117 protein-coding genes (2 of these 117 running past the window's edge) are annotated in these 109178 nt (G+C 57.8%); 53 read left to right on the forward strand and 64 right to left on the reverse strand.

Annotated elements, in window-relative coordinates; translation table 11 throughout:
- A protein-coding gene (locus tag ACR0A1_RS17120) for a heparinase II/III domain-containing protein (RefSeq protein ID WP_170566965.1) crosses the window boundary here: on the reverse strand, window positions 1-122 show its 5' portion. Its footprint begins 1618 nt before the window's first position; the window shows 122 of its 1740 coding nt (coding positions 1-122); its start codon is at window positions 120-122; its stop codon lies off the left edge, out of view.
- 88 nt (window positions 123-210) lie between these two features.
- Window positions 211-1470 carry an RsmB/NOP family class I SAM-dependent RNA methyltransferase gene (locus tag ACR0A1_RS17125; protein ID WP_480868508.1) on the reverse strand — a complete coding sequence of 420 codons (1260 nt, stop codon included), beginning with the start codon at window positions 1468-1470 and terminating at the stop codon, window positions 211-213.
- A 90-nt stretch (window positions 1471-1560) separates the two neighbouring features.
- Here ACR0A1_RS17125 and ACR0A1_RS17130 point away from each other — a divergent pair, with 90 nt between their 5' ends.
- The gene (locus tag ACR0A1_RS17130; protein WP_170394659.1) at window positions 1561-1743 is read left to right on the forward strand and encodes a DUF1674 domain-containing protein; all 183 of its coding nucleotides are present in this window, start codon (window positions 1561-1563) and stop codon (window positions 1741-1743) included.
- Here the strand turns inward: ACR0A1_RS17130 and ACR0A1_RS17135 are convergent, their stop codons facing one another.
- The gene (locus tag ACR0A1_RS17135; RefSeq protein WP_480868510.1) at window positions 1744-2604 is read right to left on the reverse strand and encodes a LysR family transcriptional regulator; all 861 of its coding nucleotides are present in this window, start codon (window positions 2602-2604) and stop codon (window positions 1744-1746) included.
- A 99-nt stretch (window positions 2605-2703) separates the two neighbouring features.
- On the opposite strand from ACR0A1_RS17135, the gene tmpA reads away from it, so the two are divergent.
- Window positions 2704-3840 carry a 2-trimethylaminoethylphosphonate dioxygenase gene (gene tmpA / locus ACR0A1_RS17140; RefSeq protein ID WP_480868512.1) on the forward strand — a complete coding sequence of 379 codons (1137 nt, stop codon included), beginning with the start codon at window positions 2704-2706 and terminating at the stop codon, window positions 3838-3840.
- A complete protein-coding gene (gene tmpB / locus ACR0A1_RS17145) occupies window positions 3837-4427 on the forward strand; it encodes a (R)-1-hydroxy-2-trimethylaminoethylphosphonate oxygenase (protein ID WP_480868514.1) in 591 nt (196 codons plus the stop codon). The genes tmpA and tmpB overlap by 4 nt, the downstream gene beginning before the upstream one ends.
- 72 nt (window positions 4428-4499) lie before the next feature.
- On the opposite strand, the gene dapB is transcribed toward tmpB, so the two are convergent.
- Window positions 4500-5309, reverse strand: a complete 810-nt coding sequence (gene dapB / locus ACR0A1_RS17150) for a 4-hydroxy-tetrahydrodipicolinate reductase (RefSeq protein ID WP_480868516.1) — start codon at window positions 5307-5309, stop codon at window positions 4500-4502.
- A 90-nt stretch (window positions 5310-5399) separates the two neighbouring features.
- Here dapB and rbfA point away from each other — a divergent pair, with 90 nt between their 5' ends.
- The 3 genes from rbfA to truB are packed head-to-tail and all read left to right on the forward strand — an operon-like array spanning window position 5400 to window position 7495.
- Complete coding sequence (rbfA, locus tag ACR0A1_RS17155) at window positions 5400-5795, forward strand: 30S ribosome-binding factor RbfA (protein ID WP_170408494.1); 396 nt, start codon at window positions 5400-5402, stop codon at window positions 5793-5795.
- Window positions 5792-6532 (forward strand): phosphodiester glycosidase family protein, encoded by a 741-nt coding sequence (locus ACR0A1_RS17160; RefSeq protein ID WP_480868517.1) that lies wholly within the window; start codon window positions 5792-5794, stop codon window positions 6530-6532. The genes rbfA and ACR0A1_RS17160 overlap by 4 nt, the downstream gene beginning before the upstream one ends.
- Window positions 6533-6586: 54 nt before the next feature.
- Window positions 6587-7495 (forward strand): tRNA pseudouridine(55) synthase TruB, encoded by a 909-nt coding sequence (gene truB, locus ACR0A1_RS17165; protein ID WP_170426161.1) that lies wholly within the window; start codon window positions 6587-6589, stop codon window positions 7493-7495.
- Window positions 7496-7502: 7 nt separating this feature from the next.
- On the opposite strand, the gene ACR0A1_RS17170 is transcribed toward truB, so the two are convergent.
- The gene (locus tag ACR0A1_RS17170; protein ID WP_480868519.1) at window positions 7503-8951 is read right to left on the reverse strand and encodes a pyridoxal phosphate-dependent decarboxylase family protein; all 1449 of its coding nucleotides are present in this window, start codon (window positions 8949-8951) and stop codon (window positions 7503-7505) included.
- 106 nt (window positions 8952-9057) lie between these two features.
- On the opposite strand from ACR0A1_RS17170, the gene ACR0A1_RS17175 reads away from it, so the two are divergent.
- The 3 genes from ACR0A1_RS17175 (at window position 9058) to rpsO (ending at window position 11105) form a co-directional block, all read left to right on the forward strand.
- Complete coding sequence (locus ACR0A1_RS17175; RefSeq protein WP_170819207.1) at window positions 9058-9561, forward strand: DUF1643 domain-containing protein; 504 nt, start codon at window positions 9058-9060, stop codon at window positions 9559-9561.
- 96 nt (window positions 9562-9657) lie between these two features.
- A complete protein-coding gene (locus tag ACR0A1_RS17180) occupies window positions 9658-10692 on the forward strand; it encodes a calcium-binding protein (protein WP_480868521.1) in 1035 nt (344 codons plus the stop codon).
- 143 nt (window positions 10693-10835) lie between these two features.
- Window positions 10836-11105, forward strand: a complete 270-nt coding sequence (gene rpsO, locus ACR0A1_RS17185; RefSeq protein WP_050605082.1) for a 30S ribosomal protein S15 — start codon at window positions 10836-10838, stop codon at window positions 11103-11105.
- 386 nt (window positions 11106-11491) lie between these two features.
- Here rpsO and ACR0A1_RS17190 read toward each other — a convergent pair whose 3' ends face one another.
- The gene (locus ACR0A1_RS17190) at window positions 11492-12739 is read right to left on the reverse strand and encodes an MFS transporter (protein WP_170408500.1); all 1248 of its coding nucleotides are present in this window, start codon (window positions 12737-12739) and stop codon (window positions 11492-11494) included.
- Window positions 12740-13189: 450 nt separating this feature from the next.
- Here ACR0A1_RS17190 and ACR0A1_RS17195 point away from each other — a divergent pair, with 450 nt between their 5' ends.
- The gene (locus tag ACR0A1_RS17195; protein ID WP_480868523.1) at window positions 13190-13399 is read left to right on the forward strand and encodes a hypothetical protein; all 210 of its coding nucleotides are present in this window, start codon (window positions 13190-13192) and stop codon (window positions 13397-13399) included.
- Between the two features lie 116 nt (window positions 13400-13515).
- On the opposite strand, the gene ACR0A1_RS17200 is transcribed toward ACR0A1_RS17195, so the two are convergent.
- Complete coding sequence (locus ACR0A1_RS17200; protein WP_170394697.1) at window positions 13516-15117, reverse strand: BCCT family transporter; 1602 nt, start codon at window positions 15115-15117, stop codon at window positions 13516-13518.
- Window positions 15118-15385: 268 nt separating this feature from the next.
- Here ACR0A1_RS17200 and ACR0A1_RS17205 point away from each other — a divergent pair, with 268 nt between their 5' ends.
- The 4 genes from ACR0A1_RS17205 to pnp all read left to right on the forward strand — a co-directional run bounded on the left by ACR0A1_RS17205 (window position 15386) and on the right by pnp (window position 18882).
- Window positions 15386-15739: a metalloregulator ArsR/SmtB family transcription factor gene (locus ACR0A1_RS17205; protein ID WP_170408502.1), complete on the forward strand. Its 354-nt coding sequence runs from the start codon at window positions 15386-15388 to the stop codon at window positions 15737-15739.
- Entirely contained in the window at window positions 15720-16142 is a 423-nt protein-coding gene (locus tag ACR0A1_RS17210) for an SRPBCC family protein (protein ID WP_170394703.1), read from the forward strand. Before ACR0A1_RS17205 ends, ACR0A1_RS17210 begins: the two co-directional genes overlap by 20 nt.
- Window positions 16139-16507 (forward strand): DUF1761 family protein, encoded by a 369-nt coding sequence (locus ACR0A1_RS17215; protein ID WP_480868525.1) that lies wholly within the window; start codon window positions 16139-16141, stop codon window positions 16505-16507. Before ACR0A1_RS17210 ends, ACR0A1_RS17215 begins: the two co-directional genes overlap by 4 nt.
- Window positions 16508-16731: 224 nt before the next feature.
- Complete coding sequence (pnp, locus tag ACR0A1_RS17220) at window positions 16732-18882, forward strand: polyribonucleotide nucleotidyltransferase (RefSeq protein ID WP_170394709.1); 2151 nt, start codon at window positions 16732-16734, stop codon at window positions 18880-18882.
- A 294-nt stretch (window positions 18883-19176) separates the two neighbouring features.
- Here pnp and ACR0A1_RS17225 read toward each other — a convergent pair whose 3' ends face one another.
- Complete coding sequence (locus ACR0A1_RS17225; RefSeq protein WP_170394711.1) at window positions 19177-19677, reverse strand: helix-turn-helix transcriptional regulator; 501 nt, start codon at window positions 19675-19677, stop codon at window positions 19177-19179.
- Between the two features lie 36 nt (window positions 19678-19713).
- Entirely contained in the window at window positions 19714-20268 is a 555-nt protein-coding gene (locus ACR0A1_RS17230) for a hypothetical protein (protein WP_480868526.1), read from the reverse strand.
- 250 nt (window positions 20269-20518) lie between these two features.
- On the opposite strand from ACR0A1_RS17230, the gene ACR0A1_RS17235 reads away from it, so the two are divergent.
- Together ACR0A1_RS17235 and ACR0A1_RS17240 are read left to right on the forward strand one after the other, a co-directional pair.
- Window positions 20519-21148: a TIGR02466 family protein gene (locus ACR0A1_RS17235; RefSeq protein ID WP_170737211.1), complete on the forward strand. Its 630-nt coding sequence runs from the start codon at window positions 20519-20521 to the stop codon at window positions 21146-21148.
- A 315-nt stretch (window positions 21149-21463) separates the two neighbouring features.
- Window positions 21464-22459, forward strand: coding sequence for a Hint domain-containing protein (locus ACR0A1_RS17240; protein WP_480868528.1), 996 nt, complete (start codon window positions 21464-21466; stop codon window positions 22457-22459).
- A gap of 39 nt (window positions 22460-22498) precedes the next feature.
- Here ACR0A1_RS17240 and ACR0A1_RS17245 read toward each other — a convergent pair whose 3' ends face one another.
- Complete coding sequence (locus ACR0A1_RS17245; protein ID WP_170408508.1) at window positions 22499-23149, reverse strand: peroxiredoxin; 651 nt, start codon at window positions 23147-23149, stop codon at window positions 22499-22501.
- A 218-nt stretch (window positions 23150-23367) separates the two neighbouring features.
- Between ACR0A1_RS17245 and ACR0A1_RS17250 the strand changes: the two genes are divergently transcribed.
- Complete coding sequence (locus tag ACR0A1_RS17250) at window positions 23368-24807, forward strand: aldehyde dehydrogenase family protein (protein WP_170394725.1); 1440 nt, start codon at window positions 23368-23370, stop codon at window positions 24805-24807.
- A gap of 55 nt (window positions 24808-24862) precedes the next feature.
- Here the strand turns inward: ACR0A1_RS17250 and ACR0A1_RS17255 are convergent, their stop codons facing one another.
- Window positions 24863-25297: a glyoxalase superfamily protein gene (locus tag ACR0A1_RS17255; protein ID WP_170426134.1), complete on the reverse strand. Its 435-nt coding sequence runs from the start codon at window positions 25295-25297 to the stop codon at window positions 24863-24865.
- A 175-nt stretch (window positions 25298-25472) separates the two neighbouring features.
- Entirely contained in the window at window positions 25473-26324 is an 852-nt protein-coding gene (locus ACR0A1_RS17260; RefSeq protein ID WP_170394731.1) for a bifunctional helix-turn-helix domain-containing protein/methylated-DNA--[protein]-cysteine S-methyltransferase, read from the reverse strand.
- Window positions 26325-26444: 120 nt separating this feature from the next.
- Between ACR0A1_RS17260 and ACR0A1_RS17265 the strand changes: the two genes are divergently transcribed.
- From ACR0A1_RS17265 to ACR0A1_RS17285, 5 genes are all read left to right on the forward strand, one after another.
- Window positions 26445-26894 carry a MarR family winged helix-turn-helix transcriptional regulator gene (locus ACR0A1_RS17265; protein ID WP_170394734.1) on the forward strand — a complete coding sequence of 150 codons (450 nt, stop codon included), beginning with the start codon at window positions 26445-26447 and terminating at the stop codon, window positions 26892-26894.
- A gap of 1 nt (window position 26895) precedes the next feature.
- A complete protein-coding gene (locus tag ACR0A1_RS17270) occupies window positions 26896-27537 on the forward strand; it encodes a cysteine hydrolase family protein (RefSeq protein WP_170426129.1) in 642 nt (213 codons plus the stop codon).
- A 96-nt stretch (window positions 27538-27633) separates the two neighbouring features.
- Window positions 27634-28278, forward strand: coding sequence for an endonuclease III (gene nth, locus ACR0A1_RS17275; protein ID WP_170598366.1), 645 nt, complete (start codon window positions 27634-27636; stop codon window positions 28276-28278).
- Window positions 28275-29264: an adenosine kinase gene (locus ACR0A1_RS17280; protein WP_170466608.1), complete on the forward strand. Its 990-nt coding sequence runs from the start codon at window positions 28275-28277 to the stop codon at window positions 29262-29264. Before nth ends, ACR0A1_RS17280 begins: the two co-directional genes overlap by 4 nt.
- 82 nt (window positions 29265-29346) lie before the next feature.
- Window positions 29347-30684 (forward strand): serine hydrolase domain-containing protein, encoded by a 1338-nt coding sequence (locus ACR0A1_RS17285; RefSeq protein WP_480868532.1) that lies wholly within the window; start codon window positions 29347-29349, stop codon window positions 30682-30684.
- A 6-nt stretch (window positions 30685-30690) separates the two neighbouring features.
- On the opposite strand, the gene ACR0A1_RS17290 is transcribed toward ACR0A1_RS17285, so the two are convergent.
- Window positions 30691-31176 (reverse strand): RNA pyrophosphohydrolase, encoded by a 486-nt coding sequence (locus tag ACR0A1_RS17290; protein WP_170426121.1) that lies wholly within the window; start codon window positions 31174-31176, stop codon window positions 30691-30693.
- A gap of 137 nt (window positions 31177-31313) precedes the next feature.
- Here ACR0A1_RS17290 and ACR0A1_RS17295 point away from each other — a divergent pair, with 137 nt between their 5' ends.
- The 3 genes from ACR0A1_RS17295 (at window position 31314) to ACR0A1_RS17305 (ending at window position 34075) form a co-directional block, all read left to right on the forward strand.
- The gene (locus tag ACR0A1_RS17295; protein ID WP_480868534.1) at window positions 31314-33341 is read left to right on the forward strand and encodes an FAD-dependent oxidoreductase; all 2028 of its coding nucleotides are present in this window, start codon (window positions 31314-31316) and stop codon (window positions 33339-33341) included.
- Window positions 33342-33437: 96 nt separating this feature from the next.
- Window positions 33438-33689: a hypothetical protein gene (locus tag ACR0A1_RS17300; RefSeq protein ID WP_170394756.1), complete on the forward strand. Its 252-nt coding sequence runs from the start codon at window positions 33438-33440 to the stop codon at window positions 33687-33689.
- Entirely contained in the window at window positions 33686-34075 is a 390-nt protein-coding gene (locus tag ACR0A1_RS17305) for a hypothetical protein (RefSeq protein ID WP_170466614.1), read from the forward strand. The genes ACR0A1_RS17300 and ACR0A1_RS17305 overlap by 4 nt, the downstream gene beginning before the upstream one ends.
- A 26-nt stretch (window positions 34076-34101) precedes the next feature.
- On the opposite strand, the gene ACR0A1_RS17310 is transcribed toward ACR0A1_RS17305, so the two are convergent.
- The gene (locus ACR0A1_RS17310; RefSeq protein WP_170466618.1) at window positions 34102-34542 is read right to left on the reverse strand and encodes a DUF4399 domain-containing protein; all 441 of its coding nucleotides are present in this window, start codon (window positions 34540-34542) and stop codon (window positions 34102-34104) included.
- Window positions 34543-34770: 228 nt separating this feature from the next.
- Between ACR0A1_RS17310 and ACR0A1_RS17315 the strand changes: the two genes are divergently transcribed.
- The gene (locus ACR0A1_RS17315) at window positions 34771-35676 is read left to right on the forward strand and encodes a LysR family transcriptional regulator (protein ID WP_170394766.1); all 906 of its coding nucleotides are present in this window, start codon (window positions 34771-34773) and stop codon (window positions 35674-35676) included.
- A gap of 67 nt (window positions 35677-35743) precedes the next feature.
- Here ACR0A1_RS17315 and ACR0A1_RS17320 read toward each other — a convergent pair whose 3' ends face one another.
- From ACR0A1_RS17320 to ACR0A1_RS17340, 5 genes are all read right to left on the reverse strand, one after another.
- Complete coding sequence (locus ACR0A1_RS17320; RefSeq protein ID WP_480868537.1) at window positions 35744-36559, reverse strand: DUF2189 domain-containing protein; 816 nt, start codon at window positions 36557-36559, stop codon at window positions 35744-35746.
- Window positions 36560-36707: 148 nt separating this feature from the next.
- Window positions 36708-37607, reverse strand: a complete 900-nt coding sequence (locus ACR0A1_RS17325; RefSeq protein WP_480751061.1) for an OmpA family protein — start codon at window positions 37605-37607, stop codon at window positions 36708-36710.
- The gene (locus tag ACR0A1_RS17330; RefSeq protein WP_480561944.1) at window positions 37604-38176 is read right to left on the reverse strand and encodes a peroxidase-related enzyme; all 573 of its coding nucleotides are present in this window, start codon (window positions 38174-38176) and stop codon (window positions 37604-37606) included. Before ACR0A1_RS17330 ends, ACR0A1_RS17325 begins: the two co-directional genes overlap by 4 nt.
- A gap of 10 nt (window positions 38177-38186) precedes the next feature.
- A complete protein-coding gene (locus tag ACR0A1_RS17335) occupies window positions 38187-38897 on the reverse strand; it encodes a GNAT family N-acetyltransferase (protein WP_480868538.1) in 711 nt (236 codons plus the stop codon).
- A complete protein-coding gene (locus tag ACR0A1_RS17340; RefSeq protein ID WP_480868539.1) occupies window positions 38894-39616 on the reverse strand; it encodes a competence/damage-inducible protein A in 723 nt (240 codons plus the stop codon). The genes ACR0A1_RS17335 and ACR0A1_RS17340 overlap by 4 nt, the downstream gene beginning before the upstream one ends.
- A 51-nt stretch (window positions 39617-39667) precedes the next feature.
- Here ACR0A1_RS17340 and sfsA point away from each other — a divergent pair, with 51 nt between their 5' ends.
- Window positions 39668-40369 carry a DNA/RNA nuclease SfsA gene (gene sfsA / locus ACR0A1_RS17345; protein WP_480868540.1) on the forward strand — a complete coding sequence of 234 codons (702 nt, stop codon included), beginning with the start codon at window positions 39668-39670 and terminating at the stop codon, window positions 40367-40369.
- A 109-nt stretch (window positions 40370-40478) separates the two neighbouring features.
- Window positions 40479-41291 carry a type I methionyl aminopeptidase gene (map, locus tag ACR0A1_RS17350; protein WP_170648828.1) on the forward strand — a complete coding sequence of 271 codons (813 nt, stop codon included), beginning with the start codon at window positions 40479-40481 and terminating at the stop codon, window positions 41289-41291.
- On the opposite strand, the gene ACR0A1_RS17355 is transcribed toward map, so the two are convergent.
- The 4 genes from ACR0A1_RS17355 to ACR0A1_RS17370 are packed head-to-tail and all read right to left on the reverse strand — an operon-like array spanning window position 41279 to window position 43886.
- Window positions 41279-41458 carry a hypothetical protein gene (locus tag ACR0A1_RS17355; protein ID WP_170648830.1) on the reverse strand — a complete coding sequence of 60 codons (180 nt, stop codon included), beginning with the start codon at window positions 41456-41458 and terminating at the stop codon, window positions 41279-41281. The genes map and ACR0A1_RS17355 overlap by 13 nt on opposite strands.
- A 25-nt stretch (window positions 41459-41483) precedes the next feature.
- Window positions 41484-42119, reverse strand: a complete 636-nt coding sequence (locus tag ACR0A1_RS17360; protein ID WP_170408526.1) for an HAD family hydrolase — start codon at window positions 42117-42119, stop codon at window positions 41484-41486.
- A gap of 1 nt (window position 42120) precedes the next feature.
- Window positions 42121-42678, reverse strand: a complete 558-nt coding sequence (gene rsmD / locus ACR0A1_RS17365) for a 16S rRNA (guanine(966)-N(2))-methyltransferase RsmD (RefSeq protein ID WP_170598338.1) — start codon at window positions 42676-42678, stop codon at window positions 42121-42123.
- A complete protein-coding gene (locus ACR0A1_RS17370; RefSeq protein WP_480868543.1) occupies window positions 42675-43886 on the reverse strand; it encodes an NAD(P)/FAD-dependent oxidoreductase in 1212 nt (403 codons plus the stop codon). Before ACR0A1_RS17370 ends, rsmD begins: the two co-directional genes overlap by 4 nt.
- 99 nt (window positions 43887-43985) lie before the next feature.
- Between ACR0A1_RS17370 and ACR0A1_RS17375 the strand changes: the two genes are divergently transcribed.
- The 4 genes from ACR0A1_RS17375 (at window position 43986) to ACR0A1_RS17390 (ending at window position 45516) form a co-directional block, all read left to right on the forward strand.
- Complete coding sequence (locus ACR0A1_RS17375; RefSeq protein ID WP_170408529.1) at window positions 43986-44471, forward strand: peroxiredoxin family protein; 486 nt, start codon at window positions 43986-43988, stop codon at window positions 44469-44471.
- 103 nt (window positions 44472-44574) lie between these two features.
- Window positions 44575-44820: a glycine zipper 2TM domain-containing protein gene (locus ACR0A1_RS17380; protein WP_170466621.1), complete on the forward strand. Its 246-nt coding sequence runs from the start codon at window positions 44575-44577 to the stop codon at window positions 44818-44820.
- Between the two features lie 11 nt (window positions 44821-44831).
- Window positions 44832-45179 carry an EF-hand domain-containing protein gene (locus ACR0A1_RS17385; protein WP_170394805.1) on the forward strand — a complete coding sequence of 116 codons (348 nt, stop codon included), beginning with the start codon at window positions 44832-44834 and terminating at the stop codon, window positions 45177-45179.
- 28 nt (window positions 45180-45207) lie between these two features.
- Window positions 45208-45516 carry a hypothetical protein gene (locus tag ACR0A1_RS17390; protein ID WP_170408530.1) on the forward strand — a complete coding sequence of 103 codons (309 nt, stop codon included), beginning with the start codon at window positions 45208-45210 and terminating at the stop codon, window positions 45514-45516.
- Here the strand turns inward: ACR0A1_RS17390 and ACR0A1_RS17395 are convergent.
- From ACR0A1_RS17395 to ACR0A1_RS17410, 4 genes are read right to left on the reverse strand one after another with little or no spacing between them, the layout of a single operon-like run.
- Entirely contained in the window at window positions 45499-45804 is a 306-nt protein-coding gene (locus tag ACR0A1_RS17395) for a 4a-hydroxytetrahydrobiopterin dehydratase (RefSeq protein ID WP_170394812.1), read from the reverse strand. The two genes, ACR0A1_RS17390 and ACR0A1_RS17395, sit on opposite strands and share 18 nt — an antisense overlap.
- Window positions 45801-46988, reverse strand: coding sequence for a GNAT family N-acetyltransferase (locus ACR0A1_RS17400; RefSeq protein WP_480760978.1), 1188 nt, complete (start codon window positions 46986-46988; stop codon window positions 45801-45803). Before ACR0A1_RS17400 ends, ACR0A1_RS17395 begins: the two co-directional genes overlap by 4 nt.
- A gap of 45 nt (window positions 46989-47033) precedes the next feature.
- Window positions 47034-47804: a glycerophosphodiester phosphodiesterase family protein gene (locus ACR0A1_RS17405; protein WP_170819191.1), complete on the reverse strand. Its 771-nt coding sequence runs from the start codon at window positions 47802-47804 to the stop codon at window positions 47034-47036.
- A complete protein-coding gene (locus ACR0A1_RS17410) occupies window positions 47801-48256 on the reverse strand; it encodes a RidA family protein (protein ID WP_170636567.1) in 456 nt (151 codons plus the stop codon). Before ACR0A1_RS17410 ends, ACR0A1_RS17405 begins: the two co-directional genes overlap by 4 nt.
- A gap of 297 nt (window positions 48257-48553) precedes the next feature.
- Here ACR0A1_RS17410 and ACR0A1_RS17415 point away from each other — a divergent pair, with 297 nt between their 5' ends.
- Complete coding sequence (locus ACR0A1_RS17415; protein WP_170408533.1) at window positions 48554-49369, forward strand: MlaA family lipoprotein; 816 nt, start codon at window positions 48554-48556, stop codon at window positions 49367-49369.
- A complete protein-coding gene (locus ACR0A1_RS17420; protein WP_170408534.1) occupies window positions 49359-49967 on the forward strand; it encodes an MlaC/ttg2D family ABC transporter substrate-binding protein in 609 nt (202 codons plus the stop codon). The genes ACR0A1_RS17415 and ACR0A1_RS17420 overlap by 11 nt, the downstream gene beginning before the upstream one ends.
- 59 nt (window positions 49968-50026) lie before the next feature.
- On the opposite strand, the gene ACR0A1_RS17425 is transcribed toward ACR0A1_RS17420, so the two are convergent.
- The 5 genes from ACR0A1_RS17425 to ACR0A1_RS17445 form a co-directional block, all read right to left on the reverse strand.
- Window positions 50027-50836 carry a methyltransferase domain-containing protein gene (locus ACR0A1_RS17425; RefSeq protein WP_480568843.1) on the reverse strand — a complete coding sequence of 270 codons (810 nt, stop codon included), beginning with the start codon at window positions 50834-50836 and terminating at the stop codon, window positions 50027-50029.
- 106 nt (window positions 50837-50942) lie between these two features.
- On the reverse strand, window positions 50943-52040 hold the full coding sequence (locus ACR0A1_RS17430; RefSeq protein ID WP_480868548.1) for an ABC transporter ATP-binding protein: 1098 nt from the start codon (window positions 52038-52040) through the stop codon (window positions 50943-50945).
- A 5-nt stretch (window positions 52041-52045) separates the two neighbouring features.
- Entirely contained in the window at window positions 52046-52945 is a 900-nt protein-coding gene (locus ACR0A1_RS17435; RefSeq protein WP_170408537.1) for a carbohydrate ABC transporter permease, read from the reverse strand.
- Window positions 52938-53810 carry a carbohydrate ABC transporter permease gene (locus ACR0A1_RS17440; RefSeq protein WP_039543053.1) on the reverse strand — a complete coding sequence of 291 codons (873 nt, stop codon included), beginning with the start codon at window positions 53808-53810 and terminating at the stop codon, window positions 52938-52940. The genes ACR0A1_RS17435 and ACR0A1_RS17440 overlap by 8 nt, the downstream gene beginning before the upstream one ends.
- A gap of 57 nt (window positions 53811-53867) precedes the next feature.
- On the reverse strand, window positions 53868-55112 hold the full coding sequence (locus ACR0A1_RS17445) for an ABC transporter substrate-binding protein (protein WP_170514081.1): 1245 nt from the start codon (window positions 55110-55112) through the stop codon (window positions 53868-53870).
- Between the two features lie 217 nt (window positions 55113-55329).
- Between ACR0A1_RS17445 and ACR0A1_RS17450 the strand changes: the two genes are divergently transcribed.
- Together ACR0A1_RS17450 and ACR0A1_RS17455 are read left to right on the forward strand one after the other, a co-directional pair.
- On the forward strand, window positions 55330-56067 hold the full coding sequence (locus tag ACR0A1_RS17450) for a response regulator transcription factor (protein WP_170408540.1): 738 nt from the start codon (window positions 55330-55332) through the stop codon (window positions 56065-56067).
- Window positions 56064-57506 (forward strand): sensor histidine kinase, encoded by a 1443-nt coding sequence (locus ACR0A1_RS17455; RefSeq protein WP_170598324.1) that lies wholly within the window; start codon window positions 56064-56066, stop codon window positions 57504-57506. The genes ACR0A1_RS17450 and ACR0A1_RS17455 overlap by 4 nt, the downstream gene beginning before the upstream one ends.
- On the opposite strand, the gene fliP is transcribed toward ACR0A1_RS17455, so the two are convergent.
- From fliP to fliF, 4 genes are read right to left on the reverse strand one after another with little or no spacing between them, the layout of a single operon-like run.
- Window positions 57507-58235: a flagellar type III secretion system pore protein FliP gene (gene fliP / locus ACR0A1_RS17460; protein WP_480868552.1), complete on the reverse strand. Its 729-nt coding sequence runs from the start codon at window positions 58233-58235 to the stop codon at window positions 57507-57509.
- A complete protein-coding gene (locus ACR0A1_RS17465; RefSeq protein ID WP_480868554.1) occupies window positions 58232-58519 on the reverse strand; it encodes a FliM/FliN family flagellar motor switch protein in 288 nt (95 codons plus the stop codon). Before ACR0A1_RS17465 ends, fliP begins: the two co-directional genes overlap by 4 nt.
- Complete coding sequence (locus ACR0A1_RS17470) at window positions 58512-59108, reverse strand: ABC transporter ATP-binding protein (protein WP_170802617.1); 597 nt, start codon at window positions 59106-59108, stop codon at window positions 58512-58514. Before ACR0A1_RS17470 ends, ACR0A1_RS17465 begins: the two co-directional genes overlap by 8 nt.
- Complete coding sequence (gene fliF, locus ACR0A1_RS17475; RefSeq protein WP_480868556.1) at window positions 59108-60697, reverse strand: flagellar basal-body MS-ring/collar protein FliF; 1590 nt, start codon at window positions 60695-60697, stop codon at window positions 59108-59110. Before fliF ends, ACR0A1_RS17470 begins: the two co-directional genes overlap by 1 nt.
- Window positions 60698-60816: 119 nt before the next feature.
- Here fliF and ACR0A1_RS17480 point away from each other — a divergent pair, with 119 nt between their 5' ends.
- The 5 genes from ACR0A1_RS17480 to ACR0A1_RS17500 are packed head-to-tail and all read left to right on the forward strand — an operon-like array spanning window position 60817 to window position 65486.
- The gene (locus ACR0A1_RS17480) at window positions 60817-61314 is read left to right on the forward strand and encodes a flagellar basal body-associated FliL family protein (protein ID WP_480868558.1); all 498 of its coding nucleotides are present in this window, start codon (window positions 60817-60819) and stop codon (window positions 61312-61314) included.
- Between the two features lie 9 nt (window positions 61315-61323).
- On the forward strand, window positions 61324-61836 hold the full coding sequence (locus ACR0A1_RS17485) for a hypothetical protein (RefSeq protein WP_480868560.1): 513 nt from the start codon (window positions 61324-61326) through the stop codon (window positions 61834-61836).
- Window positions 61833-62426: a MotE family protein gene (locus ACR0A1_RS17490; protein WP_480868562.1), complete on the forward strand. Its 594-nt coding sequence runs from the start codon at window positions 61833-61835 to the stop codon at window positions 62424-62426. Before ACR0A1_RS17485 ends, ACR0A1_RS17490 begins: the two co-directional genes overlap by 4 nt.
- A gap of 46 nt (window positions 62427-62472) precedes the next feature.
- Window positions 62473-63342: a flagellar motor stator protein MotA gene (gene motA / locus ACR0A1_RS17495; RefSeq protein ID WP_480868564.1), complete on the forward strand. Its 870-nt coding sequence runs from the start codon at window positions 62473-62475 to the stop codon at window positions 63340-63342.
- Window positions 63339-65486: a hypothetical protein gene (locus tag ACR0A1_RS17500; protein WP_480868566.1), complete on the forward strand. Its 2148-nt coding sequence runs from the start codon at window positions 63339-63341 to the stop codon at window positions 65484-65486. Before motA ends, ACR0A1_RS17500 begins: the two co-directional genes overlap by 4 nt.
- 680 nt (window positions 65487-66166) lie before the next feature.
- Here ACR0A1_RS17500 and betB read toward each other — a convergent pair.
- On the reverse strand, window positions 66167-67621 hold the full coding sequence (gene betB, locus ACR0A1_RS17505) for a betaine-aldehyde dehydrogenase (protein ID WP_170466663.1): 1455 nt from the start codon (window positions 67619-67621) through the stop codon (window positions 66167-66169).
- Between the two features lie 191 nt (window positions 67622-67812).
- Here betB and ACR0A1_RS17510 point away from each other — a divergent pair, with 191 nt between their 5' ends.
- Window positions 67813-68142: a hypothetical protein gene (locus ACR0A1_RS17510; protein WP_170394874.1), complete on the forward strand. Its 330-nt coding sequence runs from the start codon at window positions 67813-67815 to the stop codon at window positions 68140-68142.
- Between the two features lie 6 nt (window positions 68143-68148).
- On the opposite strand, the gene ACR0A1_RS17515 is transcribed toward ACR0A1_RS17510, so the two are convergent.
- Complete coding sequence (locus ACR0A1_RS17515; protein ID WP_170636577.1) at window positions 68149-68649, reverse strand: potassium channel family protein; 501 nt, start codon at window positions 68647-68649, stop codon at window positions 68149-68151.
- A gap of 64 nt (window positions 68650-68713) precedes the next feature.
- The gene (gene trhO, locus ACR0A1_RS17520) at window positions 68714-69619 is read right to left on the reverse strand and encodes an oxygen-dependent tRNA uridine(34) hydroxylase TrhO (RefSeq protein WP_480868568.1); all 906 of its coding nucleotides are present in this window, start codon (window positions 69617-69619) and stop codon (window positions 68714-68716) included.
- A gap of 96 nt (window positions 69620-69715) precedes the next feature.
- On the opposite strand from trhO, the gene pncA reads away from it, so the two are divergent.
- A complete protein-coding gene (gene pncA, locus ACR0A1_RS17525; RefSeq protein WP_170408552.1) occupies window positions 69716-70309 on the forward strand; it encodes a bifunctional nicotinamidase/pyrazinamidase in 594 nt (197 codons plus the stop codon).
- Between the two features lie 3 nt (window positions 70310-70312).
- Here pncA and ACR0A1_RS17530 read toward each other — a convergent pair whose 3' ends face one another.
- Complete coding sequence (locus tag ACR0A1_RS17530; protein ID WP_480868570.1) at window positions 70313-70843, reverse strand: hypothetical protein; 531 nt, start codon at window positions 70841-70843, stop codon at window positions 70313-70315.
- 164 nt (window positions 70844-71007) lie between these two features.
- Here ACR0A1_RS17530 and pncB point away from each other — a divergent pair, with 164 nt between their 5' ends.
- Window positions 71008-72300, forward strand: coding sequence for a nicotinate phosphoribosyltransferase (pncB, locus tag ACR0A1_RS17535; protein WP_480868572.1), 1293 nt, complete (start codon window positions 71008-71010; stop codon window positions 72298-72300).
- Here the strand turns inward: pncB and ACR0A1_RS17540 are convergent.
- The 5 genes from ACR0A1_RS17540 to ACR0A1_RS17560 form a co-directional block, all read right to left on the reverse strand.
- Window positions 72297-73748 carry an aldehyde dehydrogenase family protein gene (locus ACR0A1_RS17540; protein WP_480868573.1) on the reverse strand — a complete coding sequence of 484 codons (1452 nt, stop codon included), beginning with the start codon at window positions 73746-73748 and terminating at the stop codon, window positions 72297-72299. The genes pncB and ACR0A1_RS17540 overlap by 4 nt on opposite strands.
- A gap of 35 nt (window positions 73749-73783) precedes the next feature.
- On the reverse strand, window positions 73784-75382 hold the full coding sequence (locus ACR0A1_RS17545) for an ABC transporter ATP-binding protein (protein WP_480868575.1): 1599 nt from the start codon (window positions 75380-75382) through the stop codon (window positions 73784-73786).
- Window positions 75379-76194 (reverse strand): ABC transporter permease, encoded by an 816-nt coding sequence (locus ACR0A1_RS17550; protein WP_170664302.1) that lies wholly within the window; start codon window positions 76192-76194, stop codon window positions 75379-75381. Before ACR0A1_RS17550 ends, ACR0A1_RS17545 begins: the two co-directional genes overlap by 4 nt.
- Window positions 76191-77138, reverse strand: coding sequence for an ABC transporter permease (locus tag ACR0A1_RS17555; RefSeq protein ID WP_170426057.1), 948 nt, complete (start codon window positions 77136-77138; stop codon window positions 76191-76193). Before ACR0A1_RS17555 ends, ACR0A1_RS17550 begins: the two co-directional genes overlap by 4 nt.
- 155 nt (window positions 77139-77293) lie before the next feature.
- Entirely contained in the window at window positions 77294-78781 is a 1488-nt protein-coding gene (locus ACR0A1_RS17560; protein ID WP_480868578.1) for an ABC transporter substrate-binding protein, read from the reverse strand.
- Between the two features lie 171 nt (window positions 78782-78952).
- On the opposite strand from ACR0A1_RS17560, the gene panB reads away from it, so the two are divergent.
- The 3 genes from panB (at window position 78953) to glpK (ending at window position 82189) form a co-directional block, all read left to right on the forward strand.
- Window positions 78953-79792: a 3-methyl-2-oxobutanoate hydroxymethyltransferase gene (panB, locus tag ACR0A1_RS17565; protein WP_170426055.1), complete on the forward strand. Its 840-nt coding sequence runs from the start codon at window positions 78953-78955 to the stop codon at window positions 79790-79792.
- Window positions 79789-80640, forward strand: coding sequence for a pantoate--beta-alanine ligase (gene panC, locus ACR0A1_RS17570; RefSeq protein WP_480868580.1), 852 nt, complete (start codon window positions 79789-79791; stop codon window positions 80638-80640). Before panB ends, panC begins: the two co-directional genes overlap by 4 nt.
- A 70-nt stretch (window positions 80641-80710) precedes the next feature.
- Entirely contained in the window at window positions 80711-82189 is a 1479-nt protein-coding gene (glpK, locus tag ACR0A1_RS17575) for a glycerol kinase GlpK (protein ID WP_170626739.1), read from the forward strand.
- Here the strand turns inward: glpK and smpB are convergent.
- The 10 genes from smpB to ACR0A1_RS17625 form a co-directional block, all read right to left on the reverse strand.
- Window positions 82186-82668 carry an SsrA-binding protein SmpB gene (gene smpB, locus ACR0A1_RS17580; RefSeq protein WP_170426049.1) on the reverse strand — a complete coding sequence of 161 codons (483 nt, stop codon included), beginning with the start codon at window positions 82666-82668 and terminating at the stop codon, window positions 82186-82188. The genes glpK and smpB overlap by 4 nt on opposite strands.
- A 44-nt stretch (window positions 82669-82712) precedes the next feature.
- On the reverse strand, window positions 82713-83255 hold the full coding sequence (idi, locus tag ACR0A1_RS17585) for an isopentenyl-diphosphate Delta-isomerase (protein WP_170394917.1): 543 nt from the start codon (window positions 83253-83255) through the stop codon (window positions 82713-82715).
- 144 nt (window positions 83256-83399) lie between these two features.
- Window positions 83400-83813, reverse strand: coding sequence for a c-type cytochrome (locus ACR0A1_RS17590; RefSeq protein ID WP_170394920.1), 414 nt, complete (start codon window positions 83811-83813; stop codon window positions 83400-83402).
- 112 nt (window positions 83814-83925) lie between these two features.
- Complete coding sequence (locus tag ACR0A1_RS17595) at window positions 83926-84939, reverse strand: P1 family peptidase (protein WP_480868583.1); 1014 nt, start codon at window positions 84937-84939, stop codon at window positions 83926-83928.
- 82 nt (window positions 84940-85021) lie between these two features.
- Window positions 85022-85768: an SDR family oxidoreductase gene (locus ACR0A1_RS17600; protein WP_480760999.1), complete on the reverse strand. Its 747-nt coding sequence runs from the start codon at window positions 85766-85768 to the stop codon at window positions 85022-85024.
- A gap of 60 nt (window positions 85769-85828) precedes the next feature.
- Window positions 85829-86248, reverse strand: a complete 420-nt coding sequence (gene arfB / locus ACR0A1_RS17605; RefSeq protein ID WP_170394928.1) for an alternative ribosome rescue aminoacyl-tRNA hydrolase ArfB — start codon at window positions 86246-86248, stop codon at window positions 85829-85831.
- Window positions 86249-86511: 263 nt separating this feature from the next.
- Complete coding sequence (locus ACR0A1_RS17610) at window positions 86512-87159, reverse strand: queuosine precursor transporter (RefSeq protein ID WP_170394930.1); 648 nt, start codon at window positions 87157-87159, stop codon at window positions 86512-86514.
- A gap of 91 nt (window positions 87160-87250) precedes the next feature.
- Window positions 87251-88135, reverse strand: a complete 885-nt coding sequence (locus ACR0A1_RS17615; protein WP_170394933.1) for an esterase-like activity of phytase family protein — start codon at window positions 88133-88135, stop codon at window positions 87251-87253.
- On the reverse strand, window positions 88108-88971 hold the full coding sequence (gene mepA, locus ACR0A1_RS17620) for a penicillin-insensitive murein endopeptidase (RefSeq protein ID WP_480868586.1): 864 nt from the start codon (window positions 88969-88971) through the stop codon (window positions 88108-88110). Before mepA ends, ACR0A1_RS17615 begins: the two co-directional genes overlap by 28 nt.
- Complete coding sequence (locus tag ACR0A1_RS17625) at window positions 88968-90335, reverse strand: MFS transporter (protein ID WP_480868587.1); 1368 nt, start codon at window positions 90333-90335, stop codon at window positions 88968-88970. The genes mepA and ACR0A1_RS17625 overlap by 4 nt, the downstream gene beginning before the upstream one ends.
- Window positions 90336-90468: 133 nt before the next feature.
- Here ACR0A1_RS17625 and ACR0A1_RS17630 point away from each other — a divergent pair, with 133 nt between their 5' ends.
- From ACR0A1_RS17630 to yaaA, 3 genes are all read left to right on the forward strand, one after another.
- Complete coding sequence (locus ACR0A1_RS17630; RefSeq protein ID WP_170394943.1) at window positions 90469-90756, forward strand: YggT family protein; 288 nt, start codon at window positions 90469-90471, stop codon at window positions 90754-90756.
- Between the two features lie 78 nt (window positions 90757-90834).
- A complete protein-coding gene (recQ, locus tag ACR0A1_RS17635; RefSeq protein ID WP_480868590.1) occupies window positions 90835-92874 on the forward strand; it encodes a DNA helicase RecQ in 2040 nt (679 codons plus the stop codon).
- A 33-nt stretch (window positions 92875-92907) separates the two neighbouring features.
- Window positions 92908-93678, forward strand: a complete 771-nt coding sequence (gene yaaA / locus ACR0A1_RS17640) for a peroxide stress protein YaaA (protein WP_480868591.1) — start codon at window positions 92908-92910, stop codon at window positions 93676-93678.
- Here the strand turns inward: yaaA and ACR0A1_RS17645 are convergent.
- The 6 genes from ACR0A1_RS17645 to ACR0A1_RS17670 all read right to left on the reverse strand — a co-directional run bounded on the left by ACR0A1_RS17645 (window position 93669) and on the right by ACR0A1_RS17670 (window position 103098).
- Window positions 93669-94130, reverse strand: coding sequence for a VOC family protein (locus tag ACR0A1_RS17645; RefSeq protein WP_480868593.1), 462 nt, complete (start codon window positions 94128-94130; stop codon window positions 93669-93671). The genes yaaA and ACR0A1_RS17645 overlap by 10 nt on opposite strands.
- Window positions 94131-94139: 9 nt before the next feature.
- Window positions 94140-96353, reverse strand: coding sequence for a response regulator (locus ACR0A1_RS17650; protein ID WP_480868595.1), 2214 nt, complete (start codon window positions 96351-96353; stop codon window positions 94140-94142).
- 67 nt (window positions 96354-96420) lie between these two features.
- The gene (locus ACR0A1_RS17655; RefSeq protein ID WP_480868597.1) at window positions 96421-98463 is read right to left on the reverse strand and encodes a hypothetical protein; all 2043 of its coding nucleotides are present in this window, start codon (window positions 98461-98463) and stop codon (window positions 96421-96423) included.
- Entirely contained in the window at window positions 98460-101222 is a 2763-nt protein-coding gene (locus ACR0A1_RS17660; RefSeq protein ID WP_480868599.1) for a DUF4159 domain-containing protein, read from the reverse strand. Before ACR0A1_RS17660 ends, ACR0A1_RS17655 begins: the two co-directional genes overlap by 4 nt.
- Window positions 101219-102094, reverse strand: a complete 876-nt coding sequence (locus tag ACR0A1_RS17665; protein ID WP_480868601.1) for a DUF58 domain-containing protein — start codon at window positions 102092-102094, stop codon at window positions 101219-101221. The genes ACR0A1_RS17660 and ACR0A1_RS17665 overlap by 4 nt, the downstream gene beginning before the upstream one ends.
- Window positions 102091-103098 carry an AAA family ATPase gene (locus ACR0A1_RS17670; RefSeq protein WP_170394959.1) on the reverse strand — a complete coding sequence of 336 codons (1008 nt, stop codon included), beginning with the start codon at window positions 103096-103098 and terminating at the stop codon, window positions 102091-102093. Before ACR0A1_RS17670 ends, ACR0A1_RS17665 begins: the two co-directional genes overlap by 4 nt.
- A gap of 64 nt (window positions 103099-103162) precedes the next feature.
- Here ACR0A1_RS17670 and ACR0A1_RS17675 point away from each other — a divergent pair, with 64 nt between their 5' ends.
- Window positions 103163-103741 (forward strand): DUF1285 domain-containing protein, encoded by a 579-nt coding sequence (locus tag ACR0A1_RS17675; RefSeq protein ID WP_480503076.1) that lies wholly within the window; start codon window positions 103163-103165, stop codon window positions 103739-103741.
- Here ACR0A1_RS17675 and ACR0A1_RS17680 read toward each other — a convergent pair.
- Window positions 103666-104673: a DMT family transporter gene (locus ACR0A1_RS17680; RefSeq protein ID WP_480868603.1), complete on the reverse strand. Its 1008-nt coding sequence runs from the start codon at window positions 104671-104673 to the stop codon at window positions 103666-103668. The genes ACR0A1_RS17675 and ACR0A1_RS17680 overlap by 76 nt on opposite strands.
- A gap of 179 nt (window positions 104674-104852) precedes the next feature.
- Between ACR0A1_RS17680 and ACR0A1_RS17685 the strand changes: the two genes are divergently transcribed.
- Both ACR0A1_RS17685 and ACR0A1_RS17690 read left to right on the forward strand, forming a co-directional pair.
- Complete coding sequence (locus ACR0A1_RS17685; RefSeq protein ID WP_480868605.1) at window positions 104853-105608, forward strand: hydroxypyruvate isomerase family protein; 756 nt, start codon at window positions 104853-104855, stop codon at window positions 105606-105608.
- Between the two features lie 73 nt (window positions 105609-105681).
- The gene (locus tag ACR0A1_RS17690; RefSeq protein WP_170408576.1) at window positions 105682-105912 is read left to right on the forward strand and encodes a DUF2798 domain-containing protein; all 231 of its coding nucleotides are present in this window, start codon (window positions 105682-105684) and stop codon (window positions 105910-105912) included.
- Window positions 105913-105957: 45 nt separating this feature from the next.
- Here the strand turns inward: ACR0A1_RS17690 and polA are convergent, their stop codons facing one another.
- Window positions 105958-108759: a DNA polymerase I gene (polA, locus tag ACR0A1_RS17695; protein ID WP_480868607.1), complete on the reverse strand. Its 2802-nt coding sequence runs from the start codon at window positions 108757-108759 to the stop codon at window positions 105958-105960.
- 104 nt (window positions 108760-108863) lie between these two features.
- Window positions 108864-109178: the 3' end of a YrbL family protein gene (locus ACR0A1_RS17700; protein WP_170394971.1), read on the reverse strand. 348 nt of this gene lie beyond the right edge of the window; only the last 315 of its 663 coding nucleotides appear in the window; the start codon falls outside the window, past its right edge — the gene reads right to left on this strand; it ends in the stop codon at window positions 108864-108866.

The following is a 109178-nucleotide window of genomic DNA, read 5'->3' on the forward strand; positions in this document are numbered from 1 at the left end:
ACGGTGCGCGGCTCAGGCTGGCTGACGAATCCCGAAACCGCCTTCCGCCTTTGGCTCAGGCGCGCGTAAAGGCGGTTCTGAAACCGCATCCAGCGATTGGCCATTGTGTCCGATTCTGACATGACGCTTGCGACTCTGCCCCTTGCGCTCTGCGGGCGCTTGAACACACGATAGACCGGTCCGCGCGTCAAGTCATCGAAAAGCGTCGCCTCAAGCGGATTTGTTCAGACAGGCGATATAGAACCCGTCCATGCCACCCTTGTCCGGCCAGAAATCCGGGCGCAAACGCAAGCCACCTTCTTCTGTAATCCAGTCTGGTTCAACGCCCGCAATCTCAAGCGCCGCACGGTCAATCTGCATATCCGGGTATTGATCCAGCGCCTCTTCGATCTGCACCTCTCCTTCGTCCGGCAACAAGGAACAGGTGCAATATACCAATCGGCCTCCGGGTTTGAGTAGGGTCCAGGCATGGGCCAGCATCCGGGCCTGTAGTTCGATCAATCCCCCGAATTCCGAGCCATCCTTGGCGAAGGGTAAATCAGGATGGCGGCGAATCGTGCCCGTGGCCGAACACGGCGCGTCGAGCAGGATGGCATCATACTGGCCCTGATGGTCCAGCGCATCACCAGCGATCACCTTGGCCTTCAAACCTGTCCGTTTCAGGTTCTCGCGCACCCGCTCCAACCGTGTTTCGGAGATATCCAGCGCCGTGACCTCTGCCGCTACCACAGCCAATTGCAACGTCTTGCCACCGGGCGCGGCGCAAAGGTCCAATACCTTTTCCCCGGCTTTCGGGGCCAGCACGCGCACAGGCAGCGCCGCTGCCGCATCCTGAACCCACCAGTTTCCACGCTTGTAGCCCGGCAAAGCCGACACCTGCCCCGCATCCTGCAAACGGACTGAGCCGGTGGGCAGGGCTTCTCCGCCCGGCGCCTCAGCGCCCGGTTTCAGCGTCACGTCCAGCGGTGCACCATTGAAATGGGCCTGTTCCATACCCTTTACTGCGTCATCGCCCCACGCCATGATCAGAGGATCGCGCAGCCAGTCGGGCAGACGGGGTACGCGCATCTTGGGCCAAGCATCCGGTCCATCGGCGGCAATCTTGCGCAAGACTGCATTCACCAACCCCTTGAGCCGCCCATGCTTGCGCGAGCGTCCCACGATCTCGACCATCGAATTGACCACGCCATGCGCGGCCTCGCCCTGACACAACTCGACCGTTCCAAGCCGCAGCGCGTTATGCACCGTTAGCGCCGGTGTCTGCCGCAAGTGATCGGCCAACAGCCGGTCGGCACGCTCAAGTCCGCGTAGGGTTTCAATCGTTAGCCGTTGCGCGCGCGCGCGATCCTCGGGTACCAAACGATCCAATGCGCCCGCCGCCAGACATTCAGGTAACAGCCGCCCCTCGCCCAATATCTGATCCAGCAGATAGATTGCACTGCGCCGCGCGGCGGTTGCAGAGTTTGACATGATGCTGAGTGCCTCTCGTGACCTTTGCCGCATTGCCTTGGGCGGACGAGGGCGTATATCAAGGCCCTGAACAGAAAGGAACCCGATGTCATGAGTGACGAGCGCAAAGACCTGCCCCCCGCCGCTCAGCGTGCATTGGCCGAGGCTGAGGAACGTCGCAAAAAGGCCGAAGCGGAAGCCAAGGCGCAGCCCAAGGAACTGGGTGGGCGCGACGGTCCTGATCCGGCCCGCTATGGCGATTGGGAAAAAAAGGGCATCGCTATCGATTTCTGATCAGGCCCCGCCCCGCAGCGCTTGCAGAATGTCGTCTATCAACGCCCTTTGCCGTTTCGACCTTGCCCGATCCTCGGGCCATGTCAGCCAATAGCCATCCTTTGTCCTAAGCTCGGGCATATCCAATCTGTGTAATTGACCAGTCTTTAAGCTGCCCGAAGCCAACGGTAGTGAACCCAACGCGATCCCCATGCCCTGACGCGCGGCCGTGATCGCGTGACCTACCGAGTCAAAACTGATCCGGCCAGCCGGTAATTCATCAACCCCCGCTACCTGCGCCCAGTCCTTCCAACCGGGGCGTTCTCCGCGCAAATCAATCAGCGGCGCACCCCACTTGATGCCAGATGCGGCCATCGGTGCCAGAACTTCAGGCGCAATTAGCTTTGCCTTTCGTCCAGGCCAGACACCTCTGCCATAGCGGATCTGCAGCCAGGTACGCTCTTCCTCCAATGAGGCCCGGCGCGCCATGGAATCTGTCATCACACGCACATTGGGCTGCGCCTCAAGGAACTTGGGCAAGGCTGGCAGAACCAGCGCGTGGATATGCGACGAAAGTCCCGCGACCCGAAGCTCGCGCGGGGATTTGCCGAACAGATCCTCGGTATTGCGTTCCAGTGCTTGCAGGCTGTCCTGCACCAATGGGAGATAGCTTTCGCCTTCGATGGTCAGCGACACGCCCCGCGCCTCGCGCAAAAATAATGACCTGCCCAGCCATGCCTCAAGATTTCCGATCCGTTGACTGACTGCCGCCTGCGTCAGACCAAATTCGCGCGCGGCAGCAGAAAAACCGCCCAATCGCCCGGCGGCTTCGAACACGCGCAGCCAGTCCAAAGGAGGTAAACCGATCTGCTTCTTAGCCATAAGTATTTCCAGCCCTCAGTGGCAATAAGGTTTAATTGTAGTAATGCCACGGAGCGCGTATCTCCTCAAGCAAAGTCCGCGCCGAATAGGAGAGACCCCATGCTGCGCTCAGCTACTTTCGACCCTTCCATGGTCACCGTCGCATTTTCCGATGGTACTCAGGCCAGATTTCACGCCATTTGGCTGCGCGACAATGCGCTGGACCCCGAGACCCGCGCCCCCGGCAACGGGCAGCGCCTGATCACAATCGGCGATATCCCCTCCGATATCTCGATCAGCGCTGCCGAGATCCGAAATGGCGATCTGAGCGTTACGTTCCAGCCCGAAAACAAATCCGTGATGTTCCCTGCCGATTGGCTAGCCGATCACGTTTATGACCGCGAACAGGCGCAAGAAGTTGGCCGCACCGCATCCGGCGTCACCACATGGGAGCGTGGTATCAGCGCCCCCAGCGGTGACTGGGAAAGGGTGCACACCGACCCTGAGGCCAAGCGCAGCTGGCTGGCCGCCGTCGCGGAGTACGGCTTTGCCAAGCTGACAGGTGGCCCGACCGAGCCGGAATCGCTGCTGAAAGTGGCCGATCTATTCGGCTACGTGCGCCAGACAAATTATGGCCCCTATTTCGAGGTTCGGACCGAGGTGAACCCGACCAACCTCGCCTATACTGGGTTGGGGTTGCAGGCCCATACCGACAACCCTTATCGCGACCCGGTGCCGACACTGCAAATCCTCTACTGCCTTGAGAATTCGGCCGAAGGCGGCGATTCCATCGTTGTCGATGGTTTCCGCGCGGCTGAGCGTCTGCGCGATCTGAACCCCGAGGGCTTCGCCTTGCTTGCAGGCTATCCGGCACGGTTCGAGTATAAAGGTTCGGACGGGGTCTGTTTGCGGTCACGTCGCCCGATGATCGAGCTTTCCCCCGATGGCGAGTTGATCGGCATTCGCTTCAACAACCGCTCGTCTGCGCCGTTCGTGGATGTACCCTTTGACAAGATGGAAGCCTACTATGCAGCCTATCGCCAGCTGGGTGAGATCATTGACGATCCCGCTATGGGCGTGTCTTTCAAGCTGGAACCGGGCGAAAGCTTCATCGTCGACAACACTCGCGTAATGCATGCACGGCTGGGCTATTCCGGGGCCGGGTCTCGCTGGTTGCAGGGATGCTATGCTGACAAGGATGGGCTGCTTTCGACACTGGCCGCCATGCAGATGACACAACCAGAGGCGGCGGAATGAAACCCGATTTCTCGACCTTAAACCGGGACAATATCGTGGCCTTTATCGGTGACATCTTCGATCGTCGGGGGGGTGAGGAATATCTGGGGGAACCCGTCACCATGGCCCAGCACATGCTGCAAGGTGCCACGATTGCGGAACAGAACGGACAGTCTGAAGAAATCATCGTCGGTGCGCTGTTGCACGACATTGGCCATTTTACTTCAGAATTCGGCACTTACCATCCGGACGATACCGAGGACCGGCATCATGAAGATGCAGGTGCAGAGGTGTTGGAGCAGTTCTTTCCGTCGGTCATCACCGATTGCTGCCGGTATCACGTTGCAGCCAAGCGGTATCTCTGCGCCACCAAGCCGGAGTATTTCAATCGCCTGTCCGAAGCCTCGGTCCATACGCTGGAACTGCAGGGTGGTCCGATGAGTGCCAAGGAGATAGCCGAGTTCGAGGCAAATCCGAACCTGAAAGAGATCATTCAGGTCCGTTATCTGGACGAAGCGGGAAAACGCGCTGATATGGAGACCCCGGATTTCGCCCATTTCGCACCAATGGTACAACGGATGGTCGACCGGCACATTCAGGCAAGCTGAGACAGCTTTCATCCGCCCGATCGATAGAGCCAAGAAAATTCGTCGAATTTTCTTGGCTCTTGATCCTGAAGCCTACAGCCCCAGAACATCCACCATGTCATACTGGCCCGGCGCCTTGCCTTGACCCCACAACGCGGCTTTGAGCGCCCCACGAGCAAAGATCGCACGGTCAGTAGCCAGATGGCGCAACACGATACGCTCACCGGGTGCCGCGAACAGGACATCGTGTTCGCCGACAATGTCTCCGCCACGAATGGCGTGGAAGCCGATGTCGCCGCGTTTGCGCGCACCGGTAATACCGTCGCGGCCCCGATCGGCCACATCCGACAACTTGACACCGCGCCCCTCGGCGGCGGCTTCGCCCAGCATCAAAGCTGTGCCTGAAGGCGCATCGACCTTGTGATGGTGATGCCCCTCAATGACCTCGATATCGAAATCCTCATCCAGCGCGGCGGCAACCTTTTTGGTGAGCTGCACCAACAGATTGACCCCAAGGCTCATATTCCCGGCCCGCACAATCACAGCATGGCGCGCGGCAGGTTCCAGCGCGGCGATCTGTTCGTTATTCATGCCGGTAGTGCCAATTACGTGAACGCACCGCGCCTGCGCGGCCAGTGCGGCAAATTCCAGTGTCGCTTCGGGCGCAGTAAAGTCGATGACGGCCTGCGCCTGTGCAAATGCCTCCAGCGGATCGTCAGTAACGGTAACACCGAGCGCCTGCCCGCCCATCACCTGACCTACATCCTGACCGATCCAGTCATGGCCCTTACGCTCGACCACACCAACCAGACGCACCTGATCGCTCTCAGACACGGTCTTGATCAGCATCTGCCCCATACGGCCCGAAGCCCCTGTGATGACGATCCCCGGAATATGGGTCATTGCGCTGGTCCTTTCTAAAGTCGGCTCAAAGCCTCCTACCCGGTTCGCGCCCGCTTGGCAAAGCCCGGCTTTGCGCTTAGATCGGGGGGCATGGCAAAGAACAAATTCCACGATGGCCCCGGCCCTTCCCAACGACAGCTGCGCGTCGGCGAACTGATCCGCCGCACCCTGTCCGAGGTTCTGGCGCGCGGAGATGTCCACGACCCCGACCTGAACCGCATGTCGATCACCGTGGGTGAGGTGCGCACCTCGCCCGATCTGAAGATCGCCACCGCCTATGTGCTGCCCTTGGGCGGCAAGGGGCAGGAGGACGTGATCGAACTGCTCGCTCGAAACAAGGGTGAGCTTCGGCGCGCAGTGGGCAAGAAGGTGGGCCTGAAATTCTCGCCCGACCTGCGGTTCCGTTTGGACGACACGTTTGATCGACTGGACGACACCCGCCGTATGTTTAATCAGGACGCGGTACGCCGCGATCTGGACGAGTGATTCGTACCCTTGTCATGCTGTGTGCTGTCCTCTGGGCCGCGCAAGTCTCTGCAGTCACTTGCGAGAAGCTGACTCATGAGGATAAGCGATATACGGTTTGCGAGGTAGATTCCTCGGAAGATTTGCGCCTGTTTCTGAACGATGAAAATGGCGATCTGCTGGGTCATTTCTCTTCGGTGAATGAGGCGTTGGAGCCTCAGGGGAAAAGGCTCGTCTTTGCGATGAATGCGGGCATGTACCATGACGACCGCTCGCCCGTCGGCCACTATGTCGAAGAGGGGCAAGAGCAGATGCGCGTGATACCGAATGCCGGACCCGGCAATTTCGGCCTGCTGCCCAACGGTGTGTTCTGCATCCGTGAAAACCGTGCCGATGTGTTCGAGACTTTGGATTTCGTCGATCAGGCGCCGCAGTGCCGCTTTGCGACACAATCGGGCCCCATGCTAGTGATCAACGGAGAGTTACACCCTCGCTTTCTGCCGGATTCAACCTCGCGCTACACCCGAAACGGGGTGGGCACCAGCGCCGATGGCACGCGTACGGTGTTTGCGATCTCGGACGATTACGTCACTTTCCACGAATTCGGCAGCCTATTCCGCGATGTATTGAAAACACCGAATGCGCTGTTTCTAGATGGCAACATTTCCCGCATGTATGATCGCGCCAGCAATCGGTCGGATATCGGGTTTTCGCTGGGACCCATCGTGGGTGTCGTCGAGGACGTTCCGGCAAATTGACAGCATCGAAACGATCCGCTAACTCGCGCGCCTCAGCAAGACTCAAGGTGTAGAATGGGACGCAAGCGCAAGGGCCGCGACATTTCCGGTTGGCTGGTGGTGGATAAGCCCGCTGGCATGACTTCGACCGCGGTGGTCAACAAGGTGCGTTGGGCGATGGACGCCAAGAAAGCGGGCCATGCGGGCACGCTGGACCCAGAGGCAACCGGCGTTTTGGCCGTTGCGCTGGGTGAGGCAACCAAGACCGTCCCCTACATCACCGATGCGCTGAAGGCCTACACCTTCACCGTGCGGCTGGGGCAGGCCACCAACACCGATGATGCTGAGGGTGAAGTCATCGCTGAGAGCATTGCGCGCCCCTCGGATGAGGATATCAAACAAGCGCTCGGCCCGTTTCTGGGCGATATCAAACAGGTGCCGCCCAAGTTCTCGGCCGTGAAAATCGACGGTCAACGCGCCTATAAGCTGGCCCGAGATGGCGAGGATGTAGAGCTGACCGCCCGCCCTCTTTGGGTAGAGGAACTGGTGCTGATCGACCGCCCCGACGAAGACCACGTCGTGCTAGAGATGACCTGTGGCAAAGGTGGCTATGTCCGTTCCATTGCGCGTGATCTGGGTGAGGCGCTCGGCTGCCACGGGCACGTGAAAAAACTGCGCCGCATCTGGTCCGGCCCGTTTGAGGCCGAGGATGGCCTGACCATCGAACAGATCGACGAAATGGCCAAAACCACCGCATTGGATGATTATCTGCATCCGCTGGAAACCGGCCTGTCGGACCTGCCCGAGCTGAAATGCACCTCTGAAGGAGCCACCCGTCTGCGGAATGGCAATCCGGGCATGGTGCTGGCCTCTGACGTGGAATACGGCGACGAGGCCTGGGCCTCGCTGGATGGCAAGGCCGTGGCCGTAGGAATTTACAAGTCGGGCGAATTGCACCCAAGCCGCGTCTTTGCCGCCAACTGATGACTGTTCAGGCGGCGATACGCAATTTGTGACCCAGTCGAAGTATCTCGGACACCAGTAGATCCAGATCCTGCTTTTGCGTGCGGTGATTGTTGACCGCCACCCGTAGGCAATGCGCTCCCTGAACCGTTGTATCCGATAAAACCGCTGTGCCTTCCTCTTGCAGGCACAACATGATTTCGCTGTTAATCGCACGCAGAGTTTCGGGGCTGAGACCGCCCGGGTCATAGCGGAAACAAACGATGTTTATGTTGGTGGGGAACATCAAGGTGAGGTCATCCTCTGCCTCGATCAGCGAAGTCAGATAACGCGCCTTTTCGATATCCTGATCAATGAGCCTGCCGAATTTCTGAACGCCGTGCTCCTTCAAGGACATCCAGACCTTGAGCGCTCGAAACCCACGCGAAGTCTGAATGCCGTAATCGTGCAAAAACGCCGCCCCGGCGACGCCTCGGGATTGCGGTTCCAGGTATTCCGGGGTCAGAGTAAATGTCGCGTGGTGGGCATCATGGCTTCGCACCAACGCGCAACCCACTTCGAAAGGCGCATGTAACCATTTGTGTGGGTCGAGCGCGACGGAATCCGCGCTTTCGATGCCGGACACGCGCCAACTGTTATCATGGGCGATTGCAATTAACGCACCGATACAGCCGTCAACATGAAACCACAGGCCTTCCTCGCGGCAGAAATCGGCAATCGCCGACAAGTCGTCTATGGCGCCTGTGTTCACGGTTCCGGCGGTGGCAATCACACAAGCGGGGTTAAGGCCGTCTGCGCGATCCTGCGCGACCATGCCGGCAAGCGCTTCAAGATCCATCGTCAAATCGTCTTGCGTAGGAACACGCCGCAGCGCCTTGTTGCCCAGACCCAGTGTTTCGAGCGACTTTTGGTGACAACTGTGCATCTGATCCGATCCGTAATACCGCATCGGCTTATCCATGGCGGCGATGCCCTCTTCGCGCATGTCGATCCCGGATTTGACGTTGCGGGCCACCGTCAGCCCGATCAAGTTTGCCACGCTGCCGCCGCTGACCAATGTCCCACTGGCCCCCTCCGGCAGACCGATCATCTCGCGTAGCCAGTCGACGACTTGTCGGTCGATCAGGGCTGCCGCATGATTCCCACCCCCAAGGTTCGAACCCTGAACCGCAGCCAGAAAATCTGCCATCGCGCCTGTGAAATTGCTCGCGCCCATATACCAGCCCCAAAACCGGGGATGAATATTGCCCATTGGATACTGCATGACCTGAGACTGGACATCATCCATCAAATCACCCAACGGCATACCCTGCTGAGGTGCAGGCGTTTCGAACCCGTTGCGTATCGCAGTCGGCATATCTTTCCAAATCGACCTATCACGCACATCACGCGTATGATCCAACGCCATATCCAACATCTCATGTGCTAATTTGCGGGTCTGCTCCCAATCCGCCGGATCCAATGTCTCGAATGTCATGTCTTCCCCCAGAATAAGCCGTTCAAATGAAGGCAGGTATAGCACAAGTTAAGGATCAGGACATCGCCCCTTGTAAACGGGCCTAATTCCAGCCAAACCCGACTGCATGATCACCCGTTCTCATACCAAGGGCGACGCGCCCTCGACTGCTATCTACTCCGATTGCGAAAAATACCGCTATAGCCTGACCCGTATCTGGAACCCGGGGGGCCGCAAGGCGTTGTTTGTGATGCTGAATCCGTCGACGGCGACCGAGGTGCAGAACGACCCCACGGTGGAACGTTGCGAGCGTCGCGCACGCACACTGGGTTTCGGAGCTTTTCAGGTCACCAATATCTTTGCCTGGCGCGACACTGATCCGCGCAAGATGCGTGCATCTGCAGATCCGGTGGGGCCTGAGAATGACGCAGCCATCCTGGACGGCGTGGAATGGGCGGATCAGGTCATCGCCGCCTGGGGCACCCATGGCGCACATCTGGAACGCGGCCCCGCAGTTGAGGACTTGCTGCGCGGCACGGGCCAGCCCTTGTTCCACCTTGGGCTGACCAAGGACGGGCATCCGAAGCATCCTCTCTACATTGCGTACACTCAGCAGCCCGAACCCTGGTGATAAAGGATTAACCACGCTCTCAGCTTCGCTTTGACCAAGCCATTGTTTGCATGAGATGTTTTACACTCGGAGCCATTGTGCTTGCGGAGGGTAGATATGTTTCTGATCGGATTATTCGGAATGGCCGCCATGGGTGGTGCGGCCTACGCAATCAGCGACGTACTTGTGCCAGAAGACAAAGGCGACAACGAGGATGAAGACGATCGCATCGAGGAAACGGTCGACGACGACCTGTCGGAAGGCAATTTGCTTGACGCGGACGAGAATGTCGACGAGCCCAGCTCTGCCGAGGAAACCGACTCTGACACTGGCGAGATTGTGTCTGAGTATGAGGGCGATCTGGTCATTGCGGGCGATGAGGATGCGGATGTTGTGACCGGGCAGGAAGGCAACGATCAGATCAACGGATATGGCGAGGACGACTGGATCGACGGCGGCGCCGGCAACGACGTGTTGTATGGCGGTGGTGGCGGGGACGTCCTGTTTGGCAACCTCGGGAATGATGTGCTCCATGGTGAATATGGTGACGACGCGCTGGACGGAATGTCAGGAAATGACGACCTGTATGGTCATTTCGGAACAGATGATCTGAGCGGCGGTGATGGGAATGACCGGCTTTTTGGTGGTCAGGGCAATGACACGTTAAGCGGCGATAACGGCGACGACGCGCTACAAGGCGGAGATGGCGACGACTACCTTGTTGGGGGTGCCGGTGAAGACGCCCTGTTTGGCGGAGATGGTGATGACATCTTGTCCGGAGAAGATGACCCGGACGAGCCTGCGCGCGACTTCCTGAACGGGGGCTCTGGGGACGACGTCATTCTTGCCGAAGACGGCGATGTGGTCACAGGTGGAGAGGGCGAGGACGAGATCGTTGTGCAGTCCGACCCCGAGCAGGAAGCCACGACAATCATGGATTTCCAGATCGGTCACGACAAGCTTCTGATCACCTGGGACAACCCGGAAGAACCGGAATTGACGATCGAACAGGACAGTGAAAACAACAGCTTGACCCATGTTCGGGTCAATGGCGAAGACGTCGCTCAGCTTTTTGGCGCAGAGGGTCTGACTGTTGAAGATATTCAGTTTGTGACCGAAGCCCAGTTGGAGCAGTACGCCTTCACCAGTTGAGCCTGCAGAATCCCTTTGCCATTTGCGGTGAATGCGCCTATACGCGCCCATCCGCATCGGAATCGGTGCGGTTTTCTCCATGGGCCTGTGCTGGACGACATCCCGGCCTGCGCCATCAACTCTAACCTTTAAAGGAGACCCCGATGTCGATTACTGCCGCTGATAAAGCACGCGTCATGAAAGAATTCGCAACCAAGGACGGCGACACTGGTTCGCCTGAAGTCCAGGTTGCTATCCTGACCTCGCGCATCAACACCCTGACCGAGCACTTCAAAACCCACAAGAAAGACAACCACGGTCGTCGTGGTCTTCTGAAGATGGTTGCTCAGCGCCGTAAGCTGCTGGACTATCTGAAGGGCAAAGAAGAAGCACGCTATCAGGACCTGATCAAAAAGCTGGGCATCCGCCGCTAAACGCGTTTTGTTCATGTTGTACAGGCGCTGAGGCCCTGTTCGTACAAATTGTACATCTTGTACGCCCGCCATTTGGTGGGCGTATTTGTTTTGGTCACTGTCTAATCTAGTGAACTGTGCGGCGCGCGAATTTCCCGCCATGTTCATGAGAGACGGCACACACATACCCGCGGCCCAAACCTTACCGCTAAGCAAAGAAGCGCAAACTTTTTTAACTTCCTGTGAACCACTTCACTGAACGCGGTCAAAGATTGCGCCATTCTGAGGGTGTTAGTGAGTAGGCGCTTCTTTTGTTTCGAGCGTCAGGTTTTTCATAGTCCTCCCTTTTTTACTGGGCGTGCCTGTAGCGGGCGCGCCCATTTTCGTTCGGGACACACTGATGAAACCTACTTGCCTTTGGTATCAAGCGCCTGAACGCCGGGATGGCGAAACAGTTTCGCCATCGCAATCAATGCCAGTACACCGCAGATGACCGCGAGCACGAAAGGCATCCGCAAATTGATAGCCATGAGGGATCCGCTGAGGGCCGTAATGGTCCCGGAGCCCAACGCGTAGATGGCGACTGTCACACCCATGACCCAACCTTGCTCGGTTGGGCCGACGCTCGCGGAAAACAACGAAAGCATGGTCGGGTACATGATCGCGAACGCGATGGTTATCGGAACAATCAGGACATAGGTCAGATCGGCCATGGGGTTCAGCATGAAGGCCAATATCCCAAGCGCCATTGCGGCAATGGAAACATATAGAATCGGGAACTTTTTATAGCGCTCATGCAGCGGCGCGGTGAGGTAGGCACTGCCAAAGGCCATGGAGCCTCCGAACACGGCGAGGGCCATGCTGTTTTGAAGCGTACTGAACTTGAACCGGGTCAGCAGATACGTGTCGATGAAGAAGAAAAACGCATTCAGGCACATCAGCGAGAACAACATGACGACCGAAAGCCGCAAAACGACCGGGTGCGAGAAGACTTTCCACAAGTTCAAAACAACATCTAAAAGCCCGAAGTCAATTTTTTGTCTTTTGAAACCGGGTTCGGAGAAGAAGAACAGAATCAGTGCCATGTTGATCAGGATCAGGGCAATGGCGACGTAGAAAGGCAGTTCCAGTGACGCAAATGATCCCATCAGGTTTTGGTCGCTGAGCAATCCTGAAATCAGTGGCCCCCCGAGCAGGCCCAGCGCGGATGCCGCAACAATCATCCCGAGGTTTTTTGATTTCTCCTGATCGTCATGGCTGATGTCGATCAATGCGGCCTGCGCAATGGGTTGGTTGGCCGTCGTAAACCCGGAAATGGCGCGCCCCAAAAGCAACAGCCAATAGCTGGACGTCATGATCGCGGCCACAGTCAGAACATAGCCGATCAGGGCACCGGTAAGGCAGATCATGATGCCTGTTTTACGCCCGATATAGTCCGACAACTTGGCGATGAAGGCCGCCCCGAAAAAGTAGAACAGAAAGAAGACGACAATCAGAATCGTATAGTCGAGCTGGCGGATATTCGTCGCTGTTCCATGTGCGAGGAAAGCCTGGTGTGGATCCAGCAGGATCGTGTTGAAAATCGGCACGATCAATCCAAAACCCATCACGTCAATGAATACGACCAGCAACAGAGACAATCGTGAAAGGTTCATAACAGCATCCTCGTTACGGTCCCGGAAAAATCCAACTTCAAAAACATCGAGGGGGCAGGTCACATCACAAGAAACACGTGCTGCGCCAAGAGTTGCCCGGAGTCAGGGTATGGGCTCTTTCGTTTTCTGTCCAATTTGGCGCGGCGACGGGCGGTATCCGGGTGGCTGACCTTGGGTTTCGAATTGTGACGCCGCGTCGCGAAAGCCGGGCCCTAGGTTAGAAGGTTGACGTAAGCGTAAGAAGTGCCGTGATTTTTTTCCAAGCGGTCAAAAAAATGATGCAAACAGCAGATTTCTTCCCCCTTTCTCGGCACCCCATTTTTCTTACATGGACGGTGTCGCTGCGGGTTCACACTCACGGAAGTTGGTCTTTGAGCCCTTCCCTCAAGTGGCTTGGACCTGACCCGCAGCGGCAAGGATTTGATGACCATATGTTGCGGGAGTTGAATGATGCCATTGAAGACAATTCTGAGCCGGGTGTTTGCAACCAAGATGTCTGAGACGTCCAACGCCACAAATGCGCGGTCGATTTTGAATAATCCCTACGACCATAAGAAGGCAATTTCGAAGGTCGAGACAGCGGCGGTTCTTCGCGGGATCCTAGAAGATGAAAAGATGGATTATCCAACCCAAGGCAAACGCAAGGATTCGCTGCACTGACCGCCGTTTGGTACGCTCCTGATGACTTCTGCATGGGTACGCACTACAGGGGCCGCTCCGGACCAAAAACGCCCGCCGAATTGGCGGGCGTTTCGGTTTTCTCAGGATAATCCCAGTTACATCTTGGCCTTTTCTGATTTAAGCGCCAGCCACAGGCAGTAGCACATGATCAGAACCACCAAGGTAAACGGAATTCCAGTCGACACCGCTGCCCCTTGCAAGGCAGAGAGACCTCCGCCCAGCAGCAGTGCGATTGCGACGAGGCCTTCAAGCGTGCACCAGAACACGCGTTGCACAACCGGTGCGTCCATCTTTCCGCCTGCCGTGATCGTGTCGATCACCAGCGAGCCTGAGTCCGACGATGTGACAAAGAATACAACGATCAGGATCAGAGCGATCGGGGCAATGATGCCGTAAAGCGGCAGCTCTTTCAGGAAGCCGAACAGCGCGCCCTCGGGGGCATAGCTTTCGATCACTGTGGCGCGGACGCCCTCTGCTCCGCCTGCGTTCAGCATGTCGATGGCTGCGCCGCCAAAGGTCGACATCCACAAGGCACATACCGCAGTGGGTGCCAGCAAGGCGCAGATCACGAACTCACGCACCGTACGACCTTTGGAAATGCGGGCGATGAACATGCCCACGAAAGGTGACCACGCAATCCACCAGGCCCAGTAGAAGGTTGTCCAGCCGTGGAAGTAGCTGGTGTCTTCCCGACCGAACGGATTGGACAGGGCCGGTAGATGGGTCACGTAATCCACCATCACGTTGAAGTACCGTGCAATGGCGGTTCCGACACCGGTAACTACGATGACGAAGATGAACAGTCCTACGGCCATGATCATGTTGATCTCACTCAACCGTTTGACACCTGCATCCATGCCCATCAGGACCGAGCCCAGTGCGATCATCGTAATGCCTATGATCAGCAGGACGGTGACGGTGGGGCTAGGTTCGATGCCAAAGACCTCATACAGCCCGGCGGCCACCTGTTGTGCGCCCAAACCCAATGATGTGGTCAGGCCGAAGAGGGTCGCGAATACTGCCAGAGTATCGATGATGTGGCCCCACCAGCCCCAGACGCGCTCGCCCAGGATCGGATAAAAAGCCGAACGCAGGGTCAATGGTAGCCCGAGATTATAGCTGAAGATTGCAAGCGCCAGACCAACGGCCGCATATACAGCCCAGCCTTCGAGACCCCAATGATGGATCGTGCCGACAATGCCGATGTATTCGTTACCCGGCACAGCGATATCGATGCCCAGCGGGCGGGCGTTGCCGTCTTCTGCAAAGTTGTAATAGACCGGCTCCATCACGCCGAAGAACAACAGCCCGATGCCGATCCCGGCCGCGAACATCATCGCGATCCATCCGGCGTAGGAATAGTCGGGTTTGGCGTCCTTGCCGCCGATCCGCACCTTGCCCACAGGCAAGATGATCAGCACCAGACAGAACAGGGTGATTGCGTCAACCGACAGCACCAGAAACCAGTCAAACGTGCTGGTCAGCCATGGCCGGAGCCAGCCAAAGAACGTGGCTGCGGATTCCTGATTTGCCAGCGCGATCAGGACGAACGCAAAGATCAGGATACTAGAGATCAAAAAGACCGGGTTATGGATGTCCAGACCGAAAGGCCGGACATTGTCCTGCCCCAGCTCATATTCGGTCTCAAAGTCATAAATCCGGGGATCCGGATCCAGCATTTTCTTGGTTTGTGCCATGCGTCTGCCCTTCTGTTCGCTACGTGCAAACGCCAAGGTATTTGACCGGCGGACGGAGGTGATATTCGTATTCCCTTGGCGCGTTTCCGTCGTTTCGACCGCAGGTATGGTGGTTTCAGCCTATACGGATACTAAATTTTCACCAAATATATTCGATTTCGCGAATAGTTAGGCGGTGGGAGCGACCGAATTAGCTTTCAGAGCTGCAAATATCCTGTTATTCAACCAAATGGTTGACTGAAGCAGAAAAGGCATGTAATTCATCCAAATGGTTGAACGAGAGAATCGCTATGACCTAAGCGCTATATTGAAGGCCGCGTCCGACCCAACCCGCCGCGTGATCCTAACGATGCTCGCGCAGCAGGGCCCCTTGCGGGTGACGGATATTGCGCAGCAATTCGATATGAGCCTCAACTCGGTGTCCAAGCACATCAAGGTGCTCGAGAATGCTGGGCTGGTGCGGCGTCGGACGGAATGGCGCGAGCATCTGATCGAGGTGCAGATGGCCCCCTTGTCAGCCGTGGATGACTGGTTCGCCGGGCTGCGTTCGATCTGGGCGCTTCGGCTGGACGCCTTGGAAACTGCTTTGGAGGACCCAGAAGATGACGGAACTGTCCCTTGAAATAACCCGCGCCATTCCGCACCCGCCGGAAAAGGTGTTTGATGCTTGGCTAGACCCGGAAATGTTGGCCAAGTTCATGCTGCCCGGTCCCAACATGTCAGTGCCCGAAGCTTATTCTGACGCCAAAGTAGGGGGCCGGTTCAAGATCATCATGCGCGCGCCCGAGGCCGGGGACCTGCCGCATGAGGGCGAATACAAAGTGATCGACCGGCCCAATCGGCTGCAATTCACTTGGAACTCTCCTTACAGTCAGGACGATTCCACCGTGACGCTAGATTTCACGCCCACCGATAAGGGTACGGAATTGCGCCTGCACCACATCCGCTTCCCTTCGGAAGAAAGCCGCAACAATCACGAAGGTGGCTGGACCCGAATCCTTGAGACGCTGGAGGGTGCGCTGTGATCAACTGGCTCGCCCTTGGCGTGGGTGTGATCGCGGCCTTTCTGCTGGGCTGGCTGGTCTACGGACCCGTCGGCTTTCAGAAACGCTGGGCCGAGGGAACACGGATCGACCCCACCCCGCCCGAATCTCCACCCCTGCCGCAGATGGCGGCCCAGATCGTTTTCCTGATCCTGCTAGCCGCTGTGATCGCGGTGACCGAGACCAACAACAGCCTTGGCGTTGCGGTGCTGGCGACCCTCGCAGTGGCTGCTCAGGCCGCATCGGTCGGGGCATGGGCACAGAAAAGCGGCTTCGCCATCGCAGTCGACACCGGATATGCGCTGGGCTGCGGCGTGGTGATGATATTGGCGCACGCTATCCTTTGATACATCGGCCCCTGCCCAGCTTGGGCGGGGGTTAGGCAATCCCCTGCCCCCCAAAAACTCCCGACTTTCCAAAGCTTGCAAACTGATGTATGGGCCTGTCATCTGAGACGTTGTGCCCTGACCCCGGCACTCGAATGGAAGATAAAGTGGGGTCGGCGGCAATGGGGCCGCCATGCAAACCGGAGACCCGCAGGGGCGGGAGTGCTCCGTTCTAGGATACGCATATGTTTGATGTAACAAAGAAATCGATTCAGTGGGGCGAAGAGACGCTGACACTGGAAACCGGCAAGGTTGCCCGTCAGGCCGACGGCAGCGTGATTGCCACGCTGGGCGAAACCAGCGTCATGGCAAACGTGACCTTTGCCCGTGCTCAAAAGCCCGGTCAGGATTTTTTTCCGCTGACCGTGCACTATCAAGAAAAATACTATGCCGCCGGTAAGGTTCCGGGTGGCTTCTTCAAGCGCGAAGCGCGCCCGACCGAGAAAGAGACGCTGACCGCGCGTCTGATTGACCGTCCGATCCGCCCGCTGTTTGTTGACGGCTTTAAAAACGAAGTTCTGGTGATGTGCACCGTGCTGTCCCACGATCTGGTCAACGACCCCGACATCGTTGCGATGATCGCAGCCTCTGCCGCACTGACCATTTCCGGCGCGCCGTTCATGGGTCCGATCGCCGGTGCCCGCGTTGGTTTCGAGGATGGCGAATACGTTCTGAACCCGACCGTCGACGACATGCAGGACCTGCGCCTGAACCCTGAACAGCGTCTGGACCTGGTTGTCGCCGGTACCAAAGACGCCGTGATGATGGTGGAATCGGAAGCGTACGAACTGTCCGAGGCGGAAATGCTGGGCGCGGTAAACTTCGCGCATGAGCAAATTCAGCCCGTGATCGACCTGATCATCTCGCTGGCCGAAGAAGCCGCGAAAGAGCCGTTCGAATTTGTCGCCCCCGATTACTCGGAGCTGTCCGCCGCTGTTTCGGCTGCCGGTGAAGAGAAGATGCGCGCCGCGTTCGCGATCACCGACAAGCAAGAGCGCACCGCCGCTGTTGCCGCGGCCCGTGAAGCGATCAAGGAAGCGCTGACCGAAGAGCAACTAGAAGACGGCAACCTCGGTTCCGCTATGAAGAAGCTGGAAGCTGGCATTCTGCGCGGTGACGTCGTCAAAGGCGGCAAGCGTATCGACGGTCGTTCGACCACCGATATCCGTTCGATCGTCGCAGAAACCTCGATGCTGCCGCGGACCCACGGTTCTGCCCTGTTCACCCGTGGTGAGACTCAGGCATTGGCCGTGACCACGCTGGGCACCGGTGACGACGAACAGTTCATCGACGCGCTACACGGCAACTTCAAATCGAACTTCCTGCTGCACTACAACTTCCCTCCCTACTCGGTTGGCGAAGTTGGCCGCGTGGGTGGTCCGGGCCGTCGTGAGATCGGCCACGGCAAGCTGGCATGGCGTGCCCTGCAGGCGGTTCTGCCTGCGGCGACCGACTTCCCCTACACGATCCGCATCGTGTCGGAGATCACGGAATCCAACGGCTCCAGCTCAATGGCGTCGGTCTGCGGCGGTTCGCTGTCGATGATGGATGCGGGCGTTCCGCTCAAAGCACCGGTTGCCGGTGTGGCCATGGGTCTGATCCTGGAAGATGACGGCGAATACGCCATCCTGTCGGACATTCTGGGTGACGAAGATCACCTGGGCGACATGGACTTCAAGGTTGCGGGTACCGAAAACGGCATCACCTCGCTGCAGATGGACATCAAGGTTGCGGGCATCACGCCTGAGATCATGGAGAAAGCCCTGGCGCAAGCCAAGGACGGCCGGATGCACATTCTGGGTGAGATGGGCAAAGCCCTGTCCGAAACCAACGAATTCTCGGTCCACGCGCCGCGCATCGAGACCATGAACATCCCCACCGACAAGATCCGTGAAGTGATCGGCTCGGGCGGTAAGGTCATCCGCGAGATCGTCGAGGTTTCGGGTGCCAAGGTCGACATCAATGACGACGGCGTCATCAAGATCGCGTCGCCCGACGGTGAATCGATCAAGAAGGCCTATGAGATGATCCACTCGATCGTTGCTGAGCCGGAAGAAGGCCAGATCTACACCGGTAAAGTGGTCAAGATCGTCGACTTTGGTGCCTTCGTGAACTTCTTTGGCAAGCGCGACGGTCTGGTGCACGTGTCCCAGATCGAAAACCGACGCCTGAACCATCCGTCGGATGTTCTGAAAGAAGGTCAGGAAGTAAAGGTCAAGCTGCTGGGCTTTGACGATCGCGGCAAGGTGCGCCTGTCGATGAAAGTTGTCGATCAGGAAACCGGCGAAGAGATCGTTCCCGAGAAGAAAGAAAAGAAAGAGGAAAGCGCAGAGTAATCTGCCTCTTTTGCAAGAACGAAGGCCCCGGTAATCCGCCGGGGCCTTTTTCTTTGGGCGAATGTCGAGTGCCGTAGCGATGCTGTGGAATGTGCCGACCATCAGCTGGTGGTGGGGCAGGCTTCAATTTAGATGAGGATACAGTTTTAATCGCTGAGTGCATTGCCCTGAAACAGAGCCTCGCAACCACTTAAAACGTTGGCTTTACAGGCCCGAGGCATCTACTTGGGCGTTCTTTTCTACTCATTGCCGATAAATGAATGAATTTACGACGATATCCGATCGTTTCTTGGTTTATTTCTTTTCTTCGATCAAAAGCTCTTCTATGAGCGCGCCTAACAGTTGCGTCCTCGATTTGACCTTAGCTTTTTTGTAGATTGAATTGTTCTGGGACTTGATTGTTCCCTCGCTGGTCTCGCGCAGTTTAGCTATTTCTGCGAGGGACAGGCCCTTTACGGTGAGCAGTGCAACATCTCGTTCCGCAGCACTAAGGCCCCAACGGTCGAACTGTAGTTCCAGCATCCGAAAAAACTCGCCTTGTGCCTTTCGCAGGTTCTGTTTGACTTCTTGGTGACGTCGCAAAAACAGCCTGTGGCTTTGCCAAATCAAAAGCCCCCCAAGAATAAACCCAAATAGGGTGATGAGAGCCGTGATTTCATGGACCACCCAACTCGCGGAAAAAATGTAGTATCCTGTTATTTCGCCAATCAATTCGATCACGAACGTCAAAGCAGAGATCGCATATACAGCGATCCCCGCTTTGAACATGGCTTCTTTTTTAAACCATTTGTTCAAACCCCAATCTCGCTTGGGCTCAAGTTGGAAGCTGAATTAATCATCGTCGCCTTCGTCATCCCCTTCGCCATCGTCGCTTTCGCTATCGCGCTCGCCATCGTCGCCTTCGCTATCGCGTTCGCCGTCATCGCCTTCGCTATCGCGTTCGCCGTCATCGCCTTCGCTGTCGCGCTCGCCATCGTCGCCCTCGCTGTCGCGCTCGCCATCGTCGCCTTCGCTGTCGCGCTCACCATCGTCGCCTTCGCTATCGTTTTCCCCATCGCCTTCGTCATCGTCACCTTCGTCATCAAATCCTTCGTCGTCATCTTCGTCATCAAAATCTTCGTCGTCATCTTCCTCATCGTCGAACTCATCGTCTCGCTCTGAACGATCCCGAACGATGGTTCCGTCTTTCCCCAGCACCACTTCTCTCTCGATTCCAGGTCCAGTCGCTTCAAAGCGAAGATTCCCAAACAGCGTGTTGGTTATTTCGATTCGTTGGAAACCTTGTTCTGTGAGTTCGTCGATGATGTCTTGCTTGGTGGTTTGCGAAAGCGCCGTGGTGGCCATCAGAACGAAAGTTGATGTCAGACCGATAGTTTTCTTGTTCATGTTCCCATCCTCAAAGGAATTGCCAATTGAACTAAAACATCGGCGCTTTGCGATGGGAATATAACTTAGGTTGGTTAGGCCAGACTTGAACCAAAGAACTATATCCTCAACGGTACTGGGTAATGCGCGCAATGTGCGGGAACGTGGATTTGGAGAGCGCCGAAAAATTTTTCAGGAGCAAATTCCTGAATTTGATCTCGGACCGATCTGAATTTACAGCAATGTAGTTTTTGAAGGTGACACCGAGGATATGCCCGAAGCCAAGAAATTCGAAAAGCTCTTCTCTACTCCAATGATGCGATTTGTGGTGCCTAACAGTGCAGCGCTTAATGCGGCGATTCTGTTTGAGGCCGAAAAGATGCGTGAGGAAGACGAGGGTGCCTCAAAATCCAATCGCGGCGGATGGCACTCAAACGGAAACCTCTTTGATCGCGATACGCCCGCTATTCAGAATTTGCGAGACGCGGCCGAAGATGCGGTGTTTCAAATAACACGAAAGGTCTCAGACAAGGTTGAACCGGATAAACTTCGCCTGAAACTGTTCGGGTGGATAAACGACAATCCTTCCGGCGGGTACAATGCGCCGCATACTCATCCCGGCGCGCATTGGTCTGGAGTGTACTATGTTTCTCAACCCGAGATCGAAGAAGGTTCGTCTGGAATGATTGAGTTTCTCGACCCCCGAAACGAGTTGCCTCACTGGCGCATACTTCAGGCGAGTGCGTTTCGGAACAAAAAGAAGCTGCGCCCGGCAGCCGGCGAAATGATCCTTTTTCCATCCTATCTGACCCATTGGGTCCACCCAAACCAAAGTAAAGAAAGCCGCGTCACGGTTGCCTTCAACGCAACCTTTCGACGTCCAAAATCGGATCCCAGTTAATCGCCTCGAAATACGCAGCTCTGTGGTATCGAACATCAAGGCAATGTTTCGCCTGGTCAGCGCAGTCAGTGCGGTTTTCAGTTTCCATCAGAAGATACGATCCTTTGGCAGCGAGACCGCGTTCAACCGACGTATCCGATCCCAACCACCGCCTCGGCAGGCGTGCCCACAGTCGATCCAACCATAGCCAATCTGCCTTTTTCGATCAGTGCCGCTTTCGAGCCCTGCGCGTCACGGTAAACGATATGTTAACACTTCTAAGTTGAGTTAGCTCAAAGTTAAGGAAATCCAAATCATCTGGGACGTCGCCGCGCTTTGGCCTCTATCACCATCTTTGAGATCGACGGAGATCCGTTTGGCAACCCCAGTGTGACGGTGACCCAGGGGTTTCAGGTCACCATTACTGATGATGATAATTTTCTCGAAAATCCGGACAACAACGGTAGCCAACAGTTCGATACCCTCCCAATCCCCGGGCTGAACAACTCCGGCAGCTTTCAGATATTTGAAGGCTACAGCGCGACGGTCGAAGGTGCACCGGTCACATACACACTGCTGCAATTCTCGGGTACGCAATATATCGTTGTGACCTCGGGAAACGTTGCCGTTAACGATGTACTGACAGGCAACTCACTGGCCCAGAGTACTGCACCTGCGGTCGAATATGATAACCTTCCCAGCTTTGTCTGTTTTACTTCGGGGTCACATATTCTGACACCGTCGGGCCAGCGTCCGATCGAAGAAGTCAAAGCAGGCGATCATGTGATCACCGCAGATGGCACCGGTCGGGCCGTGCGCTGGGTGGGTCAGCGACGGCTGAGTGAGGCGGATCTGAGACAGACCCCTAAGCATTGCCCGATCCGGATCAGTGCGGGCAGTCTTGGGCCGCAGACACCATCGCGAGATCTGCTGCTATCACCTCAGCATCGGGTTGTCGTGTCCTCACCTGCATTGGAATTGCATCATAGTCACCCGATGATGTTGGCGACGGCCAAGTCTCTGCTCAACGGCAAGTCTATCACGCAAGTACCGCCAAGCGGGGGCGTCGAGTACATTCACATTCTATTCGACCAGCATGAGCTGGTGAATGTCGAAGGATTGTGGTCGGAATCGTTTTATCCCGGCGGATATACGCTGGACGCGATGAGCAGTGCGGTGAAGGAGGAACTATTCGAGCTGTTCCCTGAGCTTCATTCCGACACAGGCGGCTATGGTGATACGGTGCTGCCGGTTCTGAAACCGTACGAAGTGCAGATGCTGCGCCCGGAGCTATCTGCCCCTTGCGGCGTAACCTCGGCGTTTGCGCATTAGAAGAAGGCGGGGGCTTTCGCCCCCTGCCCGTTGATCCGATTACGACGGCGCTTTGGTTTTGCGCAGATACGGGAAGATCGTCTCGAACTCGCCGAACTTCTCTTTTGCCTCATCGTTGGAGACCGCAGGTGGAATGATCACATCCTCACCCGGCACCCAATTTGCGGGGGTTGCCACGCCCTTGGCGCTCATCTGCAGGCCATCCAGCGCACGCAGAATCTCGGCAAAGTTGCGGCCCACGGTCATCGGGTAGGTCATGGACAGTTTCAACTGCTTATCGGGTCCGATGATAAAGACAGAGCGTACAGTTGCGCTGTCGGCAGGCGTGCGGCCGTCGGGCAGATAGGCCTCGGCCGGCAGCATGTCGAAGGCTTTGGAAACAGCCAGACCGTCATCGGCGATGATCGGGAAGCCGGGGTTGGCGTTGCCGTAGGCCTCGATATCTTTTTTCCACTTCTTATGATCTTCGACACCATCGACCGACACGCCGATCACTTTGGTGTTCCGCGCCGCCCATTCATCGTTCAGCTGCGCAACTGCCGAAAACTCGGTCGTGCAAACAGGAGTGAAGTCCTTGGGGTGTGAGAACAGGATGGCCCAGCTATCGCCAATCCAGTCATGAAACTGGACGGTGCCCTGATCTGTCTCTGCGGTGAAATTCGGGACCGTATCATTGATGCGCAAACCCATTGGGAAACTCCTTTCCTGTGAAAAATCGCGAGTCGATTGCTGCCAACCTAATCACTTTGCGCAGAGGTTAAACCATTCATGTTGCGCTGTCAGAAGATTCAGTAGGTAGATAATTTGATCAAATTATGTTTTACCCTTGCCCGACACCCGGGTGGGTGACAGAGTGCGAATGAAAACCGACCGTTCGGTCGATTGATTCCTGATCCGGAGGATGAGCCATGATCGAAAAACGCGATTTCTATATCAACGGCAAATGGGTCGCCCCATCAGAGCCGAATGATTTCGAAGTGATCGACCCGTCGACCGAAGAACCATGCGCGGTGATCTCATTGGGGTCAGAGGCTGACACTAACGCAGCGGTCGCCGCAGCCAAAGCTGCTCTGCCTGGTTGGATGGCAACCCCGGTGGACGAGCGCATCGCTTTGGTAGAGAAACTGGTCGATATTTACGCCACCCGCTCAGAGGATCTGGCCCAGGCGATGTCGATGGAGATGGGTGCACCGATCGAAATGGCGCGCAGCCAGCAATCGGGCGCGGGGATCTATCACCTGAAAAACTTCATCCGTGCCGCCAAGGCGTTCCAATTCGAACGTCCGTTGGGCGATCATGCGCCGAATGACCGGATCATCTATGAAGCGGTGGGTGTGGCAGCCCTGATCACCCCATGGAATTGGCCGATGAATCAGGTCACGCTCAAGGTCGGCGCGGCGGCGATTGCGGGCTGCACGATGGTGCTGAAACCGTCCGAGCAAAGCCCGCTGAACGCGATGATCTTTGCTGAGATGATGGATGAGGCTGGTTTCCCGGCTGGTGTTTTCAACCTGGTAAATGGCGATGGCGTGGGCGTGGGCTCTCAGCTCTCGGGGCACGCAGATGTTGATATGGTCAGCTTCACCGGTTCGACCCGCGCGGGCACGGCGATTTCCAAGAATGCGGCGGATACACTGAAGAAAGTGCATCTGGAACTGGGCGGCAAAGGGGCCAATGTGGTCTTCGCCGATGCCGACGAAAAGGCGGTAAAACGCGGCGTCCTGCACATGATGAACAACACCGGTCAAAGCTGCAACGCGCCCAGCCGGATGCTGGTGCAGCGTCCGATCTATGATCAGGCGGTTGAGACAGCCGCCGAAGTGGCGAACAAGGTCACCGTCGGCAGTGCCGCCGAGGAAGGCCGACATATCGGACCGGTGGTGAACGAAGTGCAGTGGACCAAAATTCAGGACCTGATCCAGAAAGGAATTGATGAGGGCGCGCGTCTGGTTGCAGGCGGCACGGGTCGGCCAGAGGGGCTGAACAAGGGCTATTATGTGCGCCCAACGGTTTTTGCCGATGCCAATAACCAGATGACGATCGCGCGCGAGGAGATCTTTGGCCCGGTTCTGACCATGATCCCCTTCGATACCGAAGAAGAAGCCATCGAGATTGCCAATGACACACCTTACGGGCTGACCAATTATGTTCAGACCCAAGACGGTGCACGCGCCAACCGAATGGCTCGCGTCTTGCGGTCGGGCATGGTTGAGATGAACGGCCAGTCGCGCAGCGCTGGGTCCCCGTTTGGTGGGATGAAACAGTCCGGCAATGGCCGCGAAGGCGGGGTTTGGGGCTTGGAGGACTTCCTTGAGGTCAAGGCCGTTGGCGGTTGGGCCGCCGAATAGTCAATCTTGGTGCTATCAAAATGTGAGGCACCCTAAGGGTGCCTCGCTTTGTTTCTTACGCAGGTCGGACGATAAGCTGCGGCTCTCCGTCCGACGTGTGACGGGTGGATCGACCATCCCAACCAATCTCACCTGTCACCCGCTGGCGAAGGGACGAAAAACTGTCGAACCGGACCACATCTACGGGCACGTCGAACTGCAGGGTCACCCGGCGATGTCCGCCATCCCCAATCATGGTCAGACCGCGGATTTCGGCGGTGAAGGGCTGACCCAGATATCGGCCCTCAACCCGGTCACCAACGCGCAACTGCACTCGATTTCCTGCCATCGCGTGCAACGTGTTCCAATCCCGCGCACCGAGTTGATGCGCCAACAGTTCCAGCGCCTCGCTATGCGATAGCTTCACTCCGGCGTCCTGCAGGCGTTTGCGCAGGCGTTTTGCCTGCTCTTTCAGCTCCGCAACCGGAGCGATGTTCTGAATATGTGTCATGGTGTGCCTCGTTTCCTGAAACGGGCGCGAAATCTGGACGGGGTTCGCATTGCCATCCGCGCGCCTGGAAAGGGCAACAGATGTGATTCAATCGGGTTTCACCAAAGCCTAAGGCCGCGAACGGCAGGGGACCCGAACCTGCCGTGCATATGGCAACGACGCGCCAGAATGTCAATCAGGCGTCGGCCTGCGCCGCCTCATAGGCCAGCATGGCGCGTTTGACGGGCAGTCCCCAGTGGTAGCCGCCCAAGCCGCCCGATTTGCGCAAGGCACGGTGGCAGGGGATCAGCCAACTGACCGGGTTCCGCCCAACTGCGGTGCCCACGGCGCGCACCGCTTGGGGTGAGCCGACCCGCTGCGCGATCTCGGAATAGGTGGTGACCTGCCCCGAGGGGATGTGCATCAGCGCTTCCCATACCTTGATCTGCAGTGGTGAGCCGATCAGGTAGAGCGGGGTCGGCTCCAACCGGTCGCTGGCCGCACCGAAGGCGCTGAGCACCCAAGGCCGCAGGCGCATCGGGTCCTCGACAAAATCAGCATTGGGCCAACGAGAGATCATGTCTTCCATCGCCGCCTCCTCGCCTGTCTCGGCCCCAAAGGCGATTCCACAGATTCCCTTGTCAGTTCCCATAACCAGCGCAGGGCCAAAGGGGCATTCGAACCAGCCCCAGTAGATCGTGAGACCTGCGCCTTTGCGGGCATATTCACCGGGGCTCATGGATTCCCATTTCAGGAACAGGTCATGCAGCCGCCCACTGCCGGACAGCCCCACATTATGAGCGGTTTCCAGCGTGGTGAAACGCTCGTGCAACAGAGCTTTGGCATGGCCGAGAGTCAGGTATTGCTGGTATCGCTTCGGAGAGACCCCGGTCCAGCGTGAGAACAGACGCTGAAAGTGGGCAGGGCTCATATCCATCTGGCGAGCCAACTCATCAAGACTGAGACTCTCTCCGCCTTGATCGATTAATTCGATCGCGCGCCGCATGACGTTATAATGATATCCGCTTTCTGCTGTCTGGACGTTCATCGGTCACCTCATCAGTTACAGGAACAGTAACTTGCCCCTGTCGATCTTGCGACCCGGAACCTGCGCTTTATCTTGTCAACTGAGTTGACGAATCAAATCGATTTCTCCTACCATTCAGGTATGGGACACAGGTTGGATCAGCTTTATCAGGCAGTTCAGGCCACCCGGCCTTTGCTGCGGAACATCACGGCAGCAGTTGAGCAGGGCAGCCAGCGCAAAGGCGTGACCGTCGGGCAACGTGCCCTTTTGGAAGGTCTGTCGCTATCTCCCGGCGCGACCGCCCCGGTGCTGTGCGCCGAGTTGCAGCTGAAACGACAATATGTCTCGCGCATCTTAAAAGAGCTGATGGGCGCACAGCTGATCGAAAGCCAGCCCAATCCCAAACGTGCAGGCACCTACTGCTACCGGCTGAGCCCTGCGGGCGAAGAGACGATCACGGCTATCAGAGCGGATGAGATGGCCAAGCTGACACGCTTTGCACAGGATTTTTCTGCGTCAGAGCTTGTCGCCTATCACAAGGTTCAGCTGGCCCTGACCCGCTATTTCGCAGAACTCGCCAAGGAGGCCTGACATGACCGTTCTTTGGATAATGGCGGCAAGCATCATGATCGCCGTGTTGTACATCCTCTTGCAAATCCGAAAGATTGGCACTCCGACAACCGGAGCCAAAATAGACCTGGCATCGCGGCCTGAAACGGCGCTGCTGGTGATCGATATGCAAACAGATTTTACCTCGATACCCACCTGGGATGACGCGCAAATTGAGGGTGCCTTGTCGACGATCCGGTCAACGACGGACAGCGCCCGCCAGTCTGACTGGTCCGTGATTGCCATCCGTCATGAATTCAAGGGACGACTGGCGAACTTGCTGAACGGGTGGTTCAATCAGGGGCGCGGCAACGCAGGTTCCGACGGAGTTGGGTTGGATCCGCGTCTTGCGCTGAATCCCGATGCCGAGTTTGTAAAATCCGTAGGTGACGCCTTTTCTTCGCCGGGCTTTGAACGGTTCCTGCAAGACAAACGGATCGGAACGCTGGTTCTGACAGGGTTGGACGGGTGTCATTGCGTGAATAAGACCGCGCAGGGCGCGCTCAATCGAGGATACCGGGTTCAGATCAATTCGGCAGCCGTTCTGGCGGCTGATCCGAACCGGTGGCAGGGGATCAGGGATCAACTTGCAACGGCGGGGGTGGATTTCCGACTGCAGAAGTGAGGCATAGGAATAAATCGACCAAGACCCGCGCCTAGGCAAAACCAAAACGCACCTTTTCAATTGCGACCGCTTGTCTGGCAGGGCATTAAGGCTCGGATGGCCAAACAACTCGGATACCACAAGATCCGCGAGATCTTTACGCGTTTTCACGACGCCGACCCTGAACCCAAGGGCGAGTTGGAGCATGTAAACGTCTATACTCTGGTCGTTGCCGTCGCGCTGTCAGCGCAGGCGACCGATGCCGGCGTCAACAAGGCTACGCGCGCGCTATTCAAGATCGCCGACACGCCACAGAAGATGCTGGATCTGGGCGAAGAAGGTCTGATCGAACATATCAAGACCATCGGCCTGTTCCGCCAGAAGGCCAAGAACGTAATCAAGCTGAGTCGCATTCTGGTCGAAGACTATGGCGGTGAGGTGCCCAACTCCCGCGCGGCGCTTCAATCGCTACCGGGTGTGGGGCGCAAGACAGCCAATGTTGTCCTGAACATGTGGTGGCGATATCCGGCGCAGGCCGTGGACACGCATATCTTCCGCGTCGGCAACCGCACCGGCATTTGTCCGGGCAAGAATGTGGACGCCGTCGAACGCGCAATCGAAGACAACATACCAACCGACTTTCAGCTGCATGCGCATCACTGGCTGATCCTGCATGGCCGCTATCACTGCAAGGCACGCAAACCGCAGTGCCCGACCTGTATCATCCGCGATCTCTGCGAATTTGAGGACAAGACTCTATGAAAACCTACCAACTGACCGGCATCGGAAACGCCGTTGTGGACGTGATTTCCCAAGCCGATGACAGTTTCCTTGAGCTGATGGGCATCGAAAAGGGCATCATGCAGCTGATCGAACAGGAACGCGGCGAGGTACTGTACGCCTCGATGGAAGGCCGGGTGCAGACGCCGGGCGGCTCGGTTGCCAACACCATCGCGGGCGCCGGTGCACTGGGTCTGGATTCGGCGTTTATCGGGCGGGTGCATGATGATGCGCTGGGCCGTTTCTATGCCGATGCGATGAACGAAGACGGGGTGGATTTTGTGAACCCGCCGGTGCCGGGGGGCGAGCTGCCAACCTCGCGTTCGATGATCTTTGTCTCACCAGATGGCGAGCGGTCGATGAACACCTATCTGGGTATTTCGTCCGAGCTGTCTTCTCGGGATGTCTCGGAAGACGTCGCGGGCAACAGCCAGATCATGTTCCTCGAGGGCTATCTGTTCGACAAGGAAAAGGGCAAAGCCGCGTTCCTTGAAGCCGCGCGCAACTGCCATAAGGGTGGCGGCAAGGCGGGCATCGCCATTTCTGACCCGTTCTGTGTAGAACGGCACCGGGTCGATTTCCTGCTGTTGATCGAGAATGAGCTGGATTTTGTAATCGGCAACGAGGCCGAGATCAAATCGCTGTTCGAAACCGACGATCTTGAGGAGGCGCTGGCGAAAACGGCCGAGATTTGCCCTCTGGTCGTTTGCACCCGGTCGGGCGACGGGGTGACTGTTCTGAACGGCAACGCGCGCATCGATGTACCGGTTGAAAAGGTCGTACCGGTGGACGCGACCGGCGCGGGCGATCAATTCGCCGCCGGATTCCTGTTCGGCATGGCGACGGGCCGCGATTACGAGACCTGCGCAAAAATTGGCAACGTCTGCGCACGCGAAGTCATCAGCCATATCGGCCCCCGGCCCGAGGCGAATATGCAGGAATTGCTGCGGGCTGAGGGATTGCTCTGATCCCGCGAAACGCAACGTAACGCTGGTGCGTCACATTTCGGGATGGCTACCCTTTTTTTGGATGTAAGGGGGGAGCCAATTCATGTTGGGCAGAGCACTCAGGATCACCGCAGGAACATTGGCGTTGGGGCTTGTGGCCGGCGTTGGGTACCTGCTGATCTCTCCGCCCGACCTGTTGCGAGTCGGGACCAACTATTCGGCCAAGATCGTCTGTTCTAACGTGTTCGTCGCCGGGCGGGATGCGCAGGAGGTACTGGCGGTTGATGTGCAGGCGCCCGGGCATCCGTTGCTGAAACACGTCTCGGTCTCGGTTGACCCCGAGGCGCAATCAGTATCTGCAAAGCTACTCGGGATCTTCGCCCCTGCGACCAGCCAATATCGCGAGGGGCTTGGATGTGCGAATACGCATGAGGCCCAACCGGTCAACGCCCAGCTAAACACTCTGCCCGCGCTGTCTGATGCACTTTGGCCGGAAGGCACCACCGTGGCCCCAGCGCAGAACTCCAAATTGGCAATGGTTCTGTCGGACCCGACCATTCTGGGAAAGGGCTTCCGCGCCGTAGTTGTGGTGCATGATGGCCGGATCATTGGTGAGGCTTATGCGGATGGATTCGACGAAAATACCCCTCTTCTGGGCTGGTCAATGACCAAAACCATAACCTCTGGATTGATTGGAACGCTGATAAAATCCGGTCAGATGAAGTTGACGGATACACTGGTCGATTCATTTCCCGATTGGGCAGAGGACAACCGGCAGCACATTACCGTCGAGGATATGTTGACCATGTCCAGCGGCCTGCGATGGAACGAAGGCTATGGTGACGTCTCGGACGTGACTCGGATGTTATATCTGAGCGACGACATGGCGGGGTTTGTCACTTCACTTGAGGCCGAGGCTGAGCCAAATACTGAATTCAACTATTCGTCGGGCACATCCACCGTCTTGGCGCGGGTCTGGCAGGATCAGGTCAAAGATGACAGCTTGTCCTATCCGCAGCGCGCACTCCTGCTGCCACTGGGCATGACCTCGGCCATACTTGAAACTGATATTTCTGACACCTTTGTCGGCTCAAGCTATATGTACGCCACAGCGCGGGATTGGGCACGATATGGGCAATTCCTGCTGCAGGGCGGCACATGGGACGGGCAGCAAATTCTGCCCGAAGGGTTCACTGACTGGATGTTCGAACCGGTTGCTGTCTCGGGCGGGGCATATGCCAAAGGTCACTTGTGGCGCGACGTGCCGGGTGGAGAACCCCCGTTCGAAGATGCGGTCTGGATGGCCGGACACGATGGGCAATCGGTCGGGATATTCCCTTCGCGTGATCTGGTGATCGTGCGATTGGGGCTTACACCGTCCGATACCGGTTATTCCCCGCTGCCGCTGGCCAAAGCGGTGATTACGGCGCTTGGTTCCTAACCCGAACTACCCGAGATGCGGCTGAAACGCAGAAAGCACCTGCTGGTAGACGTCCTTTTTGAACGGCACGATCTCATCGACCAGCCGCGTCGTGGTCTGCCATTTCCAATGGGTGAACTCGGGGTGCTCGGTGGCGATGTCGATCTGATCATCCCGGCCCAGAAACCGCATCAGGTACCATTTCTGCTCCTGCCCGCGATACCGGCCCTTCCAGATTTTCGGCACAATGTCATGCGGTAGGTCATAGGGCAGCCAGCCGTCGGTCTCGGCAATGATGTCGACCAGATCGCTGGTTACACCAGTTTCTTCCCAAAGCTCGCGCAGGGCCGCATCGCGCGGGTCTTCGCCCTTGTCCACGCCGCCCTGAGGCATCTGCCAGGCGTCCTTGTGACGATCATTGCGTTGGCCGACAAAGATCAGACCCTCGGCATTCATCAACATCAGTCCCACGCAGGGGCGATAGGGCAGTTTGGCGATTTCATCAGGGGTCATGCGCGGCCTCGTGATTAAGCTTTGCTGCGTCTCTAGCAAGCGCCGCGGTAAAGGCAAAGGGAATGACGTTAGGTTTCGCGTGACAAAGGTGACGCGAAGGTCAATCTGACGGTCGAAGTCGGGAGGGAGAGTTTGCCATGACTGCGTACCCAAACATGTTGGCCCCGCTGGATCTGGGTTTTACCACGTTGAAGAACCGCGTGCTGATGGGCTCGATGCATACCGGTCTGGAAGAGACCGGCGACTGGATCCGTGTCGCCGAGTTCTACGCGGATCGCGCGCGCGGTGGTGTTGCTTTGATGGTGACGGGTGGGATTGGCCCGAACCTTGAGGGCTCGGTGCTGCCGGGGGCTTCGATGATGACCAACGATACAGAGGTGGCGAACCATTCCATCGTCACCCGACGCGTACATGAGGCTGGCGGCAAGATCGCCATGCAAATCCTGCATGCGGGGCGGTACGCCTATGGGCCGAAATGCGTCGCCCCCAGCCCGGTGAAATCTCCAATTTCTCCGTTTCCGCCGCATGAGCTGGACGAAGAGGGCATCGAGAAGCAGATCGGCGATATCGTCAACGCGGCTGTTCTGGCCCAGAAGGCGGGCTATGACGGGGTCGAGATCATGGGCTCCGAGGGGTATTTCCTGAACCAGTTCCTCGTGACCCACACCAACAAGCGCGAGGATCGCTGGGGTGGGTCATACGAGAACAGGATGCGTCTGCCCATTGAGGTGGTGCGCCGCACGCGGGAAGCCGTGGGGAGCGATTTCATCATCATCTATCGCCTTTCGATGATTGATCTTGTGCCCAATGGGTCGACCCATGACGAAGTCGTTGAACTTGCGCAGCGGATTGAGCAGGCCGGGGCAACGATCATCAACACCGGTATCGGCTGGCACGAGGCGCGGATTCCAACGATTGCCACCAGCGTTCCCCGTGCTGCATTTGCGTGGGTTACCAAGAAGCTGATGGGTAAAGTCGGGATTCCGGTGATCACCTCGAACCGGATCAACACGCCTGAGGTTGCCGAAGAAGTTCTATCGACCGGTTGCGCCGATATGGTGTCTCTGGCGCGGCCGATGCTGGCCGATGCGGATTTCGTGAACAAGGCGATTGCAGATGAAGCCGCGAAGATCGCCCCGTGCATCGCATGCAATCAGGCCTGTCTGGACCACACTTTCAGCGGTAAGCTGACCTCATGCCTGGTCAATCCGCGCGCCTGTCATGAGACCGAATTGGTGATCGGCAAGGCCGAGACACGTAAGACCGTGGCCATTGTCGGCGCTGGCCCTGCAGGTTTGTCCACCGCGATGACAGCTGCCCAGCGCGGCCATGATGTAACCCTGTTTGATCGCGCCGCCGAGATAGGCGGGCAATTGAACATGGCCAAACAGGTGCCAGGGAAAGAAGAGTTCTGGGGACTGGTTGACTGGTATCGCACCATGATGGACGACCTAGGCGTGACGGTCGAACTGAACCGCGAGGTCAGCGCAGATGATCTGACCGGTTATGATGAGGTGGTCATCGCCACCGGTGTCACTCCTCGTGATCCACAGATTCCCGGACAGGATCGGGACAATGTGCTCAGCTACATCGACGTGCTGCGCGACAAGGCCGAGGTCGGCAGCACTGTCGCCGTGATCGGGGCCGGAGGCATCGGGTTCGATGTCTCCGAATTCCTGCTGGAAGACGGTCACAGCCCAACCACGGACCTTCCATTGTGGATGAAGGAATGGGGCGTGACCGACCCCGCAGAACACCGCTCGGGCCTGGCCCCCGAGGGCCCGCAGCCCGAAGCACCAGCACGGCAGGTCACGCTGCTGCAGCGCAAGGCACAGCGTCACGGCAAGGGGCTGGGAAAGACAACGGGCTGGATCCACCGCGCGACATTAAAGATGAAGGACGTCAGTTTCGTTGGTGGTGTGAATTATGAGCGCATCGACGAGGACGGCCTGCATGTCAGCTTTGGCGAAACCCGCGATGATCCAACCGTGATCGCAGCCGAATCGATCGTCCTATGTGCCGGGCAGGTCTCGGACCGGTCGCTGGCGGATGAGCTGATCGAACGTGGAATGACCCCGCATGTGATTGGTGGCGCAGATGTGGCAGCCGAGCTGGACGCCAAACGTGCGATCAATCAGGGCACACGTCTGGCGGCAGCGTTCTGACGTTGTAATGCCAGTGCGCTGGAGAAAGCCGCCCCGGAAGAGGCGGCTTTTTTCGTTTTCCTTGACTCAACTGTTATCAATATACATATGTACCACATGAGTCAGAAAATAGAACGCACCCAAACAGGAATTCGAATCGAGAAGCGACTTCTGAAAGTTCTCAAAGGGCTGGCAGAATCGCTGGACATGACCCTTGGCGACCTGATTGAGGGCATCGCGCTGCACAGCTTTGAGAACAAGCCAGCCTTCTCTGAAGAGACGCTGAAGAAGATCAAACAACTCAAAAGTGTCTACGACTTCGATTGGACAGCTGAAGACAGCCACCGTTTCAAGGAGGATGAAGAATGAGCGCATCGCGATACGCCGACGTCACCATCGCATTTGAAGCACACGCAATCGACAACGCAACGTTCGGACACGCCGAACATGTGCAAGTCGCTTATGACCTGCTACGCAAGTATGATTTCATCGATGCCGCAGCGATCTACGCCAAGGGAATTCGCACGTTAGCAGCGAACGCAGGCGCACCGGACAAGTTCAATCTGACAATCACCTACGCATTCATGAGCCTGATCGCAGAGCGGCTGGCCAACACGCAAGCTACTGACTTTAAGAGTTTCGCACAGGAAAATTCCGACCTGATGGCCAAGTCAGTACTCAACCAATGGTATTCTGCGGAACGTCTCAACATGCAGCTTGCCCGCGATATATTCCTGCTGCCTGCCGACGCATAATCGTGTTTTGCGGCGAAGGTGAATTGTTACTCTACAGTGATCGTAATCACCTCGGACACAATGGGCGTCGCATGAGGGACGTGGCCTGCATCCCCAAGCACCAGCTGCAAAGTATGCTCACCCGGAGCAAATTCCAAAGTCACCTCGGTCTGACCGCCACCGAAATGAATGTGATTGTCGTCTGCGGGCAGACCGTATGACAGTTCGTCCGCACCGTCTTCTCCCTGCCCAAGTGGTGGGCGATCAATCAGGAGGTGATGGTGCCCTGTATTTTCCTTCTCGGTTCCAGCGGGGGCAACGCCCATGCCGCTGAGGCCAAAGACTACGGTCACAGGTGATTGCACGGTGTCACCGTCAGACAGGTTGACGAAATAGACCTTCGCATCTGGATTCGATGGTGTTTCCCCTCCGGCCCACGCAAGGCTGGCGGTCAGACACAGGGTAATGACAGCAAATAGGGCTTTCATAGTCTCCTCCGTGGTCACAAAAATGCCATTCTCATCATAGCACGATTGGAAAAAAGTCCAGAAAACGGGGTTTTGTATCGAAAGGCATGGTCCGCAGCATATAGGCCCGGGCGTTTCCTAGTTGCAAACGATCCGATTCAAAACCCTGATATTATCCCATGTCTGCCCAGTTCTTGCCCAGATTGATCGCGATAAAGAGACAACGAACGGAAGACCTGGGGAACGAGAATGGATCGACTAACTGAAATGGAGGCCTTTTCCAACGTGGTGGACCAGGGTGGTTTCACCGACGCGGCCAAGAAAATGGGCATCTCCAAATCAGCCGTGTCTAAACACGTCTCGAGCCTCGAGGCGCGGTTGGGGGCAAGGCTTTTGAACCGGACAACGCGCCGGGTTTCGCCAACCGAGATCGGGTTGGCCTATTATGATCGCGCCCGTCGCGTGCTGAACGACGCAGGCGAAGCGGATGCGCTGGTGACTTCGATGCAATCTGCGCCTTCTGGTCTGCTGCGGATCTCTGTGGCAACAGATTTTGGCGTCAATCACCTGTCGCCGGTCCTGTCGGACTTCCTGTCGGCCTATCCGGACATCACCGTGAACATGGTTCTGAACAACCGCTATGTTGAGCTGATTTCCGAAGGCTTTGACGTGGCCGTGCGCATTGGCGAGCTGGAAGACAGCACGCTGCGCGCCCGTAAGCTGACCGAAACAGTGAAACGCATGGTCGCGTCGCCGAGATATATCGAGCAGTTCGGACGCCCGCAGAAGATCGACGATTTGAACGAGCACAAACTGCTGCATTACTCCAGCCAATCCTCGGGCAGCGTGTGGAAGCTGACGGCGCCTTCGGGCGAGAAGCGTCAGGTCCGCACTGCTGGCTGGCTGAGCGTAAATGATGGGCAGTCGCTGCTGAACGCCGCGATCTCGGGGCTTGGGATCGCGCATCTGCCCAGCTATCTATATGCCGAAGCACTGAAATCGGGCGAGGTGGTAGACGCCATGCCATCGCTACCGGATGAGGTTCAGGGCGTCTATGCGGTCTACCCGCCGGGCCGGTTCACCCAGCCCAAGGTGCGGGCGTTCATTGATTTTCTTGTCGAGTCCTTTGCCGAAAAGGGTCCGATGGATTGGTAGAATTCTCCCTGTGGCACCTAAACGGCCCGTGCTGAATAGCACGGGTCTTTTTTTGTCTAGCGATGCATCAGTTAGTCTCTGGTGATACGGCCCGCTGATACAGGTGCCACGTGGTGTGGCCCAGGATTGGCAGCGTGAAGATCAACCCCAGAAACGCCGGAACCAGCGACAACAGCATGGTGACCGAGATGATCGCCGCCCAACTTAGCATTACCACCGGGCTTTCAGCGACCACGCGAATGGACGTGAGCATGGCGGAAACAAAGTTGGTTTCCCGATCCAGAAGCATGGGCATGGCCACCACAGTCACCGAGAACAGGACCGCCGACAAAAAAGCGCCGATACAGGTGCCGACCGCCAGAAAGATCCAGCCTTGCGGTGTGAAGAAGATGGTGTTCATGAACCCTTCGAAATCCGAGAAGGACGCCTTTTGCAGGATGATCGCCAGCCAAAGGCGGATTTGGTAGGTCCATACCCAGAAAATGAACAGGGTGACAAAGGCCATCCAACCCATCTCGCGCTTGCGTTGATGGGCCATGACGCTGAGGATTTCGGACCAACCGAAGCTTTCCCCTTTCTGCATCCTACGGGACATTTCATAAAGCCCGGCGGCCGCAAATGGGGCAACCAGCGGAAAGCCTACGGCGGCAGGAATGATCATCCAGATCTTGCCAAGCCCGACCAGGCACCAAACGAACAGGATGCCGAAAACCGCGTAGAACAGGCCGAAAAAGCCGCTCATGACCGGGTGTGCGAGGAAGTCGGAAAACCCGGCCTTCAGCGATGCGGTAATATCCTCGGCCGTCAGCCTGTTAACCTCGGGCATGGATTGCTGTGGGACCGTGTTATCCGGCGGAGTGGTATCTTCGGTTTTGGATGCCATGACGCATTCCTCCCAAAGCATGGTGACTGGTGGGACTGCCTGCCAACAGGCCTGATGGCAAGACAGACGCACCGATTAGCTGCAAGTGTGCATCAGGCCGCGCCATCAGGGCAAGGGGGACACAGGGTGTCCGCGGTGCTCGCGCCTGTTAGTTGACCAGCAACACCGCCTCGACCCGGCGATTGAGATCGCGGCCCTCGGGCGTAGCGTTAGAGGTGATGGGCGCAAGATAGCCTACGCCCTGCGCCTCGATCCGGTCGGCGGCAACACCGTGCGCTTCGATCAGGCGCGCACGCACGGCTTCCGCCCGTTTGGTGCTGACCGCAATATTGGCCTGCAATGCGCCCGTATCATCCGTGTGCCCTACCAGCGCCAAACGGGTCGAAGGATTGTCGGCCAGATAGCCCGCAAGCAGCGCAAGCGAGGCAAACGACCCTTCGCCCAGCGCGACTTCGCCGGTGCGAAAGTGCAGGTCATCAAGGATGACATGTCCGGTACTGCTGAGATCGTTTAGCAACCCGGCAGGGCCCTCAACGGTTTCCTCGATCACAAGTGGCTGCGCAGGCAGCGTACCTTGCGGGGTCACCCGGATCATCTGCACATAGCCATCCGGCGGGTTGCGGCTGACCAGCAGGCTCAGCACTTCGTCACCGCGGGAGGCGGATAGAAAACGGTAATCGTGGATCGCCACATACATGTCAGGCGTCGGCACCACTTCGGTGCCAAAGCGGAAATCGAAACCGCCACAATTGCGTGCCTCGCATTCAAACGCGATCTCGAAACCTTGCGCCTGAAGCTGATCCCGAAGCGGTGCAAGAATTTGCAGCGTCGTGCTGGACCCGGCCTGCAGACGCCATGTTAGCCGCTCGACACGCCCTTCGACAGTGCGGGATGGAACCGCGCCGTCGGCAAACACGCCGGTTGGCAGGTCGTAGCTGTCCAATGCACTGGTGCGATCCGAAATCTGCCGGGCGCTGGCGGGCAACGTCAGTTCCTGCGCCTGCACAGGCACGGCCAAAAGGAGGCTAAGGAACAGGAAACGGATCATCGGAACTGCGCGTGATACTCTGGGTTCGGGACCATGGCAGTGGCACTGGCCACGCGGTTGGTCATATTGAAGAAACCGGTGACATTGGCAATGTCCCAGATATCGCGATCCGAAAACCCGACATCGCGTAAAAGCTGGCGATCGGGCTCTTCGATTGTGGTGCTGGCGGTGGTCATCTTGGCTGCGAAATCCAGCATTGCACGTTGGCGCGCGTCCAATTTGGCGACGCGGTAGTTCATGACCAGCATCTCACCCAGCTGCGGATCGTCCGAAAGCTGCCGCACCGCTGCGCCATGAGCCACGAGGCAGTAGAAACATTTGTTGATCGAGGACACCACGACCGCAATCATCTCGCGTTCCAGCTTGGTCAGCCCGCTATCGGCCAGCATCAGATCATTATACATCGAAGTGAAGGCATTAAGCTTGTCGATATCGAAGGCATAGGCGCGCAGGACATTCGGCACCATTCCCAGTTTCTCAACACAGATATCAAAGTATTTCTGCGTCTCTGACGGTAGTGGGTCCACCATTGGCAGATCCAGGGCAGTGGGCATGTCCTGTTTGGTCAATTCGTCCTCCTCAGGCGCGCTGGCGATAGTGGTATTCTCCGACGATCTTCATCCCAAGCGAGTGGTAGAGGCCATTGGCCCCCGCGTTCGCCTTGGTACAGATCACGCTAAGCGTCTGCGCGCCATTGTCCAGCGCCCAAAAGGCCGCGGCGCGCATGGCCCACTGGCCCAACCCCTTGCGGCGGTGATCCGGCAGGATTTCCAGCGCGTGAACCATCGCGATACCTTCATGGATCGCCACGAAGCCGGTTCCTGCGGGCTGATCGCTGTGGCGCAACAAAAGGCCGGTCTTTGGGCCCGGTGCCCGGTACATGATCGCAATCCGTTCGGGGCCGATACCGCCCTGCGTCCAGATCTCACGCATGATGGCCAGCGGTTCCCAGATGTTGAAAACAGTCACGCGCGGGATCGGGATATCGGTCAACTGCTGCGCCGGGCAGGAATAGATATTAACGGGATCAAGGATGTCGTAGCCGCGTTGCGCAAGCATTGCATCCAGCGCCTCATCTCCGGGCCGTAGGCAGAAGAGGCGTTTTTGACCCATCGCCTGCATGGCGCTTTCGGCCGCATCGATATCGGCACTGGTGACGTCCCCGGTGCGATTGGCGGCAGAGACGCGTGAACCTCCGCCCTGTCCTTGCCGCAGTCGAAATGGGCCTTGCGTTTGATAGCCGGCGGCAGGCCATGTGCCATCGACAACAGCGGCCCAATCGGGATTCAAAGCTCGATCTCTTTCGCAAGGCGGGTCATGGCGGCATCGATCCGTCCACCCTCGGTGCCGCGCACGACGACGTTGGCTCCGAAGACGCCATTCGTCTGAAACGGATAACAGCCGATCGAAAGATCGCCGAAGTCTTTGGCCAGTGCGGCCAAAGTTGCTGCAATATCGCCTTCACCCCGATCCACACGCAGCGTCTGCGACAAAAGCGGGCTACCTCCGATGAGCGAAGGCAGAACACTCGCAACCATGGCCTGAAAAACCAAAGGCACCCCGGCCATGACATGGACGTTGTTGATGGTAAAGCCGGGCGCGGTCGAGACCGGGTTGTCGATCAATTCGGCCCCTTCCGGAATACGCGCCATGCGCAGGCGAGCGTCGTTCAGCTCCAGCCCGGATTTCTCGTAATGCGACTCAAGCAATGCACGCGCGTCGTCGCGAACATCGATATGCACGCCAAAGGCACGGGCGATGCAGTCAGCGGTGATGTCGTCATGGGTCGGACCAATACCACCACTGGTAAACACATGGTCATGGGCCTCTGATAGCGCCCTTACGGCTGCCTCAATCGCGGGTGCATCATCGCTGACAATGCGCACCTCTTTCAGGTCAATGCCGTGTTTGGTCAGCTCTCCAGCCAGATAATGCATATTGGCATCGCGGGTGCGGCCCGAAAGGATCTCATCCCCGATCACCAACATTGCAGCGGTTGGATTGGCCATGACGCGCCCTCCCTCTTGATCGACCGTTAGGGCAGGTATAGGCCCTTGGCCATGCGATTTGAAACCCCCCTTGTCCCCGCTCGACTGATCCGCCGCTACAAACGCTTTCTGGCAGACTGCAGGCTGGAAGACGGGCGCGAGGTGACAGCCCATTGCGCCAATCCGGGCTCAATGATGGGGCTGGCAGAACCGGGTGAGAAAATCTGGCTGGAGCCCAACGACGATCCGAAGAAAAAGCTGAAATACGGCTGGCGGCTGGTCGATCATGAGAACGGGCATTTCACAGGGGTCGACACATCAGTCCCCAACAAGGCGCTTCGGTTGGCGCTCGAGGCGCGTGAAATCCCCGAGCTGGCCGCCTATGAAACCGTGCGCCCCGAGGTCAAATACGGTGAAAACAGCCGTATCGATTTCCTACTGACCGGGCCGGGCCTACCCGATGCTTATGTCGAGGTCAAAAGCGTCACCCTCTCACGCCAAGCGGGCCTCGCCGAGTTTCCCGACAGCGTCACCGCACGCGGCACCAAACATTTGGGCGAACTGGCAAAGATGGCCGTACAGGGCCATCGGGCGATCATGCTTTATCTGGTGCAAAGGACCGATTGCGATCGGTTTGCACTGGCCGATGATATTGACCCAGCCTATGCGGCGGCGTTTGAGGCAGCGATTGGGGTTGAACGCTTTGTCGTTGGAACTCGGATCACGCCCGAAGGCGTCTGGGTTGAGCCCGCTCAGCAATGGAGCACGGGCTAGAAACTTCTTTGATAGACCCTATTTACTAGTTGAAAACCGAGCCCTCTGGTACTTTCTGCACAAGCAGCGTAAAAGAAGTGCTGCGTGAAATATTTGGAGTCCCGCACCGATGAAAGAACATCGTGGCCGTCTGACCAAAGACGGTATCCGCATCTATGAACAGAATGACTTTGCCGGCATGCATGCGGCAGGGGCGCTGGCTGCGCGGATATTGGATGACATTGCTGAACATGTTTTTGTCGGCCAGACCACCGGTGCGATTGACGGGCTGATCACTCAGATGGTCGAGGATGCAGGTGCGGAATCGGCAACCATTGGCTACAAGGGTTATCAGCACGCCAGCTGCATCAGCGTGAACCACGTGGTGTGTCACGGCATTCCGGGTGACAAAAAGCTGAAGGATGGCGACATTCTGAATATCGACGTGACCGTCATCGTTGATGGCTGGTTCGGTGATACGTCGCGCATGTATGTGGCGGGTAAATTGCCGCGCAAGGCCGAACGGCTGATTCAGGTGACCCACGACGCACTGTTCAAAGGTATCGAGATGGTCAAGCCGGGCAATACCTTCGGCGATATCGGCCACGCCATTCAGGCCTATGTCGAGGCGCATCGGATGAGCGTTGTACGCGATTTCTGCGGCCACGGTCTGGGCCGGGTGTTCCACGCGCCACCAAATGTCCTGCACTATGGTCGTCCGGGTACCGGAGCTGTGTTGGAAGAGGGCATGTTCTTTACCATCGAGCCGATGGTCAATCTGGGGCGTCCTGAAACCAAGACACTGTCCGATGACTGGACTGCCGTGACCCGCGACAAATCGCTGTCGGCGCAGTTCGAGCACTCGGTCGGTGTGACCGCAGATGGGGTTGAGATTTTCACCTTGTCACCGGGCGGCAAATATCACCCGACCTATTCGTCCTGATCGGTCGCCTGATCGCGTAATAGCTTCAGCAGCAAGGTTTCATCCCGCCACGGGATGACCGCGTCGTGAATGAACACCGGCGCGCGCATCGGTTTGGGCGGAGGCCCTGTTGTGGTGTCGGCGTCTTTCGAAAAAGCCCAGATCGGAGGTGTGATAGCGCGGTCCATGGACCAAGCATAACACGTTTATGGCTCAAAGTCCCAAAAGCTTGGGCGCATGTAACATGTCGGAGAACACTTCGGCCCCTAGTTCTTCCAATCGCGCACCATCATCATGGGCCGCATAGCCCAGGCAGCGCATATTGGCGCGCATTGCTGCGGTGACACCGTTTTCGCTGTCTTCGATCACAACCGGCACCGTTGCGCCGAAATGCTGTGCAGCGGTCAGGAACAGGGTCGGGTCGGGCTTACCCGTTCCAAGCACCTGCGCCGAAAACATCACATCTTGAAAACGCTCCCAAAGACCATTCTGGCCCAAAGTGATCTTCATTTTCTCAGGCCGCCCATTTGAGGCGACACAGTAGGGAATGTCGCTTGCATCCAGTTGCGCCAGCAATTCACGGATACCCGCGACCAGAGGCGTGCCTGCTTTCAGCGTCTCGTAGATTTCCGCATAGATTTGATCAGTCCAGTCATCCGGCAGATCAGCCCCCAGCTCGCGCGCCTTGTCGCGCACACCGGTCATGGTGCCGCCGACAAACAGGGACATGCATTCGGCTAAGGACAAGTGCAGACCATGGCCAGCGAGATTGTCGACCATGACCTGATTGGACAAAACCTCGCTATCGACCAGAACGCCGTCGCAATCAAAGATAACCAGATCGTGCATCTCAGCCCCCTGTGCGCCACATCAGCGAGATATGCGTGTCGCCATATTTCCGCGCGTCGTGCAGCGTGAAGCCCTCGGGCGCGAGCATGGGGGTGCTTTCTTCCCAGACGATCAGAGCGTCATCAGACAGCCAACCACCTTGGGTAGCCGCGGCCAGTGCCCTTTGACCCAGAGCTTTTCCGTAAGGCGGATCCAGAAAAACCAGATCACAGACAGCGCCCGGGTTTTCGCCCAAACGGGTCGCATCCCGCCGGATCAAAGTGGTCTGGCTGGCGCTTCCGGTCAGGGCGATATTCTTGCGGATCAGACCCTGCGCGACCCTCCCATCATCGACAAACGTGACGTGGGACGCGCCTCGAGACAGCGCTTCAAGTCCCAATGCACCGGTGCCCGCAAACAGGTCGAGAACCTGCAAGCCGTCGAAGTCGATCTGATGATTCAAAACGTTGAACAGGCTTTCCCTTACCCGGTCAGTGGTCGGGCGAAGATGCGCACCGGCATCGCCTTTGCCAACCGAAGTCAGAGCTCGGCCTCGGAAGTCTCCGGCGATGATCCTCACGCTTTGAGCAGCGGTTTCAGGTCCGCTTCTGGGTCGGCAACAACAGCCGGATCAGCGGTCTTGCCCGCATCAATCAGGCGTTTGCCGACCATATAAGCGCGCGGGTCATTCATCGCGTCGACCGCAATCAGCTGATCGCGCTTGTAGTACCAGAAGGACACCGTCGCGCCCTCACCCTTGCGAGTCACCACACGGTCATAGCCGGTATTCAGCCCGGCGATCTGCAGCTTGACGTCATACTGATCGGACCAGAACCATGGCGTTGCAGTGTAATCCTTAGCTGCGCCCAGCATGTTCTGGGCCACGATTTCGGCCTGATCAATGGCGTTCGGCACGCTTTCCAGGCGGATACGGCCTTCGCCATGCGGGAACGACGCGCAATCGCCCGCCGCCCAGATCGACGGATCTGAGGTGCGGCCATGGGCGTCGGTCTTGATGCCGTTATCCAACTCTAACCCGGCCATTTCGGCCAGTTGAGTCGACGGCGCGATGCCGACGCCGACGACAACAAAATCCACCTCAAGTTGGGTGCCATCGGTCAGGACGGCGCCCGTCACCTTGCCACTTTCACCAACCAGACGATCCAACCCGACGCCCTCACGAATGTCGGCCCCGTATTCGGTGTGCAGCGTGCGAAAGTAGTCGCTTGTCTCTTTGGCCGCGACACGCTGAAGGATGCGGTCGGCCATCTCGACCAAGGTCACCCTGACCCCGCGCTTGGCACAAACGGCGGCGGCTTCAAGCCCAATATAGCCGCCACCAACGATCAGCGCGCGGGCGCCATCCGATACCCGAGGTTCCATCTCGTCGATATGGGCGAGATCTCGCACCACATGGACACCCTCAAGATCGCCCCCGATCGCTGAGGGCAGGCGGCGTGGGTCGGACCCAGTGGTCAGCGCCAGTTCATCATAGGTGATCACCTCATCGCCGAGGATCACCGTCTTGGCCTTTGGATCAATCGCCGTCACACGTTGACCCAACCGTAGGGTGATGTTGTTTTCGGCATAGAAGCTCTCGGGCCGCAGGAACAGGCGCTCCAGCTCCATCTCGCCCAGCAGATAGGCCTTGGACAAGGGCGGGCGTTGGTAGGGCAAATGCGGCTCGGCTCCGATCAGGGTGATGTCACCTTCGAACCCGTCCTTGCGCAGCCGTGCTACCAAAGAAGCACCGGCCTGCCCTGCCCCGATCACGACAATATGGCTCATGTTTCGCTCACCCTGCAGAATTCACGTGGTTACTTTGTTTCGACCACCTATATTGCGGCAAAGCCCGACTCTGCAAATCCAAATGACAGGAGCGTAAAAATGATTGCAACAGGTGACATGCTGCCCGAGGCCACGCTGATCCAGATGGGTGCCGAAGGCCCCGAGGAGGTTCGGATTTCAGACAAGACCAAAGGGCGCAAGGTTGTGATCTTCGCTGTACCCGGTGCGTTCACCGGAACCTGCACAACCGCTCATGTACCAAGCTTCATGCGGACCAAGGACCAGTTCGATGCCAAGGGTGTAGAAGAAATCATCTGTATCTCGGTCAACGACCCTTTCGTGATGGGCGCCTGGGGAGAAAGCACCGGTGCAACAGCGGCCGGGCTGACCATGCTGGCCGATGCAGCGTCCGAGTTTACCAAGGCCATCGGCATGGATTTCGACGCCCCGCCCGTAGGCCTGATTGCACGCTCCAAACGCTATGCAATGCTGGTTGAAGACGGCAAGGTTGTGGCGATGAATCTGGAAGAAAACCCCGGTGTCTGTGAGGTCTCGGCTGGTGAAGGCCTGCTTGATAGTATCTGATCCCTGTCGGCCCCGGTTTGACCGGGGCCACGTGAAACGCATTTAACTTGATGCAACGCCCCGATGCGCCAATACTTGGCCCATACAACTGGGGAGTTCATTGATGCGACTGAAATTTCTTACATTGTTTCTTGGCACCGCCGGGGCCCTGGCGGCGTGCGGACCTGCACCCACACCCCAACAACAGGCTGCGCGACAGCACGAGATCGCCTGCCTGAGTGGTACCATAGGCGGCGCCCTGATCGGTGGAGTGATCGGCAATCAATTTGGCGGTGGTTCAGGCAAGACCATCCTGACGGCGGCGGGCGCCGCTGCGGGTGGCGTGTCTGGCGAACGTTACGCGTGCTGAGGAGATTTGAGATGAAACGAGTATTGATTATCACCACCGCATTCCTGATGGCTGCTGCTGCAAACGCCGAGACTGTCGCAGAACTGCACGAGGCCGAGTTGAATAACATCGACACCAACAATGACGGCTTCCTGTCCAAGGACGAATTCAACGCCTTCTCGGACTATGCATTTCAGGCAATGGACGAAGACAAGAACGGCACTCTGGGCCTGAGCGAAGCAAAACCGTTCTTGGATATCAAACAGTTCGAAGCCGTTGACCGGGATGGCGACAGTCTTATCTCAAAGGCAGAGTATGTCAGCCAGATGCAGAACGATTTTGACGCTGCGGATAAGGATGGCAACGGTCTCTTAGATTAAACGCCAACTTGGTTGGCAGGAGCGTGTCATGAATAAATGGATCTGCCTCGGTAGCCTGGTGGCTTTGGCCGCATGTGACGTACAGCAATCCCCGGTGATCAGCGGCCCTGATGGTCAGGTGCAGATTCAGATCAATACCAGCGGTCTGACCTGTTATGAAAATCGGTGTCTCGACATCAATCCGGCGGCCCGCAGCGTGCGGTCCGTCGGCACCCGTACGATCAGAATTCCGGGCAATATCAATGTCAGCGACGGCACGATCACTCCGGCAGAATTCAAGCAGCTGGGAACGGCAACATTGCTGGCCGGTGGGACGGGTTCACGCGGAGACCGTTAGCAGGCTGTCCATCTTACGCGCCAGCTTGGCGTCTTGTGCAGACAGACCGCCAACATCATGGGTCGACAGGACCACCTCTACCGTGCGGTATACATTCGACCATTCGGGGTGGTGGTTCCATTTCTCGGCCCAGATCGCCACCTGCGTCATCCAGCCAAAGGCGGCGACAAAATTATCGAAGATGAAGGTCTTGGTGATCGCATCGCGGTCTTCGACCATGGTCCAGCCATTTCTGAACAGCGGGTCCAGCAGCGGGCCGCGGGTCTCGGTTGACAGAAGTTCGGTCATTGCTGTTCCTCCGGGTTCGATTTCCTGAACGGGCCATAATCCGTCAGAATCTCGATCTCTTCTCCCACTGCGTGGGACTCGGCGTCCAGATATTTCTGAACCGCATCAGCAAAACCCGGATCGCCAACCCAGTGCAAGCTATGCGTGCGGGTTGGCAGATAGCCGCGCGCCAGCTTGTGCTCGCCCTGCGCACCGGCCTCAACCCGCGCCAGACCTTCCGCAATGGCAAAGTCGATCGCCCTATAATAGCACAGTTCGAAATGTAGACATGGGTGATGTTCGACACAGCCCCAATACCGGCCATACAGCGTTTCCCGCCCGACAAAATTTAACGCACCGGCGACGGGGTATCCATTGCGTTCGGCCAGCACCAAGGCGATGTCATCCGTCATGGTTTCCTGAGCGATATCAAAGAATTGTCGCGTCAGGTAGGGCGAGCCCCATTTTCGCGCGCCGGTATCCTGATAGAACCGCCAGAATGCGTCCCAATGCTCGGGTCGCAGATCATCGCCGGTGATTGTTCGAATCTGCCCACCGAAATCACAGGCCTGCGTGCGTTCCTTCTTGATATTCTTGCGTTTGCGCGAGGACAGCGCAGCCAGAAACTCGTCAAAATCGGCGTAATCATCATTGAGCCAGTGAAACTGCTGCGAGTGGCGGACCATCAGGCCCATCTGCTCACCTGCCAGCGCTTCGGCCTCGGTGCAGAAAGTAGCGTGCAGCGAGGAAATTCGATTCTCGGCGGCCAGTTGCACCGCTCCTTGCACCAGCGCCGAGATCCCGACAGCATCGTAGCCGGGTCGCACCAAAAAACGCCTGCCAGTCGCGGGTGTGAAGGGCACCGCGATCTGCAGCTTGGGATAATATCGCCCGCCCGCGCTTTCATAGGCATGAGCCCAGCTATGGTCGAAGATGTATTCACCCTGGGAGTGCGACTTGGCAAACATCGGGGCTGCCGCAATCAGCATCCCGTCCAGATAGGCTGTCAGGTATTGCGGCTGCCAGCCAGTACCACGCCCGACCGAGCCGCTTTCTTCCAGGGCATGCAAAAACCGATGTGTCGTGAACGGATCAAGCGGTCGCCCGCCATCGGCAACCTCAGGGCAGGCGCAACTGTCCCAGTCGCTCGCGGAAATCTGCGAGACCGATGTCAGAACCCGAACCTCAATCTGTGCCTGATCCATATCCCCTCCGCGCTGCACCTTTATCTGTGATCGCGCGCGCCGGGATCAAGCGGGATGTTCGGCCAGATAGCCTTCGAACGTAACATTATCGGCAACCTTGCGTGCCTCTGCTTCTTGTTCAAGCGAACGCACGGTCCAGCACAGGATCGGCACACCCTGTGCCTTCAACTCAGCGACCCGGGGGCGGTCAAGATCGATGACTTCATGGCTGATAAAGCTGGCTCCAACGCGGTCGAAATCCGGGATGTTGCGCAGATGATCGCAGACGGCTTGCGGCAGAAGCTCGACCTTGGGCTCGTAAGAGCTGGTAACGAGACCGCGCGGCAAATGTGGCGCAAGGCGTGCAATCTCTGCGACTGAATGCGGGTTGAACGACATCAGCGCGACCGGGCCTTCATAGTCTTTCAGTGCGCTTACAACATCTGCTTCCAAAGCACCGACATCGGGGCCCATTGCACCATCTTGATCCTTCAACTCGATGAGCAAGGGCACCCGTCCCGCAACAAGGCCCAGTACCTCTTCCAGCGAGGGGATACCTTCACCGTCAGAATGCAGAAGCGTCTGGGCCCGCGCTTGTGTTTCGGTGATCTGTTGGATCGGTCCGGGCTGCCCAGTCAGACGGGTCATGTCATAGTCGTGAAACACCATGGCCCGATTGTCACGGGTGCGTTGCAGATCAATCTCGACCCCATAACCGGCGTCTATTGCGGCACGAATGGCGGCCCGGCTATTCTCGGGCCGCTGATCAGAAATGTCATGCAGCGCGCGATGTGCTATCGGGCGCTGCAGGAACTCAGACGGAAGGGACGGTTTCATTGAACCTCGAAAATACCCTCGATTTCGACGGCAACACCCAAAGGCAATGAGGCTGCGCTGACGGCCGAGCGCGAATGACGACCGGCATCGCCCAGCGCTTCGACCAGGAAGTCGGAGGCCCCGTTGATCACCTTCGGCTGTTCTGTGAAATCAGCGGTCGAGTTTACAAAACCGGTCAGCTTGATCACGCGCACCAGCTTGTCGATATCGCCACCACAAGCCGCTTTGACCTGAGCCAACAGGTTGATGGCGCAGACTTTGGCTGCAGCGGCGCCTGCCTCAACATCCATATCATCACCGAGCTTACCAGTGATCAGATCATCCGCCTTGGAGATCTGGCCCGACACGTAGACAATTTTGCCGATGCGCACGAAAGGAACGTAGTTCGCTGCCGGAGCAGGTGCGTCCGACAGGCTGATACCCAGGCTGTCCAGTTTTGCTGCGATGCTCATGTGGATTATCCTCATCTCATAGTGATTCCGCGCGGACGCTAACCGGGAAAACCTGTTTCCGAAAGCGTGAAAGCGGGATTTTTCCCATTGCCTGCAAACTGGGCAGGTCTTCTCTTATTCAGGAAGTGTTGAATTCGTGTCACTTTACGTCGCCCCATCGGCTGAGGTAAACGCGAGTTGTTGTTTCAAATCCTGCGCGAAACCTCTATGTGAGACCAATTGCGCCACCAAGGGTGCAAAGGCTGTATTGATTGAAGGCCCGGATACCGCTGGGCAATTTTCGGAGTAACGAAGACAGTGCCAAGTTACATTCGTCTGAAGCACCTGATCATATTCGGCATCCTGACGGTCCTATCGGCATGCGCGACGCAGCCTCAGGACGCAGCGGCGCGGGGTGAGATTTTTGACCCCTATGAAGGGACCAACCGGGGCATTCACAAGTTCAATCTGGGTGTGGACCGATTCCTGTTCCGACCGGCCTCGAAAGGCTATGTGAAGATCGTACCAGATCCGATGGTTACCAGTTTCAATCACTTTGCCGAAAACCTGACGATGCCCGGGCAGGCGCTCGACTATCTGCTGCAAGGCAATCTGAAACAGTCCGGCAATGCGCTGCTGCGCTTTCTGATCAACTCGACCGTGGGCGGCTTTGGCCTGTCAGCCCCGGCCGATGAGCTGAACCTGCCGCCTGTTGATACTGATTTCGGCGAAACCCTGCATGTCTGGGGCGTGGGCGAAGGTGCTTATGTGGAACTGCCCTTCTACGGCCCGTCCACCGCGCGCGATGCGGTCGGCGTTGTGGTCAACCTGTTCTCGAATCCGATCAACTTTAGCCCGACCCGCCCGGTCGACAATATTGGTGTCTATGCCGAGGTCGTGCGGCGGATGGGAGATCGCGGTCGATTCTCGGATACAGTTGATTCGATTCTGTACGAAAGTGCAGACAGTTACGCGCAAGCGCGCACGATCTACCTGCAAAATCGCCGCTTTGAACTGGCAAGGGATGATGAAGACGCCTATCTGGGTCTGTATGACGATCCCTACGCCACCACCGGGACCGACCCTGTCAGAGACCCCTATCTTGACCCGTACGAGGACCCCTATGCCGAATAACCTGTTGAACCGACGCCGTTTTGTGGCCACCGCCCTGACCGGGATGACAGTTGCCGCATTGCCTCTGCCCGCGTTCGCACTGACCGAAGCGCAGGCCAAACAGCTGGTCAACAGCGTTGTGGCCGATATCACGCGTATCATTGACTCGGGTAAATCCGAAAACGCCATGCTGCGTGATTTTCAGAAGATTTTTGTGCAATACGGTGATGTGCCGATCATGGCCCGCTATGCGCTGGGGGCGGATGCACGTACAGCCTCATCCGCACAGCTGCGTCAGTTCACCAAAGCGTTCGAAGGCTATATTTCGCGCAAATATGGTCGCCGGTTCCGCGAGTTCATCGGCGGTGAGGTCACCGTGCGTAACGCGCGCAAGATCAAGACCGGATACGAGGTCAGAACCTCGGTCAAATTGCGCGGCTCATCCCCGTTCGAAGTGACATTCCTGGTGTCCGACAAATCGGGCCGTGGCAAGTTCTACAACATGTTCATCGAAGGTGTGAATTTGTTGCTGACCGAGCGCACAGAGATTGGCGCAATGCTGGATGCGCGCGGCGGCGACCTGAACCGCCTGATCAAGGATCTGAAAAAGACTGGCTGATCAGAGGTATTACCCTACGCCGGCCACCGCTCGACCCGTTCGCGCGGTGGCTTTTTTGTTCAGGTTGCAGGCTTGCGCGCGATCTGGCTGACATAAGACATGTAGCCAAAAAACGTGTTTGCAGACACACGCGCCCGGGCCTCGGATTTCAGCGCCTGTGCCGTTTCAGGCGCCAACAACCCGGTCTCGGCCATTCGATCCGCACCACGGTCGATAACGGTCAGAAAGTAAGTCGCCTCTCCTTCGGCTACATAACCGTGTCCCCTGCGACGGCCCAGCTCAAAACCTGCCTGAGAGAGTACACCGCCAATCTGGCGCATGATCCAGAGGTTTGTGACGTTCTGATTGATCATGAACCGTATGAGTTGATCCAGAGGATCAAAATCGGCAATCTGCGCTGTGGCGGTATCGTAGTCCCCATCGCAAATCGCGAATATCCCGCCCGGTTTCAGTATCCGAAAGGCCTCGGAAACCACATCGTCGGGGCCGGGTACATGGCACAACAGTGTATGCGCCAGAACAAGGTCTGCTGAGCTATCTTCAAGCCTGGTTGCCTTTGCATCGCCGGTTTCAAAAACAAGATTGCTCTCGCTGGCGAAGCTGTTTCTCGCACGTTTGACCATAACCGGTGAGGGCTCAATGCCGAGCGCGCGCTCCACCCCGCCGACAGAAAGCAGCTCTTGCGTGATGTGCCCGGTGCCTGAACCCAGCTCAACCGCGAACCCGCCCTCAGGGACAATCAAATCACTTAGATAGCTATCCCTGATCTCTTTCTGCGCTGGCTCCAGACACCGCGCTTCCATAGCTTCGGCGATACGCTCCTGAACCGAGATTTCCTGCCCGGCCAGATCAGAATACGGATCGGACATAGCGCGCCTCCCTTCGCTATGTCCCAGGATAGCACACTCAAATTAACCGGCCAAAACCGACAGGCGTTGCCGTGGCCCACACCAAGGCGGCGCGGGCCATCCGGCGCTAGTTCAGCCGTTCACCGGTTTCCTTGGCGAAATACGACACCTTGCTCATATCAAAGGCCAGGTTCAGCATCTGACCGGCCTGCGCGCTGGTTTCCGCGTGCAGCCGTGCCGTGACCTGCTTGCCACCCAGTTCCGAGACCACATAGGTATCGGCCCCGGCAGGTTCGACCATATCGACCATGCAGGCGGCCTCTTGCACACCTGCGCCAGCGCGGAAACCGGCCTCGGCGATATCTTCCGGGCGTAGGCCAAGGATCACATCCTGCGGCAACGACAGGTCGCGTGCATCGCTCAGAACCAGCGTTTCACCGGATTCGCGAGCGATCGAGATCTGCGTTCCCGAGCCATTGTTCGACGCCTGTGCCGGGATCAGATTCATCGCCGGAGAGCCCATGAAATCCGCCACAAACAGGTTGGCCGGGTTGTTGTAGATCTCAGCCGGAGTACCGATCTGCTGTACGACTCCGCCTTTCAGGACCACGATCTTGGTGGCCAGCGTCATCGCTTCGATTTGGTCGTGAGTGACATAAACAATGGAGGCGTCCAGTGTCTGGTGCAGCTTCTTGATCTCGGTCCGCATCTCGACCCGCAGCTTGGCGTCAAGGTTCGACAGCGGTTCATCGAACAGGAACAGCTTGGGATCGCGCACCAGCGCCCGGCCCATCGCCACCCGCTGACGCTGACCACCCGACAGTTGGCTGGGGCGGCGGTTCAGCAATGGCTCGATCTGCAGCAAGGAGGCGACGTCTTTCAGCTTGGCTTCCTGCGTGGCCTGATCGACCCCGCGCACTTTCATGCCGAAGGTGATGTTCTTGGCCACCGACATGGTCGGGTACAAAGCGTAAGACTGGAACACCATCGCGATGTCGCGATCCTTGGGGCTGACATGGGTCATGTCGTTGCCGCCGATGGACAATGTGCCACCGGTGATCTCTTCCAGTCCCGCAATGCAGTTCAGCAGCGTAGACTTACCGCAGCCCGAGGGGCCGACAAGCACCAGGAAATCGCCCGGTTCAATCGAGATGTTGATGTCTTTCAGAATCTCGGTCGCGCCGTAATTCTTGTAGAGTTTGTTGATATCAAGGATGGGAGCCATGGGTCTTATCCCTTCACTGAGCCAGCGGTCAGGCCGCGGATGAAATACTTACCGGCAACGACATAGACGAGCAGCGTCGGCAGCCCCGCGATGATCGCGGCGGCCATGTCGACGTTGTATTCTTTGACGCCGGTGGTGGAATTTACGATGTTGTTGAGCGCAACAGTCACAGGCTGTGTCCCTGCCTGGCTGAACGACACGCCAAACAGGAAGTCGTTCCAGATCTGCGTGAACTGCCAGATCACAGTCACCACGATGATGGGCAGCGACAGCGGCAAGAAGATCGACCAGAAAATCCGCATGAACCCAGCCCCATCAACCCGCGCCGCTTTGGTCAGCTCGGCCGGAATGGTGACATAGTAGTTGCGGAAGAACAGCGTGGTGAAGCCCAGCCCGTAGATCACATGGACAAAGATCAGGCCCGGAATGGTACCCGCAATCCCCATCATACCCAGCAGACGTGCCATTGGCAGCAGAACAACTTGGAACGGGATGAAGCAACCGAACAGCATCAGCGAGAAGATGATATTGGCCCCTTTGAACCGCCATTGCGCCACGACATAGCCGTTCAGCGCACCCAACAGGGTCGACAAAAATACCGCAGGCACCGCGATCAGAACCGAGTTCCAGAAATAGGGTCGCAAACCTTCACACTGGATACCGGTACAAGCGCCGGACCATGCGGTTTTCCAGGCGTCAAAGCTGACCTCTCGCGGCAGCGAAATCAGGCTGCCGGTGCGGATTTCCTCAAGGCTTTTCAATGATGTCGTCAACATCACGAAGAGCGGCATTAGATAATACAGTGCAAACAGGCCAAGCAGGACATAAAGCAACCAACGCAGGGCAATCTTGCCCGTAGCGCTTTGGGTGCGGGTTTGTGTTTGGGGCATCGACAGATCAGTCATTTTTCGCCCTCAGCTCTGAGTAAAGATAGGGAACCACGATGGCAAAGACGACCAGCATCATGATCATCGCGGACGAGGCTGCTTGACCAATATCGCCGCGCGAAAACGCCATGGCGTACATGTAAGTAGCGGGCAGATCGGTTGCGTAGCCCGGACCGCCACCAGTCAGGGCGATGACAAGGTCGAAGCTTTTGATTGCGAGGTGCGCCAGCACGATGAAAGCAGACAGGAAAATCGGGGCCATCGAAGGGATGATGATCGCCGTATAGATGCGCCAAGTGGGGATACCATCGACCTGTGCGGCCTTGATGATCTCGCCATCGACCGAACGTAAACCGGCCAAAAACAACGCCATGACGAAGCCGGAACTCTGCCAGATCGCGGCGATCACGATAGTGTAGATCGCATAGTCAGGGTTCACCAGCCAGTCGAATTCGAAATTCGGAAAGCCCCACCCCTGCACCATGGATTCGATGCCCAGGCCTGGGTTCAAAATCCACTTCCACGCCGTACCGGTCACGATCATCGACAACGCCATCGGGTACAAGTAGATCGTCCGGATCGCGCCTTCGACGCGGATCTTCTGATCCAGCAGGATGGCCAGCAACAGGCCCAGTACCATCGCGATCACGATGAACAGCGCGCCAAAGATATACAGGTTGTTGATCGCCGTATCCCAGCGGGGTGAGTCGAACAGGCGTTCATACTGAATGAAGCCTTTGATCTCGTATTTCGGCAGTAGTTTCGATCGGGTTAGCGACACCCATGCGGTCCATCCGATAAATCCGTAGACAAAGATCAATACGGCGATGAACGACGGTGCCAGCACCACCTTGGGCAGGTGGTTTTCCAGCCATTCGGACATTTTAGCCTCCGGGGAAAGATGCTCTGCCCCTCACTATAGGGGGCAGAGCGTATTGGATCAGTAGCTGTTTGCTACCGCGTCCGCCAGTTGCTGAACCGCGTCAGCCGAGGACATATCCGAGTTGAAATGTGCAGTTACAACATCCGTAATCGCACCGGCCTGCGACCCGCGCAGCGCCATGCCATGGGCATAAGACGGCAGCAGCGAACCACCTGCCGAGGTCGAACCCATATCTTCGGCCGAGATTTGCGCGCAGATGTCGAACGCATCCAGCGCCACATCAGTCCGCGCAGGGATCGAGCCCTTGTTCAGGTTGAACACTTCCTGGAACTTCGGCGCGACGATCAGCTTGGCCAGCAATTCCTGACCAGCGCGGTTGTCGTCACCTTCCACTTCGAACATGGCGAAGCTGTCGACGTTGTACAGATATCCGTCGCCGGGGGTCGAGGCACACAGGAAGTCTTCGCCGGGCTTCTTGCCAGCCGCCAGGAATTCGCCCTTGGCCCAGTCACCCATGATTTGGAAGGCTGCTTCGCCATTCATAACCATAGCGGTGGCAAGGTTCCAGTCGCGGCCTGAGAAGTTTTCGTCCACATAACCGCGCAGGGTGCGCATCTGATCAAAGACCTGAACCATGGTGTCCGAGGTCAGCGCCTCGGGGTCGAGATCGACAAAGGCTTTTTGATAGAATTCGGGGCCACCCAGACCCAGCGCAACCGCTTCGAACACTGTGGCGTCTTGCCATGCCTGGCCACCATGGGCCAACGGGATCACTCCGGCAGCCTGCAGTTTTTCGGCAGCGGCGTTGAACTCTTCCCATGTTGTGGGCATTTCAATGTCGTTGGCGGCCAGAACGTCAGCATTGGCCCAAATCCAGTCGATGCGGTGCACGTTCACAGGTGCTGCACACCACGTACCTTCGCACATCATGTGGCCTGCAATCGATGCTGGCAGCACATCGGCCCAGCCTTCGGCTTCTGCCACGGATGAAATGTCTGCCAAAACGCCCTCTTCATACCATTCCTGAATGGCAGGTCCTTTCAGCTGAACAGCAGTCGGCGCGTTACCCGCAAGAACCCGGGCCCGCAGCGCAGTCATGGCCGCATCGCCGCCGCCACCTGCGACCGGCATATCGGTCCATGTGCCGCCGTTCGAGGCGAACTCTTCCTGCAGAACCGCGACCGATTTCGCCTCACCACCGGATGTCCACCAGTGCAGAACTTCGGCCTTTGGTTCAGCCACAACAGCCGACCCGGCCACTACGGCCAAGGTCGACACGGTGGCAAATGCAAAACGCTTCATTTTTTGTTCTCCTCCCTGAGAATTCGGTGCCACCCCAAGGGCGGCCATAGGTGATATAGCGCTAACGGAATGCCGCATGGCAACGCAGAATGCGATGCAATATCCTGACAAGGTGGAAATTTTCACCGCTTTTGTTACCCCGTGTTACGTTGGCCTTGAATCCGTTTCCATTCGTTACAATTGGCGGCGACGGAGAACCCTGAGGAGGAGAAACAGAGTGGGCATTCCCCGGCTCCTGGTGGTGGATGACGATTCGGAAATGCGGTCGATGATGACCCAGTTCTTTCAGCAGAACGGGTATATTGCTCTGCCTGCCAGTTCCGAAAGTGAAATACGCACGCATCTAACCTCGGGGCGGATCGACCTGATCCTGTTGGACGTGATGCTGGGCGATGAAAACGGCGTCGAGATCTGTGCCCGGTTGCGGGCCGAACAGGATGTACCGATCATTCTGGTCTCGGCCCTGTCGGCGGATCATCAGCGCATGGCAGGATATGAGGTTGGAGCAGACGATTACATCGCCAAACCATTCAACCCGCAACTGTTGCTGGCCCGCGTCCGTGCGGTGATGCAACGCGCCCGACGTACGCCTTCGCTGGCATACCGCCGCCGCACGCGCACCTTTCACTTTGACGGCTGGGTCTTTGACGGCAAACGGGACGAGGTGCATTCGCCCGAAGGCTATCTGGTTTCCCTGTCCCAACGGGAGACCGCCCTGTTGAAGGTTTTGCTGGCGAACCCGCATATTCCGCTGACCCGTGATGAGATCGCCGCCGCACTGGATGTAACCGGTGAGGCCGACAAGCCTGAGGCGCAAGGCCGTGCCATAGATATGCTGGTGGGGCGGTTGCGGTCGAAAATCGAGGCCAACCCGAAAGACCCCCAGATGCTGCGCACCGAGCGCGGTGTTGGCTATCTGTTTACCGCTGACGTTATGGTGGATGAGGACGCATGACCCTGCGCCTGCGCAGTATTGGGTGGCTCTGGACCCTGTCCGCCTTTGTCGCGGGGCTGGTGGCTGCCGGGATGTGGTTCACCTCGGCACAGGCTTGGAACCGGTATCAGACCGCAGCATTTGTTGCCGGTTTCACCATATACGAAGACTTGCGAACGGGGATGGCGCCGCCACCCGGCCTATTGATCAACCCATTGCCAACCGAGGCAGCCGCGCTTGCTGATAGGGGAGCGTTCCAGCAAATGCCCGGCTTTGCGGATCGCCGCTTTGTCACCAATCTGTCGATTCTGACCGACAGTTCAGCCCCCCTGAGTGGCCGCGAATTGACGCTTGCGGTGTTATCGGATCGACTGGTCTATCCGGTTTCAGACATCGTATCTGGCAGCGATCAGACCGGCCCCGAGAAGATGGGGAACCTGACCCGTCTGTTGGCCACATATTGCAGCGAACCTATCCTGATCGCGCAATTCGGGCGCGGAGTCTGGCAGCAAGTCGACGGCACCGAAATCTGGGGCTGTAAGGCTGCGCCGGTTGATCTGCGTTTGCCCGCGATATTGCTGGGAATTGTGTCCTTGGCGGTGCTTCTGACCTCGGTCGGGAATGTTTCTGACAGTTTCGCACGTTTCGCTCAGGCACTAGGCGACCGCCGACGTCGCGGCGGGCCGCAAAGCTATGACGCGGACGGGCCCGAAGAGCTGCGCGATATCGTGACTGCGGTGAATGATCACCTGGATGCCGAACGTGCGCAGCTTGAGAAACGCGCCATTGTACTGTCGGGCGTCAGCCACGATCTGGGGACACCTGCAACCCGCGTCCGGCTGCGTGCGGCGCTGATTCCCGATGGCGAGTTGCGCGAAAAGCTCGAGGCCGACGTGGACCAGATGACCGGCATGATAGAAAGCGTGCTTACTTACACGCGATCGGAACTCAGCGTCGAGGAACCGCGCCAGATATCGTTGACCTCGCTGGTTGAATCGCTTGTGGCCGATTATCAGGATATGGACCGGCCAGTGTCGTTGAAAGCCGTTGATCCCGTTGTCGTCGAAAGCGCGTCGTCTGTTTTCATGTCACGCCGTGGGCATGCGTCGCTGCCGGAAACGCGGCGCATCCTGGTGACGGGTCAGCCCATCGCATTGAAACGAGCGTTGTCCAATCTGATCGACAATGCCCTGAAATACGGTCGTCACGCCGAGGTTGAACTGGAAACTGATGCTCAGACCGCCACGATCATCGTCGAAGACAAGGGCACCGACCTATCGGTCGCGGATATCGAGGCGCTACTGGCACCGTTCCAGCGCGGATCAAACATCGGATCTTCGGATGGGTTCGGATTGGGCCTGACAATTGTCAGCACCGTTGCCGAACAACACGGCGGAACGCTGAGTTTCGAGGCCGGAGATCAGGGCCTGCGCGCGCGCCTGCAGATCACCCGGCAATAGTCATGGCACGTAGCTGCGCACCAAGGCGCTGGCGATCAAGGCCCAGCCATCAGCGATGACGAAAAACGCCAATTTGAACGGCAGCGAGACCGTAGCCGGGGGCACCATCATCATTCCCATCGACATCAAAACCGCTGCGACAACGAGATCGATTATCAGGAAAGGCAGGAAAATCAGGAACCCGATCTGAAAGGCCCGCGCGATTTCCGACAACATGAAGGACGGCATCAGCACGGATAACGGGGCCTCGGGCGATAGTTGGATCGCAGCATCATCTGGGCGCAGGTCTGCCATGGCCTGAAACGTGTCGGCATCAATACGCGCTGCCATAAAACTGCGAAACGGCACCAGCGCGCGTTCCAGCGCAGGCTCTACGTCAAGCGTTTCCTCGACCATCGGTTGAATCCCGGTCTCCCACGCCTCGGTAAAAACCGGCTCCATGACGAAATAGGTCAGAAACAGCGCCAGACTGACGATCAACATGTTTGGCGGTGACTGCTGCAAGCCGATTCCTTGCCGCAGGATCGCCAAAACCGTGATCAAAAACGGGAAACAGGTGATCATGATCGCCAGTCCCGGTGCCAGGCTGAGCACCGTGATCAGCAAAATCAACTGAATGGTCCGGGCCGAGATCGACCCACCCTCGCCCAGGGACAGCGACAGTTCTTGCGCCGCGCCACCGGAGGGTATGACCAGCAAAGGCGCCAGCCAAAACAGGTGGCGCATCATCCGATCCCGTTATGCAGATCCGAGATTTCGGTCAGCCGTACAGCCAGTTGCCCGGACTGGTCGCCCTCCATCTCTTCCAACAGACCGCGCGCTACCAATTGGTCCCCAACATAGAGGTCAACCGGATCCTCGATCCGCTTGTCCAGTGTCAGTACGGCATTTTCACCCATGCTCAACAGGTCACGGATCAAAGGCCGCGCACGCCCGACCGAGACGGTGACTTCGATCGGAACAGTCTCGAACGGGTTGGGTTTTTCGGGTTTCGGTAGTTGAGGATCACTCATTTGACAAAGCCTCTTTTGCTTCAAACAGATATGCGTCGAACGCTGCAGCAATGGATGAGAGCAAGGCAGCGCAGTCCACCTCGCGTTGGGCGATCCCCACCTGCAATCGCGCCTGTCCCGGCTGGAGCGAGACATCCTCGATAACCTGGGGACGCGGCGAGATATCCTGCGGCAGCATCGCCTCGACCTGATCCGAAGTGCCCGCCGGAACAGTCAGCTGCAGTGGCTGGCCGACCTGCTCACGCGCCATGTCGCAAAGCTGCTCGGTCAATCGCTTCGCAAAGCCATGCTCGATCGTCTCAGGCAGAATAGTCTGAACCAGGCTGTGGAACATCGGTTCCAGCGACAGGGTCATGCGGGTCAATGCTTCTTGATAGGTAAAGGACAGGTCGGATAACGTCGCCGACAGATCGGAGCTTAGCTGTGTGCCAGTCTGTTCCTGCGCCTGAACCGCATCTTCCCAGCCCGCCCCATAGCCTTGTTCAAATGCAGCAAGCCGCTGTTCTTCCAGTGCGTCTTCATCCAGTAGATGTACGGCCACCCCAGCCGCAGGGGCGGTGAAGTCTTCAAGAAGATGAGCGATCGACATCACACCTTCTCCTCGCCTTCTTCAAGCCAGCTGCGCAGGATCTCTACCGTCTCTTCCTGCTTGTCGCCGATCATGGCGCGCAAACGGTCGACAGGATCTTCCCCTCGCGCAGCGGCAATCGCCGGAACATTCGGCTGCGCCGCATCCGCGAGCGGTGCAAAGTCCGGCGCATCTGCGGTCGCAATTTCCCCGGTCAGGGAATGCGCTGGGGCGACCTCGACCGGTGCACCTGCTGGCAGCAGCGCCGATGCCGCAGATTTCGTCAGAATTGGCCGTATGACAAACAGACCCAAAACAAGGGAAACCAGCGCCAAAACCACCATCTGGATTAGCGACATAGCGTCGATGTGCATGTTCTGCCAGATCGACCCGGACACCAACTCGCCCTGGGGTTCAACCATGGGCAAGTCGAGCGATTTCAGTGTGATGACGTCGCCGCGTTCAGCATCAAACCCGACCGCAGAAGCCACAAGCTCTTGCAGTGCATCAAGCTCGGGCTGCGGCATGGGTTCAAAAATCTCGACGCCATCTGTACCTGCCGCTCGAACACCATTGACCAGCACCGCGACAGTCAGACGTTTGATCGCACCTGGCGCGCGATGAACTTCCAACTCGGTCTCTGACACCTCATAATTCACCCGTTCGCGGGTCTGAGTGGCATTTGAATTGGATTCATCGCCTCCGGCCCCGTCGCCATCCGGCAAATTCGACGCCACTGTCACATCCGCCGACTGATTACGCGCACTGTCCGACCGTTCTTCAACATCCGTGCTGATCGCAACACGGCCTTTGGGGTCAAAGCGACGTTCCCGGATAGACTCGGTTTCGGTCACCGTATCTACGCTGACCTCAACCACCGCGTTGCCGGCCCCGACCCGGGCTTCGACCAGACGTAGAACTTTCTCACGCAATTGGCGCGCCTTATCATCTGCAGTATCGGCTGCCACCGCCGTGTCCTGCGCGCCAATCACGGCCCCATTTGAATCAATCACAGTGACGTTTTCCGGTGCCAGCCCGCTAACCGCCGACGCCACTAAAAACCGGATCGCCTTTGCCTGATCTCCGTTAATCGGTGCACCCGACGGGACCAGATAAACCGAAGCGGTTGGCGCTATGCTGCGCTGAAACGGGTTGGAGGAGCTGTTGGCGATGTGCACCCGGGCCTTGCTGACATGCGGGCTGCCCACAATCGTGCGCGCCAGCTCTCCTTCTTTTGCGCGCCAATAGGCGGCATCAAACATCTGCGACGTAGTGCCAAAGCCGCTGAGCGAATCCAGCAGTTCGTAACCGCGATTGCCGTTCGCAGGCAGGCCCTCGCTGGCCAAAGTCATCCGCAACTCATCCCGCTGAACGCCGGGGACGTAGATCGAGCCACCCCTTATTTCATAGTTCACACCACGCTGGTCCAGCGCCCGCACGATATCCCCGGCTGCACCGCTTTCGAGCCCCGCATAAAGCAGCGTCATCGACGGCGCTGTCACAATCCGTGACATCGCAAGCACACCCAGAAACACCAGTGCCACGGCACCGGCCACGATAATTTGTTTGCGCCTGTCCAAACTTGCCCAGACAGTTCCGATCTGCTGCACGCTTACCTCCGACTCACCGACATTCTGTGCGGCTCTGCCCTTGTTTGGACGATTGCCCTTAACAATCGGTTAGTCCCTGAGGGGTTATGACGGTTGCCGAACAGATTCATGAGGACGGCATGACCGACGCAACTGCAGATGAGGCGGAAACCCCTAAAAAATCAGGGAAAAAAGGCCTTCTGCTTGGACTGATTCTGGCTATCGCGGGCGGTGTTGGTGGCTATTTCATAACTGCATCCGGCCTGCTTCCCATAGGTGGGTCCGAGATGGTGAAAGAGGCCAAAAAGAAAGGCGAAGACGCTTCCGTAAAGGCACTTCCCGATGTGAAATTTGTCGATCTTCCGCCGGTGATCATCTCGGTCAAGTCAGATGATTCGCGACATTTGAAATTTCACGCGCAGCTTGAAGTGAACGCGGGCTACGCCGCCGAGGTTGAAAAGATGCAGCCGCGAATCATGGACGTTCTGAACAGCTATTTGCGCGCCCTTGAGTTAACCGATCTGGAAGATTCTCTGGCTTTGATGAGGATCCGCGGACACCTGCTACGACGCATTGGGATCGTCGTGGGCGAAGGCCGCGTGCGTGACGTTCTGGTCATGGAATTTGTACTGAATTAGGAGGCGATGGTGGAGTTGATTGCCGATATTCTGCTGGTTGCGGGCGCTCTTGGGGCTGGTCTGTATTGTTTCGTTCTGTCGCGACGCCTGAAGCGGTTTACCGATCTTGAGAAGGGTGTGGGTGGCGCCGTTTCTGTGCTGTCCTCGCAAGCAGAAGAGTTGCGAAAATCGCTGGATAGCGCGCGTCAGGCTTCGGATGATTCCGGCACCGCGTTGCAGACGCTGACCGAACGGGCAGAAACCGTCGCACAACGGTTGGAGCTTATGATGGCCTCGATGCACGATGTCGTTCAGGAAGAGCCCTCTGAGCAGGACGTTCCCATGGATCAGCCAGATGACGCACCTGCTGAGGACAGGTCTGAGCAGCCCGGCGAAGCACAAGAAACTGCATCCGATCCGTCTGGTGAACCAACTGAGGTCTCGACTGAGCCATCGGACACGCCACCAGAGCCGCCCGCAAAGAAACCAGAAGGCCTGATGTTTTTTCGGCACGCCGCTCCATCTGGCGGAGCAGCGAAATGAGTCGCAACCGGGCAAAAGCGCCTGATCGCCGAGCGCGCGGCGGTGTTCTGACCGTCATTTCCTTGCTGATGGTCGGCTCGGCGATTATTCGCATCGGGCTTGAGGCCGGGCCTGCACTTGCCCGCGGCGCGGAACCAATCATGGCCTCGCCCGTCGGTGGTGAACGCAAAGAGGCGAATGCGGCAGATCTACAATTGCTGCTTACGGAACTATTACGCCGTGAAAAGACTCTAAACCAGCGTGAAAGCACGATTTTGGACCGGGAACGGGCGCTCGACATTGCCGATCAGGCCATCGAAACCCGGCTCACCATGCTGGAGGACGCCGAGAACGCTCTGCGTGAAACGGTGGCGATTGCCGAAAAGGCCGCCGAAAACGATCTGACACAACTGACTGACGTGTATCAGCGCATGAAGCCCAAAGATGCCGCCGCGTTGTTCGAAACGATGGACGCGGTATTCGCCGCTGGCTTCCTGTCTCGCATGCCACCGGAAGCTGCCGCTGAAGTTATGGCCGGTCTCAGCCCCGAGGCTGCTTACACCATCAGTGTGATCATGGCCGGACGCAATGCACGTGCCCCACAGGAATGACCCTCATGGCCATATCTATCTGCACCCTCAACGCTGGAGACCTTTCATGATCGGGCTCATCGGAATTGCCGTCATCTTCGTCATGGTATTCGGCGGCTACCTTGCCGCAGGCGGCAAGATGGCCATCATTATGAAATCACTGCCCTTCGAGATGATGATGATCGGAGGGGCCGCAGTCGGCGCATTTCTGATCAGCAATGATATCGGCGGCGTAAAACACACCGCCAAGGATATCGCGAAAGTTTTTAAAGGACCCAAATGGAAGCCCGTGGATTATCGCGATCTGTTGTGCTTGTTATTCTCTCTGATCCGGATCGCACGCGCGAACCCGGTCGAGGTAGAGCAGCACATTGAAGAGCCAGGAAGCTCATCGCTATTTTCCGCATATCCCAAGATTCAAGCCGACAAAGAAGCGGTGGACCTGATCTGTGACACCATGCGCTCGGCGGCGATGAACTATGACGACCCGCACCAGGTTGAGGAGGTGCTGGAGAAGCGGATGGAGGCGAACTTCCACCATGCCATGCATTCAAGCCACGCGCTGCAAACCGTTGCTGACGGGTTGCCCGCCTTGGGGATCGTGGCCGCCGTTCTGGGTGTGATCAAGACGATGGGATCAATCGACCAACCACCGGAAGTTCTGGGTAAGCTGATCGGCGGCGCGTTGGTTGGGACGTTTCTGGGGGTTTTTCTGGCTTATGGATTGGTGGGTCCTTTCGCGGGCAAGCTGAAATCTGTTGTTGAAGAAGACAACCACTTTTACCAACTCATCAAAGAGGTTCTGGTGGCTAATCTTCACAACCACAACGCGGCCATGTGTATAGAGGTCGGCCGCCAGAACACACCGACCCACAACCGGCCCGGTTTCTCGGAACTTGAAGACGCGCTTAAGGAACTCAAGCAGGCTGCAGCATGATCCGCGCATTGTCATTGGTCTTGCTCGCATGGGGCACAAGCGCGTCAGCACAGGCTTTGACCGTGCGATCGGGCGAGCATGAGGGATACACGCGTCTGGTGGTACAGGTCCCCCCTGGCACCGGTTGGATGTTGGATCCGGTCGAGAACGGCGCGCGGCTGAGCATTGGCATCGATAATGCGACATTCAACACTGCAGCTGTCTTCGACCGCCTGTCGGGGAACCGTCTGCAATCGCTTCAACAGGCCGGGCCAGGTGCAGCGTTGGAGATGACGTTTGGGTGCGACTGCGTGGCAACGGCATTTCTGCATAGCCAAACTATGGTTGTCATAGATATCGCACCCGGCCAGGGTACACCTGCAAGTGACCCGGTAGAGCCAGAGGCACTTCTCAGGACTGCGAGTATCACGGCCCAAAAACCCTTACCTACTGATATTCCAGCCACCGAACTGGCCTTGCCTTTGCTGCAATTAAATCAACGAAATTTCGAGGAGCAGTTGGCATCACGTATATTGCAAAGCGCTGATCGAGAGGTTGTTGATCTTGAACTGGCAGGTGTCGGACGCAGGGAATCGTCCAGTTTTGGTCCGCTGCGATCTTCGGAAAAGCTGGTGCCAAATCTGCGACTGTCTTCGGTGCTCGATGAGGTTTCGGGGCTGGGCAATCTGGCAGTTCCTCAGATTGATAGCAAACCGGAATGTATCACGAACAGCGAACTGGGTTTTGAGACATGGTCGGGCGCTCGATCATTTTCCGAGGATGTGGCCGAATTGCGGGTCGGGCTATTTCAGGAATTCGATCGTGTCGACCAGGCTTATGCAATGGATTTGGCGAAGCTCTATACGTATTTCGGGTTCGGTGTAGAAGCGCACCAAGCCCTGTCTTTGTTGTCGGAGACCTCGGTTGAGCAGCGCAGATTAGCGGCCATCGCATCAGTGATGGACGGGTTGCCTGCACCGACGCCGAACCCTTTGGAAGGGCAGCAAAGATGTGATGGTGCCGCCGCACTCTGGGCGCTTTTGAGTGAGGGTAAACTTCAATCCGATGCGCATGTGAAAGCGATCGAACGCAGTTTTGGTCGGCTGCCGTGGCATCTCAGGCAACATCTCGGCCCGGATATCGCCGAGATGTTTGTCTCGGCAGGCCGGCTTGAAGCATCGCGCCGGATCTTGCGTGCGGTCGAACGGATCTTAGAGGACGAACCCGCTGATGTAACCTTTGCCCAAGCCAAAATCGCGGATGCTGCAGGGGATACCGATACCGCGGAAACGCTGTTGACCGAGGTCATATCGGCGCCCGATGCCGCGACCGATGCGCCGTTGGCACTTGCGCGGTTGATCGAAAAGCGGTGGTCGGACCGGGGTACGGTCTCGCCCCGCGACCTCGATTTAGCTGCAAGTTATGCGCGCGAGCTTCGGAAGTCCGAACTTGGCCCGATGTTGGCGCGTGCTCACGCTTTGGCGATGGCTTTGTCCCAGGATTTTACCGGAGCTCTTGCCGGTTTTGAGGATGTCTCAGATTCCGACGAATGGCAGAGGACACGAGATCAGGTGTTCCAATTGCTGGCGGAGCGGGCGGACGACATTACTTTCCTGCGCCATGTGATGGAATTGAAGGACAGGCGACGCAACGCGCTGGCGGTCGAAACTGCCGTCTCCATGGCAGAGCGATTGGCTGACCTTGGGTTTTCAGCGCAGGCTTACGCGCTGGCAAACCGACCGCAAGATCGGGAACGCAGCCGTGATCGTGCTCGGCTTCGGGCAAAGGCGGCTCTGTTGGGCAACCGTCCCCGTCAGGCGCTGCTGGAAATCGCGGACGATTCCTCGGACACCGCGCAAGAGTTGCGCGCCCAGGCCATGATGCAAACACAGGATTTCGATGCCGCCGCGCGCGCATTGCAGGCAGGCGGGAAGCACGAGATGGCCGATCGATACAACTGGTTGGCGGGCTCCGGCGGTGCGGATGAAGCGAGGTCAAACACCTTCACCGATTTGTCCCGCATCCGAACATCCCTGATCAAGCCGGTTGCGCGACAGCCGGACAAGCAATTGTCGGACGCCGCAATGCTAATACAGGACAGCACCATCGCACGCGCGCAGATCATTGAAATGCTTGAGACAGTGCGCACAATCGACCCGAACTGAACCTTGGATGTCTGTTCTTGCAGAGACAGTCGTAACTGCTTTGACCTGTAGGCTGATAGACGCCAAAATCAGCCTCTAACAAAGGTATTGAATTCATTTGGACTTCCTATGCATCAATCCAAGATGCCCATAGGACAGTGGCGTCAAACTCAGTGAACGTGTCGAAGATCTTCAGCTGGCTCAATGATCATTCAGGACCACCGCACGCGTTCAAGTGTGCTGGTTCTCGGACAACTCCATCTGAAATTACGATCACCACATCTGCCCTTGGTAAACCGGGCCGAGTGACTCAGACTTTCTAAAACCGTGATCCGGGGCATTACGGTTGTCACATCGGGATCCTGCAGACCCGCCCCAGAGATGTGTTCAGCCCAGATGCGAACATGCTCCGCCAAAACAATCGCTACAATTGGCATTGCGTATTGTGCCGGGGACATGGTCTGGGGTTGGCCCCAAGTTAGCTCGCCCTTTCCAGCATCGCTACGTCAATCCAACCAAACTTGGCCAGTTGATGAAGGATCAAACTGCTCCGATCACAAAAGCTTGGGCGTGTGTTTTCACAGGCTGATCTCCGGTTTGCGGACGAGTCGTCTTGAGGAATTTAGCCATATGTACGAACCGGCATGTGCTCTGCCCCCGACGTGAACTGTCAAGAACAGAGACTATTTAACCGGATTTATTCAGTATGGGGCCTCCACATCATTCATCGAGACGTAGACTGTCTTCATCTCGCTGAAGTGGTTGATTGCCAGTTTCGAGTTCTCGCGACCGACACCCGACATCTTAGATCCGCCGAACGGTGCCTCTACCGGGGCCAGGTTATAAGTGTTGATGTAACAAGTCCCCGCCTCAAAACCTGCCACGATGCGGTGGGCGCGGGTTAGGTCGTTGGTGAAGACGCCGGCGGCCAGACCGAATTCGGTGTCATTGGCACGGGCCAAAACCTCTTCTTCAGTGTCGAAGTCCAGCACCGACATCACGGGGCCGAAAATCTCTTCGCGCGCGATTGTCATATCGTCCTTAACATCGGCAAAAACCGTGGGCTGCATGTAGAAACCATCGCCTTGGACCCGTTCGCCGCCATAGATCAGCCGCGCGCCTTCGGCCCTCCCCTTTTCGACATAGCCAAGCGCGATATTCATCTGGTTTTCGCTGACCATCGGGCCAAAGTTGACCTCTTCATCCATCGGGTCGCCGATTTTCGCCGTAGCAAGGCGTTCAGACAGGCGCTTAAGGAACGCTTCCTTGATTCCCTTTTGCACAAAAACTCGAGTGCCGTTGGAACAGACCTGTCCCGAGGAATAGAAATTTCCCAGAATGGCGCCTGACACGGCATTTTCGATGTCGGCGTCGTCGAACACGATCATCGGGGACTTGCCACCCAATTCCATGGTGACATGTTTCATGCCATCGGCGGCAGCAGCGTACACCTTGCGACCCGTTGGAACCGACCCTGTTAGCGAGACCTTGGCCACTCGGGGGTCGGTCACCAGGCTGGCGCCTACATCACCGTAGCCCTGAACAACGTTATAGACGCCTTTGGGTGCACCTGCCTCGATCAAAATCTCGGCTACTTGCAATGCCGACAGCGGAGTAGTCTCGGAAGGCTTGAAGATCATTGTGTTTCCGCACGCCAACGCCGGGGCACCCTTCCAGCAAGCGATCTGCGTCGGGTAGTTCCATGCCCCAATGCCCACACAAACGCCCAGCGCCTCGCGGACGGTATAGACAAAATCCCCGTCTGCCAGAGGGATATGTTCGCCGGTCAGCGAGGCCGCCAGACCGCCAAAATACTCCAGCGCATCCGCGCCGCTGGTAGCGTCGGCCACCAGCGTTTCCTGCAGAGGTTTGCCGGTATCATGGGTTTCGATGATCGATAAGTCACGATTGCGATCCCGCATGATGTCGGCCGCGCGTCGCAGCACACGGCCTCGCTCGGTGCCCGATAGGGCAGCCCAGGCCGCTTGGGCCGATTTTGCGCTATTCAGAGCCTTTTCAACAATCTCAGGCGTGGCGGAATGTAGCCGTGCGATGACCTCTCCGGTGGCGGGGTAGATAACGTCGATGGGCGCGCCATTGGTGTCCTCGACATACTCGCCATTGATGAAATGGCTGGCCTTAGGTTGAAACTTCATGCCGGTTCCCTCTGTGTTCAGAAATCTCTTTAGGCAAAGAGATCGCGTGCGTTGAGGATCGAATTATCGATTATTGACTGATCAGTCAATCAAGCTGCAAATTGGCAGGTTCTCGCCTAACCCAAAGGGTCTTCCCTTGAAACGAAAGGTTAATGTTCTATTTATGTTCTACATAGTCAGAGGATTACCCGATGGCCCAGAACATGCGAAATTCCGCCCTGAGCGGCCCGACAAACGACTATCACCTGCTGCCAGTTACCGATCGGCAGATGCGCTTTGCCCGCGCCATCGCGCAACAATCAGCGCTTGAGATTCCGGTCGAGGCGCAGCGTGACCGCAAATCCCTGTCGGACTGGATTTCAGCCCATAAGCCGCATGATCCGTCGCCCTTTGCAAACTACCCAACAGGTAAGCAGGTTGCTTTTGCAGAACGTATCTCGCGCAGCAAGCGCCGCCCGATCCCGTCCGAGTGTTTCCGCGACAAACAAATGATGTCGCGCTGGATCGATCATAATAAATAGATCGCTCTATTTGCCGTGGTTGCGCGCGTATAGCGCGACGGCGGCGGCCACAAACATGCCCAACAGGATGTAACCCGTCACAGCCTCGGCCACAGCCAGCCCACGGCAAAAGCCGGTTGGGGACATGTCCCCATATCCGACCGTTGTGAAGGTGACGTATGAGAAATACAGAATATCGGCTGGCCCTTCGGCGCCGATCACACAATGGTCGTTATATCCAAACGCGCCGTAGACGGCTGCGAACAGGAATGGCACGACCTGGATGAAGGACACCCCCATCAGGAACAACAACCTCCGGGGGGATTTCACCTGGGTCATGTAGTACCAGGACTGCGAGGCGATCCAGATTAGAAGGCCTACCGAGGAAAGCGTGCCAATGGTGTCGCCTGCAGTGGCTTCGTTCAGGCGCGACAGACCGTACCACGCAAGAAAGCTTGCCAAGACCAGTCCAAGCGCCGCCAGAAAAGTTGATTTCCATTCTTCCAGGGTTCTGGGTTCGTGGGTCATGAGCGCTCCGTCGGTTGGGTTTGCGCACAATCATCCGATTTCAAACGTGGCCTGCAAGCTGATTTCAGTCAGAACCCAGATGTTCCTCGCCCCGCGCGCGGGCCAGCTGTATCTGCTTTTGCCGCTCGCGAAACCGCGCCTTGTCCTGTTCTGAAGTCTCATTGATACACCGATGGCAGGATACGCCATGCTCGTATTCAGGGCGTTTCACATCTTCGGGCAGGATCGGGCGACGGCAACCATGGCATAGCTTGTGCGGCCCCTCGACCAGACCATGACCAACTGAGACGCGGTTGTCGAAGACAAAACACTCACCCTGCCAAGTGCTGTCTTCGGGTGGCGTTTCTTCCAGATACCTCAGGATGCCACCCTTCAGGTGATAGACATCCTCGACCCCTTGCCCCAGCAGATAATTGGTGGATTTTTCGCACCGGATGCCACCGGTGCAGAACATGGCAACGCGTTTGTTGTGAAAACGGTCCTTGTTCTGTTCCCACCACGCCGGGAAATCGCGGAAACTGGCCGTGTTTGGGTCTATTGCACCCTCAAACGTGCCAATCGCCACCTCGTAATCGTTGCGGGTGTCGATCACCACCACATCATCTGATCGGATCAGCGCGTTCCAGTCCTCAGGCTCGACGTAATTGCCGACATTTGCGCGGGGATCGACATCGGGTTGCCCCATAGTCACGATCTCTTTCTTTAACCGCACCTTCATCTTGCCGAAGGGCGGATGGTCCGAGGTCGCCTCTTTCCACTCAAGATCAGTGCATCCTGGCAACGCACGGATATGCGCCAGAACCGCGTCAATCCCGGCACGAGGACCGGCGATGGTGCCATTGATCCCTTCCTGCGCCAGCAGCAGGGTGCCTTTCACCGACTGCGCGCGGCAAAGCTCGTGCAAAGCCGGGCGCAGCGCATCGGGGTCGGTAAAACGCGTGAAATGATAGAGGGCAGCGATTGTGTACATGTGGGCGATCTAATGCCCTTGGCAAAAACACACAAGAGACCGCATTGACGATACCCGCTGCGCACCATACCGATAACACGACTTTAGGAGGCCAGCATGTCCCACGCCCTGCTCGTTATCGATGTTCAAAATGACTTCTGCCCCGGCGGCGCGCTTGCCGTTGCCGGAGGGGACGAGATCGTCGCACCGATCAATGCGATCATGGATACGTTCGATACGGTGATCCTGACACAGGATTGGCACCCGGCGGGGCATTCTTCATTCGCCAGTTCTCATACTGGCAAAGCGCCGTTCGAGATGATCGACATGCCTTATGGCCCTCAGGTCTTGTGGCCCGATCACTGTGTTCAGAGCAGCGCAGGCGCGAACTTCCATCCGGATTTGCGAACAGATGGCGATCTGATCATCCGCAAGGGATTTCGCAGCGCTATCGATAGCTATAGCGCGTTTTTCGAAAACGACCATTCCACGCCCACTGGTCTAAAAGGCTATCTTGAGACGCGCGGGATCACGCAGCTGACCATGGTCGGTTTGGCAACAGATTTCTGCGTGCATTATTCGGCGGTAGATGCGGCACAGCTGGGGTTTGATGTCACTGTCTTAAGCAACTTGTGCCGCGCCATTGATATGGACGGATCTTTGGCTGTCGCAGAACAGGCCATGCGCGCAGCGGGTGTGACACTGGCCTGAGGATCAAAGCGCGGCACCATGCTCGGCCAGCAGTTTCAGAAACACGAACAGGATCACGGCAAGACCTAACGCGAAACCGATACGCCCAGAAACCGTGCGACGCTTTGGACGCACTGGTCTTGGGCGTGGCGCTTGCAATGGTCGCTCGGGCATTCTCCGGTTCACGGTCCCGGGCTTTGCGGTCCTGATATGGCCCAAGAAGTGATGGAAATCGAACTCACCACTATACTCTCCCTGGACACCCATATTCCGGATATTCGCAAAAAGCCGCTTTAGGATCAGGAGGCGATCTTCAGCGTCTTCTGGCCGAAAATAACCTCGGGCAAGATGCCCATCCGACTCGTCCAGGCTAAATCCTGATTCCAGAAATATTCTGCGAATCTTGGGCGATGCAGCGCGCAAAGCGTCTGCCGTCTTGATATCCCTGAACCGCGCCCGCACCGGGGGCCGCCCAGTTATCGATGTTTGCCCATGCTCAGGATCAACCTCATCCGGAGCTATTGCAACAATGTCAAAATCGTACTCGAGACTCATTCACTAACTTCAACCTTCAGTTCCATCCCCACCCCTCACTAAAGCGTGAAGGAAACCCACAATAAGCCCGTAATGTGTTCTGTCGTGGGCATTGTTCCCAATTCCGCGACTCTTGCCATTTCGTGCTCCGATTGATCTAACAACGGAAATTGCAGGAGGTCCCCATGGTCGATATCGCGACGCGGGTCTACAATCATAAATGGAAGATTGACCCGATTATCCGGTCATTGATCGACACAGATTTCTACAAACTGCTGATGTGCCAGTCAGTGTTTCGAAATAAGCCCCAAACCGATGTGGTGTTTTCGCTGATCAACCGGTCGAATCACGTACCATTGGCCCGTTTGATCGATGAAGGCGAGCTGCGCGAGCAGTTGGATCACATCCGCTCGCTAAGTCTGAGTCGTGGGGAAAGCACGTGGTTGCGGGGCAATACATTCTACGGCAAGCGTCAGATGTTCCGCCCGGATTTCATGGAATGGTTCGAGAACCTGCGCCTGCCCCCTTACCATCTGGAGCGTAAGGGTGATCAGTATGAGCTGACCTTTGAGGGCAAGTGGCACGAGGTCATGCTATGGGAGATCCCGGCGCTGGCCGTACTGATGGAATTACGCTCACGCGCGGTTCTGAACGATATGCGCCGGTTCGAACTACAGGTGCTCTATGCCCGTGCAATGACACGCTTATGGGAAAAGATAGCCCAGCTTCGCACTATTGAGGGGCTTGGGATCGCGGATTTCGGCACGCGGCGGCGGCATTCCTTCCTTTGGCAGGACTGGTGTGTGCAGGCCATGATTGAAGGTTTGGGATCGTCCTTTACCGGAACGTCCAACTGTCTGATCGCAATGCGACGCGAAGTTGAGGCTATTGGCACCAACGCACATGAACTACCTATGGTGTATTCTGCGCTCGCCGAAGACGACGCCGCGCTTGCCCAGGCGCCCTATGACGTCCTAAGCGACTGGCACGAGGAACATGATGGAAATCTGCGCATCATTCTGCCCGACACGTATGGCACCAAAGGGTTTCTGGACCGCGCGCCTGACTGGCTGGCTGGCTGGACCGGCATTCGCGTTGACAGCGGCGACCCCGCAACCGGCGCAAAAATCGCAATAGACTGGTGGAAATCACGCGGCGAAGACCCGACGCAGAAGCGGGTTATTTTCTCGGACGGGTTAGATGTGGACAAGATACGCGAATTGCACGCTCAGTTCGCGGATCAAACCAATGTCTCGTTCGGCTGGGGTACGTTGCTGACCAATGACTTCCGCGAACTTGTACCGAATGACGCATTGGCTCCCTTTTCGCTAGTCTGCAAGGCGGTCTCGGCCAATGGCTACCCGACGGTCAAACTATCTGACAACCCGGAAAAGGCGATGGGACCCGCCGAGCAGATTGAGCGGTACAAGCGCGTCTTTGGCGTTGGAGCGCAGGAGCCGATCGAAGTGATCGTTTAGCCGTGGTAGGCCGCAACCGTCTTGAGCTGCGAGAACCCATAAAGCGCCTCGAACCCTTTTTCGCGGCCATGGCCGGATTTTCCAACGCCGCCAAAAGGCAGCTCGACACCTCCGCCCGCGCCGTAGTTGTTAATGAACACCTGCCCCGAACGCAAACCCTTGGCCAGCCGCATCTGCCGCCCACCATCTCGAGTCCAGACGCTGGCAACAAGGCCATATTCGGTGCTATTTGCTATGGTTAGAGCCTGTTCCTCGGTGTCAAACGGGATCAGAACCTGTACGGGGCCAAAGATCTCATCCCGCGCCAAGGCATGATCGGGCGGCACATCCGAGAACAATGTGGGCCGGACATATGCGCCGGATTCGGGTGCGCCAGCCGCAATCTGGCCCTCGGCGGCAATCGCCAAGTCCGAGCCTTGGTGAAGGAAACCGGTCACGATTTCTTTTTGCCGTGTTGAGATCAGCGGACCGACGCGCAAATCCCGGATCGCCGGACCGACGGTAAGCTCTTGGTATGCCAAGGCCATACGGGATTTCACCGCATCATAAACACCGCGCTGCACCAGAATGCGCGACGAGGCCGAGCAGGTCTGGCCCGCATTCTGTATACCCGCATTCACCAGATACGGCAGCGCGGCATCCAGATCGGCGTCATCGAAAACCAGTTGCGGCGACTTGCCGCCCAGTTCCAGTGTCACCGGAACAACGTTTCGTCCCGCCGCCTGCTGAACCAACGCGCCAGTCGCGACCGAACCGGTGAATGAGATGTGATCCACACCCGGGTGTGCCGACAGGGCCGCGCCTGCCTCAGCCCCCAGGCCGGGCACCACATTCAAGGCACCAAGCGGAAGGCCCGCCTGTATCGCCAGATGCGCGAAGGCCAGTGCGGTCAGGCAGGCCTCTTCCGCCGGTTTCAGAACACAGGCGTTACCCATTGCCAGCGCCGCCCCGACAGAACGGCCAATGATCTGCATCGGATAATTCCACGGCACGATGTGGCCGGTCACACCATGCGGCTCGCGCAACGTGTAGACGGTATAGCCATCCAGATAGGGAATGGTCTCGCCCATCACTTTATCCGCAGCACCACCATAAAATTCGCAATACCGCGCCAATGCTACCGCATCTGCCCGCGCTTGGGTCAGCGGTTTGCCGACATCCATCGCCTCTAGCTGTGCCAGATCATCCACTCGGTCCAGAACCAGTTGCCCCAGTCGGGTGAGAATACGCCCTCGCTCCAGGGCCGTCATGCGACCCCAATCGCCATCGCACGCGGATCGGGCGGCCCGCACTGCAGCGTCGATATCGGTTTGGCCACCTCGAGCGATCTGGCAAATTTCGGAACCGTCCGAGGGATTCACCAGCGGCAAGGTTTGACCTGACGCGGGCATTTTCCATTCTCCGCCGATCAGGCAAAGGTTGGGATCGAACCAGAGGGGGTTAGTCATCGGAAGCTCCAATAGCAGGCTCTATACAGGGGTTTTCATGCAGCGCCTCGTCCAGTCTCCGGCAATTTCGGTGCTGCATTGATCAGAGTTCTTGTGTAAGGATGCTGAGGCTCTGTGAAGACTTGCTCGGTTTCACCCTGTTCCACAACTTTGCCGGCCTGCATCACCAACACACGGTCGGTGATGGTTCGAACCACGCTCAGGTCATGGCTGATGAACAGGTAAGTCAGATCGTAAGTCGCACAAAGCTCGGCCAGCAGGTCGAGAACTTGGGCGCGGACTGAGACATCCAGCGCCGAGACAGCCTCATCAAACAGGATCAACTCGGGTCGAATAATCAGAGCGCGCGCTATAGCGATACGTTGCCGCTGCCCACCCGAGAATTCGTGAATGTAGCGATCCGCATCATCGGGGCTTAGGCCAACGGCGGTAAGCATCTCAGCGACGCGATCCTGCCGTTCAGAACCGGTTGGCGGGGTGTCCAGCAAATGAAATGGCTCGGTGATCAGGCGCGCGACCCGGTGGCGGGGATTGAAGCTGCCATAAGGGTCCTGAAACACCACCTGCATCTTGCGTCGCACTGCCAGATTGGGTTTGTGGCCGGTGAAAACAGGCTGGCCATCAAGGGAAATGCGGCCTTGCTGCACCTCCTCCAAGCCTAAAATGGCTCGCGTTAGGGTCGATTTTCCACAACCGGACTCTCCAACCAGCCCTAAACGCTCCCCCCGATTCAGGGTAAAGCTGACCTGATCGACGGCCCGATGATGACCGGGCGTGGCGAACAGGCGCGTTCGGGGCAGACGGTAGTCCCGCACCACGTTCTCGACCTCAAGCAACGCTCGCGGTGCAGGAGAGGTCGGCAGGTTGACTTGATGCCCCGAAGCTTCGAACAGCATACGGGTGTAAGGGTGCTGCATATGGCGCAGGAGATGATCTGTTGCGCCCGTTTCAACAACCTCCCCATGCCGCATGACCACAATCTGATCCGCCAAGTCTGCAACCACCGCCAAATCATGCGTGATCATCAGCAGACCCATGCCGTACTCCGACACGAGCCCTTTAAGCAGATCAAGGATTTGCGCCTGCGTGGTCACATCAAGCGCCGTTGTCGGCTCATCCGCGATCAACAGTCGGGGGCGCAGTGCAATCGCCATGGCGATCACCACTCGCTGGCGCTGACCGCCTGACAGTTCGTGAGGATAACGCTTCAACGGAAACCTGTCGGTTGGCAATCCAACCCGGGCTAGAACCTCTTCGGCCCGAGCGCGCGCTTTGGCCGGGGGCATGGCCTTGTGGATCAGGATAGTCTCCATAACTTGATCGCCGATGGTCTTCACCGGGTTCAGGGCAGTCATCGGCTCTTGGAAAACCATTCCGATCGCAGCGCCCCGCAACGCACAAATCTCGGCCTCAGACCGGTTCAGCAGGTTCTGGCCCTCTAACTCTAGCACCCCATCTACTTCGGCATCGTTTGGCAGCAACTGCATCACGGCAAAGGCTGTCATTGATTTGCCCGAACCGCTTTCGCCGGTCACAGCCACGATCTGCCCAGGGGCAATCGACAGGTTGATCTTCTTTAAAATCGGCGTGCCATGGATAGCCAACGAGAGGTCCTTGATCTGCAAAAGACTCATGCGCGGGCCACCCGTATCCGAGGGTCCAGCCAATCGCGCAAGCCATCACCCAGAAGGTTCAGGCCCAAAACCGTCACGATGATGGCAAGACCCGGATTCAGAGCCAAATGCGGGGCAAAACTAACCATCGTCTGCGCATCGGCCAGCATTCTGCCCCAGCTTGGCGTAGGCGGTTGCGCACCAAGACCGACATAGGACAGCCCGGCCTCGGCCAGAATGCCAAGTGAGAACTGGATTGTTCCCTGAACGATCAGCAGATTGGCGACATTGGGCAGGATATGTTCAGCCGATATCCGTGCCGCGCCTTTGCCTGACACGCGGGCGGCAAGGATAAACTCGCGCTCCCAAAGAGACAAAGCTGCGCCTCGGGTGATGCGGGCAAAAACGGGGATGTTGAAGATACCGATGGCGATGATCGCGTTTATGGCCCCGGCACCAAAGACGGCGGTGATCAGAATGGCGATGACGAGAGAGGGGAATGCAAAGACCAGATCATTGCCGCGCATGATGAATTCATCTAGCCACGATCCACTGCGCGCAGCGGCAGCCAGACCCAAGGGAACGCCCAGCGCCATGCCAATCCCGACCGCGACCAGCGCCACCGCAATCGAGGTGCGCGCACCAACCATGATCATCGAGAACATGTCGCGTCCGAAATGATCGGTACCGAACCAGTGCTGTGCGCTGGGTGGCTGCAGCTTGGCCGGAATGCTCAGCGCGGCGTGGTCGTATGGGGTCCAGACAAAGGACACCAGCGCTGCCAGCACCACCAGTGAGGACAGCGTCGCGCCAAGGATCAGGTTGCGGCTCATGTCCTGCTCCTCAGCCTTGGATCGACTGCGGCATAGGCCAGATCGACAAAAAAGTTCACCATGATGACGGCAAAGACCAGCAGCATAACGACCGATTCCACGACGATCAGATCGCGCGCCGATATGGCCTGAAAAACCAGCCGCCCGAGGCCGGGTAGATAAAACACCTGTTCGATGATGATCGAACCCGCCAGCAGGAAGGAAAATTGGAGTCCAATGATCGTTAGTACCGGGATCAGAGCATTCCGCACTCCGTGTCGCCAAAGCGCCTGACGACGCGAAAGGCCCTTGGCGCGTGCAGTGCGCATAAAATCCTCGGCCAGAATATCCAACAGAGCCGAGCGCATAACCCGCGCAAGGATCGCCGCTTGCGGCAGGGCCAGGGCGATGGCTGGAAGGGTCAACGAATGTAGACCGGTCCAAATGCCGTTCTCCCAACCCGCGAAACCGCCGGCATTGAACCAGCGCAAATTGATGGCAAAGACCAACACCAGCATCATCGCGAACCAGAAATTTGGCACCGCGATACCAAGCTGAGTCGCACCCATCACGGTCAGATCACCCGGTTTGCCGCGCCGTGAGGCTGCGTAGATACCGGCGGGGAAAGCAATCAGCGTGGACAGGGTCAGCGCGTACAAAGCCAGCGGCAATGACACCCACAATCGATCTGCGATCATCTGCGACACGGGTGTGCGATAGGTGTAGGACGTACCAAAATCCCCAACCAGCATCCCGCCGACCCAGTTGAAGTACCGCTCGATCTTCGAGACATCGAGGCCCAGTTCAGCTCTCAGCGCAGTCAATGTATCGGCCTGCGCGTTCACGCCCAGCATGAACGACGCCGGATCGCCGGGCGCGACCTCGATCACTGCAAAGATGACAACCGAGGCGACGGCCAGGCTCAGGATCAGCGACAGCAGACGTTTGAGGGCGTAGCGGAGCATTTGGAAACGTTAGGGTCACATCCCGTGTGGGTCCAGCGCCTAAGGCACGAGAAGATAGACAAAAAGAAACCCGCCAAACCAGAATCCTTGTGGGTTTCATGGTGCAACAGTTCGCGCCGGGGCGCTGGCCATCGCCCCGGTCCAACTCTGTTCTTCTATTCGGACCAACTGATCCCGGTCAGATCGATCGCTGCCGTGGGTGCGTTTTCCCATAGCCCCTCAACACCGGCCTTGGCCACGCCAAGTTTGGCAAGTTGAAACAGGTACCCGTTGACGTAATCGGTCGAAATCAAGCGCTGTGCCTCACCCAGCAAACGTGTGCGCTCATCAGGGTCCGTGGTCGAATTCAGCGTGTCCATCAATGCCTGAAAGTCGGTGCTGTCATATTGGAAGTAATAGTCGGGCCGGGAATAAATACCGATATCCATCGGCTCGGTATGGCTGACGATGGTCAGGCCAAACTCCTTGCCCTTGAACACGCTTTCCAGCCACTGCGCCCATTCCACATTGATGATCTCGGCGGTGATGCCAATATCGGCCAGTTGCGCAGCGATGATTTCACCCCCGCGTCGGGCGTAGGAAGGCGGCGGCAAGTGCAGCGTGGTCTCGAACCCATCGGGATACCCGGCCTCGGCCAGCAGCGCCTTGGCTTTTTCCGTGTCATAGGCCGAATTGCCGGTCAGATCGACGTAAGCTGGGTTATGCGGAGCAAAATGCGTACCGATGGGTGTGCCATAGCCGAACATAGCCCCATCAATGATGGCCTGCCTGTCAATCGCGTGGGCCAATGCCTGTCGGACCAATATGTCATCAAACGGGGCTTGTTTGTTGTTGGTCGACAGAATGGTTTCCCCCTCGGTCGAGCCGACAAGAACCTGAAAGCGCGGATCAGCCTCGAACTGCGGCAGATTCTCGGGTGCGGGGAAGTTGTCGAACACGTCCACATCCTCGGCCATCATGGCGGCAAAGGCGGCGGTCGGATCCGAGATGAACTTAAACGTTGCGGTCTCTAACGCGGGCTGTTCGCCCCAATAGTCGGGGTTGCGATTCAGGATGATGCTGTCACCCTGCAGCCAGTCAGAGAAGGTGAAGGCCCCCGTGCCAACCGGGTTGGTCTTGATATTCTCGATGCTTTCGGGCGCAACGATCACCGCGTCACCCCAGGCGAGATTGAAAAGGAAGTTCCCGTTCGGCTCATACAACGTCACCTGAACGGTCAGGGGGTCCACCACCTCGACACTTTTAATACCCGCAAACAAAGCCTTCTGCGCGTTGGCGCTGTCTTCTGCCGTGGCGCGATCAAGGGTAAACTTGACGTCCTCGGCATCCATCGTTGTGCCATCGTGAAATGTCACACCGTCGCGCAGCTTGAATGTGTAAACGGTACCTTCATCCGAGATTTCCCAGCTTTCGGCCAGCCCCGGCACCACCGAGCCATCGCCCATGAACCGGGTCAGGCCTTCGAAGATATTGGTGTAGACAACCGAATCGATAGCCTGCGCCGCAGCGCTGGTCGGGTCCAGATGCGGTGGCTCAAGCTGCATGGCGATGGTGATGTCAGATTTGGCCATGGCCTGCGTGGCAAACAGGCCCGCGCCAAGGACCAGGGCCGACGCGAACGAGCGAAAGCGCTGCTTTGTCATGAAAATCTCTCCCCACTGAAATTGGCTAGCCCTGCTTTTTTCGGGCCGATCTGCGACCAATGTCCTCGCAAACCCGAGGTCAATCAAGGAATTGTTGGCGCAACCGGGGTTTCTTTGCGCCTGCCGCATCTGCTATGCCGCGCTGCAACATGAACCCTGCGAGGAGCGAGCATGAGCGCCACCGCCCGCAAGAAAGCCCCGAACGCCGAGGATATCCGCGCCCGGAAAGGTACTGATCCTCTGGTCTCGTTGACCGCCTACACAACACCGATGGCGCAGTTGATGGATGCGCATTGTGACTTCGTTCTGGTCGGTGACAGCGTCGGCATGGTGTTGCACGGGTTGACGTCGACTCTTGGTGTGACGATGGAGATGATGATCATGCACGGTCAGGCCGTTGCCCGTGGTCTGGACAAGGCAATGATGGTGATCGACATGCCTTTCGCCAGCTACGAGCATGATCCGGCTCAGGCATTCCGCAACGCAGCCAGGCTGATGTCGGAAACAGGAGCTGGGGCGGTTAAGCTGGAAGGTGGCGTCGAGATGGCTGAAACCATCCGGTTTCTGGTCAAACGCGGGATCCCGGTGATGGCACATATTGGCCTGACACCGCAGTCGATAAACACTTTGGGTGGCTATAAGGTACAAGGGCGCGACGAACAGGCCGATGCCGTATTGGCCGACGCCCAGGCCGTCGCCGAAGCAGGCGCGTTCTCGGTCGTGTTAGAGAAAGTTCCGCAGGGTTTGGCCAACCGGATTACCGCTGAGATTGCGATCCCCACAATCGGCATTGGTGCCTCGGCCGGGTGTGACGGGCAAATTCTGGTGGTGGACGATATGCTTGGCTTTTTCACCGCCTTCAAACCGAAATTCGTCAAACGCTATGCTGATCTTGGCCCGTTGGCCGAAGCCGCCATTGCTGAATACGCAGCCGAGGTTCGTGCGCGAAGCTTCCCGGCAGACGAACATGTCTTTGCCGATGCCGTACCCGTCAAAGGACCCAAGTCATGACCGCGCCTATTCTGCGTCGACTGGCAGACTTGCGCGCTCTGACCCGTGATTGGCATCTGAATGGTGAGGTGATCGGAGTTGTCCCCACCATGGGTGCGCTGCACCAGGGGCATCTGTCGCTGGCCGAAGCCGCGAAGACGGCTTGCGACCGGGTGATCGTGACGATCTTTGTAAACCCCAAGCAGTTCAACAACCCCGAAGACCTCGCCAACTATCCGCGCACCGAACAAGAAGACGCAAAAAAACTCACGCCTTACAACGTCGATGCGATCTACACGCCCGACCCGGATGAGATTTACCCAGATGGCTTCGCCACCACAGTCTCGGTCTCGGGTCTGACCGACGCGATGGAGGGAGAATTCCGCCTGGGTCATTTCGATGGTGTGGCAACAGTTGTCGCCAAGCTGTTCCTGCAAACGCAAGCGGATCGAGCCTATTTCGGGGAAAAAGACTATCAGCAGCTTATGATCGTCCGCCGGATGGCCCGCGACCTCGATATCCCTATCGAGGTGATTGGTTGCCCCACGGTGCGTGAACCTTCGGGCCTCGCAATGTCTTCGCGCAATCAAAGGCTATCCGAGGATGGTCTGGCCATCGCAGCCGAAAAACATCGTATCATGCGTGCAGTTGTTCAGGCGCTGGAAAACGGCGAAGAATTCGAAGCTTTGGCTTCTCAGGCACAGGCCGATCTTTTGGCCGCCGGCTTCAACGAAGTGGAGTATCTGCAACTACGCTGCGCTGAAACGCTGGAGCCTATGACCCATGCCAAACGACCCGCACGACTGTTTGCGGCAGCCTTGGTCGACGGCGTGCGGCTGATCGACAATCTACCGGTGTCTCCGGTCTGATTTCCCCTCTGGCACGTTTGGTTGTGTTTGCGCTAAAGTCCTGCAAAACCAAAGCGGGAGGGGCGCAGGAATGACCTATATTCTGGCAATCGATCAGGGCACCACATCGTCTCGTGCAATCCTGTTCGACGCGCAAATGCAGCGCGTCGGCACTGCGCAGCACGAGTTTACACAGCATTTCCCACAGGAAGGCTGGGTTGAGCATGATGCCGAGGAGATATGGGACAGCGTTCTGACGGTTTGCCGTGAAGTGATGCAAACGACAGGTGTATCCGCGGCACAGATCGCTGGTATCGGGATTACCAACCAACGCGAAACCACTGTCATCTGGGATCGCGCAACTGGGGCCCCCATTCACAACGCAATCGTCTGGCAGGACCGTCGCACCGCTGAGATTTGCGAGCGTCTTCGCAAAGCCGGATGCGAGGATGACGTAACTGCCCAGACCGGTCTGCTGCTAGATCCTTATTTTTCAGGCACCAAGGTCAAATGGTTGCTGGATACCGTCCCCGGCGCACGCGACCGTGCTGCCGCCGGAGAGCTGCTGTTCGGCACAATCGATACCTTCCTGATCTGGCGACTGACAGAAGGGCGCGTGCACGCCACCGACGCCACCAATGCGGCCCGCACATTGCTATTCGATATTCACAAAGGGGAATGGAGTACCGAGATCTGCGACTTGCTGGACATCCCCCAAGCTTTGTTGCCCGACGTGCGCGATTGCGCCGCTGACTTCGGATCGACCTCCCTGTTTAGCGGTAATATTCCAATTCTCGGCGTGGCGGGGGATCAGCAAGCTGCCACCATCGGACAGGCCTGTTTCCAGCCGGGCATGATGAAATCCACCTATGGCACGGGCTGTTTCGCACTACTCAACACCGGTACGCAGCCAGTTGAATCGAAAAACCGGCTGCTAACGACAATTGCCTATCAGTTGGACGGGCAGAAAACCTATGCGCTTGAAGGCTCGATTTTCATTGCCGGTGCGGCGGTGCAATGGCTGCGCGATGCGTTGCAAATCATCGAAACCGCACCGCAAAGCGGTGAACTGGCCGCCAAAGCTGATCCGAACCAGCACGTTGTTCTCGTCCCTGCCTTTACTGGGCTGGGCGCGCCTTATTGGAAACCCGATTGCCGGGGCGCAATCTTTGGCCTGACTCGCAATTCAGGCCGCGCCGAAATCACGCGCGCCACGCTGGAAAGCATCGCGTTCCAGACCCGCGACCTGTGGCACGCCATGCAGGGCGATTGGGGCGCAGAGACTGACGTGATCCTGCGCGTCGACGGCGGAATGAGCGCCTCGGACTGGGCCATGCAGGGGCTTTCCGACATTCTGGGCGCCCCGGTCGACCGCCCGGTGATGCAGGAAACCACCGCGCTTGGTGCCGCATGGCTGGCGGGCATGAAAGCGGGTGTCTACCCGGATCAGGCCGGATTCGCCGAAACCTGGGATCTGGACCGGCGGTTTGAGCCTGCAAAACCCGTAGCTGACCGAGACGCGGCCTATGCACGCTGGCAACGCGCGGTTCAGGCGGCCATGGCGTTCTAACTGTGGTCCTTCATCAAGCGCTGTTTCTGCCGTGACCAGTCGCGCTTGGCCTGCGTTTCGCGCTTGTCGTGCAGCTTCTTACCTTTGGCGATGCCGATCTTCAGCTTCGCCCGACCCTTGTGATTAAAATAAAGCACCAGCGGCACCAGCGTCATGCCTTTGCGTTGGGTCGCGTTCCACAGGTTCGACAGTTCCTTGCGTGACACCAGCAGTTTACGGCGGCGGCGTTCTTCATGTTTGAAGACCTTGGCCTGCTCATAGGGCGCGATATAGCTGTTGATTAGCCATAGCTCTCCGTCATCAACCGACGCATAGCTTTCAGCAATGTTCGACCCACCGGCACGCATGGATTTGACCTCGGACCCTTCCAGGACAATACCGCATTCGAGATCGTCTTCGATCGCATAATCGAAGCGCGCACGCCGGTTTTCGGCGATCACTTTGTAATTCGGGTCAGTGTTCTGCTTCTGCTTGGCCATGGCGCGTTGATGTATGCCGCTTGCGTCCGCCTTGCAAGGCAGGGTTACGAATTGGCCGAGATTATCAGGTCAGGTCCAAATATCGTGTCAGCGTGATTGTGCAGATAAATCTTGAGCCACGGGGTAAAACGGTCGGGATGCCGTTTCACCTCGGCCAGCAGATCGTGGTAATCGACCCAGCGGATATCCATCACTTCTTCCGGGTTAGGCTCGATTTTCAGGGCCCCACGCACATGGGCCAGAAAGACATCGACCACCTCGTTCTCGACCATTCCGTTGCCGACATCGGCATGATACTCTAATCGATGCCGGTATTCGGGATAGAGCCCGGTGATGCCCAATTCTTCGCGCAGGCGCCGGACGGCACAATGCGAAGCGCTTTCGTCCCAATCCGGATGCGTACAACAGGTATTCGCCCATAGACCCGGCGTGTGGTATTTGCCCATCGCCCGGCGTTGCAGCAATATCTCGGTCCCGCGCACGGCAAACACGGACACAGCCTTGTGTCGCAGCCCCTTTTCATGCGCCTCCAGCTTGTCGACGGGTGTCAGTTCGCCCTCAACCCAAGCCGGGATCAAGATTCCCATCTGTCGTCTCCTGTTGGCGATCTCCGGTGCACATGGCCTTACCGGTTTTCCCCAAAGTGGCGCTGATTACAATGTCAATCAATCGCACGAAAGGCCGCAGGGGCTGCGGCATTTCGAAGTTCGTCTGTAAACCTGTTGGCGGAGTTACTCTCCCGAAACGCTCACGATATAGGCGTAAACGTCTTCGGCGCCCTTCTTCAGCTTGAAGGTCATTTTCGACTTGGCCGAGGTTTCCCCCAAATAGTCTTTCAAGAATGCTTTGGGGTCTTGGGCGTAGGCCACGAAAGTCTCTTCATCCCAGACCAGACCATTTTCGCCCGCGGCCACGATGCTATCGCCGTATCTGAAGCCTTCTTCAGTGCCGGCGGTGCGGCCTGCGATTCCGTACAGGTTCGGACCCGTCTTACCGCCCTTAACGATAACTTCACCCGCAGGGTCAGCAATCATGTGACAGGATTTGCATTTGTTGAAGGTCTTCTTACCCGCTTCGGCATCACCTTCTGCATAGACAGGAAGGGCCAGCAGACCGGCAATTGCGGTGGCAAGGATACGATTCATAGCTTTTGCTCCGATATGAATTGGCTGCACCGAATGGATCGCTGGCACAGCAGAGAGTCAACGCGCAGATTGCCGCGCGACGGCACTGTGTCACAGGCGATCGGTGTCGTACTTAACCGAAGTCATGTAACTGCGACCAGCAGGGCAGCAGGTCGCCAGCGCGGGGGGAAGCCAGATAGATCGCCCGTGCAATCGCGCGCGCAAGACAGATCGAGGCCGCATGGCCGATCATCGCCATCGCCTCGGGGCCAACCGTGCGCGCGCCGGTGCTGAGACCGAATACCAGATCCCCATCGCCAGGCGTGTGCGCAGGCACGATGGCGCGGGCGATGCCGTCATGGGCTGCTACCGCCAGACGCTGGCATTGCGGTTTGGTCAGCGCTGCATCAGTTGCAACTATAGCAATCGTGGTGTTGGCGCGATCTGGCGGAGCAGAATGCATAATCTGCGCCTTACGGCTGACAAGAGAGAAACCAAGGCCCGAGGTCGGGTCTGGCCCCAATCCACCGAACTCGTCATCGATCTCAAACGGCGCAGCCCAAAAATGCCGATCACCCGGTGTGGTTATGCTGCCAAGCGGATTGGCCGCAACCAGCGCGCCGACGGTTACGCCACCCTCAAGCTTTAACGAAGCCGAGCCTAAGCCACCCTTGTGCATCGCGGCCAATGCGCCGGTACCAGCCCCCACCGAGCCCAGTTCAAATTCTGGTGAGGCGGTCAAATACGCAGACTTCCCCAGATCGCGATAAGGATTTTCGGTCCAGTTCTTATCTCCACCATTGAGTAGATCGAACAGAATCGCGCCCGGCACGATGGGCACGACGGCCGAACCGACCTGAAATCCGCGCCCCTGAGCGCGCAATGCGTCTGAAACGCCCGAGCACGCATCCAGTCCAAAGGCCGAGCCGCCGGACAAAGCAATCGCGTCGACCCGATCAACAGTTTTGTCGACCGCCAGAAGGTCGGTCTCACGCGTGCCGGGGGCGCCGCCCATCACATGAACCGAAGCTGTGAACGGGTTGTCCGCCGTCAGGACAGTTGTGCCTGATTTAAGCGTATCATCGTGCGCATTGCCAACCATGAGGCCAGCGACATCAGTGATCAGGTTTCTGGGTCCGGGGTTCATTTTCGTCTCGCACACTGGGCCGGAAATCGCGCTGGCGCGCGCTGCCTCCGGCGGAGATATTTATGGCCAGATGAAGGGCGGATCAGATGCATCGGCCTCCGTCCACTTCTAGGGCTGTGCCGGTGATCATGCTGGCCTCGTCCGAGCAGAGGAAACAGGCGGCGTTTGCCATGTCTTCGGGAGTTGAGAAGCGACCAAGCGGGATCGTCGACAGGAATTTGGCGCGGATTTCCGGGGTGTCTTCACCCATGAAGGATTTCAGCAGCGGGGTTTCACCCGCCACCGGGCAGATCGCGTTAACGCGCACGCCCGAGGGGGCAAGTTCGACGGCCATCGTCTTGGTCGCGGTGATCATCCAGCCTTTGGAGGCGTTGTACCAGTTCAGATTAGGGCGCGGCGACAGGCCTGCCGTTGAGGCCACGTTCAGGATCGTCCCCGCGCCGCGTATCTTCATCTGCGGAACAAAGGCGCGCGCGGTCAGGTAGACGGATTTCATGTTCACGGCGAAGACGCGGTCGAATTCATCGTCATCGACGTCCTCAAGTGGAGCCGGCAGGTGCGTCACGCCCGCATTATTCACCAGAATATCAAGTTTTCCGAATTCTTCCGATACCGCATGTGCCATGGCCTGAACCGATGCCGCATCCGAGACATCAACGTGCTGTGCGATGGCATTCGTGCCCTCCGCGGACGCCATGTCGGAAGCCGCTTCGCCATTGATATCTGCGATCATCACGCGGGCGCCTTCGGTCAGGAACTTTTGCGCAATCCCAGCGCCGAACCCGGATGCACCGCCGGTTACGATGGCGGTTTTTCCCTCAAGCCTCATGGCTTTACCTCCCCTGCGTCTTGCACCGGCAGAGTAGCAACGTGCAGCGAAACTGCCAGATCAATCTTCGGACACTTTGCCTCGCAGGGCTTTGACATCCGCGCGGGCTTTCTTTGCCGCCAACCGCCTTTTGACCGAACCGTACGTAGGTTTGGTCGCGATCCTGCGCTTGGGATTGACCAAAGCCCGCGTGATCAGTTCAGCCAACCGGGCGCGGGCGATGTCGCGGTTTCGGGCCTGAGAGCGTGTTTCTTCACATTGAATGATGATCGCGCCGTCCTTGGTCCAGCGACGTCCGGCCAGCCGTTTCAGACGTGTCTTGACCGGATCAGGCAAGGAAGGTGAGCGCGCGGCCTCGAACCGCAGCTCAACGGCGGTGGAGACCTTGTTGACGTTCTGCCCACCCGGACCAGAGGACCGCACGAAGCTTTCGGTCATTTCCCAGTCTTGCAGGGCGATATCGTCGGTGATGCGCAACATGGATCGGACCTTACAGGGCGCAGTTGAAAACAAAAAGGGCCGCCCCGGCGGGACGGCCCTTCGAAAGTTCAGGAGGTTGGGTCGGTTAGATCAATCGACCAGCCGGAGCGAGCGCTCCGCCAAGGGCTGCCTTAACAGGCGATCCCCCCGGTTGTTCCAACACCTCTCTCCAATCTCTTTCTCGACACTGGATCACCTCCTTTTCTATCTGTTGCGGTTAACTCTGAGCCTGACACAAGATGCGCCAATCTCAAAGCACTTTTTTATGCAGGCTGCGCGGCGGTTAAACGGGCAACGATCACCTTGAACGGAATCAGGGCGATTAGCGCCAGCGACAGTTTCACCAGCCAGTCGGCGAAGGCCAGCGTTACCCAGAGCGGGGCCATCGGGCCGGACAGCATGAAGGGCACAGGCTCCCACGCCCAGTTGATCGCAGCGTCTGCATTGGCACCAAAGACGGTAACCGAGGCCGAGAACGCCAGCGTAAAGAAGATCGCGGTGTCCAGCGCTGAACCGACCAGTGTCGACACCAGCGGCGCGCGCCACCAGCGGCCACCACGCAGTGAGTTGAACACAGTGACGTCGGTCAATTGCGCGATCAGGAAGGCGGTGCCCGAAGCGACTGCGATGCGCAGCGGCACGGCGGCATAGGTGAAGCCGTCACCCTGCAGCATGATCTGGCTGCCGATCAGCGAGCAGATGATACCGGTGACAAATCCGGCGAATACGACCTTGCGGGCCGGACCCACGCCGTAGACGCGGTTCATGATGTCGGTGACCAGAAAGGCCAACGGATAGGTGAAGGCACCCCAGGTCAACAGGCCGTCAAGGATCAGGAACTGGACCAGGATGTTTGAGGCCACGACGATCGAGGCCATGGCAAGGATGCCGGGAATAAAGCTGCGTTGCATTTTCAGATGCCCGTTTTGACAAGGTAGCGGCGACTTGGCCCCAGGCTCATCCCGAGGCAGGCCGTGCGTTTAGACCTTTGTCTGCCGCCTGTCAATCAGGCAGCAAGTATTCGACCAATTCAGTGCGTTGCAGAAAGAAGAAGTTGTCGTCGGAAATCATCGTTGCGCGCAGCCGCCCCTGCACATCGCGCCAGACAGAAAGGCCCTCGAGATTGTCATGCGTCCCGGTGCTGGTTTCGAACAGAATCTCTTGTGACACGGGTGCATCATCTGCGATCACCCAGCGCCGCAGTCGCGAGCGGAAGCCGAAAAATGACACCGCGCGCTCTAACACATACAAACGCCCATCGGGCCCAAAATCTGCCGCAACCGGCAGGAACCTTCCACTCGGCGGCAAAACAAACGGCCTTGTCCAGTGGTGGCCATCCCACCGATAGACGAGGATTTTACCGTCTGCGGTGCGGGATTTCTCGGTCAGGGTGTAAAGCCTGCCCCGATCATCGATCGCCAATGCTTCGAACGAGCCATTGCGCTCTAAATCATGAAAAGCCTCCGGGCGGGGCAATACCTTGGCTTTGGCCCCCGGTGTGGAATAATGGACCACTCGGTGCACACCTTCGAACGAGATATATAGGCTCCCATCCGGAGCGACAGCGATCCCTTCGGAATCCCCTGCCCGACCGCTCAGGCTGCGCCCTTTGCTCGAGAAGATGGGTCCGTATCTCAGTATCTGGATATTCCTGATTTGGTCTCCATCCCGGTTGATCCGCGCGGTCACAAGCCTCGACCGGTCGCCGAGCACGATCATTTGCCGGCCGTTTTCCGACAAATGAAGGGCCGAGAACCCGCCAAACCAACCGGCACTGTTGTTCCAGTCAAATCGGGCTAGAAGCGTTGCCGGGCTGGTACCAACTGCCGAAACGGCACTGGCCAACAGCGTTGCAACAATCAGTTGGATTGCAAGACTGCGGCGCATTGCTGGGGAAGGTCCGCCATTCGATATTCACGACGTTTCTTGGGCGGCGGCGCATTTGGATCAGGTGGCGGTGGGTTCAGAATATTGCGCACCCATTGCTGCGCCTCGGCGCAACCATCACCCTTGGGTGGCGGGTCCTGATTTACACAGCCTTTCGATCCTTTCGGGCATTTCAGCCGCACGTGGAAATGATAGTGATGTCCCCACCATGGCCGGATCTTGCGCAGATAGGCTTTGTTGCCCTTCTCGTTATTGCACATCTGCACCTTTGCACCCGGGAATACGAAGATCCGGGCAACGCGCTTGTCCTTAGCGGCTTCGCGCAATACCGCATGGTGCTGCTTGGTCCAGTTGCCGTTTACATACGCGCCGTTCGCGCGGCGCAAGGATATAGACGAGATATTCTCGCGTGCTTTGCGGCTTAGGCGCATGTTATCGCCCGGCAGCATCCAGATATCGATATCCAAACCCAACTGATGCGAACGATGGCCCGAGGTCATCGGCCCCCCCCGCGGTTGGCTGATATCCCCGATATAGAGACCATTCCACCCCGGTTGTTTCGCGGCAAACCGGCTGAGATCCTGCACATAGTCGATCGCCTGAGGATGCCCCCAATTGCGATTGCGCGACAGGCGCATGGCTTGCCAAGTTGGCCCGGTTTCAGGGAGTTGCACCGACCCGGCGGCGCACCCGCGCGAATAACTGCCGAATGCGGCAGATTTTTGCTGCGACCCAACCTTCTGGGCTCCGAATAACTGTTTGGCCAAGGGCTGTGCCGTGGCCGTGCCTGCCAGTTCTATTGCGGCCAGAACGGCCAAAAAACGTAGTAAAATCATCTGCTCTGATCCCCTTCCGGTTTCACCCAGCGCATCAGGACTAGGCCCAGAATAAACAACAGAATGATCGGTGACACCCCCAGTCTTGCACTACCGGTTGCTGCTGTTGCTATTCCGATCAATAGCGGCGCTGCAAAGGCGGTCGCCCGACCCGAAAGCCCGTACAGCCCAAAACTCTCGACCGGGGTGGCGGGATCAGTATGGCGTACCATCATTGAACGGCTGGCGGATTGCAGAATACCTCCCATGCCGCCGATCAGAACTCCGCACCCGAAGAACGCCATGTCCGGCAGGCCCGTGCCTACGGGTAATGAAATTCCGTAGATCTGTGTTCGATCCATCGACACAACCGTTACGCAGACAAAGATCAGAACCCAAATCGCAACCAATATCACCGGTTTAGGGCCGTACTTGCGATCCATCTTGCCCCCGATCCACGCAAAGATGGCCGAGGCCAGAACGCTGACGATTCCAAATACGCCGATTTTTATCAGGTCCCATTCAAGCACCAACCGCGCGTAGACGCCGCCGAAACTGTATAGCCCGTTCAACGCGTCGCGATAGAACATCGACGACCCCAGATAGGTCGCCAGACTGACCCGGTGACGCAAAGCCGCCACGGACTTGCCCAGCAAGCGCAGCGCCTCACCCACGCTACCCTGTTTGTTGGTCTCAGGATCATCCCGAACCCACAGGAAATACGGCACCATGAACAACACGAACCATCCAGCGGTGAAGGGGCCGACAAACCGCGTCCCTTCACGCGTTGCCGCATCCAGCCCGAACAACGGATCCACACCAATCAAGGTCTTGCCGTTGGGCTGTTCAACAAACAGCGCCAGCATGATGGCCAGCGACAGCAGGCCTCCGAAATAGCCGAAGGCGAAGCCCGAACCTGAAATCTCGCCCACTTCTCTATCGTCACCCAGATCGGGCAGCTGAGAGTTGATGAAGATCAGTGCATATTCTGCGCCCACAAAGCCCAGACCAAAAGCCGATAGCATCAACCACATGTTCGAGCCATCGGGCATCGTATACCACAACGCGGCAGACCCCACCGCGTACATCACCGAAAACCCGAGAATCCACGGGATGCGCCGACCCGAAACATCCGCCATCGCGCCCAACAGGGGCGCTCCGAACGCGATGATCAGCCCAGTTATGGTCAGGCAATTCGCCCAGACGGTCTGCGCCTGCGCCGCCGCAGCATCGGTGTCTAATCCGGTATTCGCATAGTATTGAGCCGCCACCCCGGCGAAATAGGGGCCAAAGACAAAGGTCACCAGCAATGTATGGAACGGCTGGCTGGCCCAGTCGAAAAACCACCAGCCCCAGATGCGCTTACGCTTGGAAATCTCCGCCATCTCTGCCCCATATTATTATTGTTGCGATCATAAGACGGGGCTTTGGGTCAATTCGCAAGCGTTCTGTTGGGGCGCACTTGCTCTTTGCGGCTGTGACGCTTAGGTCTCAGGACAATTGACGAACGGAGTGCCCATGCTGTCGCTGATCCAAATCCTTCTGCTGATCCTGGACATTGTCTGGTTCATCATCCTTGCCCATGTGATCATGAGCTGGCTGATCAACTTCCAGGTGCTGAACCTGCACCAGCAACTGGTGGCGCAAATCTGGTACGGACTGAACCGTTTGTTAGAGCCGATCTACGGCCCCATTCGCCGCATTCTGCCCGCCATGGGCGGTCTGGATCTGACCCCTCTGGTGGTGCTGATCGGGGTCTATGCGTTGCGGATAATCCTGATCAACAACGCGGTCTATTTCTACTGACCTCTTGTTCACCGAATCTTAGTATGTGATGGTCCTGTCTTAAGAGCAGATAAACCATAAAACAGGACCCTCCGTCGCATGTTCGACTCCGCACCCTTGTTGCGAGACGTTTTCGGATTCGACGACTTCCGCCCCGGTCAGGAAGAGATCGTCGACGCCGTGACCGCAGGTGAAAACGTGCTGGCGATCATGCCCACTGGTGGGGGCAAGTCCTTATGTTTCCAATTACCTGCGTTGCTGCGAGACGGCGTGACTGTTGTGATCTCTCCGCTGATCGCCTTGATGCGCGATCAGGTGCGTGGGCTGCAGGAAGCCGGTGTCGAGGCGGGCGCGCTCACCTCGGGCAACACCCTCGAAGAAACTGATGCGGTGTGGGACGCATTAGAGGCTGGACGGCTCAAGCTTCTGTATATGGCGCCCGAGCGTCTGGCCGCCGGGTCGGCGCTGGGGATGCTGCGCAGGATCAACGTCAATCTTATCGCGGTGGATGAAGCCCATTGTGTCAGCCAATGGGGCCACGATTTCCGCCCTGATTATCTGCGGATCGGAGAGCTGCGGCGCGCTTTGAATGTGCCCCTCGCCGCGTTCACCGCGACAGCGGATGCGGAAACGCAGGACGAGATCGTCGAAAAACTGTTCGACGGAGTCGCGCCGCGCAAATTCCTGCGGGGGTTCGACAGGCCGAATATCCATCTGGCTTTTGCCGCCAAGGATGGACCGCGCAAACAGATCCTCGATTTCGCTGCCGCGCGCAAAACCCAGTCCGGCATCGTCTATTGCGGGACCCGCAACAAGACCGAGGTGCTGGCGCAAGCCCTGCGCGCCGAAGGTCACACGGCCTGCCACTATCACGGCGGGATGGAGGCCGAGGATCGCCGCATCGTGGAAGCTCGCTTTGCGCGCGAGGACGGGCTGATTGTCGTCGCTACGGTCGCCTTTGGCATGGGTATCGACAAGCCGGACATCCGCTGGGTCGCCCATGCGGATTTGCCGAAATCGATCGAGGCCTATTATCAAGAAATCGGTCGCGCCGGACGCGATGGTGGACCAGCCGAGACCCTGACCCTGTTCGGGCCAGATGATATCCGTCTGAGACGCTCACAGATCGACGAAGGGCTAGCCCCACCTGAACGGCGCATGGCGGATCATGCGCGTCTTAACGCGCTGCTGGGATTGGCCGAAGCACTGAAATGCCGCCGCCAGAGCTTGCTGGGGTATTTTGGGGAACAGGCTGAACCCTGCGGCAAGTGCGATCTCTGCGACAACCCGCCTGAAGTCTTCGACGGCACAACGCCCGTCCGCATGGCTCTGTCCGCCATTCTACGCACCGAGGAATGGTTCGGCGCAGGTCATCTGATCGACATTCTGCTTGCCAACGAGACTGATAAAATTCGCGCACGGCGACACGACAATCTGTCCACCTACGGCATCGGCAAGGACTGGTCGCGCCCACAATGGCAAGCGATCTTCCGGCAGATGATGGGCCATGATTTGGTGCGCCCCGACCCTGAACGCCACGGCGCGCTGCGTATGACAGAAACCGCCAAACCCATCCTGAAAGGTGAGGCGCAGATCGATCTGCGCAAGGATACCATCCGCAAAGCCACCCGACGACCCGCTGTCAAAGCGATGGTGTCCGAGGAAGACGCGCCGCTGCTCTCGGCGCTCAAGGCCAAACGTCGCGCATTGGCCGAGGCCGCGCGGGTTCCGGCCTACGTCATCTTCCCAGATCGCACCCTGATCGAGATGGCGGAAACCCGACCCGCAAGTCTGGACGATATGGCCCGGATCAGCGGTATCGGGGCGAAAAAGCTGGAACGCTACGGTGCGACCTTCCTTGAAGTGCTGACCGGCGCGGTGGAAGAGCTGCATCCCGCAAGGCGCAAACTTGCTGGCCGCAATCAGGGCGACATTTACGATCAGTTGCTTGAGGTTCAATCACAGTTGTCGCGCGGCCCCGACGGGATCGACAAGCCGCTCAGCTGCACGGCCTCGCAACTGGCGAAAGTGGCGCAGCTGCGCCCGGATGATCCACGAGCGATGGAGCAGGTTCTGGGCGACCGTCGTCACGAAAGGTTTGGCGCGGCGTTTCTGGACGTGCTGCAACAGGCGGGCTAGATACGCCTGAGCAGGCGAGAAACGAGGGCGGATATGCTGGTAGTGATTTCCCCGGCCAAGCGGCTGGATTGGGCAGAACGAAACGTCGAAGTGACCCAACCCGATTTTCAGGATGACGCGATCCGCTTGTCGAAGACCGCACGCAATCTGACCTTGGGCGATTTGAAAAAACTGATGGACCTAAGCGACGACTTGGCACGCCTGAACCGCGACCGGTACCGCGTGTTCTCGGACGCGCCCGATGCGGTGGCGACGCGCCCTGCGGCCCTGGCCTTTGCGGGTGATACCTATCAAGGTCTTGAAGCTGCGTCGCTGGACGCCGACGAAATGGCCTGGGCACAGGATCATTTGCGCATCCTGTCCGGGCTTTATGGCGTATTGCGCCCGCTGGATGCCATTCAGGCCTATCGGCTTGAGATGGGCAGCAAACTGAAAACAAGGCGCGGAAAAAACCTGTACGAATATTGGCGCGATCAGCTAAGCAAGGTGCTGAACGCGCAGGCCGCCGAAACTGACAGCAAGGTTCTGGTGAACTGCGCCAGTCAGGAATACTTCGGCGCGGTCGACCTGAAGGCACTGAAGCTGCCAGTTGTGACCCCGGTCTTCATGGAGGACAAGGGCGGCACCCCCAAGATCGTCAGCTTCTTTGCCAAGAAAGCGCGCGGTGCGATGGCACGCTACATCATCCAGCACCGCCTGACCGATCCCAGTGGCCTGTTGGATTTCGACAGCGGTGGTTATGAATACAGGGCAGATCTGTCTGACGACTACAAACCTGTGTTTGTTCGCCCCTATCAGGCCTGATCAAGCAGTGAAGGGTCGTAGGCTACAAGCTCAACGGTGTTCCCTTCGGGGTCTTGGGTGAAGATACCGCGCCAGCCGATCCAGCCGAAATGCTCGACCCGATAAGGCTGGTCGATCTGGTCGTACCAGCGCATGACAGCATCCTGTTCGACAAAGGGCAGCGACAGCGCGATATGGTGCAGGGCCGAGGCACCCCCTGTTACTGGCACTGCCGCGCCAGTCTGGCCCGATCCACGCTCAAAGCCAACAGACTGGTGAAACAGGGCCAGCACCTGTGTATGTCCACCAAACCCTTCGGCAATCCGAAAAAAGGTGATGGCGCTGTTATGGTCGCCTTGCAATCGCTGCAACCCGATCACCTTCTCATAGAAATACACCATTGCCGCCATATCGGCGCAGCGAATTGCAATCTCACCCAATCCCCGGGGGCGAAAACCGCGCTCATCTGACATAAATCGATCCTATTCCGTACTTTCACCTTCTGCACCGACCAATTGGGCATCGGCTGGACGATGTTCCAGTATCATCTTGTGGATCAGTTTCTTGTGCAACGGTTTGGTCAGATAATGATCAAGCCCGGCTGCCAGTATGCCCTGATCATCCCCTGTCATGGCATGGGCCGTCAGGGCCACTATGGGAACATGTCGATCCGTTCCGATCTCGCGACGCCGGATTTCACCCGTCGCCTCTTTCCCATCCATCTTGGGCATCGAGATATCCATGAAAATCAGGTCCGGGTCGAAACTGGCGAAGGTTTCGATCGCCTCCAACCCATTGGAGACGAATTTCAAATCGATATTCAGATCTTTGGTCATCTTTTGAAGGATCAGTTGATTGGTTCGATTGTCCTCGGCTGCCAGAACCCGCATCAGCCTCTGATTCTGCGGAACTTGCGCATGAGTCTCGGGATCAGCGACGCAGTCGTCACTGCGATCCGACTTGAATACGGGAGCGCCCAGCGCCATCAGCCGTGAATACAGCTCGGCGCGCGGGATGGGCTTTTGCAACACGCCGTCAATCAGGCGATGGGCCGGGTCGGCATGAATCACACCCGGATTGGCCGACATCACCACAATTGGCAGATCACCCCATCCTTTGTCGCGCAGTGTTGTGGCGAGTTCCAGACCGTCCATGTCCGGCAGATCGTGATCGCACAGCACCAGATCAATAGTTTTGTCCATTGCAGAAAGCGCTTCAGCCCCTGTTGAACACGTGAGCGCCTGAGACCCAAGGCGGCTCAGTTGTTTGGTCAGAATGGCGCGGTTGACGGCCATATCCTCGACCACCAGAACCTGGCCCAACTGCCCCGCCAGATCGGGCGGAACGGGCTGCGGACCTTCGGCCGTGGGCAGTGTGATACGGAAACCAAAGCAAGATCCTTTGCCCGCGTCGCTTTCGACCCAGACGGCACCGCCCATCATCGAGATCAGCCGCTTGGTGATTGCCAGCCCCAAACCCGTGCCTTCGAATTGGCGGTTCTGAGCATCCTCAACCTGATTGAATTCACCAAAGATGTGCGGGACCTTGTCGGCTTTGATTCCGATACCCGTATCCTCGATGGCCACGTGGATGTCGCAGGTTTCAGTTGTCGCGTCGGGAACGCCGGTCACCCGAATAAGGACATGGCCCTGCGCGGTAAACTTCACTGCATTGCCGACAAGGTTGGTCAGAATCTGCCGAATCCGCCCCGGATCCCCCACAAAAAGCGTCGGCAGGAACAGGTCATAGTCCACCAGCAAGGTCAGGCCCTTGTCGCGTACGCTGGGTTGCAACAGCATCGCGACCTCAAGGATACAGCGCTCCAAATCGAACTGTTCGGGGTGCAGCGTCAACTTGTCGGCCTCGATCTTGGAATAGTCGAGGACATCGTTGATGATGACCAGCAAAGCCTCGCCCGAATTGCGAATTGTGCTTACATAGAGCCTTTGTTCTTCGTTCATCGGGGTTTCGGTCAGCAGTTCGGTCATACCGACGATCCCGTTCATCGGCGTGCGAATCTCATGGCTCATATTGGCCAGAAAGGCGGATTTGGCGCGGTTTGCGGCCTCGGCCCGTTCACGTGCAGCGTTTAGCTCGGCCTCATGCCGGACCGAGGCTGTGATGTTCAACGCCAGGCTCAGCACGTCACCGCCGTGGCCCCGCTGATCAATCAGCCGGATATATTGGCTGTTCCACAACTGGATCACCTCGGGTTCGGGGTGCGGTTGCGCCCAGCGTGCAAGCATACGCGCCTGCCAGTCCGCGATATTTTCCGCGCCGATGTCCACGATCCCTTCATGGGTCAGAATTTCGAGAATACGCGTGTAGCTGATCCCCGGCGCGACCTCTTCCAGCCCATCGAAAACGCTTAGGTAAGCGGCGTTGGCACCGATCAGTGTGTTGTTGCCGTCGAAAAAGGCAAACCCGTCAGGGATGGTCTGGATCGAATGCCACAGGCGGCGTTCAGCCACTTCGATCTTGGCATTGGCTACGGTCAGATCGGATTTGACCTTTTCGTTTTCATCGCGAACCGTCGCAACCTCGGCCTGAGTCTCATCGATCTGACGTGTCAATGCGATAGCATGACGTCCCAATTTGCGGTTGGCAGCAGACAACTCGGCCTGTTTCAGATGCAACAACCGCTCGGCCGCCAGTCGTGCGCGCCGTTCCTGCGCCAGTTTCTCAGCAAGACTCATGTAAAGTTTTCCCGCGATAATCTGCTCAGAGCATCGCGGTAGAGCATGAAAAAGTGCTTAAGCAGCGTTAGCGACGTCCCTCGCGCAACCAACCGGCCAAGAGGAACCCACCGGCCAGCAACAGCACCAGCCAGGGTGGAAGCAACCCGGCCTGTGTAACATCGCGGGTTTCATAGGCGTCGCGCGGGGTCAGACCGATCCAGCCCCGACCTGCTGCCGGTCGGCCCGCACGGACATTCCGGATTGAGGGCAGACCCTCTTCCAACCGGATCGTTCCCCCGCGCAGGCTGGCCAGAACGGGGCTTAGAATCTCATCGGTCGCGATCGTGCGCTCGAATTCCTTTGGTGCAGCAGGACCAAGACCGATCACGGCAGAATGCGCACCCTCTTCCAGACGGTACAGGCCAATTTCAGGGCCGAAGTACTGCGCCTCGAACCGACCGGGCGAGACTTCGTTTAGCGTAATCTCCAAGGTGTCGCCGTTGGGGAGGGTGACGGTGACCGGGCCAACCTCATCCTCCAGCGTTTGACGGATAATACGCATGGACTGGCCGTTCGCTTCGGCCCACAGCGCCTCTTCCTCAAGCTCGGGTTCTTTCATCATCCAATGCGCCAGCCTGCGGAGTAGTTCCAGCTGCGGGCCACCGCCCTCAAAGCCGCGGCTCCATAGCCAGGCGTGGTCTGATGCCATCAGCGCCACACGGCCTTCACCCACGCGATCCAACAGCAGCAACGGACGATCATCCACGCCGGTCATGAGCATATTGCCGGACAGCTGGCTGACATCGATCTGGCGCAGCCAAGCGCCCCAAGTCTCAGCATCGCCCAGATCAGCAGTAACCGGATGACGCTGGCCCAGATCGGTGACCATGGGCACGTACCGTTCCTCGTAAACCCGCGCACTGGGTTTTGCGGGCAGGACCGGCCCAAGAGGGGATCGGTACAGGCTGTCCGCCGTGGCAAAATCAGGGCCAGCAGCGACCAGCACCGCGCCACCATTGACGATATAGTCGCCAACATTATCCAGATAGATCGCAGGCAGGATGCCGCGCCGCTTGTAGCGGTCAAAGATGATCAGGTCGAAATCATTGATCTTCTCCAGAAACAACTCTCGCGTTGGGAAGGCAATTAGTGAGAGCTCATCCACCGGTACGCCATCCTGTTTTTCCGGCGGCCGGAGGATGGTAAAATGGACCAAATCAACCGAGCTGTCAGATTTCAGCAGGTTGCGCCAAGTACGCCCGCCCGGATGCGGCTCGCCCGATACCAGCAGAACACGCAGGCGATCCCGCACACCGTTCATCTGGATCAGAGCCGTGTTGTTGCGGTCGGTCAGTTCGCCCTCGGCCTGCGGGACCGTGAACTGGATGACGTTCCGACCACCATGCGGCAGCGTGATCGGGAGCTCGACGTCCAGACCGATTGGAATGGTGAACTGCTCGGGTTCACCTCCATCGACGGATATCTCAAGCGGAGCGTTAGTAACTCCAGCAGGCGCAGCGCCAGTATCTTCGACGCGCAGGGTCAGGGTCACGGGTTCACCGATAATGGCGAAGGCTGGGGCGTTACGCACGATCAGGCGCCGATCCCAATCGCCTTCCCGCCCGGTCTGCAACAGATGCATTGGAGCAGGCAGGTCGGGTGCCAGGTCTGCATCATGAACGATGCCGTCTGACACCACGATAATGCCCGCAATCCGCGCACGGGGTTCTTCGGCCAGCGCCGCGTTCAGCGCAGCCATGACCTGCGTGCCCTCGTCACCATCGCCGTCACCAACCTGGATGCGGCGCAGCTCGGTATTTTCTCGAGCTTCGATCTCGGTCGCGAGGTCGTTGGCAGCCTGAGCAGTCTGTTCGGCACGATCCGATAGGGTTTGACTGGCGCTTTCATCTTCAATCATCAACACGATGTCGGTAAGCGGCGCGCGATCTTCGACCTGATAAACAGGACCGCTAAGCGCCCCGAGGATGACCAAGGCCGCCAAGCCGCGCAGGGCCCAGCCCGACAGACCGCGCCAAAGCGCCAGAACCACACCTGACATGGCAATCAATGCCACGGCTGCCAGAAACGGCCACGGGATTAGCGGGTCAAATATGACGGTTCCGGTCATTGTCCCAACCTGTCCAAAAGCGCGGGCACGTGAACCTGATCGGATTTGTAATTCCCGGTCAGCACATGCATTACCAGATTAACCCCAAACCGATTGGCCAACTCGCGCTGTCGTTCTCCGGCATAACCGCGACCCACGGGCAACAGGGACTGACCGTTGCGATCCACCGCCCAGGCCCCGGCCCAGTCATTACCGCCGATCACCACCGGGGTCACGTTATCGTTGAGGTTTCGGAAGGGCATTCCTTCGATCTGCTCGGCATCGGGTGGCGCGGCTTCGACCCAGACCTCGGTGCCAGAATATCGTCCGGGAAAATCCTGCAACAGGTAGAAGGCGCGAGTCAGCACGTGGTCACGCGGAACAGGCTCTAACGAGGGGATATTCAGCGGTGCCGCCAGCTGTTGTAGCTTGCGCCCATTGGGACTGGAGGCCCCGAAACCGGCGATATCGGCATCGCGCGTGTCAAACAGGATCATCCCACCCGACCGCAGATAGGCGTTGAGCTTTGCATAAGCTTCAATCGAGGGCTGCGGCTGGTCCGGAGTAACAGGCCAATAGAGCAGCGGAAAGAATGCAAGCTCATCACGTTCAAGGTCGATGCCAATCGGGTCGGCGGGTTCGACCGAAGTGCGAAAATGCAGCGTCTGCACCAACCCGCGCAGCCCGGCCAGCGCGATATCGTCGACCTGAGCATTCCCGGTAAGTACATGGGCCAGCACAAGCTCATGCGTCGCGTTCAATGCAAAATCGGTGTCTTCAGGGGTCTGTGCCCGCACCTCGGGGGCAAGGAACAGGGCAGCAAGCGCAAATGCAACAGGGGTTGCCTTGGCCAAGCGCCCCGACAACGCCAAAGAGGCAATCACATCGATTGTCAGCAACAACAATGCAAGGCCAAGCAACAGCCCTTCCAACGGAGTCTCATTGCTGATCTCCTGACCCCGGATTGGGACGTCAGACGGCCAGATCACCGGGGATAGTACAGCATCCTCGGCAAGAACATTCCGCGCCAGTTTCTGCTTGCCGTTTTCATAAAGCCCCGGGCGCAGGTCCGGCCCGATTTGCCCAGAAACCAGTTCGTCTCCATCGACACCGGGCAGCGTTCCTGCGTCAGTCAAAACACCGAAGCCATCCATTATTTGAATCGGCTCCCATACGGTGCCCTGCATCTGAGCCTCTTGACGCGATTTGGCAGCAGAGGCAACGGCAAGCCGGTCGAGCATTTCGACAAACAGCCCGGACAGCGGCAGGCTGGACCATTCCGCATCAGCCGTGACATGGAACAGAACCACCTGCCCCAGCCCCAGCGGTTTTCGGGTCACCAATGGTGTGCCATCCGACAGTGACGCAATGACCCGATCCGCTAAATTAGGGTCTGGTTGTGCCATGACCTGAGTGGTCACAGAGACGTCCGCAGGAATCTCCAACCCATAGAACGGCGAGTTTTCAGTGAACGGAGCAAGCCCCTTCGCTTCACCCCAGCTCATGGCGCCGCCGACCGAGCGGCCACCGCTACGAAGTCGAACCGGCAACAGTGCATCCTCAGTATCGCGCCCCAGATCGCTGGCGGCCATGCGTGGGCCGGCAAAGCGCAGCAGCAGGCCGCCCTGTTCAACCCATTCGACGACTTCAGCCTGTTCCGACTCGGACAGCTTGGCCACATCCGCCAATACGATCACATCCGGGTTAGCGGGGAGAACCTCGGCCAGGCCGCCTTCGACAAAATCAGCGGTCGGAATCAGCACCTGTGTCAGGTAGTGAAGCGGCGACAGTAACTCTAACCCTTCGCGGTTCAGGGTGCCTGCGATCAATGCCACTTCGCGCCGACGCAGGCTGTCATCTGTCAGTGTAATGGCACCGGCAGAGCGCTGGCCTTGAATCTCGAACCGTGTAATGCGTGCGCGCAGTTCCGATGGAAGCGCAAGATCAATTTCCGCCTGCGTAGAGCCGTTTTCGAACTCAAGATTGGTCGATTGCAGCACCCGCATTGCTCCTGCCGGGTCGCGCCCTTGCGCCAGAACGGTGACTCTTTCCTCTGGTCCTGGATTAGCGCGCTGTACGCTTAATCGGATTGCGCCGTCCTGATAGGTGGCGGGCAAGATCGCGGTAACGGGTGCAGAGGATTGGTAGACAATCACGTCCCCACGCGCCTGTAGGGCAGAAGTCAAACGATCATGGCCGACATAGGACAGACGGTCGCTGAACCAATGGGTGTCGAAGCCACCTTCGACCTGTCCCAACGCGATCAGAGTTTGGTCAATCTGCGCTTGGGTTGGTTGCCACGGCATCGGTGTAAGGCCCGGCAGACGCCCACGCCACGCCTCGGCGGCCTGAAACACAGGTGCCTCAGGCTCAGTCAGACGCAAGATCGACACAGGACGACCCGCCCGCCCGGCTTCCGTCAATTGCGCATCAATCTGATCAAGTGTCGAGGACCAACGTGTCGCGCCCCCCCAGCTTGCATCCAGCAACAGCAGAAGCGGCCCAGATCCGGTCTCATCGCGTGAGGGGTTCAACACCGGCCCTGCCAGCCCGATGATGATCGCTGCGGCTGCCAGCATCCGCAGTAGCAGCAACCACCATGGTGTACGGTCCGAAACGCTTTCATCATCCTTAAGGCCCAGCAACAAGGTAACCGCAGGGAACAGTCGGCGGATCGGCGCAGGCGGAACAGCGCGCAGGATCAGCCACAGGATCGGCAGGGTCAAAAGGCCCAGCAGCACCCATGGCGCGGTAAAGCCGATGCCTGCAAGAACCGTCATTGCGCACCCCCATCTAAGGCGCGATAAAGCCACAACAGAGCCGATTGAGCACTGTCACCGGTGTGATGGAGCCCCATCTGCCATCCGGTCGCACGACAAAGCTGCGTCAGCGCGTCCTTACGCTGCGCAAGGCGATCCAGATAACGATCACGCAGGTCTGCGGCCTTCAAGGTTTCATGTCGAGCGGTGCCACCAACACTTTCAAAAATGGTACGTCCCGAATAGGGAAAGGACTCCTCGCTGGGGTCCAGAACCTGCAGCAACACGCCGCGCACGCCCCGGTCAGCGGCTTTGGTAAGGGCCAGCTCGACCTCGTCCAGCGGCCCAAGAAAATCCGAGATAAACACCGCACGCGCATGCGGGATCATGGCGCGGTGTTCGGGTGGCGCGTAATCGGTTTGCGCATCTTCAGACCAGGCTTGGGCCAGCCGAATGATCTGAGCATTCCCCCTGCGCGGGGGCAGCGTCGTGCCAGTCAGACCAACGCGCTCGCCGCCACGCACAAGCAAGATAGCGGTCGACAGCCCCAGCAGGCGCGCACGATCGGCCTTGGTCGGCAAGTTCTTGTCCGAAGCAAACCGCATCGACGCGCCCTGATCGACCCAAAGCATGATCGACTGTGCAATCTGCCATTCGCGCACACGTACAAACTGCTGATCACCACGGGCCGAACGGCGATGGTCGATCAACCGGCGACTGTCGCCAATCTGCGCAGGGCGGTACTGCCAGAAATCATCCCCCAGACCCGAGCGTCTCCGCCCGTGATCGCCCAATAAAACGGTTCCGGCCAGATGCTCGGCCCGCGCCAATAACGGCGGCAACCGGGACGCTTCGGCCTCGGAGCGTTCGCGTAGGGTCTGGGCGGCGCTCACGCCGCGGCCTCAGTTCGGACCAGCCCAGTAGCGGTGGACTCAATCAGGTCAGAGAGGCTGTCACCACGTGCCCGCGCCGCGAAGTTCAACGCCATACGGTGGCTGAGAACCGGACGCGCCATGGTCAGAACATCCTCGGCATTGGGGGCCAAACGGCCTTCCAGCATCGCATTTGCGCGCACGGTCATCATCAGAGCCTGCGCAGCGCGCGGTCCGGGACCCCAGGCAACAGTTTCCTTCACCCGCTCTGACACACCTGCCTCATCCGGGCGGAAGGCGCGGACCAGATCGAGGATCAGTTCGACAACCGACTCTCCTACAGGCATCCGGCGCAACAGAACCTGTGCGGCCAGCAATTCTTCTTTGGTGAAAATCTGATGCGCCTCGGCTTCCTCAACACCCGTGGTAGCCAGCAGAATATCACGCTCGGTCTGGCGATCCGGATATTCCACGTCGACCTGCACTAGAAACCGGTCCAGTTGAGCTTCGGGCAATGGATAGGTCCCTTCCTGCTCAATCGGGTTCTGCGTTGCCAGCACATGGAACGGTACGCCCAATTCGCGGTCTTCGCCCGCGACTGTCACCGTACGCTCTTGCATCGCCTGCAACAGCGCCGATTGGGTCCGGGGACTGGCACGGTTGATCTCGTCCGCCATCAGCAACTCACAGAAAATCGGGCCGGAGATGAAGCGGAAATGGCGGCTGCCATCTTCGGCAGTATCCAGCACTTCCGAGCCCAGAATATCAGCAGGCATCAGGTCCGGCGTGAACTGGATGCGGTTGCCATGCAGGCCCATCACGGTCGAAAGCGTCTCGACCAACCGCGTCTTGCCCAGCCCCGGCAGACCGATCAGCAGCGCGTGACCGCCGCACAAAAGCGCGGTCAGAGTCAGGTCCACGACCTTCTCCTGCCCGATAAAGCGGCGGGTGATCGAGGATTTGGCCTCTTGCAGCTTGTTTTCCAGCGCTTCGATCTCGGACACGAGGTCGGCAGGTTCGGACATGAGGTTCCCTTCCGTGGACTGTTATGATTGAAGTGTATCGCGCTGAGAGGAAATGGCAAAAGCAATGAGCGGACAAAAACCCGTGACCCCTTCACCAGACGGTCTGGCGGCTTCGGTCAAAGCGGCCAAAACGCGGGGTTTGCCGCCCGTTCACCTATGGAATCCTCCGTTTTGTGGCGATCTGGACATTCGGATCGCCAAAGATGGCACTTGGAGTTATCTAGGGTCACCGATCAACAGGGTCGAGCTTGTTAAGCTATTTTCCTCAATTCTTAAGAAAGAAGAGGGTAGGTACTTTCTCGTCACTCCCGCTGAAAAGGTGGGAATCACCGTCGAGGATGCGCCGTTTGTTGCCGTTGATTTTGAGCATGAGGGACAAGGCGAAGCCCAACGTCTGACTTTTACGACGCAAGTGGGCGATACAGCCATCGCCGGGCCCGATCACCCGATCCGCATTGTCCTAAATACGGAAACTGATGAGCCCTCACCCTACATATTGATGCGCGCGAATCTTGAGGCGCGCATTGATCGCAAGAGCTTTTACCGGTTGGTCGAGATCGCCAGACATCACGACGGTTGGTTTGGTGTCTGGTCGGACGGCCAGTTTTTCCCACTGATCGCATCTGATGTGCTAGAGGATTGAACCGGTCGCGGCTTGCGGTCCTGCGCCAGCACGACCGCAAGCGCCACCAGCGACGCGCCCAGCGCGCGGGTCCAGTTCCAGTCCTCGCCCAGCGCCATCATGATCACCATCACATAAAATGGCGCGATATTGATGTGGAATGACGCCAGGGCGACCCCTAGTTTTCCCACTGATGCTATGAAGAAAACTTGGCTCAGGCCCAGTGAGAACAGTGCGTAGAACACCAACATACCCATCTGCGCCACATCTACGGGGCGTGTAGGCATGACCTCTAGCCCCAGCAATCCGGCTAACGGCACCAGAATGGCTGCGGTCGACAATCCTCCGACCAATGTAATGGTGCTACGGCCCAACTGGCTAAGCTCGGGGAAGTCGCGCGCAGTGGCCATGCTGGCCCAACAGAACAGCGCGGTAGACACCACTGCGCACATCGCACCCAGTCCTAATTGTGCCGGTGCCACCGCGCTGGTGGCAATCAGGCCGCCAATGATTGAAATCACCAATCCCAGCGCAAAGCTCCAGCGCAATCGCCGCGTTCCCGCCACAAGCTCCATGATCGTAGCAATCAAAGGCGCACACGAGGCGATAATGGCAACGGTAACTGGGTCGGTCAGCTTCTGCGCCACAAGGATCAGGAACATTCCCGACCCTAGCCCCAAACCGCCGACCAGGAGGGCATGGCCCCAACGGGCGCGCAATACCTGAGCCGGTCCGTCCAGAATCAGCCAGAGTGGTACCATGACCAACACCGCAAGAGACATCCGTGCCGCGAACAGGGCGATCGGTGGCCAGCTTTGCAATAGGATCTCAGCCGCCGGGAAACCCGCCGCCCACGTCAGCATCGAAGCCACCGCCAGCGTATTTCCGGTGAACGCGGTCTGTCGACCGTCAGATACAGCTATAGCGGTCCCGCGCGCGGGTTCAGGGCTCATGGCCATCGTGATCAGACCTTATTGTTGGCGCGGCCCTCGCAACGGGATACCGCTTGAGCCTGATGGTCCCTGATTCGAAAGCCTTTATCTGGCCGATTTTCGACAATCTGTCGTTTTCAGTCTCTTTCACGTGGCCGTCGTGATCGCTAGGCTCTGCAAAGTTCGACACCGGATGCCCGATGCCCAGATTTGCCGCCAATCTTTCACTGCTGTTTGCAGAACTGCCCTATCTCGACCGGTTTCAAGCCGCCGCGCAGGCCGGGTTTACGGCTGTTGAAATTCTCTTCCCCTACGACCTCGCAGCCAAAGAGACCCGCCGCGCGCTGCTGTCCAGCGGGCTTGATCTGGTGCTGATCAACGCCCCGCCCCCGAATTATACCGGCGGTGAACCGGGTTACGCCGCCATGCCCGGCAGCTCTGACAGGTTTAAGTCCGATATCCGGCGCGTTCTGCGCTACGCGGATGTGCTGCGGCCAGAGATGATTCACGTTATGGCCGGATTTGCTTCCGGCCCCGAGGCCCTGCGTTGTTTTGTCGAGAACCTGCAATGGGCGGCAGATCTTGCGCCGGCACAGCGGTTTACAATCGAACCGCTCAACCCCGTATCGCAACCCGGTTACTTCCTGAACAATTATGATCTGGCCGCCGAAGTACTAGACCGCGTCGACCGCGCGAATGTCGGCCTACAATATGACAGTTTTCATGCGCAGATGATCCACGGCGACGCGCTGGCGATTTGGCACCGTTTTCAGCCCCGTATTGTCCATGCACAGATCGGGGCTGCGCCGGATCGCTCGGAACCTGGGCTGGGTACAATGGACTTTGCCGCGTTGTTTGCTGCGATGGACCAGTCGGATTACAGCGGCTGGGTCAGCGCCGAATACAACCCCTCAACCCGGCGGACTGAGGACTCACTGGCTTGGATACAGTATTAAACCCTGCATGAACGCTGGATTTTCAGACTGAAATGGCGCAATTGAGGGCATCGACACGCCAAGGATGCCTCGCATGATATCTGCCCGCTATGCCAATGCTCTGTTCGCCTTGATCATGTCCGGCCTGATGTCCTGCGTCGTCACCGGCATAGCCACGCTCAAAGCTATCGGCTTCAGCCCTTCAACACTCGGAGACTGGATGGCCTCTTGGGCCTTTTGCTGGCCTATCGCCTTTACCGTCATCCTGACGCTGGGCCCTTTCGTAAAACGCCTGATCGCCCGCCTAGTCAGGCCAGAAGCCTGACCCGCTGCAAAGAGGGCCCGCAGGGCTTGATGAGCAGCGCCGCCCCTAATGGGCCTCGGCCCAGTTCGCGCCTTGTCCGGCATCCGCGACCAGCTTGATATCCAGCTTCACTGCCGGATCAGCCGCCCCTTCCATCACCGCGCGCGCGACCGAGATGGTCTGATCCACGGCCTCTTCGGCCACTTCGAACAGCAATTCGTCATGCACCTGCAACAGCATCTTAGCGGGCAAGCCGTTGATCGCATCCGGCATCCTCACCATCGCGCGCCGGATCACATCTGCAGCCGTCCCTTGGATCGGAGCATTGATCGCAGCACGACGCGAGAACCCCGCATGCGGCCCCTTGGCATTGATCTCGGGTGTATGGATTTTCCGGCCGAACAGGGTCTGGACATAGCCATTCTCTTTGGCAAACGCGATCGTGTCGTCCATATAGCGCCGGATGCCCGGGAAACGTTCGAAATAGCGATCGATGAAACCCTGCGCATCCGCCCGGGGAATGCGCAGATTGCGCGCCAGCCCAAAGCCCGAAATGCCGTAGATCACACCAAAGTTGATCGCCTTGGCCTGACGACGGATATCCGGCGTCATCTCGTCCAACGGAACATCAAACATCTCGGACGCCGTCATTGCGTGAATGTCCAAACCATCCGCAAACGCCTGTTTCAGGGTCGGAATATCGGCGATATGGGCCAGAATCCGAAGCTCAATCTGGCTGTAATCAAGGCTGACCAGCACATTGCCCGGCTCGGCAATGAACGCCTCACGTATGCGCCGACCTTCCTCAGTCCGCACCGGAATGTTTTGCAGGTTCGGATCGGTCGAGGCCAAACGGCCCGTATTCGCCCCCGTAATCGAATATGACGTATGCACCCGGCCCGTATCAGGATTGATATGGGTCTGCAGCGCGTCCGTATAGGTCGATTTCAGCTTGGAGAGTTGCCGCCAGTCCAGCACCCGGCGCGGCAGTTCATGTTCGGTCGCAAGGTCCTCAAGAATGTCGGCCCCGGTCGAGTACTTACCGGTCTTGCCCTTCTTGCCGCCCTCAAGCCCCATTTTGTCGAACAGGATTTCACCCAGTTGCGCTGGCGAACCGACGTTAAAGTTCTCACCCGCCAATTCGTGGATTTCAGCCTCTAATCCGGCCATCTTCTGCGCAAATGCATTTGACATTCGGCTGAGAACATCGCGATCGACCTTGATGCCATGCATCTCCATTTCTTTGAGAACCGGCACCAATGGACGTTCAAGTGTTTCATACACCGTCGTCACCTGCACCTGATGCAACTGCGGCTTGAACAATTTCCACAGGCGAAGGGTGATGTCCGCATCCTCGGCAGCGTAGGCCGTGGCCTCGTCAATCGGCACCTTGTCGAAAGTGATTGCAGACTTGCCCGAGCCAAGCAGAGGTTTGATGGGAATCGGCGTATGGCTCAGATAGCGTTCAGATAGCGTATCCATGCCATGCCCATGCTCACCGCCATGCATGGCGTAGGACATCAGCATCGTGTCGTCGATGGGGGCGACGTCGACGCCATATCGCTTAAAGATCTTGGCATCGTATTTCATGTTCTGTCCGATCTTCAGGATCGACGGATCCTCAAACATCGGTTTCAGCAAGTTTAGAGCCGCATCCAGCGGCATCTGTCCATCGGCCAGCGCATCCGATCCGAACAGATCATCGGTCGCGCTTTCACGGTGAGTCAACGGGATGTAACAAGCCTCACCCGCCTCGACACATAGCGAAATCCCGACCAAATCGGCGATCATCTCATTCAGGCCAGTGGTCTCGGTATCCACCGCAACCCAGCCGCGCTCGTAGGCCTGATCGATCCATTTCTGCAAAGCCGCAGCATCGCGCACGCATTCGTATTTCGTTGCATCAAATGGGACGTCTTCGGCCTGTGACTCCGCCTCAGGCGTGGATATCTCGGGGATGACGGGGGACTCAACGCCCAGCTTGTCAGCAATGCGTTTGGTGAGCGTCCGAAATTCCATCTCTGCTAGAAACTTCATCAAAGTCTCAGCATCGGGATCCTTCACCTCAAGGTCATCCAGAGTGAAATCCAACGGTGTGTTTTCATCCAATTGCACAAGTTTCTTCGAAAGCTCGATCTGGTCGCGCTTTTCGATCAGAGTCTGGCGGCGCTTGGGCTGTTTGATCTCTTCAGCGCGATCCAGCAGGGTTTCCAGATCGCCATATTCATTGATCAACAGCGCCGCCGTCTTCACACCAATGCCCGGAGCGCCCGGTACGTTATCCACCGAATCCCCGGCCAAAGCCTGCACATCGACAACCCGCTCGGGCCCGACGCCGAACTTCTCAACCACCCCATCGCGATCGATCCGCTTGTTCTTCATCGCATCCAGCATCTCGACACCGCCGCCCACAAGCTGCATCAGGTCTTTGTCAGAACTGACGATGGTCACCCGCCCACCGGCCTCACGCGCCTGAACGGCGAGGGTCGCGATGATGTCGTCGGCTTCATAGCCTTCAAGTTCTTTGCAGGCGATGTTGAACGCCTTGGTGGCTTCGCGAGTCAGCGGCATTTGCGGGCGCAAATCCTCGGGCATCGCTTCACGGTTGGCCTTGTAGAGATCATACAGGTCATTACGGAACGTATGCGAGCCCTTGTCGAAGATCACCGCAACATGGGTCGGCGCATCCGGCCCGGCGTTCCCTTCGACATATTTCTGCAGCATGTTGCAAAAGCCCGACACGGCCCCAATTGGTAGCCCATCCGATTTCCGCGTCAACGGCGGTAAAGCGTGATAGGCGCGGAAGATAAAGGCTGATCCATCAATCAGATGCAGATGGCAGCCTTTTCCGAATTGGGTGGTGGTCATATGAGGCTCCTGCGCTGGGTTGCGCCAAGTTGTACAGAAGGGCTGCACGAAAGACGAGGCCACCTGGCCAATTCGTTGCGACCTAATTTGCCCGTGGTCTGGCCTTAGCTATTCGAAAAAGTGCGCTTATCCGCATTCCAAGCCAAGCCTGCTTTTTGCGCGATCAACGAGAACTGTTTGTTCAGCGAGCGATCATTCAGACGTTGGGACAGGCTGCGCAGTGGGATGAGGTTCCGCTCACCATATCCATCGATCAGGAAACAGGCTGGGCCCGCCCCCCGCGTTCCATAGACGATGTTCGAGCTTTTGACGTCGCGCGCGACGATGTGAAGGTCAAACATCTGCGCAACGAATGCATTCAACGCTTCCAAAACCGGGGCGTCCAATCCACTGCGGCAGACTTCATAAAGCTTGGGTGC

The sequence above is a fragment of the Ruegeria sp. D6 genome (assembly GCF_056534365.1).

What these genes read in the sequence shown, in the direction of transcription:
- mepA (WP_480868586.1), bottom strand. Translation starts at nt 88,971, where the DNA reads ATGATTTTACTACGTTTTTTGGCCGTTCTGGCCGCAATAGAACTGGCA.
- ACR0A1_RS17420 (WP_170408534.1), top strand. Translation starts at nt 49,359, where the DNA reads ATGCCGAATAACCTGTTGAACCGACGCCGTTTTGTGGCCACCGCCCTG.
- ACR0A1_RS17690 (WP_170408576.1), top strand. Translation starts at nt 105,682, where the DNA reads ATGATATCTGCCCGCTATGCCAATGCTCTGTTCGCCTTGATCATGTCC.
- ACR0A1_RS17675 (WP_480503076.1), top strand. Translation starts at nt 103,163, where the DNA reads ATGAGCGGACAAAAACCCGTGACCCCTTCACCAGACGGTCTGGCGGCT.
- ACR0A1_RS17615 (WP_170394933.1), bottom strand. Translation starts at nt 88,135, where the DNA reads ATGCGCCGCAGTCTTGCAATCCAACTGATTGTTGCAACGCTGTTGGCC.
- pncB (WP_480868572.1), top strand. Translation starts at nt 71,008, where the DNA reads ATGGTCGATATCGCGACGCGGGTCTACAATCATAAATGGAAGATTGAC.
- ACR0A1_RS17325 (WP_480751061.1), bottom strand. Translation starts at nt 37,607, where the DNA reads ATGATCCGTTTCCTGTTCCTTAGCCTCCTTTTGGCCGTGCCTGTGCAG.
- ACR0A1_RS17430 (WP_480868548.1), bottom strand. Translation starts at nt 52,040, where the DNA reads ATGGCTCCCATCCTTGATATCAACAAACTCTACAAGAATTACGGCGCG.
- polA (WP_480868607.1), bottom strand. Translation starts at nt 108,759, where the DNA reads ATGACCACCACCCAATTCGGAAAAGGCTGCCATCTGCATCTGATTGAT.
- ACR0A1_RS17200 (WP_170394697.1), bottom strand. Translation starts at nt 15,117, where the DNA reads ATGGCACAAACCAAGAAAATGCTGGATCCGGATCCCCGGATTTATGAC.
- nth (WP_170598366.1), top strand. Translation starts at nt 27,634, where the DNA reads ATGGCCAAACAACTCGGATACCACAAGATCCGCGAGATCTTTACGCGT.
- pnp (WP_170394709.1), top strand. Translation starts at nt 16,732, where the DNA reads ATGTTTGATGTAACAAAGAAATCGATTCAGTGGGGCGAAGAGACGCTG.
- ACR0A1_RS17610 (WP_170394930.1), bottom strand. Translation starts at nt 87,159, where the DNA reads ATGCAACGCAGCTTTATTCCCGGCATCCTTGCCATGGCCTCGATCGTC.
- fliP (WP_480868552.1), bottom strand. Translation starts at nt 58,235, where the DNA reads ATGATGCGCCACCTGTTTTGGCTGGCGCCTTTGCTGGTCATACCCTCC.
- ACR0A1_RS17340 (WP_480868539.1), bottom strand. Translation starts at nt 39,616, where the DNA reads ATGGCCAATCCAACCGCTGCAATGTTGGTGATCGGGGATGAGATCCTT.
- truB (WP_170426161.1), top strand. Translation starts at nt 6,587, where the DNA reads ATGGGACGCAAGCGCAAGGGCCGCGACATTTCCGGTTGGCTGGTGGTG.
- ACR0A1_RS17645 (WP_480868593.1), bottom strand. Translation starts at nt 94,130, where the DNA reads ATGTCAGATGAGCGCGGTTTTCGCCCCCGGGGATTGGGTGAGATTGCA.
- ACR0A1_RS17440 (WP_039543053.1), bottom strand. Translation starts at nt 53,810, where the DNA reads ATGTCCGAATGGCTGGAAAACCACCTGCCCAAGGTGGTGCTGGCACCG.
- ACR0A1_RS17490 (WP_480868562.1), top strand. Translation starts at nt 61,833, where the DNA reads ATGAGTCGCAACCGGGCAAAAGCGCCTGATCGCCGAGCGCGCGGCGGT.
- ACR0A1_RS17480 (WP_480868558.1), top strand. Translation starts at nt 60,817, where the DNA reads ATGACCGACGCAACTGCAGATGAGGCGGAAACCCCTAAAAAATCAGGG.
- ACR0A1_RS17270 (WP_170426129.1), top strand. Translation starts at nt 26,896, where the DNA reads ATGACCGTTCTTTGGATAATGGCGGCAAGCATCATGATCGCCGTGTTG.
- ACR0A1_RS17650 (WP_480868595.1), bottom strand. Translation starts at nt 96,353, where the DNA reads ATGAGTCTTGCTGAGAAACTGGCGCAGGAACGGCGCGCACGACTGGCG.
- ACR0A1_RS17425 (WP_480568843.1), bottom strand. Translation starts at nt 50,836, where the DNA reads ATGTCCGATCCGTATTCTGATCTGGCCGGGCAGGAAATCTCGGTTCAG.
- panB (WP_170426055.1), top strand. Translation starts at nt 78,953, where the DNA reads ATGAGCGCCACCGCCCGCAAGAAAGCCCCGAACGCCGAGGATATCCGC.
- ACR0A1_RS17245 (WP_170408508.1), bottom strand. Translation starts at nt 23,149, where the DNA reads ATGGGTTTGCGCATCAATGATACGGTCCCGAATTTCACCGCAGAGACA.
- ACR0A1_RS17555 (WP_170426057.1), bottom strand. Translation starts at nt 77,138, where the DNA reads ATGCTCCGCTACGCCCTCAAACGTCTGCTGTCGCTGATCCTGAGCCTG.
- dapB (WP_480868516.1), bottom strand. Translation starts at nt 5,309, where the DNA reads ATGACCCATATTCCGGGGATCGTCATCACAGGGGCTTCGGGCCGTATG.
- ACR0A1_RS17530 (WP_480868570.1), bottom strand. Translation starts at nt 70,843, where the DNA reads ATGAGTCTCGAGTACGATTTTGACATTGTTGCAATAGCTCCGGATGAG.
- ACR0A1_RS17180 (WP_480868521.1), top strand. Translation starts at nt 9,658, where the DNA reads ATGTTTCTGATCGGATTATTCGGAATGGCCGCCATGGGTGGTGCGGCC.
- ACR0A1_RS17515 (WP_170636577.1), bottom strand. Translation starts at nt 68,649, where the DNA reads ATGACCCACGAACCCAGAACCCTGGAAGAATGGAAATCAACTTTTCTG.
- ACR0A1_RS17210 (WP_170394703.1), top strand. Translation starts at nt 15,720, where the DNA reads ATGACGGAACTGTCCCTTGAAATAACCCGCGCCATTCCGCACCCGCCG.
- ACR0A1_RS17630 (WP_170394943.1), top strand. Translation starts at nt 90,469, where the DNA reads ATGCTGTCGCTGATCCAAATCCTTCTGCTGATCCTGGACATTGTCTGG.
- ACR0A1_RS17310 (WP_170466618.1), bottom strand. Translation starts at nt 34,542, where the DNA reads ATGAAAGCCCTATTTGCTGTCATTACCCTGTGTCTGACCGCCAGCCTT.
- tmpA (WP_480868512.1), top strand. Translation starts at nt 2,704, where the DNA reads ATGCTGCGCTCAGCTACTTTCGACCCTTCCATGGTCACCGTCGCATTT.
- rpsO (WP_050605082.1), top strand. Translation starts at nt 10,836, where the DNA reads ATGTCGATTACTGCCGCTGATAAAGCACGCGTCATGAAAGAATTCGCA.
- ACR0A1_RS17265 (WP_170394734.1), top strand. Translation starts at nt 26,445, where the DNA reads ATGGGACACAGGTTGGATCAGCTTTATCAGGCAGTTCAGGCCACCCGG.
- ACR0A1_RS17170 (WP_480868519.1), bottom strand. Translation starts at nt 8,951, where the DNA reads ATGACATTCGAGACATTGGATCCGGCGGATTGGGAGCAGACCCGCAAA.
- ACR0A1_RS17260 (WP_170394731.1), bottom strand. Translation starts at nt 26,324, where the DNA reads ATGAACGTCCAGACAGCAGAAAGCGGATATCATTATAACGTCATGCGG.
- ACR0A1_RS17125 (WP_480868508.1), bottom strand. Translation starts at nt 1,470, where the DNA reads ATGTCAAACTCTGCAACCGCCGCGCGGCGCAGTGCAATCTATCTGCTG.
- ACR0A1_RS17230 (WP_480868526.1), bottom strand. Translation starts at nt 20,268, where the DNA reads ATGAACAAGAAAACTATCGGTCTGACATCAACTTTCGTTCTGATGGCC.
- panC (WP_480868580.1), top strand. Translation starts at nt 79,789, where the DNA reads ATGACCGCGCCTATTCTGCGTCGACTGGCAGACTTGCGCGCTCTGACC.
- ACR0A1_RS17135 (WP_480868510.1), bottom strand. Translation starts at nt 2,604, where the DNA reads ATGGCTAAGAAGCAGATCGGTTTACCTCCTTTGGACTGGCTGCGCGTG.
- ACR0A1_RS17290 (WP_170426121.1), bottom strand. Translation starts at nt 31,176, where the DNA reads ATGACCCCTGATGAAATCGCCAAACTGCCCTATCGCCCCTGCGTGGGA.
- ACR0A1_RS17130 (WP_170394659.1), top strand. Translation starts at nt 1,561, where the DNA reads ATGAGTGACGAGCGCAAAGACCTGCCCCCCGCCGCTCAGCGTGCATTG.
- ACR0A1_RS17390 (WP_170408530.1), top strand. Translation starts at nt 45,208, where the DNA reads ATGAATAAATGGATCTGCCTCGGTAGCCTGGTGGCTTTGGCCGCATGT.
- ACR0A1_RS17660 (WP_480868599.1), bottom strand. Translation starts at nt 101,222, where the DNA reads ATGACGGTTCTTGCAGGCATCGGCTTTACCGCGCCATGGGTGCTGCTG.
- ACR0A1_RS17370 (WP_480868543.1), bottom strand. Translation starts at nt 43,886, where the DNA reads ATGAGCCATATTGTCGTGATCGGGGCAGGGCAGGCCGGTGCTTCTTTG.
- ACR0A1_RS17405 (WP_170819191.1), bottom strand. Translation starts at nt 47,804, where the DNA reads ATGAAACCGTCCCTTCCGTCTGAGTTCCTGCAGCGCCCGATAGCACAT.
- ACR0A1_RS17410 (WP_170636567.1), bottom strand. Translation starts at nt 48,256, where the DNA reads ATGAGCATCGCAGCAAAACTGGACAGCCTGGGTATCAGCCTGTCGGAC.
- ACR0A1_RS17670 (WP_170394959.1), bottom strand. Translation starts at nt 103,098, where the DNA reads ATGTCCGAACCTGCCGACCTCGTGTCCGAGATCGAAGCGCTGGAAAAC.
- ACR0A1_RS17625 (WP_480868587.1), bottom strand. Translation starts at nt 90,335, where the DNA reads ATGGCGGAGATTTCCAAGCGTAAGCGCATCTGGGGCTGGTGGTTTTTC.
- ACR0A1_RS17550 (WP_170664302.1), bottom strand. Translation starts at nt 76,194, where the DNA reads ATGAGCCGCAACCTGATCCTTGGCGCGACGCTGTCCTCACTGGTGGTG.
- ACR0A1_RS17400 (WP_480760978.1), bottom strand. Translation starts at nt 46,988, where the DNA reads ATGGATCAGGCACAGATTGAGGTTCGGGTTCTGACATCGGTCTCGCAG.
- ACR0A1_RS17590 (WP_170394920.1), bottom strand. Translation starts at nt 83,813, where the DNA reads ATGAATCGTATCCTTGCCACCGCAATTGCCGGTCTGCTGGCCCTTCCT.
- rbfA (WP_170408494.1), top strand. Translation starts at nt 5,400, where the DNA reads ATGGCAAAGAACAAATTCCACGATGGCCCCGGCCCTTCCCAACGACAG.
- trhO (WP_480868568.1), bottom strand. Translation starts at nt 69,619, where the DNA reads ATGTACACAATCGCTGCCCTCTATCATTTCACGCGTTTTACCGACCCC.
- ACR0A1_RS17380 (WP_170466621.1), top strand. Translation starts at nt 44,575, where the DNA reads ATGCGACTGAAATTTCTTACATTGTTTCTTGGCACCGCCGGGGCCCTG.
- ACR0A1_RS17315 (WP_170394766.1), top strand. Translation starts at nt 34,771, where the DNA reads ATGGATCGACTAACTGAAATGGAGGCCTTTTCCAACGTGGTGGACCAG.
- ACR0A1_RS17305 (WP_170466614.1), top strand. Translation starts at nt 33,686, where the DNA reads ATGAGCGCATCGCGATACGCCGACGTCACCATCGCATTTGAAGCACAC.
- ACR0A1_RS17680 (WP_480868603.1), bottom strand. Translation starts at nt 104,673, where the DNA reads ATGAGCCCTGAACCCGCGCGCGGGACCGCTATAGCTGTATCTGACGGT.
- ACR0A1_RS17600 (WP_480760999.1), bottom strand. Translation starts at nt 85,768, where the DNA reads ATGAGGCTTGAGGGAAAAACCGCCATCGTAACCGGCGGTGCATCCGGG.
- ACR0A1_RS17205 (WP_170408502.1), top strand. Translation starts at nt 15,386, where the DNA reads ATGGTTGAACGAGAGAATCGCTATGACCTAAGCGCTATATTGAAGGCC.
- ACR0A1_RS17360 (WP_170408526.1), bottom strand. Translation starts at nt 42,119, where the DNA reads ATGCACGATCTGGTTATCTTTGATTGCGACGGCGTTCTGGTCGATAGC.
- ACR0A1_RS17250 (WP_170394725.1), top strand. Translation starts at nt 23,368, where the DNA reads ATGATCGAAAAACGCGATTTCTATATCAACGGCAAATGGGTCGCCCCA.
- arfB (WP_170394928.1), bottom strand. Translation starts at nt 86,248, where the DNA reads ATGTTGCGCATCACCGACGATATCGCCCTGCAAGACTGGGAAATGACC.
- ACR0A1_RS17320 (WP_480868537.1), bottom strand. Translation starts at nt 36,559, where the DNA reads ATGGCATCCAAAACCGAAGATACCACTCCGCCGGATAACACGGTCCCA.
- ACR0A1_RS17465 (WP_480868554.1), bottom strand. Translation starts at nt 58,519, where the DNA reads ATGAGTGATCCTCAACTACCGAAACCCGAAAAACCCAACCCGTTCGAG.
- ACR0A1_RS17280 (WP_170466608.1), top strand. Translation starts at nt 28,275, where the DNA reads ATGAAAACCTACCAACTGACCGGCATCGGAAACGCCGTTGTGGACGTG.
- ACR0A1_RS17655 (WP_480868597.1), bottom strand. Translation starts at nt 98,463, where the DNA reads ATGACCGGAACCGTCATATTTGACCCGCTAATCCCGTGGCCGTTTCTG.
- ACR0A1_RS17190 (WP_170408500.1), bottom strand. Translation starts at nt 12,739, where the DNA reads ATGAACCTTTCACGATTGTCTCTGTTGCTGGTCGTATTCATTGACGTG.
- ACR0A1_RS17300 (WP_170394756.1), top strand. Translation starts at nt 33,438, where the DNA reads ATGAGTCAGAAAATAGAACGCACCCAAACAGGAATTCGAATCGAGAAG.
- ACR0A1_RS17685 (WP_480868605.1), top strand. Translation starts at nt 104,853, where the DNA reads ATGCCCAGATTTGCCGCCAATCTTTCACTGCTGTTTGCAGAACTGCCC.
- glpK (WP_170626739.1), top strand. Translation starts at nt 80,711, where the DNA reads ATGACCTATATTCTGGCAATCGATCAGGGCACCACATCGTCTCGTGCA.
- ACR0A1_RS17540 (WP_480868573.1), bottom strand. Translation starts at nt 73,748, where the DNA reads ATGACTAACCCCCTCTGGTTCGATCCCAACCTTTGCCTGATCGGCGGA.
- ACR0A1_RS17235 (WP_170737211.1), top strand. Translation starts at nt 20,519, where the DNA reads ATGCCCGAAGCCAAGAAATTCGAAAAGCTCTTCTCTACTCCAATGATG.
- motA (WP_480868564.1), top strand. Translation starts at nt 62,473, where the DNA reads ATGATCGGGCTCATCGGAATTGCCGTCATCTTCGTCATGGTATTCGGC.
- recQ (WP_480868590.1), top strand. Translation starts at nt 90,835, where the DNA reads ATGTTCGACTCCGCACCCTTGTTGCGAGACGTTTTCGGATTCGACGAC.
- tmpB (WP_480868514.1), top strand. Translation starts at nt 3,837, where the DNA reads ATGAAACCCGATTTCTCGACCTTAAACCGGGACAATATCGTGGCCTTT.
- idi (WP_170394917.1), bottom strand. Translation starts at nt 83,255, where the DNA reads ATGGGAATCTTGATCCCGGCTTGGGTTGAGGGCGAACTGACACCCGTC.
- ACR0A1_RS17375 (WP_170408529.1), top strand. Translation starts at nt 43,986, where the DNA reads ATGATTGCAACAGGTGACATGCTGCCCGAGGCCACGCTGATCCAGATG.
- ACR0A1_RS17510 (WP_170394874.1), top strand. Translation starts at nt 67,813, where the DNA reads ATGGCCCAGAACATGCGAAATTCCGCCCTGAGCGGCCCGACAAACGAC.
- ACR0A1_RS17295 (WP_480868534.1), top strand. Translation starts at nt 31,314, where the DNA reads ATGACTGCGTACCCAAACATGTTGGCCCCGCTGGATCTGGGTTTTACC.
- ACR0A1_RS17385 (WP_170394805.1), top strand. Translation starts at nt 44,832, where the DNA reads ATGAAACGAGTATTGATTATCACCACCGCATTCCTGATGGCTGCTGCT.
- ACR0A1_RS17470 (WP_170802617.1), bottom strand. Translation starts at nt 59,108, where the DNA reads ATGTCGATCGCTCATCTTCTTGAAGACTTCACCGCCCCTGCGGCTGGG.
- ACR0A1_RS17595 (WP_480868583.1), bottom strand. Translation starts at nt 84,939, where the DNA reads ATGAACCCCGGACCCAGAAACCTGATCACTGATGTCGCTGGCCTCATG.
- ACR0A1_RS17395 (WP_170394812.1), bottom strand. Translation starts at nt 45,804, where the DNA reads ATGACCGAACTTCTGTCAACCGAGACCCGCGGCCCGCTGCTGGACCCG.
- map (WP_170648828.1), top strand. Translation starts at nt 40,479, where the DNA reads ATGAAAGAACATCGTGGCCGTCTGACCAAAGACGGTATCCGCATCTAT.
- smpB (WP_170426049.1), bottom strand. Translation starts at nt 82,668, where the DNA reads ATGGCCAAGCAGAAGCAGAACACTGACCCGAATTACAAAGTGATCGCC.
- ACR0A1_RS17455 (WP_170598324.1), top strand. Translation starts at nt 56,064, where the DNA reads ATGACCCTGCGCCTGCGCAGTATTGGGTGGCTCTGGACCCTGTCCGCC.
- pncA (WP_170408552.1), top strand. Translation starts at nt 69,716, where the DNA reads ATGTCCCACGCCCTGCTCGTTATCGATGTTCAAAATGACTTCTGCCCC.
- ACR0A1_RS17175 (WP_170819207.1), top strand. Translation starts at nt 9,058, where the DNA reads ATGATCACCCGTTCTCATACCAAGGGCGACGCGCCCTCGACTGCTATC.
- ACR0A1_RS17195 (WP_480868523.1), top strand. Translation starts at nt 13,190, where the DNA reads ATGCCATTGAAGACAATTCTGAGCCGGGTGTTTGCAACCAAGATGTCT.
- ACR0A1_RS17255 (WP_170426134.1), bottom strand. Translation starts at nt 25,297, where the DNA reads ATGACACATATTCAGAACATCGCTCCGGTTGCGGAGCTGAAAGAGCAG.
- yaaA (WP_480868591.1), top strand. Translation starts at nt 92,908, where the DNA reads ATGCTGGTAGTGATTTCCCCGGCCAAGCGGCTGGATTGGGCAGAACGA.
- ACR0A1_RS17285 (WP_480868532.1), top strand. Translation starts at nt 29,347, where the DNA reads ATGTTGGGCAGAGCACTCAGGATCACCGCAGGAACATTGGCGTTGGGG.
- ACR0A1_RS17545 (WP_480868575.1), bottom strand. Translation starts at nt 75,382, where the DNA reads ATGAGTCTTTTGCAGATCAAGGACCTCTCGTTGGCTATCCATGGCACG.
- betB (WP_170466663.1), bottom strand. Translation starts at nt 67,621, where the DNA reads ATGAAGTTTCAACCTAAGGCCAGCCATTTCATCAATGGCGAGTATGTC.
- ACR0A1_RS17355 (WP_170648830.1), bottom strand. Translation starts at nt 41,458, where the DNA reads ATGGACCGCGCTATCACACCTCCGATCTGGGCTTTTTCGAAAGACGCC.
- sfsA (WP_480868540.1), top strand. Translation starts at nt 39,668, where the DNA reads ATGCGATTTGAAACCCCCCTTGTCCCCGCTCGACTGATCCGCCGCTAC.
- ACR0A1_RS17560 (WP_480868578.1), bottom strand. Translation starts at nt 78,781, where the DNA reads ATGACAAAGCAGCGCTTTCGCTCGTTCGCGTCGGCCCTGGTCCTTGGC.
- ACR0A1_RS17445 (WP_170514081.1), bottom strand. Translation starts at nt 55,112, where the DNA reads ATGAAGCGTTTTGCATTTGCCACCGTGTCGACCTTGGCCGTAGTGGCC.
- ACR0A1_RS17500 (WP_480868566.1), top strand. Translation starts at nt 63,339, where the DNA reads ATGATCCGCGCATTGTCATTGGTCTTGCTCGCATGGGGCACAAGCGCG.
- ACR0A1_RS17435 (WP_170408537.1), bottom strand. Translation starts at nt 52,945, where the DNA reads ATGACTGATCTGTCGATGCCCCAAACACAAACCCGCACCCAAAGCGCT.